The following is a 97,181-nucleotide window of genomic DNA, read 5'->3' as shown; positions in this document are numbered from 1 at the left end:
GCCGTGGCAGACATTGTGTATTCCTGATGCACGTCCATTTGGTCTTTGTCACAAAATACCGGCGAAAAATATTTGATCAGGATGCAATTGAAAAATTGCGAGGCTACTTTGCCAGTGTTTGTGCTGATTTTGATGTTGAACTGGTTGAAATGGATGGGGAACGGGATCACGTTCATTGACTGATTAATTACCCGCCAAAACTGGCGATATCTAATCTGGTTAACAGCCTTAAAGGGGTATTGAGTCGATTACTTCGACGTGATCGTCCTGATATTGCCCAACGTTATTACTACAAGGGGGTTCTTTGGTCGCCGAGTTATTTCGCGGGGAGTTGTGGTGGCGCACCAATATCCATTATCCGCCAGTACATTGAGCAACAGGAAACACCGAGTTAGTTAAAAAACCGCGCCTTATATCCCCGACCTGAAGGACGGGGTTTTACGGTGCTTTGGATAAAAATGATATAAACAGCCAGAACGACTTATTATGTAAAAAAACCCGAGCCTAAGCTCGGGTTTTTGGTGTAAAACAGCTAGCTGATGAATTACATCATGCCGCCCATTCCACCCATGCCGCCCATTCCACCAGCAGCACCTAAATCCATTTTTTCGTCTTTAGGTAAATCTGTCACCATAGCTTCAGTGGTGATCATCAGACCTGCGATAGAAGCTGCGAATTGCAGAGCAGAACGAGTCACTTTAGTTGGATCTAAGATACCCATTTCAATCATATCGCCATAAGCTTCTGTTGCAGCGTTATAACCGTAGTTACCTTGGCCTGCTTTCACATCGTTAACTACCACAGAAGGCTCTTCACCTGCGTTAGCAACGATTTGACGCATTGGCGCTTCCATTGCACGTAGTGCAACACGGATACCAACTGTTTGTTCTTCGTTATCACCTGTCATTTCACGCAGCGCATTAGCAACGCGAACAAGTGCAGTACCACCACCAGCAACAACGCCTTCTTCAACTGCTGCGCGAGTTGCATGCAGAGCATCATCAACACGAGCACGTTTTTCTTTCATTTCAACTTCAGTTGCCGCACCGACTTTAATTACCGCAACACCGCCAGCTAATTTAGCCACACGCTCTTGCAGTTTTTCACGATCGTAATCTGAAGTTGCATCTTCGATTTGTTGACGGATTTGAGCAACACGGCCACTGATAGCCTCTTGTTCACCCAGACCATCGATGATGGTTGTCGTATCTTTGTTGATAACAACACGTTTCGCTTGGCCTAAATCTTCCAGCGTTGCTTTTTCTAACTCCATACCGATTTCTTCAGAAATCACAGTACCATTAGTTAGAATAGCGATATCTTGTAACATTGCTTTACGGCGATCACCAAAACCTGGTGCTTTAACCGCAGCAACTTTCACGATACCACGCATGTTGTTGACGACTAATGTTGCCAGTGCTTCACCTTCAACATCTTCTGCAATGATCAGCAGAGGTTTGTTTGCTTTAGCAACACCTTCTAAAACAGGAAGTAATTCACGGATATTAGAGACTTTTTTATCAACTAATAGGATGAATGGATTTTCTAACTCAGCTGTACCTGTTTCTGGTTTGTTGATGAAGTAAGGAGACAGGTAACCGCGGTCAAACTGCATACCTTCAACAACATCCAGCTCATCTTCTAAGCCAGTACCTTCTTCTACAGTGATGACACCTTCTTTACCCACTTTTTCCATTGCTTGAGCAATCAGAGTACCAACGGTTTCATCAGAGTTAGCAGAAATAGTACCTACTTGAGCAATAGCTTTAGTATCTGAACATGGAACAGACAGTTTTTTCAGTTCTTCTACTGCGCCCACAACGGCTTTATCGATACCGCGTTTCAGATCCATAGGGTTCATGCCAGCGGCAACTGCTTTTAAGCCTTCGGCGATAATTGCTTGTGCTAACACTGTTGCAGTTGTAGTACCGTCACCTGCCGCATCATTAGCTTTAGAAGCAACTTCTTTCACCATCTGAGCACCCATATTCTCGAATTTATCTTCTAATTCGATTTCACGGGCAACAGAAACACCGTCTTTAGTGATAACAGGTGCACCGAAAGATTTATCTAAAACAACGTTACGACCTTTAGGGCCTAAAGTTACTTTAACTGCATCTGCAAGAACATTAACACCACGTAACATTTTATTACGAGCGTCTATACCGAATTTGACGTCTTTAGCTGCCATCGTATATTTCCTTTGAATTCGTTCAGTTTAAGAAGATCTTAAAAGAGAAAAATTATGCTTCTACAATTGCTAAAATGTCGCTTTCAGACATGATAAGCACGTCTTCGTTATCAATTTTTTCTGATTTAACACCATAACCATCGTTAAAAATTACGATATCGCCAACTTTAACATCGAGTGGTTTGACTTCACCGTTTTCCATAATACGGCCGTTACCAACTGCTAAGATTTCGCCACGAGTTGATTTACCCGCTGCAGAGCCAGTCAGTACGATACCACCTGCTGATTTAGCTTCGACTTCTTTACGTTTAACAATAACACGGTCATGTAATGGACGAATCTTCATTAATAGATCTCCTATAAAAAAGTCCATATCAGGATTAAGGTTGATACCAGTGCCTAAGATGAACCAGTACCATGACGATACAAGTGGGGGCATCCAATAAAACTTCAAGGGGGAGAAAAGTGTTTTTTTTCAAAAAATCCCCTTTTTAGATGATTATGCTTATAGTTAATTATTTTTTATCAGAAAAATGGTCATTATCCTGATGTTCATCCTTATTATTCAGTTGCTTACTAGGTGAATCTTCTTTACGTTGATATTCACCTTCAAAAGTACTCCCACCTTGATGGGAAGAAAAGCCATTTCCACCCTGTCCGGGGGTATAAATTTTGATACGCGTAATCAGTTTTGTTACCAATAGCGCTTGTAATGGGGGTAACAATAAAAGTAAGCCGAGGAAATCAGTAAAGAAGCCAGGGATCAATAACAAAATCCCTGCCAACACCAACGAAACGCTTTTCACCATTTCAGCCGCAGGCACTTCTCCCATGGCTAATTTTTGTTGCATTGAAGCAATATTTTTCACACCTTGATTTTTGACCAAAGAGATCCCGACACAAGAAGTCAGTACCACTAGGAATAGGGTTGTAAGAACGCCAATTGAAGAGGCAACATGCACAAAAATCACAGCTTCTATATAAATAAGAAGGCAGATAACAATTAATGGGAGCCAACGCACTTGGTTCTCCTTTTATAAAAAAGATTCATATTATTAATAGAAAGGAGTGTGAACCACCTCTAAGCTAACAGCTTATACACTCGCTTTTTCTTAGTTTATCTACATAATAATGGGGAGCCTAATCCTCCTTTTCAAGGGAGCATAAAAAGAGAAGTAGAACTGTAAAATCCATGAGATAGATCACAAAAAGAAAATAATTCAGCGTTATTTACTTATAAAGTGATCCAGCTTAAAGGTATTTGCTTACAACCCGAATATGATCGTGTCAGTACCAAGCAAAACGGTAAGTTATATTACATTATTAACCGTTAACGATATATTTTATTAACAAGCGCATAACTAGACAGTTAAAATTTTAATAAGAAGGTTCTCATGTCAAATAAAACTCGTATCGAAGAAGACCTGTTAGGTAAAAGAGAAGTTCCTGCTGATGCTTACTACGGCGTCCACACTTTACGTGCAATTGAAAACTTCTACATCAGTGATCGTACAATCAATGATGTTCCAGAATTCATCCGCGGTATGGTCATGGTGAAAAAAGCCGCTGCATTAGCAAACAAAGAGCTTCACACTATTCCTCGCGAAATCGCTGATACGATTATCAAAGCCTGTGATGTTGTTTTAGAAACAGGCAAACACATGGATCAATTCCCAGTTGATGTATTCCAAGGTGGTGCTGGTACTTCATTAAACATGAATACTAACGAAGTTATCGCAAACATCGGTTTGGAATTAATGGGTCATCAAAAAGGTGAATATCAATATCTGAACCCTAACGATCACGTGAATAAGAGCCAATCAACAAACGACGCTTATCCTTGTGGTTTCCGTATCGCAGTTTATAACTCTGTTATTAAATTAACTGAGTCTATTGAGTTACTGAAAGCAGGTTTTGATAGAAAAGCAACTGAATTTGAAGACATCCTGAAAATGGGTCGTACTCAATTACAAGATGCTGTACCAATGACTTTAGGCCAAGAATTCCACGCTTTCTCAGTATTAATGAAAGAAGAAATCAAAAACCTAAAACGTACTGCTGAATTACTGTTAGAAATGAACTTAGGTGCAACTGCTATCGGTACTGGTTTAAATACTGCACCTGGCTACCAAAAATTAGCTGTTGAAAAATTAGCAGAAGTAACTGGTTTACCTTGCGTTCCAGCTGAAGACTTAATCGAAGCAACCTCTGACTGTGGTGCTTACGTAATGGTTCACGCTGCATTAAAACGTCTAGCAGTGAAAATGTCTAAAATCTGTAATGACTTACGTTTACTTTCTTCTGGTCCTCGTGCCGGCCTGAAAGAAATTAACCTGCCAGAATTACAAGCAGGCTCTTCAATCATGCCAGCTAAAGTAAACCCAGTTATCCCAGAAGTTGTGAACCAAGCTTGCTTTAAAGTTATCGGTAATGATACTTGCGTCACCATGGCAGCTGAAGCAGGTCAATTACAATTAAACGTAATGGAACCGGCTATTGGTCAAGCAATGTTTGAATCAATTTCTCTATTAAGCAACGCTTGCCGTAACTTAGTTGAAAAATGTGTTGATGGTATCACTGCTAATAAAGAAATCTGTGAACACTTCGTATTTAGCTCAATCGGTATCGTAACTTATCTAAACCCATTCATCGGTCACCATAACGGCGACATCGTTGGTAAAATTTGTGCAGAAACAGGTAAGAGCGTACGTGAAGTGGTATTAGAACGTGGCTTATTAACTGAAGAACAACTGGATGATATCTTCTCTGTTGAGAACCTAAAACACCCGGCTTACAAAGCAAAACGCTTCGATGATTAATATTTATGTTTCATAACATAATCATGTTAAACATAAGAATGAGCTCTTAAAAATACAAGGCACGGACTCTTTAAGAGACGTGCCTTTTTACTTGATTGTAAAAACAAAAATTTAACTTATCTTTCTCATTTTTTTAATTATCTCAAGGAGTAAACGCTATGTTAGCCGTAGAATTGATTATCGTTCTGCTGGCCATTTTCCTCGGTGCGAGACTAGGAGGAATTGGTATCGGGTTTGCCGGTGGTTTAGGGGTGTTAGTATTAGCCGCTATCGGTGTTAAACCAGGTACTATCCCTTTTGATGTGATCTCCATCATTATGGCTGTTATTGCCGCAATCTCTGCGATGCAGGTTGCTGGTGGTTTAGATTATTTAGTTGATCAAACAGAAAAACTATTAAGACGTAATCCTAAATACATCACAATACTTGCGCCAATTGTGACTTATTTATTAACTCTCTTTGCAGGTACAGGTAATATCTCTTTAGCTACATTACCTGTTATTGCTGAAGTTGCTAAAGAGCAAGGCATCAAACCTTGTCGCCCATTATCAACAGGTGTGGTTGCTGCGCAAATTGGTATTACAGCATCACCTATTTCTGCTGCGGTTGTTTATATGGCATCTGTCATGGAAAACCCTGCAATGGTCGGTGAAGGTAATACAGTAAGTTATATCACTCTGTTATCTATTTTATTACCAGCGACCTTCCTTGCTATTATTCTGATGTCATTCATCATCTCTTGGGTATTTAACTCAAAACTGTCTGATGATGCGATTTATCGTCAACGTTTAGAGCAAGGTCTAGTTGAATTACGTAATAGTAAAGAGCGTAGAGAAACATTACCGGGTGCTAAATCTTCTGTAATGCTATTCTTACTTGGTGTTATTTGTGTGGTCACTTATGCCATTATCAATAGCCCAAGTTTAGGCATTGTAAAAGAGCCGTTAATGAACACCACTAACGCTATCCTTATCATTATGCTGAGTGTGGCAACCCTTATCACTGTTTTCTGTAAAGTTAAAACAGATAACATCTTAAACTCAAGTACATTTAAAGCAGGTATGAGTGCATGTATTTGTATTCTGGGTGTTGCTTGGTTAGGTGATACTTTCGTTTCAAGTAATATCGATTGGATCAAACTGACTGCCGGTGATTTAATCACAGGTCATCCTTGGTTATTAGCGGTTATTTTCTTCTTCTGCTCTGCCTTATTATATTCACAAGCGGCAACAGCAAAAGCATTAATGCCAATGGCTTTAGCTTTAGGTGTTTCTCCATTAACAGCAATTGCATCATTCTCAGCCGTTTCTGGTCTATTTATTCTGCCAACTTACCCAACACTGGTTGCTGCCGTTCAAATGGATGACACTGGTACAACTCGTATTGGTAAATTAGTCTTTAACCATCCATTCTTTATCCCTGGTACTATCGGTGTGATATTAGCGGTCGGATTTGGTTTCCTCTTCGGCGGTATGATTTTGTAGTTTAAAACCAATATTTAAAAAGACATTGCAAAAAGCTTTACTTTTTAACTAGATATAAAAATAAGTCCCCTCACCCAAATGGATGAGGGGATTTTATTTTGACGCTATCCCTCTAGCGTCTGTGACTTTCATTTCTGATTAAAATCTGTTAATTATGGTGCTCTTGCGACACTATGATTTAAGGAGATTTCCGTGCAACGTGAAGCATTATTAGACCACGTACTTATCCAATTAGAGCAACATGGGCTTGCCGCTACGTTGCCTGAGTTATTGCAGGGATTTGCTATTACTGAATCTGAACTCCAACCTTTTTGGCCTGATAAAGACGCGTTAATTTTTGATTGTCTACGCCATCATGGACAGCAAATTGATATTTGGCAACGTCAAGTGATGTTAGATGAAACGCTGACCACAGAGCAAAAATTACTAGCACGTTACGATCAGCTGGCTATGCGCTTAGAAAAAAATCGTTTCCCAGGCTGTTTGTTTGTCGCTGCTTGTAGTGCTTATCCTGATGAGCATTCACAAATCCATCAGTTAAGCCAGCGCCAAAAGCAAAGCTCATTTGAATACTCTAGAACGCTACTACGCAAGCTTGATCTTGAAGATAGTGAGTTAGTCGCTAAACAAATGGAACTCATCTTAGAAGGCTGTTTAAGTCGCTTAATGGTCAATCGTCGCGCTGACGATATCACTACAGCAAAACTATTAGCTCAAGATATTCTTAAAATCGCCCAATGTCGTAAAAATGGTGCGCTAAGCTGATTGCATATCAACATTGCAATTAGAGTAATTGCTCATTTAATTCTCTTATTCCATTACTCTCGATGAGAGGAAGAGAAAAGCGGTTAAGTGATAAGCAAAGGAAAAATATCTCTTTAAAAGATAAAAATGGACTATCTTTACTGATTGTTATTTAAGCATTTTTTATTAGAAAATCGCTTGTGCTGAAAAATCAGACTCAAATAGAATAAAAAGAGAGCAAACAAACTTATTTTTGCATTTTTTATTAAAAAGACGTTGACGCATCACGCTGAATACGGTTTAATGCGCCTCGTTGCCCGGATAGCTCAGTCGGTAGAGCAGGGGATTGAAAATCCCCGTGTCCTTGGTTCGATTCCGAGTCCGGGCACCATTTTAAAACTTGTTAATCAGCAATTTAAATAGCTGAGAGAACAACTAAGGGTTAGAAAAATATATTTTGATATTATCATCTTATATTGAAACTCTTAAATAAAACAGGCTTGTTTTGCAAGGCTGTTTTTTTTTATTTTTACTACTCTCTACCGCATTTACTTATATCGTAGTCAAATACTACTTCTAATATTCTCGCCCCATTAATTCCGCTTCAAGTATATCTCGCAAGTTATCAACACTTTCATCAATGTATTCTAATATCGATGTAATACTGGCATGCCCTAATAGCCTTTTCACAACATGCAGATTACGCTCTGGTGATTGCATCATAAGATAAAAATAGCGACATATTCCTCTACCAACTCCCTGAAGCGCCCCCACCACCACTCGAACCACCGCCACCACCGCTAGAAGAACTAGAAGAGCTTGATGAACTTGATGAACTTGATGAATAAGACGAACTCGAATAACCACCAGAGCCTGAATAACCACTACGTCTACGAATACGTTTTGAATATGGCAGTTGATTAAACGGTGAACCAAACGGACTAGCGACACAAATCGCTTTCCATTCTTTTCGTTGTTGCCGATAAATTGGAAATAACAGGTTGATAATACCAAATAAAACCACTAATACGATAAAATTACATAATAATGACAATATGACTATTATCACTAAAACAAAATTATCAATAATACCATCAAGAAAGACTTGTGTATAAAACATCACCGCCGCAAAACAGAGTGTCATGGGGAAAAATAACGTTGAAAATGTAGGAAAATAGTACGAATATTGCAGATAATTTTTCAACTGTTTACGTTGCTTTATACTTAACTTACCTTTTTGGTCTGCTGGATTTTTCTTTTTTCTTCCTCTAGGCGCTAATAATTGATTAATTTTGGTTTTTATTTTTCGCGTCGAGAATATCAACTGAAACCAATAAACACCGCCTAATATTACCAAATAAATTAGGATAAAATGTGTGTGGAATATTTTAAGTGTATTAGTATTTATCTGTGAGTTAGTGAAACTTATTGGTTCATGATTAACGGCTTGAATAGCATTTTTAACCCCTTGTTCGATGCCTGCATAATAATTATTTGAACGAAAAAATGGCAACATTTCATTGCGAATAATTCGTCCTGCCAGTACATCAGTTAATGCTCCCTCATAGCCATACCCGACTTCAAAACGAACATTACGATCATTAATTGCCACCACGAGCAATAATCCATTATCTTTCCCTTTTCTGCCTATCTTCCATTGATTAAAAACACGAAAAGCAAAGGATTCGATGGTTTCTTTCCCTGTCGTTGGAACGATATAGACAACAAATTGTGATCCATCATTACGACTATTTTCGAAGTTAACCAATAAAGTATTTAACGCTTTGAATTGTTGTGCAGTCAATAAATTTGCACTATCAATCACTCTATCTGTTTTTAGTTGAGGAATATCATTCGCTGATGCACTCACTATCACGCTAAAGCTAAATAAGAACAAAGAGAATAAGAATAAAACCTTACGTATCATGAGGCAAAGTCCACCACTGGTGTTACTTTTATTTCCTGTTCACTCTCAACAGTGAAATTGACTTTTTTATCATATCCCATAACGATAGCTATGAAGTTATAAGGAAACTGTCTAATCTGAGTATTATAATGACGAACTGCCTCGATATATCGCCCTCTAGCAACAGAGATACGATTTTCGGCTCCCTCTAATTGCACCATCAGATCTTGATATAATGTGTTAGCTTTCAAGTCAGGATATCTTTCTGAAATAGCTAAAAGACGTGATAAAGATTTGCCCAAATCATCCTGTGCTTTTTGATAACTCGTAGCAAGTGTAGAATTTTCAAATAAACGCGTATTGACATTAATTTGTCCAACAGACGCTCTTGCCTTTACAACATCTTGTAATACTTGGCTTTCATAATTTGAGTACCCTTTAACTGTATTGACTAGATTAGGGATCAAATCTAAACGACGTTGATATTGATTTAATAATTCTGATGCCGCCGCAGTAACTAACTCGTCATTCTTCTGGATTTTATTATAAGCATTAATCAATACAACAAAAATAATGATAAGAAGCAAAACCAAACCAACGACTAACTTACGCATAAAATATCCTTTTATTGGTGAGCTTTTAGTTCTATGACAGCAATAAATTTATCATTTTTATCAACTAAAAAAAATCATTTAATATTATTACCCATTTTTTATTGTGGTTACTATTTTTAGTCGATCTTTTCTTCAGTATTTTTCAACAATACCCCTATCTTCTTAATGAAATAGAATATTCACTCAATATATTTATTTTTTGCACAACAAAATAATTATTACCTTAAGATAAGGTATTGCCATCAGAGTAAAATCACTTTTATCTTTTTTAAAGAATGATCTGATTTTCTAATACAGAAGAATTAATACTATCTTATTGCTATCTCAGTCATTTATCTTAACTACCAATGAACATAAAAATAAATTAAGATAGACAAAATGTGTTCTCAACCACATGTTTTTGCAACCATTTAACATAGTATTATTAGTATTAACCTAAAAGAGACACGCTCATCTCGTTAATTTAAGAGAACGCTTTATGAACCTTTTTTTCCAAAATAGCTTAGCCTTTCCTAGCATTATCTTTAGTGCCTTACTTATTATTATCCTCTTTTATTGGCTATGTGCTGCTTTTGGACTATTAGATATCGATTTATTTAATATCGATAGCGAATTAGATGTCGATGCGACGGGCCTTGCGGGTTGGCTAACTAAATTAGGGCTTGCCGGCATTCCGGTAACCATTATATTAACCTTCTTCACTTTGTTCGGCTGGTTTATTAGTTACTTTTGCGTACATTGGTTTATTCGTTTTATTGAAACAGATTTATTGCGTTATGTTATCGGCTTTATTGCTTTTATTATCATCAGCTTTGTTTCTCTTAATTTAACAGCGCTATGCTTAAAACCAATCCGCAATAAGCTCATTTCTCGTAGCAAACCTAAATCAGTTCACCAACTAGTAGGAAAATTTGCTGTAGTACGCTCCGAATATGTCACAGAAAATAAAGGTGAAGCCCTATTAGAAGATGGTGGTGCCGGTTTAATTTTACAGATCAGAGCGCCAGCAACAGAAAATATTAAACGAGGGGATAGCGTAATTATTATTAGTTATGACGCGCCTACTCATAGTTATCAAGTCGTAACGGAAGATGAATTTCACCGCTAATGATAAATTCGGTGAAAGGAAAATAAGTTAACAGACACATTAAGATTAAAAATGACGACATCGTCTGAACCTATGGAGAAAAATGTATGGATTTGGCTTTCGTTATGCCTTTCTTAACAATTATTGGCTGTGTGATCTTAGTTATTTTAGGACTCTTTGGTTTATTCAAAGCGTTTTATATTAAGGTTCCACAAGGTACAGCATTAATTGTTAACGACATGACATCACAACCTAAAGTTCATTTTACTGGGGCTTTAGTTTATCCGGTTATCTACAAAAAAGAGTTTATGCGTATTTCGCTTTTAACCTTAGAAGTCGATCGCCGTGGTAAAGATGGATTAATTTGCCAAGATAATTTACGTGCAGATATTACTGTCGCCTTCTACCTGCGTGTTAATGAAACGACGGAAGATGTATTAAAAGTCGCTAAAGCGATTGGTGTAGATAGAGCATCAGATCATCAAGCCGTGAGTACATTATTTAGTGCTAAATTCTCTGAAGCCTTAAAAACCGTCGGCAAACAATTTGAGTTATCGAAATTATTTGAAGATAGACAAAATTTCCGTGATCGTATTGTTGATGTGATTGGTAAAGATCTCAATGGTTATGCGTTAGAAGATGTGGCCATCGACTATTTAGAGCAAACCCCTAAATCAGCCCTTGATCCAAATAATATTTTTGATTCAGAAGGTATTCGCAAAATTACCGAAATTACTGCAATACATAATATCGAAACGAATCAAAAAGAGCGTGACCAAGAGTTAGCGATTCAAAAGAAAAATGTTGAAACTCGCGAAGCAAGTCTGGCTTTAGAGCGCCAACAAGCAGATGCAGAAGCTCGCCAACAGCGTGAAATTGATAATATCCGTGCCCGTGAAAGTTCAGAAACCTTACGAGTACAAGAAGAAGAGCGTCTAAAAGCAGAGCAAGCTCGTATTCAAACTCAGCAAGAAATTGAAATACGAGAAGAAAACCGTATGCGTGAAGTCGAAGTCGCGCAACAAAACCGCACCAGAGCGGTAGCTATCGAGCAAGAGCGTGTTAATCGTGCCCGTGAATTAGAAATTGTCGCTCGTGAGCGAGAAGTTGAACTACAACGTATTGAAAAAGAAAAAGCGTTAGAAGAAGAGCGCAAAAATATTTCAAATGTGATCCGCGAGCGTGTTGCTGTTGAAAAAACGGTCGCACAAGAAGAAGAGCGAATTAAAGAAGTACGTGAAGTCTCAGAAGCTGAGCGTATGCGCCAAGTGACGGTGATTAATGCGCAAGCTGAAGCCGAAGAATCTTTAGTACGCCAAGTGAAAAAAGCCGAAGCGGATGAATCAAGTGCAAAACATAAAGCTGAAGAAATCAGCACCATGGCAAAAGCAGAATTAGAAGCCTCTGTGAAACAAGCTGAAGCGAAAAAACGCTTAGCTGAAGGGATCGAAGCTGAACACGCAGCATTAGGCCTTGCCGAAGCACGTGTTCGTCAAGCAACTGCCGAAGCAGAAGAAAAAGAAGGTTTAGTACAAGCCAATATCACAGCGGAACAGCTGTTGGCACAAGCGCGTGGCTTGAAAGAAAAAGGCTTAAGCGAAGCGCAAGTCATGGAAGCAAAAGCACAAGCGCAACAACAACAAGGTTTTGCTGAAGCGAAAATTCTTGAAGAGAAATTAGCAGCTCAAGCTCGCGGTGAAGAGCAACAAGCGAATGCCAAAGAAAAACTGGGTCTTGCTGATGCGAAAATTCTTGAAGAAAAACTGGCTGCTCAAGCGCGTGGTGAAGGTCAATTAGGTTCAGCACAAGCAGAAGTGATCCGCCAACGTCTGAAAGCAGAAGCTGACGGTTTAACAGATAAATTCAAGTCAATGGATCACCTCAGTGATACTGCTCGTGCTCATGAAGAGTTCCGTATGCGCCTTGAAAAACAATTTGAACAAGCCATGGCTTCTATTGAAGCAAATAAAGAGATTGCCCGTGAGCAAGCAGATGTATTAGCAGCTGCACTGAGCAAAACGAATATTGAAATTGTCGGTGGTGATGGCAACTTCTTTAATACCTTCTCTAAAGCACTGAGCTTAGGTAAAGCGGTTGATGGTTTTATGGATAAAAGTAGCTTTGCCAAAGAGAACGTTGAGAAATTGATTAATCGTACTCAACAAGATAAAAATTTAGATGTTGCTTCACTGCTAAAAAATCCAGAAGTTCAAGAATTAATTAATGGATTTATGGCGACTAAAGGTGCGGGTCAACTGATCAAAGAAGTCACAGCAAAATCAGACACCCCAAAAGAAGATTAATATCGCTCTAAAAGGAGAGGAAAAGACATAGAGAAATTCTCTATGTCTTTTCGATTGTTTCTATCGTTTAAGCCAAGGAAATCCGTTATACCATGTCTGATATTCATGATACGAATCGCGAACAGGAAATACTTGATAGCGCTGTTGCACAAGGTGGCGCATATGAAATATTGCGTAAACGCCTTACCGAGCAAGGTCAGCAGTTACATGTAAAAGCCACTGAACTCAATCAGCATCGATTAGCTGAATTTGGTCAAAGCCAAATGGATATCATTGGCCGTATTCGTATTCGAACAGAGAATAATTGCCAAGCAAGAGATATTGTTCGCGTTGGTGAATGGTTACTATTTGGTTATAACGTTTTCCTCGGTTTAAAACGAGAAACGCACCTTGAAGATGTTTTTTCACTTTATCGCTTAATTGATAATGATGGCGAGTTTGATGTTGAAGCGGTTGCTTATGAAGGCACTTTTTTAAATGATAATCGCTTTATCCAAGATTTTACCGAGCTATACACTTACTATAAAAATACGCAACTACTACAGCTAGTTGAGCGTGATGGTAAATTACTCGCTAGTTTTCAAATTGGCGATCGTATTACCGATGTACGCGTCTTCCGTTGGTCGATATCCAGTGACAAACAACGTATTGAATATATTGATAATCGTGGCGAACGCGATATAGCACTCCCCCCTGCTTACGATTTTGATTGGATAAAAACACAACGTGAAGATACGGTAAATGGGCGTTTTCCTCATATCAACATTTTAGATACAGTCTTTGTAGAAACCACCGGTGGCGATTTGACTGTCAAATGTGAAAACAATACCGAAGATGGTTTAGGAATTTATCGTGAAGCGGTCTTAGATAAAAACCAGTCCCTTGATGATGCACAAATTGAATATGCACAAACTGGCAGTTTAATTTTATTAAAAGTGCTTCCTTACCGCGAAGAGAATTGGCGTTATTTAGTCTATAACACACTAACACAAAGTGTTCAGCGTATTGATGCCATTGGGCAAGCTTGTGTGCAACTTCCGGAAGATCACGGTATCATTTTTCCCGGCGGCTACTATCTACAAAATGGCGATTACAAAACCTTTGATCAACCAATGGAAGGTATGTATTTTCGTCGTTTACGTCGTTCACCTAACGGCGAAGATGTGCTGTATGTCTTCTATTCACCGACACAAGGTCGTCTCGCGCTATTTAATTACAATATGATTGAGCGTAAATTGGCGACACCATTGGTCGGTCATGGCTATGCCATGCTAGAAGATGGCAAAATGGTGCTATTTGAAGGAGAAGGCGAAGAAGCTACCCGTGTTCACCCGATGCAAGTTTGGCAAACGCCCTTCTATTCTGAAGAATTTGCCGATAAACAACCGCCACGAAACGGCTTTTATGGGCGTATTGGTAATGCCGATTTAGTTCGCGGGATCTCAGAAATTTTACATGTCGCTAAAGAAATTGAAGGTAGCCAAGTTTCCATCGCTCGTTATGAGCAACTTAGCCAACAACCAAAAAGCTTATTAGATCTCTATTACTGGTTTAATGATGAACACTGTCTAGGTATTGGCCCCTTACTAAAAGAGATCGCTCAAACAAGTGAATTAGTGCTTGATGAATATGAAAAAGTCGAAAGTATTCGTCAACAATCAGCGAAATCAATGCAAGAAGCGATCAACCGTCAGAAATCTCTGTTATCACTGACACTGCCTGATAGTTGGACCGATATTCAACAATTTGTTGATAGTTTAAATTCGCTCAATACACACCATGGACACCTTATTTCTTTGCGTGAATTCCGTTATATGGATTTAACGCAATTAAATAAAATGGAAACGGAAATAACCGAGGCACAGCAACGTGTTTCGCAAGCCACAGCCCAATTTCTTGCCAGCGACAAAGCGCTACAGCCTTTTAAAACACAGCTTACTACTTTTGAACAACAGATAGAAAAAGCACAAAACAGTGCTCAGCTTGATGTACCAATGAATGAGATGGCGCAGATGTCAGAAGATTTAGACATGCTGTCAAATCTGATGGCATCACTCACCTTTGAGGATGTGACGCAACAAACACAGATTATTGATGCCATCTCCCAAATTTATGCACAACTCAATCAATCACGAGCTCGCTTACAGCAAAAAAGAAAATCACAAAGTAGCGTAGAAACCATCGCTCAATTTGGTGCGCAATTCCGCCTATTTAGTCAGGGGATCACCAATGCTTTATCACTGGCAACAGATCCGGAACGTTGTGAAGAGCAGCTTTCACGATTGCTAGTACAGCTAGAAGAATTAGAAAGCCAATTTAGTCAGCATGATGAATTTCTTGATGATATCTTGTCAAAACGAGAAGAGTTATTAGAGACTTTTGAGGCGCATAAACAATCGTTACTTGATGATCGTCAACGTCGTTCACAAAGCTTATTAACTGCTGCTAATCGTCTCTTAGAAAATCTGCAACGTAGAACAACTCGGTTGCAATCACAAGATGAATTAAATGCTTTTTTTGCCTCTGATCCTTTAGCATTAAAAACACGTGAAATCATTGAAAAACTAAGAGAAATCAATGACAACGTTAAAGCAGATGATATTGATGCCCGTCTTAAATCGTCTCGTGATCAAGCCATCCGTATCTTACGTGATAAAACGGATATCTTTGAAGAGGGTGGCAATGTTATTAAATTGGGCCCTCGTCACCGTTTTAGTGTTAATACACAAGAGCTAGATCTTACTATTTTACCGAAAGAAGATAAGCTTTGGTTATATCTAACCGGTACCGATTTCCAAGAGCCAATCGACCATCCAGAGCTTGAAACACTGCGCCCTTACTGGAATGCGACATTAAGTTCAGAATCTGAAACGGTGTATCGTGCGGAATATCTCGCCTATTCAATTATCTATGCTGCATCAAAACGTCAAGATGGATTAACCCTAGAAATCTTAAAAGAAGCACTGAGTGTACCTGAAAAATTAGAAAAGTTAGTACGTGATTTCGCAACACCTCGCTATAAAGAAGGCTATGAAAAAGGGATCCACGATCATGATGCTATCGCCATTCTAAAGAAACTTCTACCTGTAGGTGAAAGTGCTGATCTGCTTCGTTATAACCCAACAGCACGGGCAATTGCTGCTATTTTCTGGGAAAAAGTACAAACTAATGAATACCCAGCATTATGGCCAGAGCGCGCACGAACGGCAGTGAATATTCAACAACTGTTTCATAATGATGATGCATTAATTGATTTACAGGCAGAAATAGAAGCAGATATCCGCCTATTCCTTACTGATAATCCGATTAAATGTGGATCTTATGTTCCGATCCAAGCCGCTGAATATTTAAGTTTTGCACTAGCAAGAACACCAATAGAATTGGTTTACAGTAAATATGCCAAAGAGCTCGTTGTTGCCTTACAAAACCGATTAGAAGCCGCTCATATGTGGATTGATTTTAATCGTTCACAACAAAATTTAGCCTCACGTTATGCACAACGTTGGGCATTGATTCAAAATTGGCTACAAGGATTGTGCTCTCAAGCCGATTATGCTCATCTAACCCCTTATATTCCGGGGGCAATTGCCATTATTATGTTAGATAAAATCGCCTCTGCACGTTATAGCGAGGTTGATTTATACTTTAAGGTAAACGGATTATTAGGTGAGCATCCTACTATTGAAAATCAAACACTTTCATTGAGTTTAGATGATTATTTCAGTCGTATGCGCGGACAGCGTAAAACCTTTATTCCCGCCTTTAATCATTATCTGACTTTACGACAAAAAATTGTTCTTGAAGAGCGTCAGCGTTTAAAACTGGATGAGTTTAAAGCAAAACCTCTCAGTTCATTTGTGCGTAATAAACTAATTAACGATGTCTATTTGCCAATTATTGGTGACAATATGGCAAAACAGATTGGTGCATTAGGTGAAGGGAAACGCACTGACTTGATGGGATTATTATTAATGATCTCCCCACCAGGTTACGGTAAAACGACCTTAATGGAATATGTAGCCGATCGTTTGGGACTGATCTTTATGAAAATAAATGGCCCTGCTTTAGGTCATAATGTTTTGTCATTAGATCCCGAACAAGCGCCAAACGCAACAGCAAAACAAGAGCTAGAAAAACTCAATCTTGCCCTTGAGATGGGCAATAATGTGATGTTGTATGTCGATGATATTCAGCATACACACCCTGAATTCCTACAAAAATTTATCTCGCTATGTGATGGCACACGCCGTATTGAAGGGGTTTGGAAAGGGAAAACCCGAACCTATGATATGCGCGGTAAAAAATTCTGTGTGGTGATGGCCGGTAACCCTTATACCGAGTCTGGTGAACTATTTAAGATCCCTGATATGTTAGCTAACCGTGCTGATATCTATAATCTTGGTGAGGTATTAGGGGGAATGGATGACGCCTTTGCACTCAGTTATATTGAAAATAGCTTAACCTCTAACTCAGTTCTTGCTCCCCTTGCTTTACGTGATCTAAACGATCTCTATCTTTTTGTTGATAAAGCCATGGGTAAATCAGTTTCAACCAATTCCCTCAGTTATCCTTATTCGGATGCGGAAATTAATGAAATTGTGATGGTATTAAAACATCTAATTACTTTGCGTGATGTGATTTTAAAAGTAAATCAACAATATATAGCAAGTGCGGCACAATCCGATAAATATCGTACTGAGCCTGCATTCCGCTTACAAGGCAGTTATCGCAATATGAACAAATTAAGCGAAAAAGTCTCTGCGGTTATGAATGAGAAAGAAATTGAACGCTTACTCGACGATCACTATCTTGGCGAAGCCCAATTACTCACAACGGGTGCTGAAGAGAACTTATTAAAACTGGCGGAAATACGTGGCACATTAACCGAACAAGATGCTATTCGTTGGCAGCAAATCAAAAAAGATTTTATGCGCAACAAAGCATTAGGTGGCGATAATGCTGATATTGGCGATCGCGTAGTGTCACAGTTGGCGAATTTAGTAGAAAGTGTGCAGAGTTTACGCTAAAAGAGATAAATTAACCTTATTTAGCTCACTTATTTTAGTGGGCTAAATAGGGCATAGATCATGTTTTATAAATTGAGCAACCCACTCCAAAAATCATTGATTAATTGGAATACTACAACCCATGTACAATCCTTACTAACAATCTTTCTCATGTTTCCATGTTCACGATATACATCTGTTCAAGATTAGTGAACAAGGGAATATCGTGAACAGAATATGGTTAAATATTTTACAATTAAAGGGTTTATTTACCACGTCGCATAGGCATCGTTGATGTCTGCTTTAACGTTAATCCCTTCGTTTCTGGTGCAAACAGTACTGATACCATCATCCCAAACAGAGAAATAGCCGCCCCCACCAGCATTGTGGTATTGATCCCATAAGTGGCAATAAAAGCGGGAAGCGCACAGGTGGAAATAACCGTCCCAATACGGCTTATCGACATAATAACCCCCACCGCCGATGCTCGGATATCGGTTGGAAATAATTCATTCGGATAAAGCCACTGTAAAATGCCAGGTCCTCCCGAGAAAAAAGCGTAGGTAGCAAACGCTAAGATAACGAATAAAATCGGTAAATTCGGGAATATCCCCAGCGTGAATAATGCTAAAGTCATCATCGCAAAACTACCAATTAACAGTGGGCGCCGCCCCGTTTGGTTTAACCAAAACATCGCAGGAATACAACCCAACATAAAAAATAGACTGATCACGACATTGCCTAATGCCGCACTTCTTCCTGTATCCCATCCTAATAAACCGACGATTTGAGGGCCAAAGGTATAAATGGCAAACATCGGGATCACTTGGCAGGTCCAAATTACGGCAACAAAGAGCACAAATGAGAAGTGGCGTTTATTAAATAATTCGATAAAACGGGTCGTTTTAGCATCTTCTGCTTCAAAGACCACAGGCTCGCCAAAGAGTTTGATCATCATTTTATTACACTCTTTAATACGCCCTTGGCGTATTAACCAAAGCGGTGATTCAGGGAGATCAAAGCGACCAATTAGAATAATAACGCAAGGAATAAAAGCACTGCCTAACATCCAACGCCAGCCATCTTGGACATCATATAAAAGGTAACCCACTAAATTGGCACATGTCGCACCGATATACCACATAGCAGCAATAAATCCGACGGCAAAGGCACGTTGCTTTTTATTGGAAAATTCGGTGATCATCGAGGTTGCAATAGGATAGTCAGCGCCAATCACAATCCCAATAAGGAAGCGCATCACTAACAACCCTATTGGTGTTGAAACAAACATGGTCGCAATAGAAATCACCGCAATAGCCACAATATCAACGAGGAACATTTTACGGCGCCCTACTTTGTCACAAATATAGCCAAAAAGTGAGGTACCAATAAAAAGCCCTGCTAATGTTGCCGCACCAAGCAAACCAATCCATCGCGTATCAAGCTGTAATATAGGTGTTAATTGTTCGAGCGCCACACCAATAATGACTAATACATAACCATCAAGAAAAGGGCCGCCACTTCCCCATAACATCACTCGACGATGTACTGAGGTAAAACGAATATCATCAAAGTTTCTGGGCTGCATGACTGCGTCCTAGTCTATTTTTTAACCAAAGAAAGAAAAGCTCCCAGGCCGGAGACAGCGCTGGGAGAAAAGTAGCGATACATCATCCGTAACGATATTCCACGCCAAACGTTCCGCGTGGGTATTCCCATTTTTCAAGCGCACTGTCTAAACCGAGAATTCGACAGGTTCCACACTCTAAGCACCCTGCATAATCAAAGCTGACGCTACCATCTTGTTGTTTTTTATAAAGACCCGCAGGACAAGCTTTTACCAGTGTGTCTAATACTTGCATATCAGGTTGCTGTTTAATGACGATATGTGGATTTTCTTCATCGACATTAAATTTATTGATGCCCAATTTGACATCGACATTTACAGGAGAACTCATATTGCTTTTACTCCTTTGATCCCATCTTTTATTAAATTCATCCACCCCACTTTTTTGCTATGACGCATGATGGTTTTACGCATCGGTACAGGGGCATCATCGGTGACAGTAAAGAGATCTTTTGCAATACCAACCACCATGTCAGGATAAGCAGTAAACATACGCGGATTATCTAGTAAATCAGGCATACGTTGATATGCTTTCATATCGCGCAAAGGCCCCTGTGCTAAATGGTTGAGATACTCATTAAGGGTTTGTTTACTAAAATCATTTTTTGCCATTGCTGAAAGCACCGTTTTTGCAGCAGCTTCCCCTGAAGCCATGGCTAAATCCATCCCTCTAATGGTAAAACCTAGATTCATACACATGCCTGCCGCATCTCCTGCTATCAAAACACCATCGCGAACAAGTTCGTGTTGCATTCGCAAACCTGCCTCAGGTACCACATGGGCGCTATATTCCACCATTTTTCCATCAGCAATTAGCGGTGCTACAACGGGGTGTTGTTTAAAATCTTCTAGCATTTGTGGAACCGATTTTTTGGCATCTTTAATATGGTGAAGCCCACAGACAAGCCCCAAAGAAAGCGTCGTTTTATTGGTATATAAAAAACCGCCCCCCATTAACCCATCGGTAGGAGAGCCGGCAAATAACCAAGCTACACCTTCGTTATCTTTTAGGTTAAAACGATCTTTAATGACACTTTCAGGCAGTTCGATGATCTCTTTTACGCCCACGGCAACATTTTCAGCTGCAACTCGTTTTGTCATGCCTAACTGTTCAGCCAAAAATGAGTTCACACCATCAGCCAAAATCACCGCTTTGGCTTCTAATACATCACCATCTGCTTCTACACCGACAATTTTACCGTCACGCTCAACTAACTTATCAACACGAATGCCCGTGATACATTGGGCGCCTGCATCTTCGGCTTGCGCCATTAGCCATTGATCAAATTCACCACGTAATACAGACCAAGAGGCATGATTAGGGTTATGCGTTTCAGCGTTTTGATAGTCGATAGTCATAGCCCCTGTTTGTGTCATAAATGACAGTTTTTCATGGGTGATCACCCGCTCAACCGGAGCCTGTTGCGCAAATTCAGGAATGATGCGCTCAAGGGTATGGGCATATAGACGCCCCCCCGTTACATTTTTTCCGCCAGCGTAGTTCCCTCTTTCTATTAGCAATACCTGCGCACCTTCTCTGGCTAAAACAAGTGCAGCCACAGAGCCCGCTAATCCTGCGCCAACAATAATGGCATCGAAAATATCTTCGGAATCGGACATAACATCTCCAGAACTTGCAAATAAAGCAGAGAAGTTATCTTCTCTGCTGACTAAATCAGTTAGATAGTTGACGGGTAAGTGCAGGCAAAATCTTCATTAAATCACCGACAATGCCGTAGTCAGCAAATTGGAAGATAGGTGCATTTTTATCTTTGTTGATCGCCATAATGGTTTGTGATCCATTTGCACCAACCATATGTTGGATTTGCCCTGAAATACCCACCGCCAAATACAGATCTGGCTTAAGCATCAGGTTAGAAATGCCAACATAACGCTCATGCTCCATCCATTTTTCATTTTCAGCCACAGGGCGAGAGCAGGCGATTTCAGCCCCAATCTCTTTTGCTAACTCTTCTGCAATAGCAATATTTTCTTTACTGCCAATACCACGACCAACACTGACCACAAAACGGGCTTTATCCAGATCGACGGCATTGATTTTTCTTGGCTGAATGGACTGGCAAATAATGCTTTGTGAAGGGGCAATCCATGCTACTTTTTGTGCCGTACCCGTAGCCTGTGTTTCTGATGCAACGTCAAAAGCGCCAGTGCTTGCGGTAACAACACAATAAGGTGTTGTTAATGTTTCATCACCAAAGGCAAGTCCACCGTAAACCATATGTTTTGCCACTAATGCATCATTTTGGGTACTTAATGATTGTGCATCATTTGATACTACCGCGGCTAAACGGTGACCTAAACGAGCGGCAAATAATTTGCCACGACGCGTATTCGGCAGTAAGACCAAGCCGGCATCGCTATGTGATTTAATGGTTTCAACGATACTTTGTGCATAATCTTCCATAATGCGATCATCAGGTTTACCTTCTAATTGGAAAACCGCTGTCGCCCCTAATTTAAAGGCAGCGATGCTTTGCTCATCATTAAAGGTAAAGACATTGATTGATTGACCTAATGAAGAAGCACCTCCCATTAATTCTGGTAAAGGGGAAAGTACATCACTCAACACCCAAACAGTTGAAAACTGGCTCATAACTCCCCCTATTACTTAATAATTTTTCGTAAATATTCTGCAAATTCAGCAATTTGATCGTCGCCATCACCTTCAATAATGATGCGCTGACGTACTTTTTGTTTCGGTGCTAACACGGTTTGCTCTGAACGTGGCGTTATGGGCTCTAAACCAAGATCGGCCACACTCCATTGTTGAACCGGCTTTTTAGCGGCACCTAAAATGGCTTTCATGGATGGAATTTGCGGAGAGTTGATATCGGTAGAAACGGCAATCACCGCAGGTAAGGTGATAGTAAGCGTTTCAATTTCGTTTTCTAATTCGCGTTCAACGGTGATGGAATCAGTTGTAATAGAAACAATTTTATTAACCCCATTAATGGCAGGAATATTCAAGATCTCCCCCACCAGCAAACTCACTTGTTGGGAACTTAGATCTGCCGAGCCATCACCACATAAGATAAGATCGTACCCCTGCTTAGTTGCAGCTGCTGCAAGCACTGTCGCCGTTTGATAAGGAAGAGAAGCTTCCAATTGCTCATCGACCACCACCACGAGATCATCAGCACCACGAGATAACACATCTTTACGTGCTTTAGCGTTAGTCAGCGCGTTACCACCTACGCTCATTGCCGTAATTTGAATACCATCAAGTTGTGTTTTTAACTGATTTGCCGCTTCAATCGCATTTAAATCATATTGGCTAATTTTGTTATTGGCGCGCGAAAAATCGAGTGAACCATCGGCATTATTGACCACAATATCCTGTTCATCGGGAACACTCTTGTAACATGTAATAATCTTCATTACATCTCCTGAAATTAATAAATATGTCATTTACTCTGGCAATGTAATATACAATTAGCACAATTAAATGATTAAGAAATTAAATCTAGATCACCAATATTGAAGATTATTAAATAAGAGATGGATAGCGTTCAATATTGCTAAATACATCACCAATATTGAAATTAAATTTAATTAAAGTGATTAACTTTCAATATTGTTATCTGGATCAACAATATTGAACATAATAAGAAATGAGTTATTTAATATTCAATATTGCCACAAAGATCAACAATATTGAAAGAGCGGATATAACACATTTATTACAAACCTAAATATATCATTATTTATCAATCAATTAAAATGAAAACAAAAGGTTATAAAACGTAACATAAAATCGACAAAAAGAATAGTGTGAAGTGAATAGCAGAATGAAACATTAATAATATCCATTATTCTTCTTCATTAATGATTTTATAAATTAGCCAATCGACTTGTTTTTTGATTATGATAAAAACCAATTAATGGAATATATAGGATCTAACTAAAAGAGTTTATTCGAAATTAGGAATTAACACTTATTAAACTTCTGCGCTAAATATATTTGGAAAATTTACCTATGAGCAAAGATAATAAAAAGGCAGGAATAGAACCGAAGGTTTTTTTTCCGCCATTAATCATTGTTGGTATTTTATGCTGGTTAACGGTACGCGATCTTGATGCTTCAAATGAAGTGATCAATGCCGTTTTCAGCTATGTTACCAATGTCTGGGGTTGGGCCTTCGAATGGTATATGGTGATCATGTTCGGGGGTTGGTTCTGGTTGGTTTTTGGACGTTATGCCAAAAAACGCCTGGGCGATGAGAAACCAGAATTTAGTACGGCAAGCTGGATCTTTATGATGTTTGCTTCTTGTACATCAGCGGCTGTACTGTTTTGGGGCTCAATTGAAATATACTACTACATTTCAAGTCCTCCTTTCGGTATGGAAGGTTACTCCGCGCCAGCCAAAGAGATAGGGTTAGCTTACAGCTTATTCCACTGGGGCCCGCTACCTTGGGCAACCTATAGTTTCCTGTCTGTCGCCTTCGCTTACTTCTTTTTTGTGCGCAAAATGGAAGTGATCCGCCCAAGTAGCACTTTAACGCCATTAGTGGGTGAAAAACACGTTAATGGTTTATTTGGTACTGTCGTCGACAATTTCTATTTGGTCGCCTTGATCCTAGCAATGGGCACCAGCCTTGGGCTTGCAACGCCTTTGGTAACTGAATGTATTCAATACTTATTTGGTATTCCTCACACTCTACAATTAGATGCCATTATTATCTCTTGCTGGATCTTACTCAACGCTATTTGCGTGGCATTTGGTCTACAAAAAGGGGTAAAAATCGCCAGTGATGTGCGTACTTACCTGAGCTTCTTAATGTTAGGTTGGGTATTTATCGTGGGTGGTGCCAGCTTTATTGTCAATTACTTCACAGATTCTGTGGGTACATTGCTGATGTATATGCCACGTATGTTGTTTTACACCGATCCTATTGGTAAAGGGGGTTTTCCTCAAGCTTGGACTGTCTTCTATTGGGCTTGGTGGGTTATTTACGCCATTCAAATGAGTATCTTCTTAGCGCGTATTTCTAAAGGTCGTACTGTTCGTGAATTATGTTTAGGAATGGTATCAGGTTTAACCGCAGGAACTTGGCTGATTTGGACTATTCTGGGGGGTAACACTTTACAACTGATTGACCAAAATATCCTTAATATTCCGCAACTGATTGATCAATATGGTGTGCCACGCGCCATTATCGAAACATGGGCCGCTTTACCCCTCAGTACAGCAACCATGTGGGGCTTCTTTATTCTCTGCTTTATCGCCACCGTCACTTTAATCAATGCCTGCTCTTACACACTAGCAATGTCAACTTGTCGCTCCATGAAAGAAGGGGCTGAACCACCATTATTGGTACGCATCGGCTGGTCTGTATTAGTCGGTATTATCGGCATTATTTTACTAGCATTAGGCGGCTTAAAACCGATCCAAACCGCCATTATTGCCGGAGGATGCCCACTATTTTTCGTCAATATCATGGTCACCTTGTCCTTTATAAAAGATGCCAAAGTGCACTGGAAAGATTGATCTCCCTATACGCAAAAAATGACACATTAAGAGGTTATTAACATGGATTTTAGATTGAATGATGAGCAGGAACTGTTTGTTGACGGTGTCCGCGAATTAATGGCCAGTGAAAACTGGGAAGCTTATTTCGCACAGTGTGATCGCGAAAGTAAATACCCAGAGCGTTTTGTTAAGGCCTTAGCGGATATGGAAATTGACAATCTGCTTATCCCTGAAGAGCACGGTGGCTTAAATGCCGGATTTGTTACTGTTGCCGCAATTTGGATGGAATTAGGTCGTTTAGGTGCGCCAACCTATGTGCTCTATCAATTACCGGGGGGATTTAACACCGTATTGCGTGAAGGGACTCAAGAACAAATCGACAAAATCATGGCGTTTCGTGGTACAGGCAAACAGATGTGGAACTCAGCGATCACTGAACCGGGGGCCGGTTCTGATGTGGGCAGCTTACAAACCACTTATACCCGTAAAAATGGCAAAGTTTACCTCAACGGTAGCAAATGCTTTATCACCAGTAGTGCTTATACCCCTTATATCGTCGTGATGAGTCGTGATGCGGCTTCCCCTGATAAACCCATCTTTACCGAATGGTTTGTCGATATGAGTAAACCCGGCATTAAAGTCACTAAGCTAGAAAAACTGGGTTTACGTATGGATAGCTGCTGTGAAATCACCTTCGACAACGTTGAACTTGAAGAAAAAGATATGTTTGGTCGCGAAGGTAACGGCTTTAACCGTGTGAAAGAAGAGTTTGATCATGAGCGTTTCTTAGTGGCACTGACTAACTATGGTACCGCCATGTGTGCGTTTGAAGATGCGGCGCGCTACGCCAACCAACGGGTTCAATTTGGTGAGACTATCGGTCGTTTCCAACTTATTCAAGAAAAATTCGCCCATATGGCGATCAAACTCAATTCAATGCGCAACATGTTATATGAAACTGCATGGAAAAGTGACAATGGCTTAATTACCTCCGGTGATGCTGCAATGTGTAAATACTTCTGTGCGAATGCAGCCTTTGAAGTGGTTGATAGTGCGATGCAAGTGCTGGGTGGTGTGGGGATCGCAGGTGAACACCGTATTGCACGTTTTTGGCGTGATCTACGCGTTGACCGTGTATCTGGTGGCTCTGATGAAATGCAGATCCTGACATTAGGACGCGCTGTACTGAAACAGTATCGTTAATTAATCGCAGAGCACTCTCTTAACATCAAGTGAGGGAGTGTTCAAACAGTCCACTGACGAGGTGACATTATGACAGAACATTTACCCATGCCACAATTTGGGCCACTAGCTGGAGTTCGTGTGGTGTTTTCAGGTATTGAGATTGCCGGGCCATTTGCAGGACAGATGTTTGCAGAGTGGGGTGCAGAGGTCATTTGGATTGAAAACGTTGCATGGGCGGATACCATTCGTGTTCAACCCCATTATCCACAGCTTTCCCGTCGCAATCTACATGCGTTATCGTTAAATATTTTCAAAGACGAAGGCCGTGATGCTTTCCTAAAATTAATGGAAACCACGGATATTTTTATCGAAGCCAGCAAAGGTCCTGCCTTTGCCCGTCGCGGTATTACCGATGAGGTTTTATGGGAGCATAACCCTAAATTGGTTATCGCGCACTTATCCGGCTTTGGTCAATATGGCGATCCGCAATATACCAACCTTCCAGCCTACAACACTATTGCTCAAGCATTTAGTGGCTATCTCATTCAAAACGGCGATAAAGACCAACCTATGCCCGCTTTTCCTTATACCGCTGACTATTTCTCTGGTATGACGGCAACCACCTCAGCATTAGCGGCACTGTACAAAGTGCAACAAACAGGCAAAGGGGAAAGTATTGATATTGCAATGTATGAAGTGATGTTGCGAATGGGGCAATACTTCATGATGGACTATTTTAATGGCGGAGAAATCTGTCCACGAATGACCAAAGGCAAAGATCCATACTATGCCGGCTGTGGCTTATACCGTTGCCAAGATGGTTATATCGTGATGGAAGTGGTCGGCATCACTCAAATTGAAGAAATTTTTAAAGATATTGGTCTTGCTCATCTATTAGGTACTCCTGAAGTCCCCAAAGGGACACAACTGATCCACCGTATTAATTGCCCTCATGGTCAACTCTTTGAAGATAAATTAGATGAATGGCTAGCCAACCAGCCGATTACCGCCGTACTAAAACGCCTATCTGAACTCAATATTGCCAGTGCAAAAGTGTTAACCATTCCTGAATTAGAAGGCAATCCACAATACGTGGCTCGAGAGTCAATTACTCAATGGAAAACGATGAGTGGTGAAACCTGTAAGGGACCAAATATCATGCCGAAATTCAAAAATAATCCAGGAAAAATCTGGCGTGGTATGCCTGCTCACGGCATGGATACCAATGCGATTTTGAAAAATATCGGTTATAGCGACGAACAAATTAGGGAGCTAGTCGATAAAGGGCTAGCTAAAATCGTAGAGTAAATACCGTTAGACTCAGGTACAAGTGGCACTATCCCACAATACCTGAGCTTACGGCAAAAGCATGGGATAACAGTTTAATGGATGTGATTGGCAGACAACACTTACGGCAAATGTGGGATGATTTAGCTGAAGTTTATGATAAAAAAACAGCGCTAATTTTTGAATCTGCACAAGGGAAAGTCAGACAATTTAGCTACAGTGAATTAAATGAAGAGATCAACAGAGCCGCAAATCTTTTTCATGCCTGTGGTATAAAAAAAGGCGACCATGTTGCCTTACATCTTGATAACTGCCCAGAATTTTTCTTTTGCTGGTTTGGACTGGCAAAAATTGGCGCTGTTATGGTGCCCATTAATGCCCGCTTTATGTATGAAGAGAGTGCTTGGATCATTAACCATTGCCAAGCACACTTTGTGGTAACAAGTGATAATTTCTCTCCAATTTACCAACCGATGTTGCACGATAAGCACTCTCCTTTAACGCAACTGTTTTTAATAACAGAAAACGGTCTCCCTACTGAAAAAGGGGTTGTTGATTTTTTAAGTGAAAAAGCCAAGCATCCCGTTACGCTTAATCATCACACCCCATTAAGTGTGGATGACACGGCTGAAATCCTTTTTACCTCAGGAACTACTTCACAACCCAAAGGAGTAGTTATTACGCATTATAATTTACGTTTTGCTGGCTACTACTCATCATGGCAGAACGCCTTACGGGAAGATGATATCTATCTTACCGTCATGCCTGCTTTTCATATCGATTGTCAGTGTACTGCATCACTTCCTGCTTTTTCTGTCGGTGCCACATTTGTACTACTGGAAAAATACAGTGCAAGAGCCTTCTGGAAGCAAATTCTCAAATACCAAGCAACGGTAACAGAATGCATACCCATGATGATGCGCACCTTAATGGCACAACCAGTCTCACCAGATGAAAAGCAACATAAACTGCGCGAAGTGATGTTTTACCTCAATCTTGCAGATGAGGAGAAAGATGCCTTTATTGAACGCTTTAATGTGCGATTACTCACCTCTTACGGCATGACAGAAACCATTGTTGGCTTAATCGGTGACAGACCTGGCGATAAACGCCGCTGGCCATCTATTGGTAGACCGGGATTTTGTTATCAAGCGCAAATTCGCGACAAACAAAATCAGCAAGTTCCTAACGGTGTAGTCGGTGAGATCTGCGTCAAAGGTGAACCGGGAAAAACCTTATTTAAAGAGTATTACAATCGCCCCGATGCAACAGAAAAAGCGCTAGAGCCTGATGGTTGGTTACACACGGGTGACTATGGTTATCGAGATGACGAAGGCTTTTTCTATTTTGTTGATCGCAGTTGCAACATGATCAAACGCGGTGGTGAAAACGTCTCTTGTATTGAAATTGAAAATATCATCGCATCACATCCTAAAATCCAAGATGTAGCAGTAATTGGTGTACCTGATGATATTCGCGATGAAGCCATTAAAGCCTTTGTGGTACTGGTTGACGGTGAAACGTTAAGTGAAGAAGCCTTTTTCGCCTTTTGTGAACAGAATATGGCGAAATTTAAAGTGCCTTCCGCCGTTGAGTTTAAACAGGGGTTACCACGTAATTGCTCAGGCAAAGTGATCAAAAAGCATTTGAAATAGGCCATAAGTGGGTTTTCGTGACAGTTAATTATAACTGCTTATTTTTATTGAAAAAGGAATATGACATGAGCCAATCATTACATCTAACAACACGTGGTTCAGTGCTTGAAATTATATTAGATAGACCGAAAGCCAATGCAATTGATGCCAAAACCAGTCATGAAATGGGTGAGGTATTTATGCGTTTTCGTGATGATCCTAGTTTACGCGTTGCCATTATTACAGGTGCTGGTGAACGATTCTTTTGTGCCGGCTGGGATTTGAAAGCCGCAGCTGAAGGAGAAGCCCCTGATGCAGACTTTGGTGCTGGTGGCTTTGCGGGCTTAACGGAATTATTTGATCTTAATAAACCTGTCATTGCTGCCATTAACGGCTATGCTTTTGGGGGTGGCTTTGAATTAGCACTGGCAGCCGACATGATAATTTGTTCAGACAATGCTTCTTTTGCCTTGCCAGAAGCACAATTAGGTATTGTTCCTGACAGTGGCGGTGTTTTACGTTTACCTAAACGCTTACCTCCTGCAATTGTCAATGAAATGCTCATGACTGGCCGTCGTATGAATGCACAAGAGGCGCTACGCTGGGGCATTGCTAACCGCGTTGTCAGTGCGACTGAACTGATGGATAGCGCCCGTGAATTAGCCGATCAAATCGCCAACAGTGCGCCACTTGCAGTCGCTGCATTAAAAGAGATCTACCGTGCCACTAGCGAGCTTTCGATTGAAGAAGGCTACAAATTAATGCGCAGTGGTGTTCTAAAATATTACCCACGTGTTTTACATTCAGAAGATGCACTCGAAGGCCCGCTAGCCTTTGCCGAAAAACGCTCACCTGAATGGAAAGGACGATAATTATCACTTGAATTGATAATACAACTAAGAGGAAAACTGATGAGTATCTATGCATTTGAAGGTGTTATTCCTGTTGTTCATCCAACAGCTTACATTCACCCATCAGCAGTACTAATTGGCGATGTCATTATTGGTGCTGGTGTTTATATTGGCCCTTTGGCTTCATTACGGGGTGATTATGGCCGTTTAATTGTTGAAGCAGGTGCAAATCTTCAAGATGGCTGTGTTATGCATGGTTATACGGATATGGATACCATTGTGCAAGAAAATGGTCATATTGGTCATGGTGCTATTCTTCACAGTTGTATTATCGGTCGTGATAGCCTAGTCGGCATGAATAGCGTGATTATGGATGGTGCGATCATTGGTGAGGAAAGTATTGTTGCCGCCATGAGCTTTGTGAAAGCGGGCTTTCAAGGGCAGGCGCGACAAATGTTAATGGGAAGCCCAGCAAAACATGTACGTGATATTAGCGACCAAGATATGCAGTGGAAACGTATGAACACTCGTGAATATCAAGATCTCACTGTTCGTTGTCGTCAAAGCTTAGTAGAAACGACACCATTAACAGCCCCTGAAGCTAATCGTCCTCGTTTAAGGGGCACGACAGAGGTAAAACCCAAAGGTCAATAAACCAACAGCGACAGGCACAACAAACGCCTGTCGTATTGCTTTATTTTAACACTCGGCTATCAATTAACGCCGTTGTGATTTTGACAACATCCATTGCCATTTTTGTTGGTGATTCAGCCCATGAGGGATCATAGCTGCTAATTTCTCTGGGGCGCTTAAACGACTTTTACTTTGCGTATGACCTTTTAAACGAGAATAAAGAGCAGGATCAATATGACTGACTTTGATCATCCGTTGGCATTGGCACCCTCTTCCTTCCAATTGATTAGGAACGCTTTTGGTTTCACACTCAATCTCTTTTACATCAGAAAGAATATAAGAAACGATATTAATCGCATTACATTGGGGGATATCAAAATTTTTAGCGATCTCTTTCGCACTCACCCAGCGTTGTTGCTCTTGAACCCAGTCTGCAATTAACAAATAGAGTGGTTTATTTATGTCTTCTTCACACATATTTACTCCAACAATATTACAAATCAAAGTTTATTTATCTCTAAATAAAGATAATAACTATATGTTAATTTTATTTAACCGCGGAGTATCGGCTTTCCCTGTTAATTCATTCAGTTAGTTATTTAAAAATAAATAATATTTTGTATATCATTAACAACCAAACTCTTTAATTAACACATTAATTACAATTTATTTTGTTGTTATTAAATATAAAATAACACTAATAAAAATAAATAAAATCAACTTACTGAGTTTACAGTAAGAACGGACAAAAAGAATAAAAGAACATGATAAAAGTGTTTATAAACAACAAAATAGCATAAAAATATTATATTATTAATCCATTAAAATGCTAAGGTTATAGTAATAGATTTATTTTTAGATTACCACAAAGGCAACTTATTGTTAGATATAAATCAATAATTGATTAAATTACACCTTATCCGCGTATACGATAATTTAGCAGAGAATAATCTTACTTTAAAAACACAAGTCGATATAATAAATTATTATTGCGCAATTTAATCAGATAATATTTCTACAATATAGTACAATGCTCAGCATTCTATTCTTTTTAAATAGTCTAATTCATCAGTAGAGTTTTTATTTAATATAGACAGAAAAATTGAATAAGAATAATATTTATTTTACCTATGATTATTATTTTATTGGCGCCATTAACATTAAATAGCGCCAAATAACAAACACAATAAAATCATTACAATGATTGGCGATTAAAGGCTAATGACCAATCATCAGTAAATTTATTAATCGCATCATCGACTACGGGTGAACGGATAATAGAGTAGGCAAGCTCTATCGGAAGTGTTACTGCCGAAGCGCCAGACAACAGACAATCAACCACTTGGCGTGGTGTTTTAAAACTAGCTGCCAGTATTTTAGTGGGTAAATTATGCATGGAAATCAGCGTTTGCAACTCTCTTACTACTCTCACACCATCAGAGCCTTGTCTATCCATACGATGCACATAAGGAGCGATATAATCAGCCCCTGCTAACGCCGCCATCAACCCTTGAGACACACTGTAAATAGCAGTCCCCAATACCAACATATTTTTTTGCTTTAATTGTTTAATAGCAACCAAGCCAGCTTCAGTGACGGGAATTTTAATCACAGTATTATCGGCAATATTACCAATGCGCAATGCTTCTTCAATCATGGTATCGATATCACGGGCAATTACCTGCGCAAATACCCGCCCCTTACCGCCCATAGCGGCTTTTAATTCAGGTAATAGCGTTTCAATGGGCTGCGCTGATTGAGCAATAATAGAAGGATTGGTAGTGACACCAGCAATAGGAAGCACTTGTGAAAGTTTTCTCACTTCTTCAATATCTGCGGTATCTAAATAGATTTCCATAATCGCGCCTCAATGATGTTGGTTTTAAGCTAAATAATTATAGGTATAGATTAGAAAGTAGCATTGTGAGCGAAGAATTTCTAGTAGAACAGATGAAAATAGCGCCATTTTCACGGCGCTAACAATTAAACAAAAAATAACCGTTATATTTATTTAATCCTTATCATTAATATAATTTTTTGCTATTAAGTATAGCCTCGATCTTAATAGTATTAAGATTAATAGCATGACTAAAATAATTATTTAAATAAAATATAGCGAGTTATTTTTTAAATTCAGCATCAATAACTTGATAAAAAGCATTACCCGTATCAGCAATATCCCAAACACCTAAAATAATTTGATAACCAGAACGTTCTGGTATATTACAATTTAATGTTACGGTTTCTGTGGGTATTTTCCCATTATCATTTCGTTGGCAAAAAGGTGTTAAATCAAAATCAGCACGGGTCAATGGTTTATTAACATCCCACCCTGGTTTTGTAATAAAGAAGCGCCATGATTCAGTGCTATGTTTTGCAGTTAATGTCCACTTAAAAGTATTTTCGCCACTTTTCATTGCCACTTTATGCCAGCGATCTGCACTTTGTGCATTTAAAGCAGAAAAAGTTGCCTTTCCACCACTGGCAATTTCACCATCTGCAGGACCACCTTTAGGGAATCCTTTATCCCCTTCAATGGATTGCGGTTCATACTGTATCGGACCACAATTTTTATTTAAATTCCCCCCTTTGGATGAACAAAGAAAAGCTCTGCTGGGTGGACTATCAATATAGCCATGCTTTAATGTCACCTCAGCTGATGCTGTTGAAATAATACCTGCAGATGATAATAATAATGTTGCAGTAAATAGCATAAGTTTATTTTTCTTCATAATAAATCCTCAATAATAATTGAATCTTTTAAAATATAATGATTATGTCAATCACATTAGATATTAGTCAAAAATAGATAATTAAATATATATTTATTAAAATCTGTGAGCAATATCGTCATTTAATTTAATATTAAAAGGAGACTAAAACAGTCATTTAATATTTATTAGATGATGATTAACTATTGAAATAATAAAAATATAAACAAGAGTATATAAAATAAGTTTATTATTAAAGAATAGTTTTAAATTAACATTTCACTTAAATTAACTATTCTTTATAAAAATTAGTTTGATGATAAATATGCCATGGCACTTCGTTAATCAATTAAAATAACGCATTGATATAATCAGAAGTAAACCCTCGATATTGGAGATAGCGAATTTGTTTGGCTCTCTCTTTAAAATCTTTGGGTTTACCTGTGCCAAATTTTTTCTCTTTAAGATCTTGGCAAAGTGCATACCAATCAGTTTCTGTTTCTTCTAGTACCCGTGCAATAATTTCACTGGGAAAGCCTTTTTGCTGTAACTCTTGGCGAATACGCAGCGGGCCATAAGATTTACTTAAATAACGACGAAAAAAAGCATATACCGTGCGATTATCATCCAGATATTGGCCTTCTAATAATCGCTCGATCACTTGCTCTAAGCATCTTTCATCGGTTGTGCTCTGTTTAGCTTTATCGACTTCGTTGATCCTACGTGCTAAACGGCGTTTCAGCTCAGTGGTGCCATAATCACGACGCGACAACATAAATATAGCGTATTGGTATAATTCATCATAAGTCATCGCAACTCCTTAATGTTATTGCACCCCAGTTTGGTATCCTACATATCTTATCGCAGTTACTTATCAATGCGACCAATTAATCGGAACTTATCAATAGCTGTACAAAAATAGTACAATCACGCTTGGTAAACCCCGTTATTTATCACCATAAAATCATCTGCTTTTATTAAGAATAACTGAAGATAAAGATGATTATTAGTTAAAAACACTTAGATAATACCGTGATAATACATATTGCTAAGCATTTTTATCTGCAATTAGCACTTATAGCTGGTGACCATATATAAGAAAAAGACTAAAATTTCGCGCTACTCTTTTACTTACTATTTGGTTATTTTTTATTTTTGTGGGTTATATATGAACTTTTCTCATTTTAATAAGGTAATGTTTGCTGCCTCTCTTCTTGCTACTGGCTTTTCTTATGCGGATAGCGATCGCCCTCTGCTCTCTTTAAGTGTAAGCCAATCCGGCGGCACTGCGTTAAATAGCGAAGGTTCGTTAGATACCCGTACTCCTGCAAGCCAATCTCGCGTATTACCTATCTGGGGTGATGAAGCTCGCGCCCGAGGTTATGATTTACCAGAGCCATTTGGTGCAAGCTATAGCTATATGAATCTACGTCAAGATATTGTTGTGGATAAAATTGGGTTTATTATGCCGAAAAATCCAGAAACAGCGAATGCTCTAAAAATAGAAGCAGGACATACTCGTGAAAAAAGTGAAACCCATATGCTAAAACTCGATAGCTGGGTTTTCCCTTTTATGAATGTGTATGGTTTATATGGGCGAACTAAAGGTAAATCAAAAACAACACTTAAAGGTGGTAGTTTTGGTGGTTTTCCATTAAATTTTATAGAAGGTATGCCTTTTAACCTCGATTTTAAAGGTGATACTTATGGCGCAGGTTTTACTTTAGCCGGTGGCTATAATCAATTTTTTGGTACTTTTGACTTAAACTACACCAAAACTAATCTTGATATTCTCGATGGGGATATTAAAGCCTTAGTCATTTCACCTCGTGTTGGCTATGAATTTGTTTTTCAACCTTTAATCGCCGGCCAAGGTAATACCAAGCTACAAGTGTGGACAGGTGCCATGTATCAAGATATTACCCAACGGTTTAAAGGTAATATCAATAATTTAAATCTTCCCCCAGCGTTTGCTGGCATGATCGCCTTAATGAACGATCCTGATATGAAATTCGACGTTGAACAACATCTTGCTCATAAATGGAACCAAACGGTAGGGGCTCGTTTAGAAGTCACCCGTAACTTTAATGTGATCACCGAAGTGGGCTTTAATAATCGTAATAGTTTCTTTGTTTCTGGTGAGTTCCGTTTTTAATGGTTAAAACATCTTTTATTTATGGGCTGGCCTTTGCCAGCCTATTTATTTCACACACAGCGAATGCCCAACTCTTTCCTGATAGACAACAAATCGACCAATGGTTAAATCAACTAGGAGGGAGCAATAATTTTGATCGCAGTAAAACCATCGACTGGGGCGTTTTACCCGGGCCTTTCTATACCCCTGAATTAGAGTTGGGGCTTGGGATCGCCGTTGTTGGGCTTTATCAAGCAGATAGTCGTCCCGACAGTAAAATTTCATCACTGTCATTAAGTGGCTTTGGTTCATCAACCGGGGCTTTTGGTATGACTTTTAGTAACTATACTTACCTTGCTGATGATACATGGCGCTTTTACCTTACTGGGGCATTAAATAATGTGCCGACCAACTTTTGGGGACAAGGCTATCATGAAGGACGAGTTAAAAAGAACTTTGCACAATATCGTTCACAAGAGCTACATTTAACGCCGACATTGCTACGTCAAATTACCAAAAACACCTATATTGGCTTAGGTTGGGATTACGCTAACTTACAAGCAGCAGCACCTGATGATGAGTTTAAAGCCTATATGAGCAAACGTCATTTGCCATTACGCTCTACCAGTTCAGGATTAAGTGTGCGCTTTACCTACGACAGTCGCGATTTTTTGCCTAACGCTCGCCAAGGCCAAGCCTTTGATATTAGCTATACTCATTATTCATCGGATACCGGTAGTAATAACCGTTTTAATGCAACTCAAATGCAGTACAACTATTATTATCCATTAACCAAAGATGCGGTACTCGCCTTTGATAGCTATGCTCGCTTTACCTCAGGAGATGTACCATGGACGCAACTGTCTAAATTAAGTAACGGCCATCAGATGCGTGGCTATTATGAAGGGCGTTATCAAGATAATCATGTTTTTTCTAGTCAGATAGAGTATCGGCAAAAACTTAGTTGGCGTCATGGTATTGCATTATGGGCCGGAGGTGGCACATTGAGTAATCAAGCACGTGATCTCGGTAAAGGACATTGGCTACCCAGTGTTGGTATTGGTTATCGTTTTGAATTTAAACCACGCATGAATGTACGCCTCGATTTTGGTGTCGGTAAAGAGAGCACCGGATTTTATTTCCAAGTGGGTGAGGCATTTTGATGTTAACGCGTTTGGCTATTTTTAATATCATCTTCATATTGATCATTTCAGGATGCACTACCTCATCTGTGTCTGAAACCATTGCCGCTCATCTGGAAAGTGAAACTCAAGAAGAAGCCTCACAAGTTTGGCAAACGCCCCCCGCACTTGATGCACCTAATGGATTAAGGCCTTGCTGTGCTTTTGGCTATAATTTAAAAGTCAAAGCATGGGGAATACCTATTCCTTTTTATCGTATCGATAATATTGTTGAAGCTTCTACTTTAGGTGATCATCGCTATAACGATAACTTTTGGCTGGGAACTGCCGCAGTATTAGGCATAGGCAGTGAAAAGTCGGGCATAGTCTATTCACATAAAGGGGGCTTTCTTGATATCGCCCATATTCGTGATACCGCAGATTATACTTATTATCTCTTTAGCCATATCTATCCCAAATTAGGCCAAGAGTGGACGCTAACACTCAGTGACGAATTAGCACAGCGTAAAATTCACTTTAACCGCTTTACTCCTCCTAGTAGTGATCGACAACGTTATACCTTAAGTGCTTATCTTGCCGCGCGTTTAGCTTATCGCCTTGCCGTATGGCATGAGATTGCACAGTGGTACGGTTATCGCTCTGTAGCGGGATTTTCAGAAGGGATCTCCGCATTCTCACCAGAAGATCTCTACTCTAACCTAATGGGGGCGCGCTTATCACTTACCCTGATCCTCAATGGTGATGCTACAAACCTTGAGCACTATAACCAATCAATGCAGCGTATTATTCCCTCAGCACTCGCTCAACTAGAGGCGCAACCTCGTCAGGCCACCCAGCAGTGGTTTGATTTAATTGATGGTCAATGGTGGAATAGCCAAGAGCGGGTACCCGATAAATTTTTAGTATTAAAGCGTGATTATCATCTTGCTGACAAACGCTATCCGGTATTGCCTTTTGGGGAGACAACTCCACCTCATTACCTGACATTACCCGATGTTTACGCAGGCTATTCTTTAAAACAATTAGCAGAATTTCAGCTTTGGCCTACTAAACAGATGGCAAATTTACCCGTCCCTAAAACTTATTGGAAAGAAGCGGATTTTGCTGATTTAGCAGAAAAAGCTCGCCAAATTGATCAAAAAACTCGACCAAAAACAACAAAAAATGACTAAACATTGAACAAAAATGACATATTAAAAACGCTAATTTATGATAAATTTGAGTTAAATAGCATTAATTTATATAAGAATAACTGAATAATAATCAAAAATCACATTTTTTGTTAAAAGAAAAAAGCGATTATAAAACGAGGCGTTCCAGTAAATAAGATACATTTTATTAACAATGCACTCGTAGTTATCCTAATGTAAGGCGATATTTTGTAGCTATAGAAAAAGTAATTTGCTAGTATTCGTTCGATTTTTATCCAGTTAAACGAGGAGAAGCAATGCCCTCTCAATTGATGAGGACAAGTGCCGTCTTCGCTTTCTTGATTTCACTACTCTTTACTGGTGTGAGTTTTGCCTCTACCAGTACCGGCAGTTCCCGAATGCTGCAGGCGGATACATTCAAAAGCACGACAACCTCGTTGCCAGATTTGAAAAAATATCCCTCGGGAACTCAGCGTAAGAAAGCGTTTTTAAATGTCATAGTTCCTATTATTGATAACATTAATAATAAGATATTGAGAGATCGTGAGTGGTTAACCGCTCAACGTAAAGCCCAACACTGGGGCAGCGCAGATTTGAAAAAACTGCGTGAAATCTGTCAATACTATGGCGTAACATGTACCAGCCCCAAAAAAGTGAATTGGGATTCGTTACTGGCTCGCGTTGATATTATTCCGACTCATTTTGTCGCAACGCAAGCCGCAACAGAATCAGGTTGGGGAACATCAAAATTGGCACAGCAAAACAATAACTTATTCGGTATGCGATGTGGTAACCGGTCTTGCAATAATGTCCCTGGGAAAACCAAAGGCTATGCAGCCTACCCGGATATTGAAGGCTCAGTGATTGCTTATATGCGTAATCTCAATACGCACCGCGCCTATAATTCACTGCGCTCATCAAGAGCACAGCAAAGAATGACGCAACAGCAACTCGATCCACGCCAGTTAATCACCGACTTGAAAGGCTATTCAGAATTAGGTTCAAGTTACAATGATTATCTGACCGAAATGTTCGACTCAAATAAGAAGCTGATCACGCAAGTTCAGTTACAGTCGAAACGAGAAAGTTAGTCCTAAATAGCTATTCATAGCAAACAAAAGCCACTTTTCATTTATCTGAAAAGTGGCTTTTATTTATCACAAGATAATCTTTTGATTGAAAGCAAGCTAATAATTCATAATATAGGGAGTAACACATTTGGTATGACTGTTAAATCACACCCTTAGAGCCATTTATGAATTTTTTTTCATTCGAGTTTCTCGGAGCCTTTACGAGCTTTTTTATTATCTATTGGCTCTTCCAAAAGCAGGTTAAGATCCAAAATATCTTACTCATCATAGTAAGTTATGCTTTTCTATTCTATGTCGACTACCGTCCTGCTGTTATCTTATTAAGCTATACGCTTTTGATTTACTCATTAGCCAATATACTCACCCGCTATACCTCAACGAAAGTGATTTATTGGTTACTGGGGCTGTTAGTTGCCCTCTATTTTACTGCCTTTAAATATTACTCATTTTTCCAAGAATCATTGACACAACTATTCTCACAGTGGGGATTAAGTGTTGAATTACCAATTATTGAACTACTGGCACCATTAGGGTTATCGTTTTATATCTTCCACTCTGTTAGCTATGTCGTTTCAGTGTGTCGCAAAGAGATCCCTAAAGCCCCTTTTCTTGATGTCGTGCTCTACTTATGCTTTTTCCCAAGCATTGTGGCGGGACCGATTAATCGTGCCAAACAATTTTTACCACAAATTCAAGCACCAACCCGTAAAATTATCGACTATAAAGGGGCTATCATGCTGATTGTATTAGCAATCGCTAAGCTCTTTTGGTTAAGTGGTTGGTTGTCGACAAATTATGTCGATCCTATTTTTAATGCCCCTGATTTAGCCACTAGCGGACAAGTACTGGTGGCGACCTATGCTTATGCATGGCATATCTATTTTAACTTCTCGGGTTATACCAATTTAGTGACAGGTATTGCGCTATTACTGGGTTTTGTTGTCCCTCGTAACTTTAATGCACCTTATTTAGCCATCAATCTTGCTGATTTTTGGCGCCGTTGGCATATAAGTTTATCAACGTTTATTCGCGATTATGTTTATATCCCTTTGGGGGGAAATCGTAAGGGCGTTATTCGACAAAATGTGAATGCCTTTGCCGCGATGGTTATCTCTGGTTTATGGCATGGCGCAGCTATGACGTTTATTATCTGGGGAGCCATTCATGGTATTGGTGTGGTGATATTAAATATCAAACACCGCCTTTTCCCCGCCGCCAAACATGACGCCAATAGCATGCTAGCATCATTAAAAATGTTGTTATCTTGGATAATTACCTTCCATTTTGTGTGCTTTGCGTGGATCTTTTTTCGCAGCCAAACCGTCAATGATGCTTGGATATTAATCCAACAACTCTTTAGTGCAGGTGCTTGGCAGTCGCTACAAGCCGAAGGGCTAACCCTGTTTATGTTCTGGGGGCTGTTCTTACTGTATCCTTGTTTTGTCACTTTAAGGGCAATTATTGCGCGACTTGAGAAAAGAGTGCCTTGGTATGTTTATCCACTACCATTAGCGTTGATCCTTACAATTATATTTATGTTGTCTCCTGATGGGGTTCCGGGATTTATTTATGCCAGCTTTTGATTTCAGTTCAAATTTAAAAAAAACCGTAAAAGTGGCTTTAATGGTGCTCTTCAGCACACTATTTCTTATTTGGCTAAACCAAACATCATTAGAGCGCTTTTGGCAACAACAATACCATCGCCCAGCCCCTTGGTCGGGTTTATCACAATATTATGCTTGGCAAGTGGGAGGTCAGTTGCGAGATGGCGTATTTGTCGCAGTAACAAGCTATAGTGATTATTTGCGAGTTAATCACCCGGATAATCAGGCCAAACCAATAACGCCTCGTCAAGAACAAACCGCCTTTCCAGAAGGATTTGCAGTAGGGCTACATTTTATCAATGGCTATACTCGCCCCGCTTCGCAATTAACACAACAGTTTCCACAACTCCTACAACGTCAATATGCACAAGGTACATTAGCAAATACATCAACTATTGATCTGACAAAAGCCGCTGCTGAAGCCCAAAAACCTATTGTGCAAAAAACAGATGTCATATTATCTCCCAAAGACAAAGTGCTGTTTGCTGGAGATTCAATGATGCAAGGCGTTGCCCCCTTATTAAAACGTCAATTGCAAACAGATTATAATATAAGCAGTATTGATTTGAGCAAACAGAGCACAGGATTAGCCTATCCTAAGTTTTTTAATTGGCCTCAAACTATTGCTAATCGGTTAGCTAGCGATGATTCCATTAAGTTACTGGTTGTTTTTTTAGGGCCTAATGATCCTTGGGACATGCCCCCAGATGGTGGCGGACGTTATTTAAAATTTGCCAGTGAAGCGTGGGGCGCCTTATATCGCGCTCGTATTGCCAGCATTATCGATAATGCACGCCAACATAATGTGAGCGTGATTTGGATTGGCCCTCCGAATATGCGTAAGCAAAAATTATCTCAAGGTATGGCTTATCTAAATCAACTTTACCGGGAAGAAGCAGAAAAAACGGGAGAAATTTACCTTTCTGTCAATGATATGTTTAAATATGAAAAAGATATTTATTCTGATTATATCGGTGATGGTAGCAGCCGCGTGAAACTAAGAGCAGGCGACGGTATTCACTTTAGTTTAAAAGGGCAACAAATCATTGCTCAGCAGGTATTCTCGCGTATCCATCTGCAAAAAGTTGATGATGTGCCAGATGATGTAACAGACAAAAATATGGTCACGCCAAATGAAACAATTAACGCACATCCTTAAACCTCGAACCTTAGTCAGTCGTTCTATTATACTGGCTTTGGTTTCGCTGTTAGTCGCTTGTAACCAAGAGAAAGATAAATCTCTTACGCTATCAACACCTAGCGTGTTACCTGCAGATGGTTCAAGACAACTCTACAACTACCACGATCCCAACTTTGTCGCTTTTGCGCAAAAGTTAAAGCAACGGCGCCAAAGGGTACATATCGTACAGTTGGGTGATTCACATACCGCTGCGGATTTTTTCAGTGGTAAACTACGTGAACGTTTTCAAGCTGATTATGGCAATGGTGGTATAGGTTTTATTCCCCCCACCGCTATTGCGGGTCAACGTATTGCCAATATCCAATATCAAAGCAGTAAAAAAGCGTGGGATTTACTTTCCAGTCGCAAAGAAAGCGATCCTGATTTTCCCTTAGGGGGATTTATCGCTGAGCCAGTCGCGAAATGGTCAGCATTGCAACTAAATGAAAATCCGACAACAGGTCAGCGTTACCAATTACAAGCGTTATATAAGGCGCCTACGGCTTCACAAATCCATTTACAATCCGCTGGCAGTAAAACGCTTTCACTTTCACAGACACAAGGTGAATGGCAATTTTCTAAACCCACAACGATCACCTTCCCAATCAATATTACGATTAGTAAAAACCAACCGATTAAATTAGGCGGTTGGTTAATCAGCAACCAAAAGCCAGGGGTGATGTTATCCGCATTAGGTATTAACGGCGCAACCATTAATATGATGGATAAATGGGGAGCACAGTGGAGTAAAACATTAGGCCAATTACATCCCGATATGGTGATTTTAGCTTATGGCACTAATGAAGCCTTTAATGATACGTTTGATTTAGTGGCTTACCGACAACTGCTTGTTGAAAAAATTCGTCAAATCCGCCAGCAAGCCCCGAATAGTGCCATTTTATTAATTGGTCCGTCGGATTCTATTAAGAATAAAGACGCATCAGATTGTCGCTCTCAGCAACCCCAATGGTTAACCGATATTATTCGTATCCAAAAGGAAGTCGCTCAACAAGAGCGTACATTATTCTGGGATTGGCGCGATTATATGGGAGGAGAGTGCTCAATTAAAGCATGGTCTATTTATGATCTTGCAAGGCCGGATGGTGTCCATCTTTCTCGTGAAGGGTATGAAAGTAGTGCGAATACTCTCTATAGCCAATTATCAGCGCTGATTAATAAAAGTTAGATATTATTATAACGAAAAGGAGCCTCAGCTCCTTTCTCGTTATGTAGACTCTCTGTCATCGCATTATTAATTATGTAAAGCATCAATATATTTAATGACATCAACACTCGCTTGTTCCATTTGCTGAATATACTTCACTACCGCATCCTGATCACCGGCCATATTCGCCGCCAATGCAAGACGCCCACTTTGATGAACCAATTTATGAGGCTCTTCTAAACGACGAAAAGCTTCACTACCGGCAAATTTGCGTCCTTCACCTTGGTAGTACCATTTTCCTAAACGACATTCAGTATGCTGATTAACACAATTTTCATCATCATTATTTAATAAGTGAATATAAATCGCTTCTTTCCATAAAACATGATCTATTTTCACAGTATTAAAAAATTGTTGTATCGACATAAACTGAAAGATATTTTTTAAATCATTGGCTTGTTGAGCAAGCGCAGATAAATTAGCATGACCTTCCGTAACAAGATTTTTTATTTGCTTCAGTTGTTCTTGATTTTTCTGAGTATTTTGTTTTATTGGTGTAAAGCGGGCACTTACATTATTGTTGATAGACGCTATTTCTGAGGCCTGATTTTGGATCTTTTGTGAAAGGCTTTTCATCTCTTGTGCTAATACAGAAAATCCTGCACCTGCATGACCTATATGTCCTGCCTCTATTGCTGAATTAATTGATAATATATTGGCTTGATTTGACAGTTTATCAATATTATTAGCGCTATCTTTTATTTTATTTAGCCATTTAGCAAAATTCTCAATTTCTTCATTACTATGAGTAAAATGCTCATCAATTTCATTAAAAAAGACCACTAATGATTCTGCATTGATAAGCATATCATTAAAGAGATGTTCCATTTCTTCCAGCAATGCTAGCTTTTCTTGTAATTTCTGACTAGATGCCAAAATGGAATCACGAATAAGTGTAATAGTATGAATATTACACTCCGTATGCTGTTTAAACAGTGAATTATAATCACCCATAAAAATATCAGCCTCACCATGTTCACAAAACAATAAGACCTGTAGATTAATCAGTTGTTAACTATTTTCTATCAGATTTAATGGTGATTTATAGCAATGAAAAATGGCGCACCTATTGATGCGCCATTTGTTAAAAAGGAACAGCTCATTTTTATAAAAATGCAAAGAAAATCATTCCAACCACTGCGCCTGTAGTACCTAAAATGGTTTCCATTAATGACCATGTTTTTAAGGTTTGTCCTTCTGTCGCACCAGTAAATTTACCGTATAACCAGAAGCCAGAGTCATTAACATGGCTTAAAATAATAGAGCCACCGGCAATACAAACCGATAACGCCGCCATTTGTGCACCGCTATAACCTAATTCACTGATCACCGGTAACACTAAACCAACCGCAGTTAAACAAGCCACAGTCGCAGAGCCTTGAATAACACGTACAGCACCTGCAAGAATAAAACAAGCCACAGCAATCGGCATACCGGCACCAATTAATGCATTCCCTAATGCTGGCCCCACACCTGAATCCACCAGCACCTGTTTAAATACGCCACCAGCACCCGTGACTAATAAGATGATCCCCGCAGGTTGAATAGCCGCAGAGCATACTTCCATGACTTTTTCTTTGCTCATTCCACGGCGAATAGCCAAGCCATAAATAGCCACTAAACACGCCACAAGGATGGCAATAAAGGGGTGACCAATAAACTCAAGAATATTGAATAGCTGAGAGTCAGGCTCAACAAAACGCGCACCAATGGTTTTACATCCAACCAAGACTAATGGTAATAAGACCAATGCAAGACTGAAGCCAAAAGAAGGCATTTTACTTTGTCCTAAGCTTGGCTCATCAAAATCTTTCGGTAATTCTAAGGTCACATAACGGCTAATAAAGTTACCAAAAATAGGCCCCGCTAATAACATACCTGGAATGGCTGCACATAAACCAATTAAGATCATCCAACCAAAATCAGCATTCATCTGGTCAGCAAGCAACATAGGCGTTGGCCCCGGTAATAAGAAAGCGGCGGCCCCTGCAACACCGGCAAAGAGAGGGATCGCCATTTTAACAACATTACCCCCCGTACGACGGGCAACAGCAAATACCACCCCGATCAGTAAAACCACCGCAACATCGAAAAACAGAGGTAATGCGCAAACTAAACCCGCAATACCCAGTGCATAGTTAGCCCGTTTTTCACCAAAGGATTTAAGTAGCCGTACCGCAATTTGGTCTAATGCCCCCGTTTCATGCAGAATTTTACCAAACATTGCCCCCAAGGCGACCACGATGGAGAGAAAACCCAGTGTTCCCCCCATTCCGTTTTGCATGGTTTGCGTGATTTTTTCTAACGGCATGCCAGAGAAAATACCTGCACCAATAGCAACAATCATTAACGCAATAAAGGCGTGTAAACGCGCATACATTACAAAGAAGAGCAATAATAGGACGGAGCCAACCGCAGTTAGCACCAGTGTTAATGTACTCATACCGCACTCTCCTCAGTAATAGGTTTAGTAACAGATTCTATAGTGTTGATGACATTTTCAATCACGTTATCAAGAGATGGCGAAATATCTATTTCATAAACATCAGGTTCGTTATTCGTTGGCTCTTCTAATGTTTCAAATTGAGTAATCAACATCTGTGGTTTAAAGAAGTGACCTTTACGCTCTTTTAAACGACTTTCAATTAGCGCGTAATCCCCTTTTAAATAGAGGAAATGTAAGCAGTGATTACCTTCTCTTAACATATCGCGATACTGTTTTTTTAATGCGGAACAAACGATTAATGACACTTTATTGGTTCTTTGCATTGCAAAAGCAGCATCATTGAGAGCGTGTAACCAAGGTTTGCGATCTTCATCATTTAAAGCATGACCTGAAGCCATTTTAGTGATGTTTGCACGAGGATGAAGGAAATCGCCATCTAAAAATGCCGCACCGATACGTTGTGCTACACCATTTGCAACCGCTGATTTACCGCTGCCTGATACCCCCATTAAGATAAAGACATGGTGTAGGGATTGGGTATCTTTCATATATTGCTCCTTTAGGCAGTTATTAACTTTTTTGTAATGTTACCCGTAACTGTTACGGGTAACATTACTCGATCCAGAAAGATAAAAACAACCTACAAAACAAACTATGAAATGAAAGTGTGAAGCGTCTCGCAAATAGATTGTGGAAAAACAACAAAGTTACAACAAAATCATAAGTAATTGATAAGTTAACGACTGATTTTTACAAAGCAAAAAAACGTCAGGATATATCACTCTATAATCCCAAATAGGGTCAATAAAAAAACCCTACCAAAGAAAAAAAATAATTTAATAATCAAATGAATAACTAAATACTTTCACCGGTGATGATACGGAATCCCACATCAATCACTTGCCCACGAGCAATTTTACCCTTCATTCTTTTTAGTAATAAATCCGCCGCTTGTTGTCCCATTTCATCACGTGGCGTAAAAATACTGGCTAACCGTGGAGTCATGACTTGTCCCACATCATGACCGTGGAAGCCGGAAATAGCAATTTGCTCAGGTACCGCAATCCCCATACGCTGACATTCGAAAATAGCCCCTATCGCAATATCATCATTGGTGCAATAGAGCCCATCTAAGTCAGGATATTGCTTGCGTGCCTCATGTAAAAGTTCTGTACCTAACGAATAAGAAGAGCTTTTAGGTGTCATCACATGACCTATGGGTAAGCCTGCTTCTTGCATCGCTTGTTCATATCCTTGTAAACGCATTAATGTTCGCTCATCTTGTCTTGCCCCAAGATAGATAATTCGTTTACAACCACGGTGGATCATTTCGCTGACCATTTTTCGCGAGGCTTCAATATTGTCTAACCCTACCGCCGAATCAAAACAAGGTGAAACACTATCCATAATTTCCACCACCGGAATACCCGCCGTTTCCAGCATTTTGACCGTTTTGGGTGTGTGTGTTCTTTCCGCTAAGATCAAGCCATCAATATTATAAGAAAGCAGAGAAATAAGACGCTCTTCTTCTTTTTCTGCTTGATAGCCATAGTGCGCCAACATGGTTTGATAACCATATTTATCCGTCACAGATTCAATACCACGAATAACTTGTGCAAACACTTGGTTAGTAAGAGAAGGCAATAATACGCCAATCGCATGGCTGGTCGCATTCGACAAAATATCAGGTGCACGATTAGGAATATAATTCAGGCTGTCTAATTCACGAGCGATTTTGACTCGTAATGCTTCGGAAACTTGTTCTGGATTACGCAAAAAACGACTAACTGTCATTTTTGTGACACCAACACGGTCGGCAACATCCTGTAATGAGGGGCGTTTTTTTTTCATTTTATATCGTAACTATCCAAAATATCAGTATTAATACGCACTTGAGGTTTATTTAACAAACCTGATTATATCCTTAGGTTATACACTATTTCGAATAAAGTTTATCGGATGTCTTCTTAGATTTAATTTTGAATGCCTCTCCCTTGACTTAAGCCAAAGGAAATATAGTATGCATCGTTATATAATTTATGAAATAACGATTATTAATATAAAACAACACTACAGTGTGAACCTATGGCTATCCACAGACGACAATTTCTGAGTTATTTAGCGACGCTTGCAGCATTATCAGCACTGCCACGTTGTGCAAGAGCGGCAATCACTTCACGTATCGCCGCTCAATTTGGTGTGCTTCCTACACCAGAAAATATTCATCGCGTTATTAGCGCAGGCCCCCCAACCGACCAACTGTTGTTGGCTTTAGTACCAGAAAAATTATTAGGTTTCTCCTCGCTTAATCTAGGAAAAAGTAGCTTATTTGCTGACAAGTTGCGTAAATTGCCCCATTTAGGCCGTCTGTCTGGCCGTGGTAGTACACTCTCCTTAGAAACATTAATGGCACTAGAGCCAGATATCATTATTGATAGTGGTAATGTTGATGAAACCTATCGTTCATTAGCTAAACGTGTTAGTACGCAAACAGGTGTACCTTATGTGTTAATTGACGGCAGCTTAAAAGACAGCCCAACTCAGTTACGCCAAACGGGGGCTTTATTAGGTGTGACAGAAAAAGCAGAAACATTAGCACTTATTGCAGAGCAGTATCTTAGTGATGCGACCTTGTTTGCTTCTACTCTAAAAATAAGACCTCGTTTTTACCTTGCACGTGGTGCAAAAGGCTTACAAACGGGCTCAACAGGATCTATTCATACTGAAGCTATTGAACTATTAGGGTTCGAAAATGTCGCTGATATTGCTGGTTTTACCGGTCTTACTGATGTTTCCCCTGAACAGCTCCTTATGTGGAACCCTGAAGTTATCATCACACAAGATGAAAATGCCTATCAACAAATCAGGCAAGACTCTATATGGAAAAATATCCAAGCTGTTAAAAATAATAAAGTGTTATTATTTAAAGGCTTACCATTTGGCTGGTTAGATGGTCCTCCTGGTATCAACCGTTTAATGGGAATGCGTCGCTTACAGAGCCATTTTGACCATCGAATAGCAGAACAAGCCACGCAAGATCTGCAAAATTACTTTGCTTATTTTTACCATACATCGTTAAGTGCTGAGCAATGCCAGCTGTTGATGAGGTCTTCATGAGCCAATCAGCACGTATCACTCTGTTGTTGCTGTTATTCTCAGCGGCTGTAGTTATTGCTATCACTAGTGGTAAGTATTCACTTACAGTCAATGAACTGTGGACAGTCGTCAGTAGCAAATTAACCGGGCATATTGAAGAGAGTCGAACAGCAACTGTGTTCTGGCAAATACGCTTGCCTCGAGTACTTGCTGCCATTTTAATTGGAGGTGGACTTGCTATTGCGGGGGCGGCTTATCAAGGTATGTTCCGTAACCCACTAGTATCACCTGATATTCTCGGAGTGTCATCAGGGGCTGGAGTCGGTGCTGTATTGGGTATTTTTCTTGGTCACTCCATGTTGTCAATTCAGCTTTTTGCTTTTGTCGGAGGACTTATCACTGTTGCTTTAGTCTATTTTATTGCCAAATTGGCGAAACAACAGGATCCGGTCCTTTCTCTCGTTTTAGTCGGTATTGCGATTAGCGCCTTATGTGGCTCAGCTATTTCATTAATGAAAATTTTAGCTGATCCTTATACTCAGCTACCTTCCATCACTTTTTGGCTATTAGGAGGGCTATCAACTATCACGGCGCCTGATTTACTCTCTGTTGCACCTTTAATGCTACTCGGGTTTATTCCACTGATTTTATTACGCTGGCGAATGAATATTCTCAGCCTTTCTGATGAAGAAGCGCGCTCCTTAGGCCTTAATGTAGAAATTACCAGACTTATCTTTATTTTATCGGCCACATTAATCACCGCGAGTGCAGTTTCTATTGCGGGTATTATTGGCTGGTTAGGTTTAATTGTTCCGCATATCGCAAGATTGTTAGTTGGTGCTAACTTCGGTTATCAACTGCCTATTTCCTTACTTGTGGGCGCAACAATGTTATTAATAACGGATACACTAGCACGAACTATTGCTAATATTGAGTTGCCTTTAGGCATTTTAACCTCGGCTATTGGTGCGCCTTTCTTTCTGATGTTATTACTCAAAACAAGGCGGGATAGATGATCATCACTGCAGCAAAACAACTCACAATTGGCTATAAAACAACACCCTTGATCCAAAACCTCTCTTTTCATATTAAACAAGGGCAAATTGTCTGTTTATTAGGCGCAAATGGCTGTGGTAAAACCACGTTGATGCGTACCTTACTTGGTTTGTTACCCAGTCTTGCAGGTCATATTATCATTGAAGGCAAAGAAATAAGTAAGTGGTCACCAACTGATTTAGCCAAAGTGATTGCCTATGTTCCTCAAGCAACCCACCTCCCTTTCTCTTTTAAAGTGATTGATATGGTGATTATGGGGCGTGGAGCACATATCTCTTTTTTCTCGATGCCTAGCTCACAAGATAAAGCAATGGCAATGGAAACCTTAGAAATGCTCTCTCTTTCGCATCTTGCTCACCGCACTTTTGATACGTTAAGTGGTGGTGAAAAACAGTTGGTATTGATTGCACGGGCTTTGGTGCAACAACCTAAATTACTGATTATGGATGAACCCGCTGCCAGCCTTGATTTTGGTAACCAAATCAAGCTAATTAACCAAATTAAGACACTAAAAGCCTTGGGTATAAGTGTGTTTATGTCTACACATCATCCACAACATGCCGCTTTACTGGCAGATGAGGTGATTTTACTCACCCCTCATCGCCACGTTTTACAAGATAAACCTGAGCTTTTACTCACCCCCGAACATTTAGCTCAGCTTTATAATGTGAAACCCACCGATATTCAGGCGCACTTTTACGCCTACCCTGATAATAACAATCCATATAGGCAAGAATATGAACACCATTGAAACCACTGATTTTGCTGAGCTTTATAAAAACCATATGCAACAGGCACAAAGAACCAAAAAAGAGCCTGAACATTGGGATAAACGCGCTGAAAAAATGGCAGAAAACTGTGCTAATCCAAACGATCCCTATTTGATCAAGTTTCGTGAAATGATGGATTTTTCCGATGCTGAAACACTATTGGATGTCGGCTGTGGACCTGGCTCTATTAGTATTCATGTTGCTGACAAGTTTAAAAAAATAATCGGGATAGATTATAGTACCGGCATGCTAACCGTTGCCAAACGTAGAGCCGCACAAGCGGGTATTCATCATGCTGATTTTCTTCATTATTCATGGGAAGATAATTGGGATGCGCTTCCACCTTGTGATATTGCGGTGGCTTCACGCTCCACATTGGTGATGGATTTAAAAGCTGCGCTGTTAAAACTAAATCGCCAAGCTAAATTACGGGTTTATACCACTCACACCGTATCACCCACTTTTGTTGATCAACGTATTCTTCGTTTATTAGGTCGCAATGTTCCCACATTGCCGACCTATATTTACGCAGTCAATATCCTTAACCAAATGGGGATCCACCCTAAAGTAGATTATATCCGTAGCCGTAATTACCAAAATAATTTTAATAGCCTTGAGCAGTTTATTGACAGTATTAACTTCTCTGTAGGGCCTTTAAACGAAAATGAAATTGCACACTTAACCACTTATTATCATGAAAGTATGAAAAATGATGTGGCCCTTATATCGCCAACGCGTGATTGGGCGATGGTTTCTTGGGATGTCGTTCCTGAAAGCGAGCTAACCTTATGATTTATTATCCCGATGCTTTTCTTGATAATTTATTGCTGGAAGATATTCAATATGGCGATTTGACTTGTCGCGCACTCAATATTAACCATCAATTAGGCACAATAACTTTTACATGTCGTGAAGCCGGCTGCGTCAGTGGAATCACCCTAGGCTGCCGTTTATTAGAAAAATTAGGACTGACTGTCACCGCACATCTACAAGAAGGTGATTTTGCCAAGCAAGGTGATTGTTTAATTAGTGCAGAAGGTCGAGCAGATGCACTACACCAAGGCTGGAAAGTGGTGCAAAACGTGCTGGAATGGAGTTGTGGTGTGAGTGACTATATGGCAAAAATGCTCGAAATCTATCATCGCTACCAACCTAAAGGGCAAATTGCCTGTACACGTAAAAATATCCCTAATACAAAATTACTGGCCACTCAAGCGGTACTTGCGGGTGGTGGTATTATTCATCGCCAAGGCTGTTCTGAAACTATTTTACTCTTTGCTAACCATCGTCATTTTTTATCCGAGCCAGATAATTGGTTACAACAGGTTACACAGTTACGCCAAGCAGCACCTGAAAAATGCATTGTTGTGGAAGCAGATAACTTACAACAAGCAAGAGAAGCGTTAAAAGCGCAGCCAGATATCTTACAACTGGATAAATTTTCTATTGAAGATATTACCTTACTACAACAAGAGGCTCCGCAGATTGCCCCACGCTGTCATCTTTCTGTCGCTGGGGGAATTAATCTAAATACTATTGAAAAATATGCCCAAACAGGGATCGGCTTAATGGTGACATCAGCACCTTATTACGCACCACCTAGTGATATCAAAGTTCGCCTTTACCCTAAAAATTAAATCAAAACACAGATAAAAATATTAGTTTATTGACTGATAAAGATGAGTGCCTACATTAGGTAAGCACTCACTTTGTAACTTTAACTTGCGTCTATCGTTATATAAATAATTATATATTGAGATTAAAATAATGAAACTAACACCTCTATGCTGTTTATTCCTTGTTCTACTGCCTTGCAGTGTAATAGCCCAGACAACTTACCAGCAATCAATCCCTGATGTATTAACCGTTTGGAGCAGTCCCATTGCGGCAAATCCCGATGTATTAACACAACAACAAATGCTCGAACAAAATAAAGTCAATGCGGCACAAGCACTGGCAACATTACCTGGTATTGTGATGCAAAAATCAGGTAATCGTAACGAATATACCCTTAAAGTACGTGGTTTTGATAGTCGCCAAGTTCCGGTGTTCTTTGACGGTATTCCAACCTATGTGCCTTATGATGGCAATCTCGACTTAGCGCGTTTTACCACTAACGATCTCGCCAGTATCGAAGTTAACAAAGGTTATACCTCATTACTGCAAGGCCCTAATCTGATGGGAGGTGCAATTAATATCACCACCGCAACGCCTCGCAAACCATTAGAAGGTCATATTGCTTATTCGCAAGGTTTTGCTCGTGGTGCTGATTATGCTCATAACATGAGTGCTCGTTTAGGAGCACGTACTGAATATGGTTTTATCCAAATTAGTGGCAGTCAACTCCAGCAACGTTTTACCCCCATACCTAATGCAGATGAAAATAATAACACAGTGGGGACACATGGACGTCGTAGTCATTCAGCAACAGATGATAAACGAGGAATGATCAAAGTGGGTTGGACACCACGCGCTTCTGACGAATATACCCTCACCTATGTAAAACAAGATGGTAATAAAAATAGTCCACCGAATAGTGATCCTAATGCCAAAGGTCGATATAAATATTGGGCATGGCCAGATTATAATAAAGAGAGTTACTACTATAGTGGTGTGACACAACTTACGGATAGCATAAATCTACAAAGTCGTGCTTATCATGATAAGTTTGAAAATACTCTTTATATGTATCCTAAAAAAGGTAATAGGGTCGATTATAGCCATTATGATGATCACAGCACAGGCGCTGCATTACAATTCGGTATCGATACGAATGAAAGTGATCTACTCTCTTTTGCAGTACATTGGAAAGATGACGTTCACCGTGCCCAAAAAGAAAAAAACGGTGATTGGGTACGTTTTAAAGATAGAACTTGGTCATTAGCCACAGAATATCAATGGGTAGTGAGTAACGATCTTGATGTCGTTGGCGCCATAAGTTACGACTGGCGCAAAAGTATCGATACAGATAAAAAGGCTGATAACAACAAACAAAATGCCATTAACTGGGAAATCATGGCTAAATATTCATTAGCCAATGACGATAATATACGTTTTACAATCTCTGATCGCAGTCGCTTCCCTACCCAAAAAGAGCGCTATACCACCGAAAAACCCAAAGATGGATCAAGAGGGATTATTAACCCCAATTTAGATCCAGAACGCGCATTATCCTTTGATATGACCTACGAAGGTTATCTCAATGAGAAATGGGGCTACCAAACTAGCCTATATTACAATCGTGTAAGTGATGCCATTATGGCTCATACGCTTTATCGCCACGGTGAAGCGCTATTTCAAAACCAAAACAGTGGACGTGTTGATTATCTAGGCTTGGATATTGGTACTAAAGGGAAAATGACCGATTGGCTAGAATTTGGCCTAAATTATAGCTATATCCATAGTGATCCAAAGCAAGTTGACCATATTGAAGGTTTACCAAAACATAAAGCCTATATGTGGTTAACCTTTATTCCTGTTGAACAAGTGCGCTTTACTATTATAGAAGAAGCACAAAGTTGGACTTATAACCGTATAGATGAGAATAATAAACTGGCTGGCTATACAAAAACCGATCTACGGTTAGATTATGATGTTGGATATGGTATTTCAGTTAATGCTTCCATTAATAATCTTTTTGATAAATCTTATCAATATACACAAGGTTATATCGAGAATGGGCGTAATTATTGGCTAGGCGCTGAATATAAATTCTAATCAGCCCAGTCAATTATAAGTAAAAGCGCTATTAAAAAATAATAGCGCTTATTTTTCAATATTCATAAATCCATATTATATGCAAAAAATAATCTATTAATAAAATATCAGAAACGTAAAAATCCTTTTGCCATTTCTAATAAAGTGTTCATTGTACTACTGACAATCTTAACAAAATTATCATAATTACTATTTGCTGTACTGTATTTTTTGGAAAGTTCATCTAAATTAGTGTTAATTTTCTTATCTAATGCGTCGATGGTTTTTCTGAATAACTCAAATTCTGTTTGATTAATATCATCCGTGTTAGATACCTTCTTAGATAGATCATTTAGCAATTTTTCTAGGTCAGTACAATCAATTCTACCTCGACAATCAATGTCAACATCAGGCTCCCCCCCACGCCTTTGTATTGATACACTTATTCCATTTATACCTTTTAATAGTTTTTCTAACGCATCTGCAGCATTATTTACCTGTTGTAGATCGCTATAATGAACTTCTTGGCCATCAATGGTGCGTAAATATGTCCCATCCTTTTGATGTTGAAAAAACAAACGAGATTTAAAAACAAAAGGATCGTCGACAGTACCTGTTGGATTTTTATATTTATCTCTAATGTTAGATAAGTCATTAAAAAAAGATTTAAAATCAAAATTCACCGTACCTTCTTTACTTCCTGCTTTCTGATATTTATTTAAATTAGATATGGTTTGCCTTAGTTCATTGACAAAATTCATGTAGTTAGAAAAGATATCCTTTAATACATCTAGATAATCCGCTTTGCCTGAAACAATAGATTGTTTAACATTATTAAAAAGATCACTTAACGAATCAGTCTCATAACTATTATCTTTTTTTCTAAGATCATTTAGATCATTAGAAAATTGATTTAAAAAATTATTTTTATCATTAATGGTTTTATTATAATCATCATCTAAATAATAATATTTATCTGTATCAGGTAACTTCTCTATAAATTTATTCTTTCTATTATTATCATAATTCATATCTTGATATTCCCGATTAGGTTCCCAAGATAAAAAATCCTCATCTTCTAGCAGGTTTTCGAAATAATTATCAGTATTTACTCTAGTATTTAAATGAGGTAAATCGTTAATCCCCTCAGTATAAACTGAAATATCATTAGACATAATCTTAACCTTTTATATTAATAAAAGTTTATAAAAAAATATGATTTTATCTTTTAAATTAAGCTCTTACATTTGAAGAAATCGTAGAAGCTGCATCCTGCTGAGCATGAATTATCGCCTCTATTGCTTGTAATAATGCTCTTATAACTTCAGTTACTTCTCGCTGTATCTCATTGTTATTATTGATCACATTATTATTAATACTTCCTCTTGCATCTAATACTTTTTGTTCACCCTCAATTGTGCTACTTTCAGATTGCATAGATTGGTCTGCAACCCTTGCTAATGGATCTGCGGTGGATGAAATAGTATTTCCCATCACTATGGTTGGATTGGAATGCCCAATAAGATCTTTCCCCATCCCTTTAATAGAAAAAGCGGCTCCCATACCATGTATAGCCATAGAAATTCCAGCACTAGTAATTGCAGAACCAATCATAATATTGGCTTTTTTATTAAGATTATCTTTTACTTTATCGGCTATATCCAATTCAATGTTCATTAGCATCACACCCATTTCTCTGGATGCTTCAAATTTTTTTATCATTGTTTCTAAATATTTAACAATGAGATCTATTAATTTTATCATATCGTCTGAAACAAAATTAAAAATCCCCGTTTTTTCTATTTTAGCATGATCGTAAATATCATTATCATTATCTACTTCTAATGAATCTAATATCTGTTTAAGATCTGGTTTGGTTATATGTTCTGGTTCAGATAAAACAGGCTTTAGATTAATTCTTTCTATTCCTGTTAATTTACTTAAGCTAGGTTCTACCTCTTTATATAACTTATTTCTATCAATAATACCTTCACCTTCATCAGAATTATTGATTGTAGTTTGATAGTGATTAGATACATTATCACTATTAATCTTCATACTCATATTTATACCTCACTAATTTTTTATTTAAATAGATATATTTCTTATCATGTCTGATTTTAATTTATTACTTACTGAAGATTTATCGCTGAGGTTTTTTAAAATATCTGTTATAGAATCAATATTCTCATGATAAGTTTCCATTATCTTATCCATTAATTTTTGAATAATATCTAAAACTGCAGTTAATTTTTTACTACCGGCAATAGACTGGATTATTTTTGACGCGATAACAGAACCATAAATATTAACAGTATTTGTTGCTGCTGAATTGGTTAACTTAGAAGCAACCACCGTTCTATTCAACATAATACTTGCTTTTTTAGAAATCTCTTTAGCTAACTGCTTATCAATTTTTTCCAGTGCTTCTTCAAGCGCTTTAATAATGATATCTTTGATCATTTTCCCCAATACCGCTTCAAGTCCATCATTGAGCACTTTTTTTAGTATTTGTCTAATTTGCTGATTCGATATTTTATTAACCGCATCTGAAATACCTTTCATGGCAGGCCCAATAACAAAACTCAATGCCGTAGCGGCAACAAATAAAACGACTGTGACAAGTATTTTAGTTGCCATTTTCAATTTGTCTTGTATTGAATTTTTCATCTCTTCGATGATTTTTTTATCTAGCCCTAATTCTTTGAGTCCATCCAAAGAACTATTAACTAAACTCACTAAGAAATCACTAACCTTATCGATAGCTTCCATAACCGCATCTGATATGGGTTGCATAATCTCATCCATAAAAGATTTATTATGAATAGATTGATACACCTCATCAGCAATAGTTAATCCAGCATCAGCAACAAATAAGGTTGTTGCGACTCCTACTAATACCATTGAAGAGCCAGCGGTAAAAATAGAAGAAACACCTGCAACAAGCGTTAATAATCCGCCTAATATTTTTAAACCAATACCAGCCCAAAACTGAATTTCTTCTTGTTTTTTGATTAATGATTTTTGCTCTTCAACTTTATCTTTAAGTGATTTTTCAGTCACCTCTTGCATTTCATTAAAAAGTTTCTGTTCACTTTCCGAACGATGTAACATGACCTTTAACGTCAACTCACGTGTCTTAGATAACAGAAATGTCAGTAATGACATACCGGATAAAGAGTTAGATGCAATTTCAAGCTCCAAGGAACTTTGTGAAATAGTCAGTTCTTTAAATAGACCTCTTATTTCTGCTAATTGTTTTTTTATTGATTCACTTTCTTTTTTGTTGATCAATGCCTTTAATTCATCAGTATGTGAAGTAATTTTATTGATTTTATCTTCACTTAAAGAAATATTTGGTAGGTAATTAAAAGAATCATCAAAAAAACCATCCAATTTTTTAGATAAATTATCTAGTTCATCTAATGAAAGCTTAGAAAAATCACTAGGAAAGCTTAAGAAAGGGAAAACATCTTCAAGGGCTTTTTCCATATCCGCTTTAGAGTGAATATTTCCTAATAATAACTGTTGAATTAATGAATCAGGAATATTGCAATTATTTAAAAAACTTTTAACTTCAGACTCTTTTTTGAAATTCTTTTCTTTTATTTGGTTATAAACTTCCATCCAGTAATCAACAAAAGCACCTTTGGTTTTATCAGGCTCATTGAAGCCAGATTTAAAAAGTTCTTTTAAATCATCTATGCCATTAGATAGCTTTTGTAATTTATCTCTGTAATAATCAAATTTCTCTGGATCTTTAATTTTATTCAAAATATCTTCATGTATAACATGCTGGTAAGATAATTGTAAAAATAAAAAATCATAATCTTTGTTGGATTTTTTATTTTCTAAATGATCGGGACCGGAAGTAGGTAATGATGAATTTTGTTGTGCAGATACGTCAAGATGATCATCTTTTTTTTTATTATTCTTCGGTTCTTCTTCTGCTAAGGAAGGCTTAGTATTGTCTTCATCATTTTCTAGTGAAAATGTCGTCATTTTATATTGTGGATCATCTTGAATATTAATTCTTTTCTCATTCCTCTCCTGTTCATGAGGAGCTCTAAGAAGTGGTATATCAAACTTACTTTGATTCTCCTTCTGTTGTTGAGTAGTCACATAATTACTTATATTATTAATTGCATTTGCTTGCTTAGTAGTATTTTTAATAACATTTTTTACTTCTTCAGAAACAAAAGGCGAAGCTAATCTACTATGTTCATTACTTTGATTAATCTTATTCATACTATTATTCCTTTTCTTCCTTTTCTTCCTCTTTATTAAGGACAACAAGAGGAATATCTTTTAATAGCTCTAAATAGCTATTAGCCTTCTCTTTTATCGTTTGATCATTAATATTTTGAGCCACCTGATGAAAACAATATTTAGCTTTTTCTTTTTCACCAATTGATAAATTACATTGTCCAGCATAAAAAACAGGTCGATAATCATTTTTAGCATTTAGATAAGCTAAAGCATAAAGATCGATAGCTGCTTGATATTGCTTTTTTAATTGATTAACTGCAGCAAGTCCCATAATGTAATCAACATTATAAAAATCATAGAGACATAAAAACTTAAAAATCGCCTCAGCTTCATCTAACTTCCCTTTCTGATAAAAATCATACGCAAATGAATAAATTCCTTCCATAAATCCATCTGGAATTTCACTTTCATCTTTGATAGATGCGCCATTTTGTACAATAGAAACAATGTAGTTTGCGAGCTGATCTAATTCTTTTTCTGACATTTTTTCATATGCTGACATTATGATAATCCTTTCATCTATGATGAATAATTAATAATAATATTCTAACTTAATTATTAATTACCCACTTTAATAAAACACACGTCTATATTTATAATTATAAATATTTCGACTAAATTTATTAATTATTGATATAGTCCATTTCTTCTCGAGATAACCCTTCAATTTCTACTCTTTTTAGCCAAATAAGAACATCCATAACATCTAATAAATCTTGATCTATTATCACTTCAAATAAATGATATTTATGATGTAACTTCCTTGCTAATTCAGGATAACGAATAACGGGCGTGCCAACTTTTTTGGCATAAGCCTTTACTGCTAATGCTTTAGCATTAGTACAACTCAATGAAACTATTGGCATTATGCCATTATCAGGATCGAAGTAGATACCTACCGCGACATGTGTGGGATTGACAATAACAGCTGATGAGTCGCGGATCACACGTTTCATTGGCTCATCGAGTAATTCTTGATGAAGTTGTCTACGTACCGATTTTATTTCTGGATTTCCCTCCATATTTTTATGTTCTTGCTTAACTTCATGTTTTTCCATCATCATATCTTTTATGAATAAAAAGAAATCAGCAATAATATTTAAAATAAGAATAGGTATCGATAAAATAAAAAATATAAATATAAAACTAACAACTAATGAGCACCATTTATCAATCACCCCTTCTAAATCAGCGCGATATAGTATAACGACTTCCCCCATATGTAAAATCATGAAAACATAACAAGTTATTAAAAATATAATAATAAATAATAGTGTTTTTAAAAAATCTTTTATTGTTCTTATGCTAAATATTTTTTTAAATCCAGAAATGGGGTTAATATGATTAAAATCAATTTTAATTGCTTCAGTGGCAAGTTTAAAATGGGAGCTAAATAAAGAAGGGATTGCGCCAGATAAAAAAGTCACAATAATGATCGGTAGTACAATATCAAAGAATAATTTTGATATAACTTCAACATAGCTCTTTAAAGAAATACCTGTTGGATGCAGTAAAAGTGATTGATAAAATTGATTAAATTCATCCAACTTCACTTGATTAAATAAATATATAACACCAATGAAATAGACTAAACCAGAAACCAGTTCCTTACTTTTAAACGATTGTCCTTTTTTTGCTGAATCATCAAGCTTTTTCTGTGTTGGCTTTTCTGTTTTCTCAGCCATGATAAATACTCATAAAAATAGAATAAAAGTATCTACTGTTAAAAAAATGATATAATTCATTCGTCATTGCTGAGGTAAAAAAGAGCAGTAATACTAAAAAAGCGATAATACCTTTGATACAAAGAGAGAGAGAAAATGCATTTAGTTGAGGACAAAATAATGAATAAACCCCTAATGCAACTTCACTTAAAAACATAATAATTAATACAGGAGAAACCAAAATAATCGCCACTTTAACCATATCATTTAGCCAATGACCGATAAAATCGTAACCGATATTTTTATTAACATACCCAATAGGAAAAACATCGTAACTCTCTTTTATGGTACTCATTAAAACAACGAGCCCACCTGTAGCTAAAAAATAGGCCATACAAAACAATCCGGTTAATGACGCAAATTCTGACGATTCAATACCTGTAGTAGGATTAATTGTATCTCCTATGCTTGCTCCTCTTTGATTATCAACGAATTCTCCAAACGCAGAAGCTATCCAAAATGGCGTGGCAAGTAGCAAGCCGATAACTAGACCTATAATTAACTCACTAATTAGAACAATAGCCCAAGTCTCTCTTAAAACCCCAGTTATCGTGATGCTAGGTTTTATTCCTAATGCTATATAAAAAATAATAATATATTTTAATAATTGACTATTGAGAACTCGACTATTGAGGAATGGAATAAACATAAAAATAGGAAATAATCTAGCAATGAGCAAAAAAATATCGATTAAATAAGATTGTATATATTGCAACAGTACTAGCATGATAGTTACCCTGCTAACCCAATCGTCAACATCTCTTTAGCATAAATTAGTAACTTATCTCCCATCCATCCCATCATCATAAGTAAACAAACAAAAACCCCCACAAGCTTGACACCAAAAGGTAAAGTTTGCTCTTGTATCTGTGTGATCGTTTGCAATAGCCCAATAAGCAATCCAATAAAGGTCGCGATAGCAATAGGCGCAGCTGAAAGCAATATAATCAAATAAATAGCTTTATTAGCCGCATAAACCATATCCACTAGTTCACCGCCATCAAATCAAGATATTGATTAATGAGTCCTTTAGATAACAGTCCCCAACCATCCATGGCGATAAATAAAATAAGTTTTAAAGGTACAGATAATGTAATAGGGCTCATCATCATCATACCTAATGCTAATAAAATGCATGAGACAACTAAGTCAATAACAATAAAAGGCAAATAAAGATAGAAACCGATAATAAAAGCAGATTTTATCTCACTAAGTGCATATGCCGGTAATAATGATAAGAGTGAATTTTCTATGTTTTCTTTATCACCATCACTATTTGGTCTATTCTCTTGCGCTTGTTCAAAAAAAGCTAATAAATCAGGATCTGAGTAATGATATAGGTATTTTTTATAATCGCCTAACGCCTCATTTGAAAATGACTCGATCGCATCTGGAGATGACATATCCACTTTATTTTCAATAACATAGTAACAAATATTTTTAGTAATTGGTGTCATAACAAAAAGCGCCATCATTAAAGCGATAGCATTAAGTACCATATTAGAAGGAACTTGCTGCACACCTAATGCATTACGAGTCATAACTAAAACAATAGAAAACTTTAAATAACAAGTTCCTGCAGCAATAATAAAAGGAGCCAATGTGGCAAGAGCTAGGATCAAGATTAATTCTGTTGAGCTTTCCATATGTTATTCGCATTTTATAGATAATTTATTAATTTCTACCGCTAACATATCTTTAATTTTGATTAATTCTCCTTGGGCAATAGCTTTACCATTTGCTAAAATATTAATATGACGAATGGCATTATCAGGTAAAATAAATTTCTTCCCTGGTGTTAATTCTTCAAGTTGATCAATTGATAATGTTTTATTGGCTAAAAGAAAAGATATTGTAATCGGAATAGCGCCAATTGAATTTAAATCAAGTGATTGAGCTAAATCAATGCTATCTTCTATTATGGCATCGTTTTGCTCATCCTCTTCATTTTCTTCACTATTTTCAACAATAGCATCTAATGTCACACAATTACCCTCATCCCATGAAAAATAAAAATATTTTTTATCACCAACATTAAAAGAAAAATGGATATCATCTATTAATAAAACATCCCCTGGTAATATTGTTTTTAATAATGAAAGTGATATTTTACTGTAACCTAAAATAAAACTTGTTATAAAACCTATTTTATTTTTTGGAAATACTGTCAATTCATATTTCCATTTAATATCGCAAATAAAAACATGACCTAATGTGGTATCTACACAAGGATAGCAAGATCCTTTTTCAGCACCTAAACAGATATTATCAACACATGATGACATTGGCTCTTTAGAAAAAGGAAATAATAATGTTGATAAAGATTGTGAAAAAAGAGCAATTAAATAGTTTTCAGGTACTAATTCCCAATCAATTTTTTTTTCAGGATATAAGTTATCCATGACTTGACTAACTGAAATTAACGCCGTTAAGGTTCCTAATTTATTCTCACATCTCAATACAAAATATAGCTGTTTTTCTGTTATTTTTTTTGTACCAAAGATAGAAGATAATATTACCATGTCATTAATTTTATTTGTTTCTTTATGGTTATTATCTACCTCTACGTTAATACTCATTCATTTTCATCCTCTCTTTCATAAATAGCATTAATAGAGTTGATATACCACGATTTATTTTTATGGCTATTAGTTAGATCTATGGATAATCCCCCATTATATTGCTTCAAATTCTCTAATGCTGTTTGATAAACGCGTCCTGAGGAGGCAATTAACTGAACTTGTTTATCAATAAAATGAATTTTAGCCTGATGATAACGACTCTTCCATTTTGTAAATGTATAAGTAATGCTTGGTGGTAGAGTCAACATAGATATTTTTTTATCTATTACTTGCCAAGCAGGTAGCTGTGAAACCATTTTGGCTACTTTTGGTAATGCAATTACCGTTTTTATTGGTGTAACTTGCGAAGAAAAAGGAACAACTTTATTAGTTTCAGTGATATTTTCTTGATAAATTTCCGGTTCTTCTTTTGTATCAACTTTTGATACGTTATTTAGCGGCATTGCCATACTAGACTCAATATTTTTGTATGCACTGTTATTCTCTTTCTGATGAATTTGAGCCTGTTTTTCCTGCTTAGTTGCACTACTAACTAAATCAACATTATCATTATTAATGGGTTCTTTTTTAATTATTTTTTCTACTAACTTAATATACCGTTGTTGATTTATTTTTTTATCTACGAAAATAGGAAATACTGAACTCTTTTTTGCCGATAAGAATTCATTAACCATCGTTTTAACATTGTTTTTTCTTATTATGTCTTTAATGACAGTTTTTTCTTCTATTCCTACATGGGGTTGTAGTTTGTATTTATCTATCTTAGATGTTTTTTTATTTATTCTCTGATCAGTGAGCTGTGCTTTTTTTTCTTCTCTTCCTATATATAAAGAGTTAAATCCTTTTTTTATATTTATATCTAAAGATATTTTTTTAGTTTTAGAACCACCAGATGATAATAAATACCGATGACTTAATAGCAAACCTTCATAATTTTCTGGCATTTTATCTTCCTGAAGATCTTGCTCATCGTTATGACTGGCAATATTGTCTTTTAAACTCGCTATTTTTTTAAGTATATCTAATTTCTCTGCTAATTTTTTTATACTTTCAGGTGTAAGCTGACATTTATTCAAATACCTATTTACGCTATAAGACTCAGTTGGAATATCACTTTCCGTTTTTTCACTAGATAGCGTCATCTTATTTGAGTTAGATATTCCCTGAACCATATAATGCTATCTCCTGTATTTCATTCTGCTCTAACCTTTCAATATATAGCTCTTTCTCTAATGCTTTTCTTTCAAAATAAAGTGTCATTTTATTTTGTTTTTTGACGGCCTTTTGTCGTTGTTTTTTTAGCGCCTCACTCTGTTTTTCTAAATCATTCAGTTTATCCTTTATTTCTTCAACTTGAGCGACATAAAAATTTATTGAATGTAAAACAATAGCTTGCTTCCTTCTTTGTTGATGAAACGAATGAATTGAATAAATACCGGCTTTTTCATAAGCGGGTACTTCACTCTTTAAAGCACTAATTAATTGCTCTTGCTCTTTTTTCTTCTGTTCAGCTTCTGTAATAAGTTTTTTATATTTTAATTGTTCTTTTTCTATTTTTTTTTGCCGTTGGGCAATGGCACTAATCAATGCTTGATGCTTAAGCGGTAATCTCATACATTTGTTCTAATGTTTGTTGAAAATCGGCTTTTTCTTTAAAGGATTGAGTAAGAAAGCTTTCTATCTTGGCTTGTTTTCTTACCGCGATATCATTTAATTCGTTATCTCCTTCATGATATTCTCCTAACTCTTGCAATAACTTAACATCTTGTAATCGCATCAATATTTGTCTTATTTTTAAAGCAGATTTTTGTTGTTTACTATCAGTGACTTGTTGAAAAACCCGACTCACACTACCTAATACATCAATAGCAGGATAGTGCCCTGATGCTGCTATTTTTCGAGATAAATAAATATGTCCATCTAAAATAGAACGAATTTCTTCACCGATCGCATCTGGCTCATCATCACTCTCTAATAAAACAGTATAAAATGCCGTAATGGAGCCTGTTTTTGTTACCCCTGGACGCTCTAAAATAGCGGGAAGTTTATCAAATACAGATGCTGGATATCCTTTACGTACGGGCAACTCACCCGCTGTTAATGCGATATCCCTTAACGCTCGACAATAACGAGTCATAGAATCAATAAATAAAACGGCATTTTTTCCTTGTTGACGAAAATATTCGGCAACCGTTGTTGCCACTAAAGCCGCATTACACCTTTCTACCGCTGATTGTTCTGAAGTTGAGCAAATTAAAACCGTATTTTCACATCGCTTATGTTGCTTTAATTCTTCAATAAACTCTGTAACTTCTCTTCCTCGTTCACCAATCAAGCCAATAACAAAAACATCGGCCTGTGCAAAACGGATAATCATATTCATTAACATCGTTTTACCCGTTCCTGCACTAGCAAAAATCCCCATTCGTTGCCCCAATCCACAACTTAATAATCCATCAATAGCACGTATACCTGACTTAAATAGTGTTGTAATAGGCAGCCTATCACTAAACAAAGGTGGCCGACCTTCGATAGGACATAAGGTATTAAAGGTCTTCTCTGCTATTTCTGTATTAAATCGTAATAAGCAATTTCCTTTACTATCAATCATGCTGCCTAATATATGTGGGCCTAGGGCAACTGAAAATGTTTTTCCTGTTGGCTCAACTATAATTTGTAAAGAGTAACCTTGAGCGCTTCCCATCATACTTAATATTGCTCTGTTATTATGAAACCCAATAACAATAGCTTCACCGAGAATATTTTCACTGAAAATATTCTCTTTTAGTTGGCAGACCTCCCCAATAAAAACATCACGTAACATCACTTCTAAAATATTTCCTTGTATTCGTAAAGGATGCGCTGCGTTATGAAACATTAGAAATCGGGCGTTCATTATTTAGCCAATAAACCGTTGATGTATACTATTCATAATTTGAAAATAGTCATCAATGGCTCTTGCCATGCTTTCTCCATTTTGCAATGCAATTGGCATAAATGATGCTCTTAATTCTAAAGAGTCCTCAATTCTCACCAAGGCCGGTTGTCCAGGGTAAAAACTTTCTGTTTGATTATTGATGCTATCTAATAATAATTCGGCACTAATTTGTGTAAGTAATTTTTCATCATAATCACAAAGCACCGACCAAATCATAGGAACCTCGTCAACAACCAATAAATTAATATCTGGCATATCACCTAAACTAATGGTAATGGTTGAATGGTTATCGATTGATTTCCCCCCTGAAAATAAATCATTCCGACCAATAACATTCATTGCATCCATAAGTAAGCTAGCAAGATCAAAAGACATAATCACTCCTAAATAGATTGTAATACATTAATTTCAATATCAGATGTTATCTCATCATAAGATAATACCGGTATTTGAGGATATTGAGTTTCTATTAGTTTTTTTACAAAACGCCTTATATCTATTGATGTTAAAAATATATAATCCTGAATATATTTAATATCATCAATAACCATAGATATTTTTTCTATTATCATATCTAATTCAGCAGGTTCTAAATTCAATAATGTGCCAGAAGAACTTTGTCTTATTCCACTACGAATTATCTCTTCCATATCGTTAGATAAGATAATTGCATTAAACTTCCCATCGGTTGAAAAAAAATAACTAATATAACGAGCAAGAAGCGTTCTAATGTGTTCAGTAAGTAGCACGGGATCTTTTTCTTTGCTCCCCCATTGAACTAAGCCCCCTATAATAGTCTTTATGTTTCTAATAGGAATTTTTTCTTGTACTAATCGTTGCAAAACATCATTTATCCTCTGAATAGAAACTTGCCTATAACACTCTTTTAAAAGCTCAGGGGCACTCTTTTCTAATTTATCAAGGATATCTTTTGTTTCTTGAATACCAAGAAACTCTGTAATATTTAATGTGATCAGATCAGAGAATTTTCTATAAAAGTAACTTTCTGAACGTTCCGCTTTGTAACCTAATGGAGCTAATTTAGATTCATCATCACGCTCAATCCAATAATGGGTTTTATTATCATCTTCAATACTTATTAAGTTAAAGCCTAAAGAGAGCAATTCATCATTAGGATTTTCTATATGAAAAAGAGGAAAAGGACAATTAAGTTCTTTTGCTTTAACTTCGTTAATTAAAATAATAATTTTATCGTCATCTATTTTATCTGAATAGTGAATCACAATATCTGGTAATAATATACCATATTGTAAAATAAATTCTTTTTGTAACCATTTTTCAAAAACTATTTTTGTTAAATATGGTTTTTTCTTAGTAGAAAGAGTGATGATTAATGGCAAAGTTTCAGCTTGTGATAAGGTAATATTTTCTGTTAATAAACTATTATCTACTTCTTCCCCATGTTTACCAGAAAATAAATTTGACATAAGTCCTTTTTTACTGTCGGCATTAGTAGCATTATGATTATCTTTTTCATCTTCTGTTTTATATTCTTTTTTACTACTCTTCCATTTTATTTTAAAAAAGTAAACGCCAAGCATTACAGATAAAATAAGAAAAACAGGTGTGGGAAATCCTGGTAAAAAACCGATACCAAAAGCCAAAATAGCTGTAACAAGCAAAGCAAAATCTTGTGCCAATAGCTCATTCATAATGCTATAGCCCAAATTATTATTTTCACCACCGACACGTGTTACAATAAATCCGGCACTAATAGAGATAAGTAAAGCAGGAATTTGTGCAACTAATCCATCCCCTATCGTTAAAAGTGTATATGTATGTAATGCCTCTGTAATAGATAACCCCATTTGAGCCATACCTACCGATATGCCACCAATTAAGTTCACGAAGATAATGACAATGCCGGCTATCGCATCCCCTTTTATAAATTTCATGGCACCATCGAATGAACCATATAATTGACTCTCTTGTCCTAACTCTTTCCTTCTGATCTGAACTTCTTCATTCGTAATGATCCCTGATTTTAAATCAGCATCAATACTCATTTGTTTTCCAGGCATACCATCCAAAGAAAAACGAGCCGCGACCTCCGCTACTCGTTCAGATCCTTTAGTAATCACGAGAAATTGCACTATGGTCACAATGGAAAAGACAACAAAACCTACAACAAGATTTTCACCAATGACAAACTCACCAAATGAGGTAATGATCTCTCCTGCATCGGCATCTAATAATATAAGACGGCTAGTGCTTATTGATAAAGCAAGCCGGAAAAGAGTTGTTATAAGCAATAATGCAGGAAATGTCATAAAGTTCAGTATACGTTTAATATAAAATGAACTCATAAAGATAAGAATTGCAATAGTAATATTTAAACCTATAAGAAAGTCGACCAAATAAGTTGGCAAAGGTATAATTAACATCATTATAACCAGTATCATCACTGATAGTACGATAAGTTCTGGTTTGTTTTTTATTGCTAATAGAAACTTATAAATCATAAACTTTGCCAATAATTAATTGTTTTTTATTTTCTTAATTGATATTGCTCTTGCTTAATATAATTATCTATAATTTTTTGTATCATTATTTGGCATTCATTTCTAAAATCATCAGATAAGTATAATAATTCAGGATATTTATTGAACATTGTCTTTAACTGTTGTAGCAACCTCATTTTTATTTTAATAAAATAACCTTTCCATTGATTATCCATAAGTGATATTAAATATTTTTCCATTTGTTCTGGAGATATCATTCCATTAATAGTTAGTTGATAAAAATCATCTTCTTTTATAAAACTCTTTAAATCTTCTTTAACTAAATTTTCTATATTCATTTCTATAAAGCTATATAATAATCGTAATTTATTTACCTTTTCCAAAAGATAACCAAACTCTGAACTTTGAGAGCAACTTGGCATTAACGATTTCATATCACAAATCAAGCTCTGTGTTAGAAAATTCAAAATAATTGAACATTTTTTTATATCATATTTTTCTATCCACATTTTGAAAAAATAAATAGGTTCAATATCCAGAATAATGTAACTACGGTAAAGGTCTCTTAATACTGATGCATCTAAACAAAGTAATTTAGCAAAGGCTTTAGCTTGGAGAGCAATATTAATGCCCGCCTTAATTTGCTTACCCTCCTCACCTGCAAGTAACCTATTGATCTCATTTTCAATACCTGCATCTAATTGTGCACCTAATTTTTTTTTCCTAAGTAATTCTCGTAAAACCATAACGAGATCACTAGGATCAGGGAACATTTTACGTAAATATTGCAATAATTCCTGTAAACTTCTCCCCGATTTTCTAAATTGAAGCATCACCTTATCAAGTTTCTCATCAGCACCATCTTCTGCAATATATAAAGCTTCTTGCCCTTTATTGGCTTTTTTGTCTAATAATTTTCCTAATCGCTGAGAAAAAAGAGTTGCCACCATAGACATATCATCAGATATTTCTATTAATTGATTTTGATAATTTTCACTTTCGTTTATTTGTGGTTGCTTATATTCTATGTCTTGCTGACTTTCTTTACTAATACTGTTGCTGGCACCATTTGTCGAAGTTGCAGTATTAATTGGTCCGATCATAATATCACCTCATAAATGCCTGAATTTGTTTTAGCGCTTGAGATGTTTTTTTATCCATCGGTAAAAATGGGTGTTCAGTTAAAGAGTCCAATCCGTGCGTATCAGTTTTATCTAATAAACGCGGTTGTAACATAAAAATACGCACCATTTTTTTATTATTATCTGACTGATAGCTAAATGCTCGGCCAACTAAAGGTATAGCACTTAAAAAAGGAATTTTGTTTTCTGCTTTTATGTTATCTTCTCGTGTATATCCACCAATTAATAAACTACCGCCTTCAGAAACTCGGGCCACGGTGCTGATATTTGTGCGATTAATAACAGGTAATTTTTCAATCCCTTCTTCTCTATCTTCATCATCACTTTTTTTCTCGGCGCCATCTTCAAGATTGATAATCATCTCAATCTCTTGGTTAGTATTACTAATACGAGGCAATACACTGATCATAGTGCCGAATGTTGTAGATTCTAATGAAGCAACTCGCTCACCTTTAATTTGTGTATAAAAGGTGGTGTTATTATCAAATATGGCGGGGGTATTTTCTTGAGTTAACAAAATAGGACGAGAAACCATTTTAGCTTCCCCTTCCTCACTGAGTGCTTTGATTTTACTTAAAAAACTAAAACCAGATACAGCACTTAAACTAGCGGTATTAAAGAAAAATGTATTTTTACCCGAGCCATAACTCCCCTGCCAATTCACCCCCAAACTATCGGCTTTACTTTTAGAAATATCAATTATCCATAATGACAATTCAACTTGTCTTTTCGGTTTATCTAATTGTGAAATAAGTGAGCTAACTAAAGCTAAACCTTCTCGACTCGTTTTAACCAACAGGCTATTTGATCCAGGTAAAGGAACGAGTTCAACATTATATTTGCCCATTTGAGTGATAATCGGTGAATGAGTATCTTGTATATCGTTGGTAATTTTATCATCCTGATATTTATCATTATCTTCGATAATCTCACGCGCTCTTCTGACTGTTTTTTCTTTCTCTCCCGATGGCATAAATAGCTGTTGCAAAACCGTTGTTATACCTGGTAAAACCACTTTTTCATCACGTAATATATAGGTTCTATCTTGTACAAAAGTGTTTTTTAATGGAAATATCTGCACAAACTCATCGCCATAACGAGAGCTTCCGGTTGGAACTTGATTATTGATATTTTCATTAATTTGTTCTTGTACATCATTATCCAAAAGCTCAGCAGCAGCCTTAACTAGGCTAATATAAATAGGAGGACCTGAGAGATAAAAAGTACGCTGATCGTGACCTGCACGTAATGGGTAGCGGAGATCATATAATCCAACATCTTGTAGATACTCTTTCAGTTTACTCAAGCTGATATTTTTCACTTGAAATAGCTGTTGCTGTATCTCATTATCGCGATAAATATAAATAGATTCTCCGTCATTAAAATAAAGTAATGACAAACGCTTTACCATTAATTCAAAGGCGTCTTCAGGTGAAGAAATATCAAATTTTCCACTGATCCGCTCTTTTTTTACTGCGCTGCTTAGAATAAAAGGTTTATTTAATTTATCTGATAGCACTAGGAAAAACTGTTCAATATGTGTATTTACCGCAACAAAAACATCAGGTTTTTTAACCTGATGTGTATAAATAACCTTTCCTTCTGCCGCTTGAGTTGGCAAAAAGAAGCTATAAAAAATGATAATTCCAATGATACAGTAAATTTTATTTTTTATGTTCATAAAGATATTGGCCAATTCGCCGAAATTCAGTTGGTGTAATACCAAATAATGTCTTAATTTCATTAGAAAAATGAGATGCTGAACTAAAACCATTATCGACTGCAATCTGAGTCAATGATTCATCTGTTGATAGCGTTGTCAAAATAGAAGATGCCGCACGCCATGAACGTAATTGACTTTTACCACAATTACCTAAATAACGTTTACACAGCCGTCTAAAATGTGTCCCAGATACACCATATCGTTCACCTATTTGTGCAATATTGCTTTTTTTCTCATCCAAATAACTAATCAGATGTAATATAAGCCAGTAACTTTCACTGTGTCTTATTGTCACAAAAAGAGGTTCTAATTGGCTTTCATCTTTCAGTGCCTCATTAATAATCAGATGTTCTAATGTTCCACTCCCCTCTTTTATATAAAAAATTTGTTGATTAATATCAAAATTAGTGCCAACTGCTGTCATTTTTGAAAAATCTCTAGCATAATCAATAAATGCCAATAATCTGGCACAAATAAAAAATGATCTCTTTTCAATACGCCATGACTGATTTTCTGATTGAAAAATAACATTTTCATTTTTTGAATTATAAATAAAAGCCTTTCCCTTTATAATTTTAGTCGTTTTATCATCGTATATTCTTATTGGATATTCATCATTTAAAGGAATGCACATGAATAATAAATTCCCTGATAAAATATTTTTATCGCCACTTATTTTTATATCATTTATTAACATGGTAAATACCTCAGCCTATACTTATAATCTATTAAGGGTTCAAAAAAACAAACTATTTTTCAAAATGTTATTATAGCCATAATTTATAGAACACTATAATAATATAGCCTAGAATTAACTTTAAAAATAAATAACAATTCTCATTGATTATTATTAAAAAAACAACAGTAATATATCAACATTTATTTTCAAATAAAACACCTATGTTTTTTTAAAGAATTTTATTGTTTATATGACTAAAATATATTTATAACATGAATTAATTAACATTTATTATTGGGTTAACTCTATGCTGTATTATATTTATGTTCTCAGTGGTCCTTTAAAAGGGATAATAACGCCTTTGCTACCTAATCAATACTCATTAATTCTACATAGTAAAGAACATATTGAAAATAAAATAGAAAATGAGAAATTAACACTTTACATTCCTTGCAACAAGAAAGAACATGAAAAGATAATTACGATTATGCTTGATGAGCATAATACAAAAAATAATAAATATAAAATAGAAGATGGTTTAATTTCTAAAGAAATTAGCAAAGAACTACCATTAGAACTCGATAAGCCTATATATATCAATAATTTTCCTATTTTCTTAATTAGTCATAAAGATGATTTGTCTATAACATCTTTTGATTTAAATTCAAAAAAATGGACAATTAATAGAAAAATCATTGTATCATTTATATTTGTTATTGCATTTTTTATAGTATCATTTACTTTTATGAATGTATCAAAACCATTAGAAAATAAACCAAAGGAATTGGCTTTTAAAAGTTCATATTCAAATGAATTCAAAGGAGAAAATGGTTATTTATGTATTTACACTGAACCTTACTCTTCTAAAAATTTAATAAAAGATAGTGATTCAAAAACAAAAATTTCATTTTTGAACAAAGAAAAAATTATCAAATTAGCAACTAATAATAAAATTCACGTTACTTTAAAAGACAACACTAAACCTATAGTGAGTTTTTTTTATTATAATAAAAATGAAAAGTTAAAAATCATTCAAGCCATCAATGACAATTTTCCCAAAAATTGTCAGCCAATCATAAAAGAATTATCAATTGCTAAAATTGTTGAAGAGATAAACAAGCTAAATTTCACTAAAACAATAGGATATACTATTGAAGAAAAAAATAACGGCTTAATTTTTATCTTTGATGATAAGCTAAGCGTAAATGACAAAGAAAAATTTAATGCTTATATAAAAAAACAGGCAGCTTTTTTTGGAAGAAAATTTATTTTTTATCGTGAAAATAAAGTTAATATCAACTTGAAAAATAAAGCAATGCTACAAGAAGATAATGGATATATTTTTCTTGATAATCAGCATCGTTATTTTCCTCAAGGATAATCAAGATATGATGAGTAACATAACAAATTTAAGCACAAAGGAGTAATTTATGGCTGCGAGTCTTGTTGAAACAGATGTAAGTTCAATTAGTAAAGTTGACCAATATTTTCATAAACCTGTGAAAACCCAAAGCTATGAGTTATCTGAAGCCTTAGAAGCATTAAAAGCTGATACATCTAATGCCGCGGCATTAGCCGAATATCAAGCCAAACTTGCCGAATATAATATTACACGTAATGCCCAATCTACATCAATCAAAGTCATTAAAGATCTAGCAATGAGTATTATTGGTAATATGCGTTAACATGAGTTTTACGGAGGTTATGTATGGCTATTGCACCTATTATTCCCGTTAATTTAACCAAAGAACTACAAGATACAAGTGATGATAGTTTATCGACTATCATGGTAAATGGCATTATTAGTAGTATGCAATATGAAAAAAAGATACAAGAAAAGTTAACAACATTAAGCCAATTAGGTGATGCCCAAAGTTATACGAATTTACAAATAGAACTTAGCGATTATTCAATTACGATGAGCTTAGCGAGTACGTTAGCAAGAAAATCTCTCAATATTGTGGAAACACTACTTAAGGCTCAATAGTAATGAATAGACGGTATTTGTTATTACTATTTTTATGTTGCTTACTTCCTTTATTAAACGGTTGTAAGGATCAATCACTGCTCACTAATTTAAGTCAAAGGCAAGCAACTGAAATTCAAGCGGTGTTACAGAAACACCAAATAACAAGTACTCGTACTGCGTTAGGAAAAGGATTATTTGAGATCTCAGTTAAAAAGGAAAATATAGGGATTGCTATTCAAATATTAGAAGAATATCAATTACCAACAATTTCTCGTATTGAAATTACACAATTATTTCCATCAGATGCATTAGTTTCATCGCCTCAAGCTGAAAAAGCACGTTTAATTTCAGCCATTGAGCAACGGTTAGAACAATCATTATTAACCATTGATCATCTTATCGATGCGAGAGTACATGTCAGTTATCCACTATCATCAAATGATCGTATAACGCCAACACCTCATGCTTCTGCTTTAGTTTTCTATGAAGATGGCATGATAGATAGTGATCAGCTAAGTGACGATGTTCGTGCTTTTATCCATAATGCTTTTAATGATATGGATGAGAGTAATATTACTGTTTTATTATATCCACGGAATATCAATAAATTTACGATATTAAATAATCAACTTCACCAAGATAATACGACATCATTGAGTAATTCTTGGTTACTCATAGGGTTATCAGTAATTAGTTTAATTATAATAATTATGGTCATATTGATTATTTATCGTCGTAAACAAGTCAATAAAATGGTAAGCGAGAATGAGTAATCTGACTGCTGAACAATTTAAATTGATCTCTAATGTAATGTATGAACCGTTAAGTTATATCCATTCAGACTACGATGTATTAGCATCGCCAAAAGAAAATACTCTATGGCAAAAAATAGCTAATCGTCATTTAATTCAGCAATATCAACTTATACTGCATATTGATTGTGAGATTGATACTACCGTAGAAAAAATATTTACTCATTGGCACACTCTTCCTCGTTGTGCTTTATTTTTAGGTTATTTTTATTCTCGTCATACACTATTAGCACAAAATTATTATCATTTAGAACCTTCATTAAAAGCATTTTTAGCTCTCTATCCTATGTTAAATAGGACTATCGATAGCAAAATATTACTGTCACTAAAAGTTATTTCCCCCATAGATATTGGCTATCAATTACTATTTAATTTTATTAAGCTAATATCGAACGCACTAGCTCAACGTTTTAAATTACTTTTTTCACCAAAATCTTTATCAATTAATATTGAATTTCCTAAATCACTTGTTTTATCTCCTACACTTTTTTTACTGGTATTAAATTATGCTACGCTTGTTACCTGACAACCTTTTAAAATATACCTGTGAAGGTGTATTAATACGAGCTCACTATATACGACAGCTCGATAATATTCATAAAACAACATTAGCGACCAAGCAGGCAGCAAAAAAAATGCTGCATCACTTTAATCATAAACTAGATAAACTTCGTAATAAGGTAGCTAACGAAGCTTATGCTAAAGGATTACAGGTTTTATTAGCTGATATAATAAGATTCTCAATTGAATATCAAGAAAAATTTGTACAATATGAATTTCAGCAACGAGAACAACTAGTCGCAACGATTGGAGAATTCTTAGATTCACCTGAAATACAAGTTAAACTCACTCAATATCTGATGTCATCTGTTCCTCTTGAGCAAAAAGTAACACTCGATATTCCCACAACACTACAGCGCTATTTTGAGAGTGAACTCGACAATAGCAATATTAAGTTAAACTGCCATAACAACAAGACCATTGCTATTCATACCGGTGATCAAATTACTTTTTTTGATCCTGCCATATTTCTCAACGATCTAAGAGCACAATTTCATCGGCCTTTTTCTGAAACTTATCAACCGATTTTTGAGCAAAACATCAAACAACTGCTATTAAACTTTATCAATACATTTACCCCCTCAGACGATCTTTCTTCAAGAAAGCCAATTTTAAACGAGGATAACAATGAAAATTGATCCTTTCCGCGCACAGCAGGTATATAACTCTCCTTCGACTTTATCTAGTGCTAACAATATTTCGAGAAAAGGATCAGATCCTATTATCGAAAATTTGAAACTGACTTTTTATCAAGATTTAAGCAAGGCGGATCTTAGCCATGCTAATGATATTCTTACTTTATTAGACCAATTTGATGTCAAAGATGGAGGTAATCAAACGTTAAAAGAGAAGCGACAAATAGCCTTATTAGTTTATGCACACCAACAAAGTGAATTAGAGCATCATGAAAATAAAAACTTAATTAATCAAGCACTAATTTCACGGCTATCTTATCAAGGTTTTTACCATCAAGTCACCCAAGAATTATTAGGTATGATCGATAACAATGATGAATTCGAAGGTTTTTTTAAGCCTGATAGGGTGACATTTTCATTGTGATCATAACATTTGAGCACCAGGCCCTTTTTCTCCTAAAATATCATCAGGGTTACGTAATGGGCAATCATTTAATGATAGGCATCCACAGCCAATACAGTGATCAAGTCCATTACGTAATCGCTTAAGACGCCGAATACGCTCATCGAGCCGTATTTTCCAATCCGTTGATATTTCATGCCATTGTTCTGCAGTTAATTTACTATTTGGTGGATATTTCCCTAATATTTCCTGAATTTCTTTTAATGGAATACCTGTACTCTGCGCTGCTTTAATAATTGCCACATAACGGAGTACCACTGACGGGTAACGGCGCTGATTTCCAGGGCTCCGAGAACTTTTTATCAATCCTTTTTCTTCATAAAAATGCAGTGTAGAGATGGGTACACCACTGCGTTTTGCCACTTCGCCAACCGTGAGCGCTCGATTAAAATCTATTTTCTCTTTACTCATTTGCTACCTTTTTTATTTTTCACTTGACCTCAAGTTAACTTGAGGTTTTATAGTCCTGTCCCAATACAAAGTCAAGTCAGCCAATTGCCTGATTTTTATTTTTAAGTTTATTGAGGACTGATACATGCCTAACTCAATTGCACGTATTCTTGAAAGCCAAACATTATGGATTGTCGCAAGAGTGCTAATTCTATTGTTATTTTTATCATCGGGTTTTGCCAAGGTATTTGATTATGAGAATAGTTTGGCAGAGATGCGTGCAGCAGGGTTAAACCCTGATTGGTTTTTTAATCTCGCCAGCGCCATTGTTTTATTCGCCGGATCGATTTTAGTCCTTTTTGATCGTTACCTATGGTTAGGTGCTGGCGCATTAGCCACTTTCTTATTTTTAACCATTGTGATTGTACATACGTTTTGGAATATGACCGGCGATAAAGCGATGTTATCCATGTATTTTGCGATAGAGCATACCTCTGTGATTGGAGGACTAATGGCAACCGCAATGGCTAGCCACTTCAGAGCATTATGGAAAAAATTCAACTCATAACACCCTAAAAATAGATAAAAACTTCACTATGGGATCGGCGGTAAAATGAATAAGAAATTGACGTTAACTTTATGTGCCTCACTATTTTTATTAAGTGCAGGGGCAATGGTTTATGCAACAATGGGATCTGATGAAGATGAAACACAGCCATTTGCTTATCCACCAACAAAAGTGGCATTAGCAACCGCGCAATCCGCTGAATTACCCAATACCATGCATGGTGTTGGAGAATTGGAAGCTGCTAGACAAGTCTATTTAGCGGCAGAAACAAATGGGCGCATCGCCACTATCCACTTTGCATCAGGACAGACCGTCACCGCGGGACAAATCTTAGTAAAATTAAATGATGAGCCAGAGCAAGCGGAATTATTACGCCTACAAGCACAACTAACTAATGCAGAAAAACTTTATTCAAGAACTCGCCAACTTTATAGTAAAAATGTGGCTGCAGCAGCACAATTAGATAGTACGTTATCAGAGCGCGATATGATTGTAGCCTCTATCCGTGAAGTGAAAGCGCGCATTGCACAAAAAACAATTAAAGCTCCCTTTGATGGTATTGTCGGCATAAAACTCGTGCATGAAGGACAGTATCTAAATGCTGGGGAACGTGTTGCCTCATTAGTGGATGCAAGCCACTTAAAACTTAACTTTTCACTCGATGAGCAAGTGGCGCCACAGCTTTCAACTCATCAACCTATTAATATTGCAGTTGATGCTTATCCTAATCAAACATTTACCGGCTCACTTAATGCCATAGACCCTCTTATTGGCCCTTCTCGCACTGTGCAAGTACAAGCCATTTTACCGAATACCGATAACAAATTAAAAGCGGGCATGTTTGCTCGTGTTCAAGTTACCTCCCCTACTCGTCATCAGGCATTAACCGTACCAGAGACAGCGGTTACTTATACTGCCTATGGGGATACCGTGTTTGTAGCGCAATCTGACAATCAAAAAAACCTTATCGCTAAGCGTGTCTCTGTGAAAGTTGGATTGCGCTACAACGGCCTTATCGAGATCAAAGAAGGCTTAAATCAGGGAGATCAAGTTGTTACCTCAGGGCAAATCAAACTTAGTGATGGCACCTCAATAGCCCCCATAGAGCAAGATACGTTAACACTGGCCCAATCTACTACTCGTCAACCATAACAGGAGTGTTTCATGAAATTCACTGATATTTTTGTGCGACGACCTGTTTTAGCGTTAGTAGTTAGCACCTTGATTTTTTTACTGGGCGCATTTGCGTTCAGTAAACTACCTATTCGCCAGTACCCCATGTTACAAAACTCAACGATTACCATTGCAACAGACTACCCTGGCGCATCGTCTGAACTGATGCAAGGTTTTGTGACTCAACCTATTACACAAGCCGTTTCCTCGGTGGAAGGCGTTGATTATATTTCTTCATCTTCAGTACAAGGAAAAAGTTTTGTCACGGTAAGAATGGAGTTAAACCGCGATCCGACACAAGCATTAACGCAAGTGATGGCCAAGGTCAATCAAGTACGTTATAAATTGCCAGAACAAGCTTATGATCCTGTGATTGAACTTTCTTCTGGTGAATCAACCGCAGTCGCTTATGTTGGCTTTTCCAGTGAGCAAATTTCTATTCCAGAATTAACTGACTATCTATCTCGTGTGGTTGAACCGATGTTTTCCTCCATTAATGGGGTCGCCAAAGTACAAGTCTTTGGCGGACAACAACTGGCCATGCGCGTATGGCTAGATACTGATAAATTAGCGGGGCGAAACTTAACTGCTAGTGATGTCGCTGATGCCATTCGCCGTAATAATTACCAAGCAGCTCCCGGGAAGGTCGAAGGTGAGTTTGTTATTGCGAATGTTTATGTCAATACCGATTTAACCAATGTGGAAGAATTTAAAGATATGGTGATCCACAATGATGGCCATAATCTTATACGTCTACGTGATATTGGCACCGTCGAGCTAGGTGCGGCTGCTACTGAAACCAGTGGCATCATGAATGGCAAAAAAGCCGTCTTCTTAGGCCTATTTCCAACACCAACAGGTAACCCGTTAATCATTGTTGATGGTATTCGCGAAAACCTTACTGATATAGAAAAAACACTCCCACCAGGTGTAAATGTGGAGCTGGCCTTTGAAACTTCACGTTTTATTAAAGCTTCTATTGATCAGGTGGTGCAAACATTAATTGAAGCCATTTTAATTGTTATTGCTGTTATTTATCTCTGCTTAGGCTCATTACGTTCTGTAATTATTCCTGTGCTTGCTATCCCTTTATCTATGTTGGGGGCAGCCGGATTAATGTTGGCATTTGGTTTTAGTATTAATTTGCTTACTTTGCTAGCTATGGTTTTAGCCATTGGATTAGTTGTCGATGATGCGATAGTGGTGGTTGAAAACGTACATCGTCATATTGAAGAGGGATTATCACCAGTGCAGGCCGCATTAGTGGGGGCACGAGAGGTCGCGGGGCCGGTTATCGCCATGACCATCACTTTAGCTGCCGTTTACGCGCCAATCGGCCTCATGTCAGGATTAACTGGTGCACTGTTTAAAGAATTTGCCATAACGCTTGCTGGTAGTGTCATTGTATCGGGTATTGTGGCATTAACCTTATCTCCGGTCATGAGCTCATTAATGCTCAAACCGAAAGAAAATGAAGGCAGGATGGCTAAAATAGCCGAATATACCTTTGATAAATTGACATATTACTATAGCTATTTGCTTAATTTTTCTTTAACCCATCGCTGGTTAACCGTCGTTTTCGCCTTAGCCGTGTTTGTTAGCTTGCCGTTTTTATATAGCCAGACAAAACAAGAGTTAGCACCTTTAGAAGATCAAGCGAGCGTTTTAACCGCGGTAAAAGCACCACAACATGCAAATCTTGCCTATGCGGAACATTTCAATCAGAAACTTGATGATATTTATATGAGCCTACCAGAAACAGACAGCACATGGATCATCAATGGTACTGATGGCCCTTCAGCAAGCTTTGGTGGGATTAATTTTGATGGTTGGAAAGGTCGTGATCGTAATGCCAATCAAATTCAGGCAGACCTACAAAATCGTGTTGCGGATGTTGAAGGAAGCAGTATTTTTGCTTTTCAATTAGCATCATTACCTGGCTCTGTCGGCGGATTACCTGTCCAAATGGTGTTACGTAGCCCATTAGGTTATCCCGTTTTATTTGACACGATGGAAGAGATCAAACAGCAAGCACGAGAAAGTGGTCTATTTGTCGTAGTGGATAGTGATCTTGATTACAACAACCCTGTTGTGCAGATCACTATTGATCGTGCCAAAGCCAATACCCTTGGTATTCGCATGCAAGATATTGGCGAATCACTATCCTTATTAGTGGGTGAACACTATATCAATCGCTTTGGTATGGATGGTCGCTCTTATGATGTGATCCCCCAAAGTATACGTCAACAACGTTTAACTCCGGCAGCACTTGCAGGGCACTATATTCGTACTCAAGATAACCTGTTAATTCCATTATCAACCGTGGTCAATATTACCACTCAAGTTGAACCCAATAAATTAACGCAATTTAATCAACAAAATGCCGCTATATTTCAAGCTATTCCAGCACCGGGTGTCACCATGGGGCAAGCTGTTGCGTTTCTTGAACATGTGGCAAATTCCTTACCCGCTGGCTTTAGCCATGATTGGCAATCTGATGCTCGCCAATTTACCCAAGAAGGAAATACCTTAGTCTTTGCATTTATTGCCGCCCTTATCGTTATTTATTTGGTATTAGCCGCACAATATGAAAGCTTGGTTGATCCATTGATTATTTTAATTACGGTACCACTCTCAATTTGTGGTGCATTAGTGCCATTAGCTTTAGGTATGGTGACATTAAATATCTACACTCAAATTGGTTTAGTCACCTTGATAGGACTTATCAGTAAGCACGGTATTTTAATGGTGGAGTTCGCTAATGAATTACAAGTTCATAAAAATCTAAATCGACGTGAGGCGATTGTTGAAGCAGCAAAAATCCGCTTACGCCCTGTCTTAATGACTACGGCAGCAATGGTTATCGGGCTTATTCCTCTGCTATTTGCCAGTGGTGCTGGAGCGAATAGTCGCTATGGATTAGGGTTGATTATTGTATCAGGTATGTTAGTTGGCACGCTATTTACGCTATTTGTATTACCCACAATGTACAGCTTCTTAGCTCGAAACCATCAAGTCAGCGCTCAGACTGAGCGTCAAAAACAATTACAGCAAATCAGTGAGCAATAAAAATAACAAGCGGTAATGTCGTAAAACCCATCCCCATTGTAAATACAATGGGGATGGTTATAGTTATTTTTTGAATAAATATTATTTTATTTTAATATGATCATTGACTAAAGGAATGTTATTATTTATTGCAAACTTAATCAGCTCATTAACTTGTACTTTCATTTTAAGTAGCTGCCAACTGCGATTTTTCCTTAAGTGAACGAGAATACTTTCTAAGCTTTTTGTTTTTGTATTTCTTGCCTCTATCATTTTCATCATCTCCATTAAAGCAATAAACTCTCCTGTTCTTCCTAATCCCGCAAGACAATGGACAGCTATATTTTCTTTTGTTGGGTTTATTGTTAATTGTTTGCCAATCAAATCAATTGTATTTTTTAATTTTGTCGCATCTATTTCTGTATGATCTTCCCAATTATAAATATGTACAAAGTTTATATCTTTATTTTCATCACAACCTTTTTTAGTCAATTTCTTAGTATATACTTTGCAATCTAAAGTTCTTTCATTTCCTAAAATTTCATTATCCCCATTTTTACCTTTTATTTTAAAACGACTGAAATCCCACTTATTAAAGTGGCGAGATTCTATATTATCTGAATAAAAATCCTCTCTAAAGTATTTAAACCCTTTCTGCTGAGAATTGCTTTTATCATATTCAATATCAGGTTTTGAGAGGTCGCATTCAATATCCTTATTCGAGGCTAAAACATAAACTGTCTTTATATCATTATCAAATAACATATTAAAATAATGTTTTAAACTCTCTTTATCATTAAGAGGATATTGGCTTGCAAAAGTCACATAAGGAGAGTTCTTAACACTCACATTATTAGTAGGTAATAATACCCCATTAGATTCTATTAAAGTTTTTTTACAATATGGTATTCTATATCTAGAATTAGGTACACATTGATAGTTATTTTCATCATATTGAGGTGAGTTTTCATCATAATATAATTTGTTAAGAACTTCTGTAGATACTAATCTTTGGATATTATTTACGTTATTGATATTTTGTCGCATATAGAGAACAGGTGCTTTTTTTTCAGATAAAATTTCTGTATACCATATAGCACTAGTATTCTTAACACTACTGAAATTAGGATTTCCCGTGGTATCTTTTATTCCTAAAGCATTTTTTACGCTATTAAATTTTGTACTTATATAAGAAACTATTTTTGGCATATATCACCCTTTTATAACTTAATTTTACATAACCGTCTCCCAACTTTATATTGATAAAAACTTTAAAATATAAAAAAAACATCTTTTCTCACTCATGTTCATTTTAAGAAATGAATATAAGTGAATATAAAAATGCCGATATTGTTGAATAACATATCGGCATTTAAAATTAAAAGACAATTTAGTCTCTTGTTTATAAACTTATCTTACATCGTTGAAAAGGTATTCATAATTATCCCACCAGAGATAATCAATGCCATTGAGAATATAGCGGGTAGATCGGGTTTTTGTTTATATAAAATCATGGCAACTAATGTTACCCCAACAATACCAAATCCACACCACAAGGAATATGCCACACCAACAGGGATATAGCCCATTGCACGTGTTAAAGCGAAATAGCAAATACAGTAAGCGGCAATCACTAAAACAGAGGGAGCTAATTTACTAAAGCCATTGGTCTTTTTAATCATTGAAGTGCCCGTGATTTCAGAACCAATAGACAGCGCCAGCCATAAGAATCCGGTAAACATAATGGTTATCCTTATTTATTTTAATAAAGTACTTATTTATTAAAAAATAGTTTTATTAAATATAGATTATTAAGAAATAGATTTATTTATTCACTGACGATACAGTCTGTTTTATATTTGATAACTCCGTCGTTTCTTCTGACTCTTCTTCGGAACCCATTTTCGAAAACAGATTCATAATGACGATCCCGCTAGCAATAACTGCCATACCAATAATAGCAGCCGTATCAGGATGTTGACCGTAAAATGCCATACCTAAAGTAGATACAACTAAGATACCGGTTCCGGACCAGGTGGCATAAGCTAAGCCTACTGGGATATTTTTAACTGCACGAGATAATGAATAATAACAAACAATATAAAGAACAATAATTAATCCTAATAATAATGTCTTTGTTATTCCTTCACTATTATCAAACATTTTTAAGGTCGAGGTTGCTGAGGTTTCTGAAATAATAACCGCCAGCATCCAAAGCCATGATTTTGCTTTTGGGGACATAATAAGACTCCTAAATTTTTAGATATGTATATTTTAATCTTTCAAACTTTTTAAATATTCAATAGCAGAATCGGTTAATTTATCTTGTGATAATTGGTATTTTTCAGGGTTACTCATTACTTGTTTCAAAGTAATATAGCGATTATTATTCAGTTGTTTTGTTTCCGTTTTATTAATAAATTTTAACTTGTGATCAAAAGCATTCTTTTTTAAATTATCTTCAACTTCATTTATTGAGCAAAAAGTAATACCCATTGATATTAATCGTTCAATATTCTGTTTTAGCACTAAGTTATAGTGTTCATTTTGGTTTAAACCTAAAATTTCATTAATTTCACTATTTGGCTGACAAAAGTAAGGTAATGCAATAATAGGAATATTTTTAGCCAATGCGGAATGAATAAGTGTTCCTTCTTCACTAATCATTAACCCATTAATAATTTCCCCCACCAGCTTTTTGTCAAAATAGGGAATAAATAATGCCTGATAAGCGGATAACCTATGGGGATCAAACTCATCGGCTTTAGTGATATCCCCTACATGGCACCACTGCGATAAATCATGGCATTGCTGTGCCTGTGTGGTAACAAAAATAGAGGCCCGTACAGTGGAAAAATGGCTAATGCGTTGATAGATTTCATCACGATATCCCGGCGCCGGTGTTAAAACTAACAACACCGGCTTTTTTATACGCTTTTCTATTTCTGCAACAATCCGTTCAATTAATTGATTGTCCATTACCTCACCTCATTGTCTTAGCTGACAATAAACACGCTGTCGTTATTTCTAAGTCCTGCCGCATTTGCCTCATCGGTATCAATATGAAATTCCAATGCAAATTTCTCACTGACACGCACAATCACTTCATCAAAAATCAGGCTACGTTCACCCTCTGTTTTTACATGCACTTTCTGACCATTGGTCACATTTAACGCTCTAGCATCAATATTATTCATATGAATATGACGCTGAGCACAAATGACTTGCTGTTTTAATTCCACATATCCCGCAGGCCCCATTAAAACCGCATTACCGGAGCCTGCTAAATCACCGGAACCACGCACGGGTGCCTTTATACCTAATGCAAAACAATCTGCTTTTGAAATCTCTAATTGGCTTTGTGGACGAACCGGCCCTAAAACACGAACTTTACTGATAGAGCCTTTAGGCCCGACTACCATCACACACTCTTTGGCGGCAAATTGTCCCGGTTGTTTTAGATCTTTAAACGGGGTGATCTGATAGCCGTGACCAAATAACGCATCTACATCTTGTTGTGAAAGATGTACATGTCGATTAGAAATACCAACAGGAATAGCGATCCCTTGATTTATGCCCATTCCCACATTGGGGATATTTAAACGAGTGAGAATTTTTCCCATTAGTTGTTGATTAATCATTATTTTTTACCTTTACGGCTTTCAGGTTTACTCTCTTTTTTACTGCTTGGTGCTTTATCTGCTGTCATTGCTTTAGTTTCAGGGGCACTATTTTGAGCCAGTCGATCTGCAACTTCTTTTGTCGCGTCACTATCGCCACTTTCATGCTTCATGACAGTTTCAACCCTGTTTTCAGCCAGCGTTTTGAGTGCATTCTGTTGTGTTTCTTCACTAATAACAGTGCTTTTTTTCTTACCTTTTATTGTCAACAATTTGGTGATAACACTTGGCTCAGGTCTTGCTATGACGAGTGATCCGATAACCAACTCTTTTTGGCTCACCACATCTACACCATGCTCAACCGCTGTTTTTACCGCACTGATCTCACCTTGAAAACAGACAGAAACTAACCCTGATCCAATTTTTCTATAACCGATAATTTCAACACTGGCAGCTTTACAAGCCGCATCAGCAGCTTGGATCGCAGCGGTTAATCCGCGTGTTTCAATCACACCTAAACTGTTCATCTTTCTCTCCTACTGATTAGTGGCGGACAAGACGGATCTCAAAATCAAATTGTTTAAAGAAGGCTTCTAAGCGATCGAGCTCTTCTGGCGTATATCCCGGATCGTTTTTAATGGGGTAGATCATCTCCAATTTTTGGTATTTATTACGGCCAAATTGGTGATAAGGTAGAATATCGATGCGCTGAAGATTACCGCGTTTTGACAACGCCATGGCGTAGTTAATCGCACCAGTAATCGCATCATAAGAGTCGTTATAACCTCGCACTAAAGGCATACGGATAACCACATTTGCACCGAGATCCATCAAACGCTCTAAATTACGGCGGACATTCTCATTACCAATGCCAAATAATGCTTTATGCTGAGTAGTATCAATGTGTTTGATATCAATTAGAAACTGATCAACGACTTGCGCTAATTTTTCATAATTAGCCACATTAGTGGTTGCTTGTGTTTCCACCGCGGTATTGATCATCATCTTTTTACATTCACGTAACAGAGCTACAGCAAAATCCGTTTGTAAACTCATTTCGCCGCCACCGATTGTGACACCACCGCCGGAAGAGATATAGAAGTCGTAATCTTGCATGATAATGTCCATCAATTCAGATACAGAGACATCTTTACCCATAATATCCAGTGCATCAGAAAGACACACTTCTTCACATTGACGACATCCAATACAATCAACTGCGCGATCAACGCGATGAACTTGCTGCCCTTGCTCATTGGTTGTCATGTAATGCACACCAGCCGGACACACATCAACACATTTACCGCAATCTACGCATTTATCGCGAGAGTACATCACCTGAAATTCACTGCTAAGACCTTCTGGGTTTGAACACCAAGGGCAGCGGATATTACAGCCTTTTAAGAAAACCAGAGTACGAATACCATCACCATCATAAATAGAGTATTTTTGGATATTAAATATCCGCCCTCTTATTTCTGCTGCCGTCTCCATCTTTACGCCTCCAAATCTGCATCAAACATCCTTGTTCGATAAATTTACATCTTGTCTTGTCGCGATTAATAGGGAGGACTCTTAGCCCTCCTTGGGTCTATGATCAGAATTTCTCAATCACTGTACGACTAATAATTTCATCCTGAACTTCTTTACATAATTCAACGAAGTACGCACTGTAGCCAGCAACCCGGACAATTAAATCGCGGTACTTTTCAGGCTCTAATTGGGCTTTTTTCAGTACTTCATTATCGACATAGCTAAATTGCATCTGACCATTACCCAAAATAGAGGCAGTTCTTAATAAGGTAATTAATCCTTGGCGTCCTTCATTGGTATCTAGCAAGCCTTTGAGGAATTTAAAGTTATGAACCATACCGATATTCATGGTTTCAACATTCATCTTGCTGATGGATTTAATGATGGCAGTTGGGCCATGTTTATCGGCACCCTGTGTAGGGCTGATCCCATCTGATAATGGTTTCCATGCTAAACGGCCGTTTGGTGTTGCTGCGGTTAATTCACCAATTGGCGTGTTATTAGAGATAGATAACGTACCGTGACTAAATGTGGAGTAGAGCATTTTATATTTACGGCATTCACGTTCAGTCCATTCGGTAATGTCTAACGCATATTGGTCAACAACATCATCGTCGTTACCAAATTTCGGTGCATTTAAACAGTCACGCAGTAACTCTTCGTGCCCTTCAAAATTAGCTAATAAGCCGTCACGTATTTGCTCTAAGGTATATTTTTTGTCTTCATAAACCAGTTTGCGAATTGCCGCCATAGAATCGACATAAGTGGCTAAACCAGAGAAGATCAGACCCGGTCCGTGGTTAACCATCGCACCACCCGCTGTCACGTCTTTACCTTGCTCCATACACCCCTCAACCAATAGCGACATGAGTGGTTTTGGGGCAATGTCACGGTGAACGCGCTGGCTGATAACCGTACCAATTGCTGATAAACGAATAATATGTGCGACTTGCTCTTTAACCGCGCGATCGAAATCCTCATAAGTACGTAAATCACGTAAATCGCCGGTGTCTAAGCCTTGGTAGCTATCAAACAGCACCATACGACCACGATTTAATACAAATTCAATGGCAATTGGCCACTGGGTATAACCCGTTGATGTCCATTGATAGATACGACCTGATTTTTGTGGTTCAACACAGCCCATCAAGCAGTAATCGCGTGCATCTTCAAAGTCGAAGCCTTTGCGCAACATCATCTTGATATGAGAATCATCGAAGTGACAGGCAGGGAAGCCCATTCCCGCTTTGACCACATCAACGATTTTTTCCATATATTGCTGTGGCGATTGGTTATGGATACGACAAGCCAGTGAAGGTTGATACACTTTCACAAAGCGTACTGCGTCCATAATCAAGTAAGTTAAATCGTTACAAGCATCGCCACCTGAGCGTTTTTGTCCCCCCACCGTTAAGTTGATAAAGGGTTGATAGCCGGCAAAATATTTTGCGCCAAGTTCACTAGACATCCACATTAATTCGGCACATTTGATGATAAAGGCCTGCATCATTTCCAGTGCTTGTTCACGCGTTAAACGACCTGTTTTAATGTCGTTTTCATACATTGGGAAACAGTATTGATCTAAGCGACCTAAAGAAAGTCCCGTTTGGTTCTCTTCAACTTCAAACAATGATTCTACAGTCCAGATACTTTGCAGTGCTTCTTGCAATGTTTTTGGTGGATTAGCAGGAACATTTTCATTGACTTGAGCAATGGTCAATAACTCTTCACGACGTTGTGGATCACTCTCTTTAGAGGCTAATTCACGGGCATGCTCGGCAATACGATGAGCATAAGCGATAACCCCTTCACAACTTTCAATCGACGCTTTATAGAAATAGATACGGTCAATATCAGCAGGATTTTCCATGCTTAATTCAGCCAATTTCGCTTGTGCATCAGCTTTAATACCGTTCATCCCTTTGGTGAATAACAGCACGTCATAACCGGGGCAAGTATCACCACCACCATTAATTTGATGATAAGAGAGATCGCTGACAAAGGTTTCACCACTGAACTCCCATACACCCGCTTCACGGTATTGCGCTTCACAAATTTCATCTAAAGAGCGACCTTCCCAAAATGGCACTATCTCTTCACGAATGACTTTTTTGTCTTCTTCTGAAATTTGGAATGGATCTTGTGGGCGCGTGCTCATGGTGTCGAGTTCATCACGTACCCAACGCCATGCGATATCAGGAGAGAAAGCGCCAGCACGCGGTTTCCCACAAGGATGTCCCACAATAAGCTCTTCATCTTGAATTAAGATAGGTGCGGTTTCACAAGCACGGCGGAAAGCTTTAGCACGCAATAAAATAGGCGGTAAACCAGGATTATTGCGAGCAATTTCAGTAAAGGCTAATGCTCTATAAATTGAAACACTAGGGCGAGCCTCTAAATAACGATTACGCAGGCGCTGTAGACGGGGAGTTAAGCCTTCCATTACAGTCAACTCACCATTTGCTGTCGCCGGTGTAACAACATTGGCTGAAGGTGAAGCATATTGCGGTGGTGTATTCATACGACCGTTATATAAACGGACTTGTAGTGAACTGTGTAATGCTGATAGATTAGCGCGCGCTGATAACAACATTTCTGAAAGTTCGTTAATACTGACGCGAGGATCGTTAATATCGATACCTTGGGTCATGGCATCAAACATTGGATAGCCATCGACTTCTTTCGTTGCGCGCACTTCGGATAGCTCAGCCAGTTTTAGCCAAAGACTTTCAACAATCTCATAAGCTTGTGCTGGCGTTAAACGGCCTTGGTCAATATCACGTTGATAGAATGGGTATAGTGCTTTATCAAAGCCCATTGGGTTGATAGCGTAGCTACCATTCTCCAGATGAAGAATAAGCTGTAATAAATAGAAAACTTGTACCGCTTCTTTAAAGGTTTCTGCTGGCTTGGCGGGTACTTTACGTAAAATAGCCGCACTTTCTAATAATTCAGCTTTACGGTATGGATTACCTTCCATTGCGGCTAAATTTTCTGCTTTAGCTGACAGTAGTTGTGCAAAATAAAGTGCCGCATCACATGCATAAATCGCCGATTTGCAGAAATTGGCTTCATCCATACTGCTACGATTTACCGCACTACCAATGCTTCTCATTCTATCTTCAAGTTGTGCTTTGATGGCTAAGAAACCTTGATTCACCACCAGCATATAATCAGGTGATGCAACGCTATTATTGATACTTAAAAAGCGATAAATAGAGTCACTACGCACTTCTTCTTCGCTGTGGAAAATCGCACCACGTGGTGTTGAGGATTGGCTACCGATAATAAGCTCATCTTGAGCGATATAGCTTGGAAAATGACGAATAAACTGATAAAAGCGTTGTGCAGGTTTAATCGCTTGGGGCACACCGGCAATATTGTTATCTAATGAATCAAAAATCGTCGCACGCTCTGTGCTAATAGAACTGTTACGTGAAACTAAACGTTCTGCCAGCATTTTTACGCGTGGCGTCAAAGAATATTTGGCCATGTGAGGCTCTCCTGATGTTCTTTACTAGACCTAATCGGTATTAATTGAGCATTAACTGTGTGATACACCGGCAAATGCCTGACGATACAATGTTTCTAATTGGTGTGTGTTTACGTCACGCGGATTTGTCGGCGTACAGCTATCGCGTAAAGCCTGTCCGACCATTTCCGTTAAACGGGCATAAAAGTCCGCTTCACTGACACCGGTATCGCGAATACTCTTCGGCATACCCATTTCATCTTTCAATACATTAATGGCGACAATAAGGCTGATAACGCCTTCTTTTACCGTCTGCGCAGGTAATCCTAAACTTTGGGCAAGGTAGGCATAGCGCTTCGCTGCTTCGCTATTACAATCACCATGAAGATTGGCATTAAAGGCAATAACATGTGTCATCAATAACGCATTCGCACGGCCATGAGGGACATGAAAAACACCGCCTAATGCATGGGCAAGACTGTGTGTAATACCTAGCGACGCATTAGTAAATGCCATACCTGCGATGCAAGATGCATTGTGCATTTTTTCGCGAGCAAGTAAGTTATCCCCTTGATGATGACAATCAAGCAGATGGCTAAACACTAATTTGACTGCTTTTTCTGCCATCGCATCAGAAAAATCAGATGCAGCTTTAGACACATAAGCTTCTAATGCATGGCAAAGGACATCCATACCCGTATCAGCGGTAATTGCAGGAGGTACAGATTTCACAAGTTCAGGATCGAGGATCGCGATATCAGGCAACATAAACTCATCGACCAATACCAGTTTTTCACTGCGTGATTTGATCACTGAAAAAGAGGTCACTTCAGAGCCAGTACCACTGGTCGTGGGGATCGCAATAAACTGCGGTTTACTTCTACTGTGCTCTTTACGGGTATGCCAGAGGGAGTACATAACGGCTTTAGCAGCATCGATAACAGATCCACCGCCGAGTGCGATAACCAAATCAGGATAATGGGCATCCATTATTTTCATACCACTGACAATGGCAGAAATATCAGGATCTGATGCAACATCATCATAGATTTGAAACTCAATACCTCGTTGCATTAATTTTTCAGTGACTTTATCTGCAAAGCCAAACTTCACCATTGCTTTATCTGTCACCACAAATGCGCGGCGGGCAGTTAACCCAGAGAGAAAATTCAGTGCATTGGTGCCAAACTGAATTTTGGGTTTTATCAGAAACTCACTCATGTCGTTATTACTCCTTACTGTCCCGATAAACCTTCTCAACAATGGCAACCACGGACATCGCCTTGTAACGATCTTTGTTTAGTGCGAAGTATTCTTCAGCCAACACCACATCGTTGATACCTGCACCCACACTATCCACTGCAACATAGGTTTTATTTTTCAGTGGATTAAGCTCATCATCTAAGGTCGCTATCATTAATAAATTGCTTCCTTTCAGTTCAGGGCTTTTTTGTGTCGCGACTACGTGTCCGATTACCTTTGCGAGGATCATGGTTTATATCGCCTTCTATCAATGAGTTATTTACCCAGACGTCCGAGAACTTCTTTGATAATGCGCTCCACGTTCTCTTCGGTGATCTCACCTTGCTCAATCACTTGTTGTGCACACGCACTGACTGTCGTTGTATAAGGGGACGCGCCAAAGCGATCATCACCTTGTGTTTGACGTTGTGCTGTTGCACATTCCGCATGAACAGGGGTTAAAGAAGGTGAACGAAAACGATCATCATCAAGAATGCTGGTGTGGTAATTTGCGCTAGAAACAGCAGGTTGAGCAGCTTCTTGTGCTAATGGACAAGGTTGTTTTAACTCTTCAACACTACGTACCCCATAACCGACTTTACGAATATTCAGTAAATTCATCGGGCCGACGTTATCTGAGCTAGAACCACCGCCTACCGCACCACAACCTAGGGTTAACGCAGGAGTAATATTGGTTGTTGCGCCAATACCACCTAATGCCGCCGGAGTATTAATTAAAATACGATTAACGGGTTTTTCTAAAGAGAACTGACGAATAACATCTTCATTTTGGGTATGGATCACTAAGGTATGACCTAAGCCTTCGTTAGTGAGCAATTGCACCACACGATGACAGGCTGATTGCCAATCTTCTTCAATATACATACCTAAGATTGGGCACAGTTTTTCCCGTGAATAGGGATTCTTCGGTGAAACAGTATCTTGTAGTGCAATCAAGACGCGGGTATTAGCAGGTACAGTAAAACCGGCGCGCTGGCTTAAATAGATAGCATCTTTACCAACCACCGCAGGATTTATCGTGCCATTAGCGCGCAATAACATAGAAGCGACTTTCGCTGCTTCTTCATCATTCATAAAATAAGCACCTTGCGCTAATAGCTCACGGTGAACTTCGTTATAAATGCAACGTTCTACGATGATGGATTGCTCTGAAGCGCAGATCACGCCATTATCAAATGTTTTACTGGTGATGATATCGCTCACTGCTTTTTTGATATCCGCACTACGCTCGATAAAGGCAGGGCCATTACCAGGACCACCACTGATAGTTGGTGTGCCTGATGCATAAGCCGCACGCACCATTCCTTCACCGCCAGTAGCTAAGATTAATGACACATCTTTGCTGTGCATTAATTCTTTTGTCGCTTCCAATGTCAGCAATGTCACACCATCGACAATTCCCTCAGGTGCTCCCGCTTCTAGTGCGGCTTTTTTGACAATTTCTAGCGCGCGGAAACTACACTGTTTCGCATTAGGGTGCGGTGAAAAAATAATCGCATTACCTGCTTTCAGTGCAATTAGGGTTTTATAGATAATGGTTGAAGTTGGGTTAGTGGAAGGCACTAACGCTGTAATAACCCCTAAAGGTACCCCCACATCCATGACTTTTTTCACTTTATCGTCATTGATAATGCCAATGGTCTTTAGGTCTTTCATATGTTCATACACACGCAATGACGCAAAGGTATTTTTCAGTACTTTGTCTTGCCATTTACCAAAGCCGGTCTCTTCGCTGGCCATTTTTGCCAACTCTTCTGCGTGACGAACAGCTTCAAATGCAATGTGTTTGACTATATTGTCGATTTTTTCCTGCGAAAATTTCGCATATTGTTGTTGTGCATTTTTCGCGTTACGAACTAGCTCGCGAGCCAGTTGTCGGGATTGCAAATCTTTATCTAATGCAACCATGTTTTCCCCCATACAGGAGTTAAAAATTTAGCTGAATAACGTTTTTTGCTTGGCAGCACCTGAATAATCAGGCTTTATGTTGCTCTGCAATCTTCTCGATATCGTTATGTGGTCTTGCAATAACACGAGAAGTCACTACTGTGCCGATACGTTTTGCCGCCTCAACACCAGACTCAACCGCTGCATTAACTGCACCGACATCGCCTTTCACCATGGCTGTCACTAAACCTGAACCGACGTTTTCATAACCAATCAGTTCCACATTAGCTGCTTTACACATTGCGTCAGCAGCTTCAATGCAAGCGACTAGACCTTTGGTTTCCACTAGACCGAGTGCTTCTTTCATATTTATTTCCTTCGTTATTCAGTCACTTTGTACTGGGCAACGATTTTTTGAATATCGTTATGTGGACGAGCGATGACTAATGAAGTGACCACCGTACCTACACGTTGAGCCGCTTCTAAGCCAGAATCTACAGCGGCTTTAACGGCACCCACATCGCCTTTTACCATTGCAGTGACTAAACCTGAGCCAACATTTTCATAACCAATCAATTCAACATTGGCGGCTTTGCACATCGCATCAGCGGCTTCAATACATGCCACTAGCCCTTGAGTTTCAATAAGTCCTAATGCATCACCCATACGTTCTCCTAAGGCAAAGACTATGCCTTGTGTTTGATAACAATTTTGTTGATGTCATTGTGAGGACGAGCAATCACAAGTGATGTGACGACTTCACCCACCCGTTGCGCTGATTCCACACCTGAATCTACCGCAGCTTTCACTGCCCCTACGTCGCCTTTCACCATCGCAGTCACGAGACCTGAACCAACGTTTTCATAACCAATCAATTCAACATTGGCGGCTTTGCACATCGCATCAGCGGCTTCGATACATGCCACTAACCCTTTAGTTTCAATCAGACCTAATGCATCACCCATTTTTATTTCCTCCAGGAAGCCGTTTAACGGTTTACAGTTACCCATCATGTCTGCGTGGTGATTTTTTAAACGCAGACCTTGGTTTCAAATTCACTATAACGGCTAAAAATAAAAACAACATATAAATCCATAAAAGATAAACATATAGTTTTATATTCTGATATTTATGCTTATTTAGCCTTGTTTTTATTTATCTGTGCTGTTAATTGCCTTTTTTTATCTGTTTAAATTTATAAAAAAACACACAAAGAAGATGAAAAAAAAGACAATTTAAGTTTGTTAGAAGGATGTTGAAAAGGTGCAAAAAGGCAGTACAAATCAGTGGGAAAGATGTGCGGGATATCACTAATATTTCAATGCCAGCTCAAGGATGAGAAAAAGCTAAATCTAGTCTATATACAAAAAGTGCTATTTCTAGGTTAGCCCTTTATGTCTTAAGCCGAACTCATTATGCGGCGTCCTTAGCAGGCATAAATAGTCAATGTTTCCGTCGATGGGGGGACAGTATGAGAGAGGGAATATTCGCAAGAATACGTCGCAACGCTCGCCCAATATTTATTGAGCGAGAAAGTAATGTGGATTTTTAATCGAATTTACTGCCGGGTTTTAAGGTACAAATATAGAGTGGGGAATTGAGCGAACTGAGTAATAACGTTTTTTCATTTAGCTTTTGTGCATTAATAAATAATCCATCATGACTATCTGACATTTCACGCATAAAATAATCAAAAATAACATCGGGAGACTCATCAATTGAGGAGGCACTAGACTCCCATTGACTGACAAAATAGTGACGCTCGGTGGGGGAAACCCGCTTTGTGGTGTAATCAAATTTCACATAACGTTGTAAATAGAGCCAACCCGCTTTAGAGGTAGTATACCCCTCAACCACAATAGAGCCTTTGCCATTAGCACCAAAAGAGAAATGAATATTGCCATTCACATTCTCATCTTCCATATTTTCAAAGCGCATAATGCCCTTTGTTGAACAAACCATCATACCTTCATTTTTGATAGTTAATAATCTTGTTGCTGCATAAGTGGCGACCAAGATAAAAATCAGGGCCGATAAAAAACATAAAAGTTTCCCTGAGATTTTCATTAGTATTTCCAAGAATAGTAAAAGTAATTATCGCAATAGCTAAATGGATTATCTTCGTTCTTAGCGCAATGCGCTAAAAAGACACGCCCTAAGCCATTAGTTTGTAATTTATCACCATAGAAAAAAACAAAGCGCTCCCCTTTCACACACTGTAAATTAAGCTTCTTTCTTACAGCGTCAAAATTGCGAATATAATTATCACTGACAGAGGAGTTAATCATGGCCTCGTTAGAGAGTAATTCACAATCATTATGGGTGAGAGGTGTTAATGTGATAGGCTTGGATTGATGCTGATTTAAAAAGATGATCACCACAAGAAATATGGCGCCAAATAAAAAACCAATACTGGCTAAATACCAACAAATTTCTGGCTTTTGTGGCGATGTTACCGGTAATTGAGGCTCTTTTTCTAATTCACTGTCTAGATTATCAGGCTCGGATGATAACGATGTCTCAATGGGTGATGCGGTATGACTTTTATTTGCTTCACCTTCGTGCTCATTTGTTTGCGTAACAGGTAACAGTGTTGAGTCATCAATTAATTCAACAGAGATATCAGGATTAAACTCTAGTCGCCCTTTGGCGATAGTGACAATAATATTTTCAATACCATAATGACGAAATGTTTTACGCAATAAACTTAAATATTGGTTTAAATTACTATTTGAAGAAACTAGCCCATTGTCATCCCACACGCGTTTTAATACTTCATCACGATTTACTACACCGGGATTTTGAATAAAATAAAAGAGTAACGCATTAGCGGTAATAGACAGATGTGTATCAACGTCACCTTTTTCTAACGATATCGCGCCATCCGTTGCGTCGTAATAAATTGAGGCATTTATTCTGTATTTCATTGTGCCCTCATTCATCCTAATTAACATGACTGATTTGCTGTGTCGGCCATATATTCAAATGTCATTTTTAATAATCTTTCAACTAATGCACTACGCTCTTGTTGTGAAATCGTAGGGCCTTCTGTGAGTTCTGATAACCAAAGGCCATCGGCAGCATAACGAATTAACGTACCTAAGTAGCTATTATCAAGTTTATCGCCTTTGGCTAAATGGCCTAACATCCAATCACGCCAACATTGACGCATTATTGGCTCGTTAGGCATAGCTAAAGAAAGTATTGCCAATTGGCGACTTTCATCTGACTGTTTAAGATCAGAAATATAGGTTAAGTAAGCGCGAGAAAAGCGCCCTGCTTCTATCGGATCGTTGGCCATAATTAACGCAATTCGTTTATCCATAATACCGAGTAAGCGTTTGAATACCGCCTGTATCAGTTCTATCTTCCCAGGAAAATGGTGCAATAATCCGCCTTTACTGACACCCGCTTCTTTGGCTACGGCATTTAAAGATAAAGAAGCAATTCCTTCATTCGCCACAATAATACTTGCCGCTTCTAATAACTGCTCTTGGACGCGGATAGGATCTTTTTTTCGGTGATGTGCGGTTGTATTCATGCGTAGGATAATACCGACCAGTCGGTATGTTCCTTATTGATCAAAATCAAGCACTATTAGAGTGAGCCTTATTATATGCCAATAATGTTGTCAACTTCACATTACTTTATTTAAAACCAAATTTAATTTTAAATAATAAAATTATTTTATAGTTTTGATCTCAATAAAATATTTAATTAACAACAAAAAAGAGAACTTGATAATTATCAATTAAAAATAAGGATAAATAGTCATTAAGATATTTAAATAATGTGGTAACGCAATAAAACACACTTTCTCTCATAGAGAATAAATTAAACACTCCTTTAAAAAAGCGATTATTTGTTTGTTTTAAAATAGAAAGCCCTCTTTAAATTTAAAGAAGGCCTTTCTATTATTAATTAAATTACTATTACTTAATCGTTATTAATTAACTATTATTAATAACGGTTAAAAACTGGCGTTTAATGCTTGTTCTAGATCAGCGATAATATCGTCTATATGTTCAATACCAATTGAAAGTCGAATTAAATCACGAGAAACCCCCGCGCGTTCTAGTT

90 protein-coding genes, 1 tRNA gene and 1 pseudogene (1 of these 92 only partly in view) are annotated in these 97,181 nt (G+C 37.6%); 37 read left to right on the top strand and 55 right to left on the bottom strand.

Annotation, left to right across the window (positions count from 1 at the left end; translation table 11 throughout):
* A pseudogene (tnpA, locus tag AACV00_RS00805) lies at positions 1–395 on the top strand (IS200/IS605 family transposase); the annotation flags it as partial.
* Between the two features lie 149 nt (positions 396–544).
* Here tnpA and groL read toward each other — a convergent pair.
* The 3 genes from groL to AACV00_RS00790 form a co-directional block, all read right to left on the bottom strand.
* Complete coding sequence (gene groL / locus AACV00_RS00800; RefSeq protein WP_004245716.1) at positions 545–2,191, bottom strand: chaperonin GroEL; 1,647 nt, start codon at positions 2,189–2,191, stop codon at positions 545–547.
* A 52-nt stretch (positions 2,192–2,243) separates the two neighbouring features.
* Positions 2,244–2,537: a co-chaperone GroES gene (locus AACV00_RS00795; RefSeq protein WP_004249265.1), complete on the bottom strand. Its 294-nt coding sequence runs from the start codon at positions 2,535–2,537 to the stop codon at positions 2,244–2,246.
* Between the two features lie 169 nt (positions 2,538–2,706).
* Positions 2,707–3,213: an FxsA family protein gene (locus AACV00_RS00790; RefSeq protein ID WP_004245719.1), complete on the bottom strand. Its 507-nt coding sequence runs from the start codon at positions 3,211–3,213 to the stop codon at positions 2,707–2,709.
* Between the two features lie 372 nt (positions 3,214–3,585).
* Here AACV00_RS00790 and aspA point away from each other — a divergent pair, with 372 nt between their 5' ends.
* The 4 genes from aspA to AACV00_RS00770 all read left to right on the top strand — a co-directional run bounded on the left by aspA (position 3,586) and on the right by AACV00_RS00770 (position 7,629).
* Complete coding sequence (gene aspA / locus AACV00_RS00785) at positions 3,586–5,010, top strand: aspartate ammonia-lyase (protein ID WP_004245720.1); 1,425 nt, start codon at positions 3,586–3,588, stop codon at positions 5,008–5,010.
* A 158-nt stretch (positions 5,011–5,168) separates the two neighbouring features.
* Positions 5,169–6,494: an anaerobic C4-dicarboxylate transporter gene (locus tag AACV00_RS00780; RefSeq protein WP_004245722.1), complete on the top strand. Its 1,326-nt coding sequence runs from the start codon at positions 5,169–5,171 to the stop codon at positions 6,492–6,494.
* 192 nt (positions 6,495–6,686) lie between these two features.
* A complete protein-coding gene (gene dicD, locus AACV00_RS00775) occupies positions 6,687–7,259 on the top strand; it encodes a division control transcriptional repressor DicD (protein WP_004249263.1) in 573 nt (190 codons plus the stop codon).
* A 294-nt stretch (positions 7,260–7,553) separates the two neighbouring features.
* Positions 7,554–7,629: transfer RNA gene (locus AACV00_RS00770), tRNA-Phe, on the top strand.
* Between the two features lie 185 nt (positions 7,630–7,814).
* Here AACV00_RS00770 and AACV00_RS00765 read toward each other — a convergent pair.
* Genes AACV00_RS00765 through AACV00_RS00755 form a run of 3 tightly spaced genes read right to left on the bottom strand, consistent with a single transcriptional unit; the run spans position 7,815 to position 9,758 of the window.
* Positions 7,815–8,018, bottom strand: coding sequence for an integrase (locus AACV00_RS00765; protein ID WP_237584903.1), 204 nt, complete (start codon positions 8,016–8,018; stop codon positions 7,815–7,817).
* Entirely contained in the window at positions 7,987–9,165 is a 1,179-nt protein-coding gene (locus tag AACV00_RS00760; RefSeq protein WP_104459571.1) for a TPM domain-containing protein, read from the bottom strand. The genes AACV00_RS00765 and AACV00_RS00760 overlap by 32 nt, the downstream gene beginning before the upstream one ends.
* On the bottom strand, positions 9,162–9,758 hold the full coding sequence (locus AACV00_RS00755) for a LemA family protein (RefSeq protein WP_004249259.1): 597 nt from the start codon (positions 9,756–9,758) through the stop codon (positions 9,162–9,164). The genes AACV00_RS00760 and AACV00_RS00755 overlap by 4 nt, the downstream gene beginning before the upstream one ends.
* A gap of 478 nt (positions 9,759–10,236) precedes the next feature.
* Between AACV00_RS00755 and AACV00_RS00750 the strand changes: the two genes are divergently transcribed.
* From AACV00_RS00750 to AACV00_RS00740, 3 genes are all read left to right on the top strand, one after another.
* Positions 10,237–10,866 (top strand): OB-fold-containig protein, encoded by a 630-nt coding sequence (locus tag AACV00_RS00750; protein ID WP_012368448.1) that lies wholly within the window; start codon positions 10,237–10,239, stop codon positions 10,864–10,866.
* A gap of 86 nt (positions 10,867–10,952) precedes the next feature.
* On the top strand, positions 10,953–13,148 hold the full coding sequence (locus tag AACV00_RS00745; protein WP_004250158.1) for a hypothetical protein: 2,196 nt from the start codon (positions 10,953–10,955) through the stop codon (positions 13,146–13,148).
* Between the two features lie 92 nt (positions 13,149–13,240).
* A complete protein-coding gene (locus AACV00_RS00740; RefSeq protein ID WP_004249254.1) occupies positions 13,241–18,175 on the top strand; it encodes a DNA repair ATPase in 4,935 nt (1,644 codons plus the stop codon).
* A 244-nt stretch (positions 18,176–18,419) separates the two neighbouring features.
* Here AACV00_RS00740 and AACV00_RS00735 read toward each other — a convergent pair whose 3' ends face one another.
* From AACV00_RS00735 to AACV00_RS00715, 5 genes are all read right to left on the bottom strand, one after another.
* Positions 18,420–19,742 carry an MFS transporter gene (locus AACV00_RS00735; protein WP_049218962.1) on the bottom strand — a complete coding sequence of 441 codons (1,323 nt, stop codon included), beginning with the start codon at positions 19,740–19,742 and terminating at the stop codon, positions 18,420–18,422.
* A gap of 82 nt (positions 19,743–19,824) precedes the next feature.
* Positions 19,825–20,112 carry a ferredoxin-like protein FixX gene (fixX, locus tag AACV00_RS00730; protein ID WP_017827370.1) on the bottom strand — a complete coding sequence of 96 codons (288 nt, stop codon included), beginning with the start codon at positions 20,110–20,112 and terminating at the stop codon, positions 19,825–19,827.
* The gene (locus tag AACV00_RS00725) at positions 20,109–21,401 is read right to left on the bottom strand and encodes an FAD-dependent oxidoreductase (protein WP_104459569.1); all 1,293 of its coding nucleotides are present in this window, start codon (positions 21,399–21,401) and stop codon (positions 20,109–20,111) included. The genes fixX and AACV00_RS00725 overlap by 4 nt, the downstream gene beginning before the upstream one ends.
* 55 nt (positions 21,402–21,456) lie before the next feature.
* A complete protein-coding gene (locus tag AACV00_RS00720; RefSeq protein ID WP_004249234.1) occupies positions 21,457–22,395 on the bottom strand; it encodes an FAD-binding protein in 939 nt (312 codons plus the stop codon).
* Between the two features lie 11 nt (positions 22,396–22,406).
* Positions 22,407–23,180 carry an electron transfer flavoprotein FixA gene (locus AACV00_RS00715; RefSeq protein WP_004249233.1) on the bottom strand — a complete coding sequence of 258 codons (774 nt, stop codon included), beginning with the start codon at positions 23,178–23,180 and terminating at the stop codon, positions 22,407–22,409.
* Between the two features lie 598 nt (positions 23,181–23,778).
* Between AACV00_RS00715 and caiT the strand changes: the two genes are divergently transcribed.
* The 6 genes from caiT to caiE all read left to right on the top strand — a co-directional run bounded on the left by caiT (position 23,779) and on the right by caiE (position 30,886).
* Positions 23,779–25,293, top strand: a complete 1,515-nt coding sequence (caiT, locus tag AACV00_RS00710; RefSeq protein WP_004245792.1) for an L-carnitine/gamma-butyrobetaine antiporter — start codon at positions 23,779–23,781, stop codon at positions 25,291–25,293.
* A 42-nt stretch (positions 25,294–25,335) separates the two neighbouring features.
* Positions 25,336–26,478 carry a crotonobetainyl-CoA dehydrogenase gene (gene caiA / locus AACV00_RS00705; RefSeq protein WP_004245793.1) on the top strand — a complete coding sequence of 381 codons (1,143 nt, stop codon included), beginning with the start codon at positions 25,336–25,338 and terminating at the stop codon, positions 26,476–26,478.
* A gap of 69 nt (positions 26,479–26,547) precedes the next feature.
* Positions 26,548–27,768 (top strand): L-carnitine CoA-transferase, encoded by a 1,221-nt coding sequence (caiB, locus tag AACV00_RS00700; protein WP_004245794.1) that lies wholly within the window; start codon positions 26,548–26,550, stop codon positions 27,766–27,768.
* Positions 27,769–27,845: 77 nt separating this feature from the next.
* Positions 27,846–29,402: a crotonobetaine/carnitine-CoA ligase gene (gene caiC / locus AACV00_RS00695; RefSeq protein WP_036905017.1), complete on the top strand. Its 1,557-nt coding sequence runs from the start codon at positions 27,846–27,848 to the stop codon at positions 29,400–29,402.
* Positions 29,403–29,467: 65 nt separating this feature from the next.
* Positions 29,468–30,253, top strand: coding sequence for a crotonobetainyl-CoA hydratase (gene caiD / locus AACV00_RS00690; RefSeq protein ID WP_012368456.1), 786 nt, complete (start codon positions 29,468–29,470; stop codon positions 30,251–30,253).
* A 39-nt stretch (positions 30,254–30,292) separates the two neighbouring features.
* A complete protein-coding gene (caiE, locus tag AACV00_RS00685; protein ID WP_017827367.1) occupies positions 30,293–30,886 on the top strand; it encodes a carnitine operon protein CaiE in 594 nt (197 codons plus the stop codon).
* Positions 30,887–30,949: 63 nt separating this feature from the next.
* Here caiE and caiF read toward each other — a convergent pair whose 3' ends face one another.
* From caiF to AACV00_RS00665, 4 genes are all read right to left on the bottom strand, one after another.
* Positions 30,950–31,342, bottom strand: a complete 393-nt coding sequence (gene caiF / locus AACV00_RS00680) for a carnitine metabolism transcriptional regulator CaiF (RefSeq protein ID WP_004250151.1) — start codon at positions 31,340–31,342, stop codon at positions 30,950–30,952.
* A gap of 718 nt (positions 31,343–32,060) precedes the next feature.
* Positions 32,061–32,723: a fructose-6-phosphate aldolase gene (gene fsa, locus AACV00_RS00675; protein ID WP_004245799.1), complete on the bottom strand. Its 663-nt coding sequence runs from the start codon at positions 32,721–32,723 to the stop codon at positions 32,061–32,063.
* 262 nt (positions 32,724–32,985) lie between these two features.
* Complete coding sequence (locus AACV00_RS00670; protein ID WP_017628514.1) at positions 32,986–33,597, bottom strand: lytic polysaccharide monooxygenase; 612 nt, start codon at positions 33,595–33,597, stop codon at positions 32,986–32,988.
* Between the two features lie 328 nt (positions 33,598–33,925).
* Positions 33,926–34,387, bottom strand: a complete 462-nt coding sequence (locus AACV00_RS00665) for a regulatory protein RecX (RefSeq protein ID WP_036919119.1) — start codon at positions 34,385–34,387, stop codon at positions 33,926–33,928.
* Between the two features lie 357 nt (positions 34,388–34,744).
* Between AACV00_RS00665 and AACV00_RS00660 the strand changes: the two genes are divergently transcribed.
* The 7 genes from AACV00_RS00660 to AACV00_RS00630 all read left to right on the top strand — a co-directional run bounded on the left by AACV00_RS00660 (position 34,745) and on the right by AACV00_RS00630 (position 43,064).
* Positions 34,745–35,731, top strand: coding sequence for a hypothetical protein (locus tag AACV00_RS00660; protein WP_004245802.1), 987 nt, complete (start codon positions 34,745–34,747; stop codon positions 35,729–35,731).
* Positions 35,731–36,873, top strand: coding sequence for a BamA/TamA family outer membrane protein (locus tag AACV00_RS00655; RefSeq protein ID WP_104459567.1), 1,143 nt, complete (start codon positions 35,731–35,733; stop codon positions 36,871–36,873). Before AACV00_RS00660 ends, AACV00_RS00655 begins: the two co-directional genes overlap by 1 nt.
* A complete protein-coding gene (locus AACV00_RS00650) occupies positions 36,873–38,024 on the top strand; it encodes a DUF4056 domain-containing protein (RefSeq protein WP_049257447.1) in 1,152 nt (383 codons plus the stop codon). The genes AACV00_RS00655 and AACV00_RS00650 overlap by 1 nt, the downstream gene beginning before the upstream one ends.
* A 275-nt stretch (positions 38,025–38,299) precedes the next feature.
* Positions 38,300–39,094 carry a protein bax gene (locus tag AACV00_RS00645; RefSeq protein ID WP_004250146.1) on the top strand — a complete coding sequence of 265 codons (795 nt, stop codon included), beginning with the start codon at positions 38,300–38,302 and terminating at the stop codon, positions 39,092–39,094.
* A 164-nt stretch (positions 39,095–39,258) separates the two neighbouring features.
* The gene (locus tag AACV00_RS00640; protein ID WP_041701310.1) at positions 39,259–40,677 is read left to right on the top strand and encodes an MBOAT family O-acyltransferase; all 1,419 of its coding nucleotides are present in this window, start codon (positions 39,259–39,261) and stop codon (positions 40,675–40,677) included.
* Complete coding sequence (locus tag AACV00_RS00635; RefSeq protein WP_036907344.1) at positions 40,664–41,857, top strand: SGNH/GDSL hydrolase family protein; 1,194 nt, start codon at positions 40,664–40,666, stop codon at positions 41,855–41,857. The genes AACV00_RS00640 and AACV00_RS00635 overlap by 14 nt, the downstream gene beginning before the upstream one ends.
* A complete protein-coding gene (locus AACV00_RS00630; protein WP_104459566.1) occupies positions 41,832–43,064 on the top strand; it encodes an SGNH/GDSL hydrolase family protein in 1,233 nt (410 codons plus the stop codon). The genes AACV00_RS00635 and AACV00_RS00630 overlap by 26 nt, the downstream gene beginning before the upstream one ends.
* A 66-nt stretch (positions 43,065–43,130) precedes the next feature.
* On the opposite strand, the gene AACV00_RS00625 is transcribed toward AACV00_RS00630, so the two are convergent.
* The 4 genes from AACV00_RS00625 to gntR form a co-directional block, all read right to left on the bottom strand.
* The gene (locus AACV00_RS00625; protein ID WP_004249221.1) at positions 43,131–44,057 is read right to left on the bottom strand and encodes a methyl-accepting chemotaxis protein; all 927 of its coding nucleotides are present in this window, start codon (positions 44,055–44,057) and stop codon (positions 43,131–43,133) included.
* A gap of 151 nt (positions 44,058–44,208) precedes the next feature.
* The gene (gntU, locus tag AACV00_RS00620; protein ID WP_004245814.1) at positions 44,209–45,546 is read right to left on the bottom strand and encodes a gluconate transporter; all 1,338 of its coding nucleotides are present in this window, start codon (positions 45,544–45,546) and stop codon (positions 44,209–44,211) included.
* Positions 45,543–46,097 (bottom strand): gluconokinase, encoded by a 555-nt coding sequence (gntK, locus tag AACV00_RS00615; protein WP_004250142.1) that lies wholly within the window; start codon positions 46,095–46,097, stop codon positions 45,543–45,545. The genes gntU and gntK overlap by 4 nt, the downstream gene beginning before the upstream one ends.
* Before the next feature lie 307 nt (positions 46,098–46,404).
* Complete coding sequence (gntR, locus tag AACV00_RS00610; RefSeq protein WP_004250141.1) at positions 46,405–47,400, bottom strand: gluconate operon transcriptional repressor GntR; 996 nt, start codon at positions 47,398–47,400, stop codon at positions 46,405–46,407.
* Positions 47,401–47,634: 234 nt separating this feature from the next.
* Between gntR and AACV00_RS00605 the strand changes: the two genes are divergently transcribed.
* From AACV00_RS00605 to AACV00_RS00580, 6 genes are all read left to right on the top strand, one after another.
* Entirely contained in the window at positions 47,635–48,666 is a 1,032-nt protein-coding gene (locus AACV00_RS00605) for an iron ABC transporter substrate-binding protein (RefSeq protein WP_104459564.1), read from the top strand.
* Complete coding sequence (locus AACV00_RS00600) at positions 48,663–49,661, top strand: FecCD family ABC transporter permease (protein WP_004250139.1); 999 nt, start codon at positions 48,663–48,665, stop codon at positions 49,659–49,661. Before AACV00_RS00605 ends, AACV00_RS00600 begins: the two co-directional genes overlap by 4 nt.
* On the top strand, positions 49,658–50,452 hold the full coding sequence (locus tag AACV00_RS00595) for an ABC transporter ATP-binding protein (RefSeq protein ID WP_004250138.1): 795 nt from the start codon (positions 49,658–49,660) through the stop codon (positions 50,450–50,452). The genes AACV00_RS00600 and AACV00_RS00595 overlap by 4 nt, the downstream gene beginning before the upstream one ends.
* Positions 50,439–51,263, top strand: coding sequence for a class I SAM-dependent methyltransferase (locus AACV00_RS00590; RefSeq protein WP_104459563.1), 825 nt, complete (start codon positions 50,439–50,441; stop codon positions 51,261–51,263). Before AACV00_RS00595 ends, AACV00_RS00590 begins: the two co-directional genes overlap by 14 nt.
* On the top strand, positions 51,260–52,108 hold the full coding sequence (gene modD / locus AACV00_RS00585; protein ID WP_004249215.1) for a ModD protein: 849 nt from the start codon (positions 51,260–51,262) through the stop codon (positions 52,106–52,108). The genes AACV00_RS00590 and modD overlap by 4 nt, the downstream gene beginning before the upstream one ends.
* Before the next feature lie 130 nt (positions 52,109–52,238).
* Positions 52,239–54,188, top strand: coding sequence for a TonB-dependent receptor plug domain-containing protein (locus AACV00_RS00580; RefSeq protein ID WP_104459562.1), 1,950 nt, complete (start codon positions 52,239–52,241; stop codon positions 54,186–54,188).
* A 107-nt stretch (positions 54,189–54,295) separates the two neighbouring features.
* On the opposite strand, the gene AACV00_RS00575 is transcribed toward AACV00_RS00580, so the two are convergent.
* The 17 genes from AACV00_RS00575 to AACV00_RS00495 all read right to left on the bottom strand — a co-directional run bounded on the left by AACV00_RS00575 (position 54,296) and on the right by AACV00_RS00495 (position 71,725).
* Positions 54,296–55,342, bottom strand: coding sequence for an IpaD/SipD/SspD family type III secretion system needle tip protein (locus AACV00_RS00575; RefSeq protein WP_017827364.1), 1,047 nt, complete (start codon positions 55,340–55,342; stop codon positions 54,296–54,298).
* A 58-nt stretch (positions 55,343–55,400) separates the two neighbouring features.
* The gene (locus tag AACV00_RS00570) at positions 55,401–56,231 is read right to left on the bottom strand and encodes a type III secretion protein (protein ID WP_104459561.1); all 831 of its coding nucleotides are present in this window, start codon (positions 56,229–56,231) and stop codon (positions 55,401–55,403) included.
* A gap of 24 nt (positions 56,232–56,255) precedes the next feature.
* The gene (sctE, locus tag AACV00_RS00565) at positions 56,256–58,415 is read right to left on the bottom strand and encodes a type III secretion system translocon subunit SctE (RefSeq protein WP_161679896.1); all 2,160 of its coding nucleotides are present in this window, start codon (positions 58,413–58,415) and stop codon (positions 56,256–56,258) included.
* 4 nt (positions 58,416–58,419) lie between these two features.
* Positions 58,420–58,938: a type III secretion system translocator chaperone SicA gene (gene sicA / locus AACV00_RS00560; RefSeq protein WP_004245829.1), complete on the bottom strand. Its 519-nt coding sequence runs from the start codon at positions 58,936–58,938 to the stop codon at positions 58,420–58,422.
* A 121-nt stretch (positions 58,939–59,059) separates the two neighbouring features.
* Positions 59,060–60,121: an EscU/YscU/HrcU family type III secretion system export apparatus switch protein gene (locus AACV00_RS00555; protein WP_004250135.1), complete on the bottom strand. Its 1,062-nt coding sequence runs from the start codon at positions 60,119–60,121 to the stop codon at positions 59,060–59,062.
* On the bottom strand, positions 60,114–60,887 hold the full coding sequence (gene sctT, locus AACV00_RS00550) for a type III secretion system export apparatus subunit SctT (protein WP_020946301.1): 774 nt from the start codon (positions 60,885–60,887) through the stop codon (positions 60,114–60,116). Before sctT ends, AACV00_RS00555 begins: the two co-directional genes overlap by 8 nt.
* 5 nt (positions 60,888–60,892) lie before the next feature.
* Positions 60,893–61,141: a type III secretion system export apparatus subunit SctS gene (gene sctS / locus AACV00_RS00545; RefSeq protein WP_004249210.1), complete on the bottom strand. Its 249-nt coding sequence runs from the start codon at positions 61,139–61,141 to the stop codon at positions 60,893–60,895.
* A gap of 5 nt (positions 61,142–61,146) precedes the next feature.
* Positions 61,147–61,806, bottom strand: coding sequence for an EscR/YscR/HrcR family type III secretion system export apparatus protein (locus tag AACV00_RS00540; RefSeq protein ID WP_161679898.1), 660 nt, complete (start codon positions 61,804–61,806; stop codon positions 61,147–61,149).
* A 3-nt stretch (positions 61,807–61,809) separates the two neighbouring features.
* A complete protein-coding gene (locus AACV00_RS00535; RefSeq protein WP_036919145.1) occupies positions 61,810–62,739 on the bottom strand; it encodes a FliM/FliN family flagellar motor switch protein in 930 nt (309 codons plus the stop codon).
* On the bottom strand, positions 62,736–63,914 hold the full coding sequence (locus AACV00_RS00530; protein WP_104459557.1) for a type III secretion protein: 1,179 nt from the start codon (positions 63,912–63,914) through the stop codon (positions 62,736–62,738). Before AACV00_RS00530 ends, AACV00_RS00535 begins: the two co-directional genes overlap by 4 nt.
* Positions 63,895–64,356 carry a hypothetical protein gene (locus tag AACV00_RS00525; protein ID WP_004245836.1) on the bottom strand — a complete coding sequence of 154 codons (462 nt, stop codon included), beginning with the start codon at positions 64,354–64,356 and terminating at the stop codon, positions 63,895–63,897. The genes AACV00_RS00530 and AACV00_RS00525 overlap by 20 nt, the downstream gene beginning before the upstream one ends.
* The gene (gene sctN / locus AACV00_RS00520; RefSeq protein ID WP_104459556.1) at positions 64,340–65,638 is read right to left on the bottom strand and encodes a type III secretion system ATPase SctN; all 1,299 of its coding nucleotides are present in this window, start codon (positions 65,636–65,638) and stop codon (positions 64,340–64,342) included. The genes AACV00_RS00525 and sctN overlap by 17 nt, the downstream gene beginning before the upstream one ends.
* Before the next feature lie 3 nt (positions 65,639–65,641).
* Positions 65,642–66,055: an InvB/SpaK family type III secretion system chaperone gene (locus tag AACV00_RS00515; RefSeq protein WP_004245838.1), complete on the bottom strand. Its 414-nt coding sequence runs from the start codon at positions 66,053–66,055 to the stop codon at positions 65,642–65,644.
* An 8-nt stretch (positions 66,056–66,063) separates the two neighbouring features.
* Positions 66,064–68,163, bottom strand: a complete 2,100-nt coding sequence (locus AACV00_RS00510; protein WP_004249202.1) for an EscV/YscV/HrcV family type III secretion system export apparatus protein — start codon at positions 68,161–68,163, stop codon at positions 66,064–66,066.
* A gap of 26 nt (positions 68,164–68,189) precedes the next feature.
* Complete coding sequence (gene sctW, locus AACV00_RS00505; protein ID WP_004245840.1) at positions 68,190–69,266, bottom strand: type III secretion system gatekeeper subunit SctW; 1,077 nt, start codon at positions 69,264–69,266, stop codon at positions 68,190–68,192.
* Positions 69,267–69,270: 4 nt separating this feature from the next.
* A complete protein-coding gene (gene sctC / locus AACV00_RS00500; RefSeq protein ID WP_004249201.1) occupies positions 69,271–70,986 on the bottom strand; it encodes a type III secretion system outer membrane ring subunit SctC in 1,716 nt (571 codons plus the stop codon).
* Complete coding sequence (locus AACV00_RS00495) at positions 70,970–71,725, bottom strand: helix-turn-helix domain-containing protein (protein ID WP_004245842.1); 756 nt, start codon at positions 71,723–71,725, stop codon at positions 70,970–70,972. The genes sctC and AACV00_RS00495 overlap by 17 nt, the downstream gene beginning before the upstream one ends.
* A 289-nt stretch (positions 71,726–72,014) precedes the next feature.
* Here AACV00_RS00495 and AACV00_RS00490 point away from each other — a divergent pair, with 289 nt between their 5' ends.
* From AACV00_RS00490 to AACV00_RS00460, 7 genes are read left to right on the top strand one after another with little or no spacing between them, the layout of a single operon-like run.
* Positions 72,015–73,088, top strand: coding sequence for a hypothetical protein (locus AACV00_RS00490; RefSeq protein WP_012368476.1), 1,074 nt, complete (start codon positions 72,015–72,017; stop codon positions 73,086–73,088).
* Positions 73,089–73,137: 49 nt separating this feature from the next.
* Positions 73,138–73,392, top strand: a complete 255-nt coding sequence (sctF, locus tag AACV00_RS00485) for a type III secretion system needle filament subunit SctF (protein ID WP_012368477.1) — start codon at positions 73,138–73,140, stop codon at positions 73,390–73,392.
* Between the two features lie 23 nt (positions 73,393–73,415).
* A complete protein-coding gene (gene sctI / locus AACV00_RS00480; RefSeq protein WP_004245846.1) occupies positions 73,416–73,694 on the top strand; it encodes a type III secretion system inner rod subunit SctI in 279 nt (92 codons plus the stop codon).
* 2 nt (positions 73,695–73,696) lie between these two features.
* Positions 73,697–74,449, top strand: a complete 753-nt coding sequence (gene sctJ, locus AACV00_RS00475) for a type III secretion system inner membrane ring lipoprotein SctJ (RefSeq protein WP_004245847.1) — start codon at positions 73,697–73,699, stop codon at positions 74,447–74,449.
* Positions 74,442–75,014, top strand: a complete 573-nt coding sequence (locus tag AACV00_RS00470; RefSeq protein WP_036919153.1) for a type III secretion protein — start codon at positions 74,442–74,444, stop codon at positions 75,012–75,014. The genes sctJ and AACV00_RS00470 overlap by 8 nt, the downstream gene beginning before the upstream one ends.
* The gene (locus AACV00_RS00465; RefSeq protein ID WP_036919155.1) at positions 74,995–75,687 is read left to right on the top strand and encodes a hypothetical protein; all 693 of its coding nucleotides are present in this window, start codon (positions 74,995–74,997) and stop codon (positions 75,685–75,687) included. Before AACV00_RS00470 ends, AACV00_RS00465 begins: the two co-directional genes overlap by 20 nt.
* The gene (locus AACV00_RS00460; RefSeq protein ID WP_004249195.1) at positions 75,677–76,108 is read left to right on the top strand and encodes a hypothetical protein; all 432 of its coding nucleotides are present in this window, start codon (positions 75,677–75,679) and stop codon (positions 76,106–76,108) included. The genes AACV00_RS00465 and AACV00_RS00460 overlap by 11 nt, the downstream gene beginning before the upstream one ends.
* Here the strand turns inward: AACV00_RS00460 and soxR are convergent, their stop codons facing one another.
* Complete coding sequence (soxR, locus tag AACV00_RS00455) at positions 76,109–76,558, bottom strand: redox-sensitive transcriptional activator SoxR (RefSeq protein WP_004245851.1); 450 nt, start codon at positions 76,556–76,558, stop codon at positions 76,109–76,111.
* Positions 76,559–76,682: 124 nt separating this feature from the next.
* On the opposite strand from soxR, the gene AACV00_RS00450 reads away from it, so the two are divergent.
* The 3 genes from AACV00_RS00450 to AACV00_RS00440 are packed head-to-tail and all read left to right on the top strand — an operon-like array spanning position 76,683 to position 81,347.
* Positions 76,683–77,105: a DoxX family protein gene (locus AACV00_RS00450; RefSeq protein WP_004245852.1), complete on the top strand. Its 423-nt coding sequence runs from the start codon at positions 76,683–76,685 to the stop codon at positions 77,103–77,105.
* A 45-nt stretch (positions 77,106–77,150) separates the two neighbouring features.
* Positions 77,151–78,257: an efflux RND transporter periplasmic adaptor subunit gene (locus AACV00_RS00445; RefSeq protein ID WP_004249194.1), complete on the top strand. Its 1,107-nt coding sequence runs from the start codon at positions 77,151–77,153 to the stop codon at positions 78,255–78,257.
* Between the two features lie 12 nt (positions 78,258–78,269).
* Entirely contained in the window at positions 78,270–81,347 is a 3,078-nt protein-coding gene (locus AACV00_RS00440) for a MexW/MexI family multidrug efflux RND transporter permease subunit (protein ID WP_036919158.1), read from the top strand.
* 81 nt (positions 81,348–81,428) lie between these two features.
* On the opposite strand, the gene AACV00_RS00435 is transcribed toward AACV00_RS00440, so the two are convergent.
* From AACV00_RS00435 to AACV00_RS00350, 18 genes are all read right to left on the bottom strand, one after another.
* Positions 81,429–82,535 carry a protein-tyrosine phosphatase family protein gene (locus AACV00_RS00435; RefSeq protein ID WP_036919162.1) on the bottom strand — a complete coding sequence of 369 codons (1,107 nt, stop codon included), beginning with the start codon at positions 82,533–82,535 and terminating at the stop codon, positions 81,429–81,431.
* A 206-nt stretch (positions 82,536–82,741) separates the two neighbouring features.
* Positions 82,742–83,068, bottom strand: a complete 327-nt coding sequence (locus AACV00_RS00430; RefSeq protein WP_004245856.1) for a DMT family transporter — start codon at positions 83,066–83,068, stop codon at positions 82,742–82,744.
* Between the two features lie 82 nt (positions 83,069–83,150).
* A complete protein-coding gene (locus AACV00_RS00425) occupies positions 83,151–83,567 on the bottom strand; it encodes a DMT family transporter (protein ID WP_004249190.1) in 417 nt (138 codons plus the stop codon).
* A 33-nt stretch (positions 83,568–83,600) separates the two neighbouring features.
* On the bottom strand, positions 83,601–84,305 hold the full coding sequence (locus tag AACV00_RS00420; protein ID WP_017628498.1) for a hypothetical protein: 705 nt from the start codon (positions 84,303–84,305) through the stop codon (positions 83,601–83,603).
* 17 nt (positions 84,306–84,322) lie between these two features.
* Positions 84,323–84,967 (bottom strand): phosphate propanoyltransferase, encoded by a 645-nt coding sequence (locus AACV00_RS00415; RefSeq protein ID WP_004249187.1) that lies wholly within the window; start codon positions 84,965–84,967, stop codon positions 84,323–84,325.
* A complete protein-coding gene (locus AACV00_RS00410; protein WP_104459555.1) occupies positions 84,967–85,473 on the bottom strand; it encodes a BMC domain-containing protein in 507 nt (168 codons plus the stop codon). The genes AACV00_RS00415 and AACV00_RS00410 overlap by 1 nt, the downstream gene beginning before the upstream one ends.
* Positions 85,474–85,489: 16 nt before the next feature.
* A complete protein-coding gene (gene cutD, locus AACV00_RS00405; protein ID WP_004245863.1) occupies positions 85,490–86,440 on the bottom strand; it encodes a choline TMA-lyase-activating enzyme in 951 nt (316 codons plus the stop codon).
* A 103-nt stretch (positions 86,441–86,543) separates the two neighbouring features.
* Positions 86,544–89,972 carry a choline trimethylamine-lyase gene (cutC, locus tag AACV00_RS00400; RefSeq protein WP_004249184.1) on the bottom strand — a complete coding sequence of 1,143 codons (3,429 nt, stop codon included), beginning with the start codon at positions 89,970–89,972 and terminating at the stop codon, positions 86,544–86,546.
* 51 nt (positions 89,973–90,023) lie between these two features.
* Complete coding sequence (locus tag AACV00_RS00395; protein ID WP_004245865.1) at positions 90,024–91,172, bottom strand: 1-propanol dehydrogenase PduQ; 1,149 nt, start codon at positions 91,170–91,172, stop codon at positions 90,024–90,026.
* Between the two features lie 7 nt (positions 91,173–91,179).
* Entirely contained in the window at positions 91,180–91,443 is a 264-nt protein-coding gene (locus AACV00_RS00390) for a EutN/CcmL family microcompartment protein (protein ID WP_004245867.1), read from the bottom strand.
* Positions 91,444–91,469: 26 nt separating this feature from the next.
* Positions 91,470–93,122, bottom strand: coding sequence for an acetaldehyde dehydrogenase (acetylating) (locus tag AACV00_RS00385; protein WP_104459554.1), 1,653 nt, complete (start codon positions 93,120–93,122; stop codon positions 91,470–91,472).
* A gap of 67 nt (positions 93,123–93,189) precedes the next feature.
* Entirely contained in the window at positions 93,190–93,468 is a 279-nt protein-coding gene (locus AACV00_RS00380; protein ID WP_004245869.1) for a BMC domain-containing protein, read from the bottom strand.
* A 14-nt stretch (positions 93,469–93,482) separates the two neighbouring features.
* Complete coding sequence (locus AACV00_RS00375) at positions 93,483–93,767, bottom strand: BMC domain-containing protein (RefSeq protein WP_004245870.1); 285 nt, start codon at positions 93,765–93,767, stop codon at positions 93,483–93,485.
* A 20-nt stretch (positions 93,768–93,787) separates the two neighbouring features.
* Complete coding sequence (locus AACV00_RS00370; protein WP_004249182.1) at positions 93,788–94,066, bottom strand: BMC domain-containing protein; 279 nt, start codon at positions 94,064–94,066, stop codon at positions 93,788–93,790.
* A 583-nt stretch (positions 94,067–94,649) separates the two neighbouring features.
* Positions 94,650–95,168 carry a FidL-like protein gene (locus AACV00_RS00365; protein ID WP_004245872.1) on the bottom strand — a complete coding sequence of 173 codons (519 nt, stop codon included), beginning with the start codon at positions 95,166–95,168 and terminating at the stop codon, positions 94,650–94,652.
* A complete protein-coding gene (locus tag AACV00_RS00360) occupies positions 95,168–96,028 on the bottom strand; it encodes a transcriptional regulator (RefSeq protein WP_036919169.1) in 861 nt (286 codons plus the stop codon). The genes AACV00_RS00365 and AACV00_RS00360 overlap by 1 nt, the downstream gene beginning before the upstream one ends.
* A 20-nt stretch (positions 96,029–96,048) precedes the next feature.
* Complete coding sequence (locus AACV00_RS00355; RefSeq protein ID WP_004245875.1) at positions 96,049–96,642, bottom strand: TetR/AcrR family transcriptional regulator; 594 nt, start codon at positions 96,640–96,642, stop codon at positions 96,049–96,051.
* A gap of 429 nt (positions 96,643–97,071) precedes the next feature.
* Positions 97,072–97,181: the end of a bifunctional O-acetylhomoserine aminocarboxypropyltransferase/cysteine synthase gene (locus AACV00_RS00350; protein WP_004250120.1), read on the bottom strand. It continues 1,165 nt past the right edge of the window; only the last 110 of its 1,275 coding nucleotides appear in the window; its start codon lies beyond the right edge, outside the window; it ends in the stop codon at positions 97,072–97,074.

This window comes from Proteus sp. G3927 (assembly GCF_963894685.1).
Taxonomy (GTDB): domain Bacteria; phylum Pseudomonadota; class Gammaproteobacteria; order Enterobacterales; family Enterobacteriaceae; genus Proteus; species Proteus mirabilis.
This window is presented reverse-complemented; position numbering and strand designations above follow the sequence as displayed.

Coding starts and splice junctions, on each gene's coding strand:
- AACV00_RS00740 (WP_004249254.1), top strand. CDS start 13,241: ATGTCTGATATTCATGATACGAATCGCGAACAGGAAATACTTGATAGC.
- AACV00_RS00525 (WP_004245836.1), bottom strand. CDS start 64,356: ATGAGATTACCGCTTAAGCATCAAGCATTGATTAGTGCCATTGCCCAA.
- gntU (WP_004245814.1), bottom strand. CDS start 45,546: ATGAGTACATTAACACTGGTGCTAACTGCGGTTGGCTCCGTCCTATTA.
- soxR (WP_004245851.1), bottom strand. CDS start 76,558: ATGAGTAAAGAGAAAATAGATTTTAATCGAGCGCTCACGGTTGGCGAA.
- caiB (WP_004245794.1), top strand. CDS start 26,548: ATGACAGAACATTTACCCATGCCACAATTTGGGCCACTAGCTGGAGTT.
- AACV00_RS00715 (WP_004249233.1), bottom strand. CDS start 23,180: ATGAAGATTATTACATGTTACAAGAGTGTTCCCGATGAACAGGATATT.
- sctC (WP_004249201.1), bottom strand. CDS start 70,986: ATGAACATAAAAAATAAAATTTACTGTATCATTGGAATTATCATTTTT.
- AACV00_RS00435 (WP_036919162.1), bottom strand. CDS start 82,535: ATGCCAAAAATAGTTTCTTATATAAGTACAAAATTTAATAGCGTAAAA.
- AACV00_RS00625 (WP_004249221.1), bottom strand. CDS start 44,057: ATGGGTGATTATAATTCACTGTTTAAACAGCATACGGAGTGTAATATT.
- AACV00_RS00570 (WP_104459561.1), bottom strand. CDS start 56,231: ATGAGTATGAAGATTAATAGTGATAATGTATCTAATCACTATCAAACT.
- AACV00_RS00665 (WP_036919119.1), bottom strand. CDS start 34,387: ATGACTTATGATGAATTATACCAATACGCTATATTTATGTTGTCGCGT.
- AACV00_RS00575 (WP_017827364.1), bottom strand. CDS start 55,342: ATGTCTAATGATATTTCAGTTTATACTGAGGGGATTAACGATTTACCT.
- sctT (WP_020946301.1), bottom strand. CDS start 60,887: ATGCTAGTACTGTTGCAATATATACAATCTTATTTAATCGATATTTTT.
- caiF (WP_004250151.1), bottom strand. CDS start 31,342: ATGTGTGAAGAAGACATAAATAAACCACTCTATTTGTTAATTGCAGAC.
- AACV00_RS00385 (WP_104459554.1), bottom strand. CDS start 93,122: ATGGTTGCATTAGATAAAGATTTGCAATCCCGACAACTGGCTCGCGAG.
- sctN (WP_104459556.1), bottom strand. CDS start 65,638: ATGAACGCCCGATTTCTAATGTTTCATAACGCAGCGCATCCTTTACGA.
- AACV00_RS00635 (WP_036907344.1), top strand. CDS start 40,664: ATGCCAGCTTTTGATTTCAGTTCAAATTTAAAAAAAACCGTAAAAGTG.
- AACV00_RS00660 (WP_004245802.1), top strand. CDS start 34,745: ATGAACTTTTCTCATTTTAATAAGGTAATGTTTGCTGCCTCTCTTCTT.
- AACV00_RS00510 (WP_004249202.1), bottom strand. CDS start 68,163: ATGATTTATAAGTTTCTATTAGCAATAAAAAACAAACCAGAACTTATC.
- AACV00_RS00630 (WP_104459566.1), top strand. CDS start 41,832: ATGAAACAATTAACGCACATCCTTAAACCTCGAACCTTAGTCAGTCGT.
- AACV00_RS00415 (WP_004249187.1), bottom strand. CDS start 84,967: ATGATTAATCAACAACTAATGGGAAAAATTCTCACTCGTTTAAATATC.
- AACV00_RS00760 (WP_104459571.1), bottom strand. CDS start 9,165: ATGATACGTAAGGTTTTATTCTTATTCTCTTTGTTCTTATTTAGCTTT.
- gntK (WP_004250142.1), bottom strand. CDS start 46,097: ATGAAAGATACCCAATCCCTACACCATGTCTTTATCTTAATGGGGGTA.
- caiD (WP_012368456.1), top strand. CDS start 29,468: ATGAGCCAATCATTACATCTAACAACACGTGGTTCAGTGCTTGAAATT.
- AACV00_RS00375 (WP_004245870.1), bottom strand. CDS start 93,767: ATGGGTGATGCATTAGGACTTATTGAAACTCAAGGGCTAGTGGCATGT.
- AACV00_RS00595 (WP_004250138.1), top strand. CDS start 49,658: ATGATCATCACTGCAGCAAAACAACTCACAATTGGCTATAAAACAACA.
- AACV00_RS00755 (WP_004249259.1), bottom strand. CDS start 9,758: ATGCGTAAGTTAGTCGTTGGTTTGGTTTTGCTTCTTATCATTATTTTT.
- AACV00_RS00540 (WP_161679898.1), bottom strand. CDS start 61,806: ATGGAAAGCTCAACAGAATTAATCTTGATCCTAGCTCTTGCCACATTG.
- AACV00_RS00515 (WP_004245838.1), bottom strand. CDS start 66,055: ATGTCTTTTGATCTTGCTAGCTTACTTATGGATGCAATGAATGTTATT.
- AACV00_RS00495 (WP_004245842.1), bottom strand. CDS start 71,725: ATGTTAATAAATGATATAAAAATAAGTGGCGATAAAAATATTTTATCA.
- AACV00_RS00365 (WP_004245872.1), bottom strand. CDS start 95,168: ATGAAAATCTCAGGGAAACTTTTATGTTTTTTATCGGCCCTGATTTTT.
- AACV00_RS00430 (WP_004245856.1), bottom strand. CDS start 83,068: ATGTTTACCGGATTCTTATGGCTGGCGCTGTCTATTGGTTCTGAAATC.
- fixX (WP_017827370.1), bottom strand. CDS start 20,112: ATGAGTTCTCCTGTAAATGTCGATGTCAAATTGGGCATCAATAAATTT.
- AACV00_RS00600 (WP_004250139.1), top strand. CDS start 48,663: ATGAGCCAATCAGCACGTATCACTCTGTTGTTGCTGTTATTCTCAGCG.
- AACV00_RS00640 (WP_041701310.1), top strand. CDS start 39,259: ATGAATTTTTTTTCATTCGAGTTTCTCGGAGCCTTTACGAGCTTTTTT.
- AACV00_RS00580 (WP_104459562.1), top strand. CDS start 52,239: ATGAAACTAACACCTCTATGCTGTTTATTCCTTGTTCTACTGCCTTGC.
- sicA (WP_004245829.1), bottom strand. CDS start 58,938: ATGTCAGCATATGAAAAAATGTCAGAAAAAGAATTAGATCAGCTCGCA.
- AACV00_RS00555 (WP_004250135.1), bottom strand. CDS start 60,121: ATGGCTGAGAAAACAGAAAAGCCAACACAGAAAAAGCTTGATGATTCA.
- AACV00_RS00370 (WP_004249182.1), bottom strand. CDS start 94,066: ATGGGTGATGCATTAGGTCTGATTGAAACTAAAGGGTTAGTGGCATGT.
- AACV00_RS00380 (WP_004245869.1), bottom strand. CDS start 93,468: ATGAAAGAAGCACTCGGTCTAGTGGAAACCAAAGGTCTAGTCGCTTGC.
- AACV00_RS00445 (WP_004249194.1), top strand. CDS start 77,151: ATGAATAAGAAATTGACGTTAACTTTATGTGCCTCACTATTTTTATTA.
- AACV00_RS00530 (WP_104459557.1), bottom strand. CDS start 63,914: ATGGTTCAGGGAATATCTAACTCAAATAAGATGACGCTATCTAGTGAA.
- caiC (WP_036905017.1), top strand. CDS start 27,846: ATGGATGTGATTGGCAGACAACACTTACGGCAAATGTGGGATGATTTA.
- cutD (WP_004245863.1), bottom strand. CDS start 86,440: ATGGAGACGGCAGCAGAAATAAGAGGGCGGATATTTAATATCCAAAAA.
- AACV00_RS00750 (WP_012368448.1), top strand. CDS start 10,237: ATGAACCTTTTTTTCCAAAATAGCTTAGCCTTTCCTAGCATTATCTTT.
- groL (WP_004245716.1), bottom strand. CDS start 2,191: ATGGCAGCTAAAGACGTCAAATTCGGTATAGACGCTCGTAATAAAATG.
- AACV00_RS00450 (WP_004245852.1), top strand. CDS start 76,683: ATGCCTAACTCAATTGCACGTATTCTTGAAAGCCAAACATTATGGATT.
- AACV00_RS00735 (WP_049218962.1), bottom strand. CDS start 19,742: ATGCAGCCCAGAAACTTTGATGATATTCGTTTTACCTCAGTACATCGT.
- gntR (WP_004250141.1), bottom strand. CDS start 47,400: ATGAAAAAAAAACGCCCCTCATTACAGGATGTTGCCGACCGTGTTGGT.
- cutC (WP_004249184.1), bottom strand. CDS start 89,972: ATGGCCAAATATTCTTTGACGCCACGCGTAAAAATGCTGGCAGAACGT.
- AACV00_RS00795 (WP_004249265.1), bottom strand. CDS start 2,537: ATGAAGATTCGTCCATTACATGACCGTGTTATTGTTAAACGTAAAGAA.
- AACV00_RS00725 (WP_104459569.1), bottom strand. CDS start 21,401: ATGTCCGATTCCGAAGATATTTTCGATGCCATTATTGTTGGCGCAGGA.
- sctF (WP_012368477.1), top strand. CDS start 73,138: ATGGCTGCGAGTCTTGTTGAAACAGATGTAAGTTCAATTAGTAAAGTT.
- aspA (WP_004245720.1), top strand. CDS start 3,586: ATGTCAAATAAAACTCGTATCGAAGAAGACCTGTTAGGTAAAAGAGAA.
- AACV00_RS00535 (WP_036919145.1), bottom strand. CDS start 62,739: ATGAGTATTAACGTAGAGGTAGATAATAACCATAAAGAAACAAATAAA.
- caiA (WP_004245793.1), top strand. CDS start 25,336: ATGGATTTTAGATTGAATGATGAGCAGGAACTGTTTGTTGACGGTGTC.
- AACV00_RS00670 (WP_017628514.1), bottom strand. CDS start 33,597: ATGAAGAAAAATAAACTTATGCTATTTACTGCAACATTATTATTATCA.
- sctS (WP_004249210.1), bottom strand. CDS start 61,141: ATGGTTTATGCGGCTAATAAAGCTATTTATTTGATTATATTGCTTTCA.
- AACV00_RS00360 (WP_036919169.1), bottom strand. CDS start 96,028: ATGAAATACAGAATAAATGCCTCAATTTATTACGACGCAACGGATGGC.
- AACV00_RS00440 (WP_036919158.1), top strand. CDS start 78,270: ATGAAATTCACTGATATTTTTGTGCGACGACCTGTTTTAGCGTTAGTA.
- AACV00_RS00645 (WP_004250146.1), top strand. CDS start 38,300: ATGCCCTCTCAATTGATGAGGACAAGTGCCGTCTTCGCTTTCTTGATT.
- AACV00_RS00420 (WP_017628498.1), bottom strand. CDS start 84,305: ATGGACAATCAATTAATTGAACGGATTGTTGCAGAAATAGAAAAGCGT.
- caiE (WP_017827367.1), top strand. CDS start 30,293: ATGAGTATCTATGCATTTGAAGGTGTTATTCCTGTTGTTCATCCAACA.
- AACV00_RS00745 (WP_004250158.1), top strand. CDS start 10,953: ATGGATTTGGCTTTCGTTATGCCTTTCTTAACAATTATTGGCTGTGTG.
- AACV00_RS00410 (WP_104459555.1), bottom strand. CDS start 85,473: ATGAACAGTTTAGGTGTGATTGAAACACGCGGATTAACCGCTGCGATC.
- AACV00_RS00720 (WP_004249234.1), bottom strand. CDS start 22,395: ATGAGCCAGTTTTCAACTGTTTGGGTGTTGAGTGATGTACTTTCCCCT.
- AACV00_RS00590 (WP_104459563.1), top strand. CDS start 50,439: ATGAACACCATTGAAACCACTGATTTTGCTGAGCTTTATAAAAACCAT.
- AACV00_RS00650 (WP_049257447.1), top strand. CDS start 36,873: ATGTTAACGCGTTTGGCTATTTTTAATATCATCTTCATATTGATCATT.
- sctI (WP_004245846.1), top strand. CDS start 73,416: ATGGCTATTGCACCTATTATTCCCGTTAATTTAACCAAAGAACTACAA.
- AACV00_RS00390 (WP_004245867.1), bottom strand. CDS start 91,443: ATGATCCTCGCAAAGGTAATCGGACACGTAGTCGCGACACAAAAAAGC.
- sctE (WP_161679896.1), bottom strand. CDS start 58,415: ATGAATAAGATTAATCAAAGTAATGAACATAGTAGATTAGCTTCGCCT.
- fsa (WP_004245799.1), bottom strand. CDS start 32,723: ATGGAAATCTATTTAGATACCGCAGATATTGAAGAAGTGAGAAAACTT.
- sctJ (WP_004245847.1), top strand. CDS start 73,697: ATGAATAGACGGTATTTGTTATTACTATTTTTATGTTGCTTACTTCCT.
- AACV00_RS00465 (WP_036919155.1), top strand. CDS start 74,995: ATGCTACGCTTGTTACCTGACAACCTTTTAAAATATACCTGTGAAGGT.
- caiT (WP_004245792.1), top strand. CDS start 23,779: ATGAGCAAAGATAATAAAAAGGCAGGAATAGAACCGAAGGTTTTTTTT.
- AACV00_RS00425 (WP_004249190.1), bottom strand. CDS start 83,567: ATGTCCCCAAAAGCAAAATCATGGCTTTGGATGCTGGCGGTTATTATT.
- AACV00_RS00605 (WP_104459564.1), top strand. CDS start 47,635: ATGGCTATCCACAGACGACAATTTCTGAGTTATTTAGCGACGCTTGCA.
- AACV00_RS00490 (WP_012368476.1), top strand. CDS start 72,015: ATGCTGTATTATATTTATGTTCTCAGTGGTCCTTTAAAAGGGATAATA.
- AACV00_RS00470 (WP_036919153.1), top strand. CDS start 74,442: ATGAGTAATCTGACTGCTGAACAATTTAAATTGATCTCTAATGTAATG.
- AACV00_RS00460 (WP_004249195.1), top strand. CDS start 75,677: ATGAAAATTGATCCTTTCCGCGCACAGCAGGTATATAACTCTCCTTCG.
- modD (WP_004249215.1), top strand. CDS start 51,260: ATGATTTATTATCCCGATGCTTTTCTTGATAATTTATTGCTGGAAGAT.
- AACV00_RS00780 (WP_004245722.1), top strand. CDS start 5,169: ATGTTAGCCGTAGAATTGATTATCGTTCTGCTGGCCATTTTCCTCGGT.
- AACV00_RS00355 (WP_004245875.1), bottom strand. CDS start 96,642: ATGAATACAACCGCACATCACCGAAAAAAAGATCCTATCCGCGTCCAA.
- sctW (WP_004245840.1), bottom strand. CDS start 69,266: ATGATCGGACCAATTAATACTGCAACTTCGACAAATGGTGCCAGCAAC.
- AACV00_RS00655 (WP_104459567.1), top strand. CDS start 35,731: ATGGTTAAAACATCTTTTATTTATGGGCTGGCCTTTGCCAGCCTATTT.
- AACV00_RS00395 (WP_004245865.1), bottom strand. CDS start 91,172: ATGAGTGAGTTTCTGATAAAACCCAAAATTCAGTTTGGCACCAATGCA.